This is a genomic window from Algoriphagus sp. A40, from assembly GCF_002002735.1.
Classification (GTDB): domain Bacteria; phylum Bacteroidota; class Bacteroidia; order Cytophagales; family Cyclobacteriaceae; genus Algoriphagus.
In genome coordinates this window covers 1-115,343 of the sequence record NZ_MUNY01000036.1, presented here as the reverse complement: position 1 = coordinate 115,343, position 115,343 = coordinate 1, and the positions used below count along the sequence as shown (strand labels likewise).

The 115,343-nt window shown below is 44.8% G+C and carries 102 protein-coding genes and 1 pseudogene (1 of these 103 running past the window's edge); 31 read left to right on the top strand and 72 right to left on the bottom strand.

Translation table 11 applies throughout. The annotated features are described in order from the left end of the window. A protein-coding gene (locus B0E43_RS25385) for a phosphocholine-specific phospholipase C (protein ID WP_077346797.1) crosses the window boundary here: on the bottom strand, positions 1-1,415 show its 5' portion. It extends 748 nt beyond the left edge of the window; only the first 1,415 of its 2,163 coding nucleotides appear in the window; the start codon lies at positions 1,413-1,415; its stop codon lies beyond the left edge, outside the window. Positions 1,416-1,603: 188 nt separating this feature from the next. Then, positions 1,604-2,062, bottom strand: coding sequence for a GNAT family N-acetyltransferase (locus tag B0E43_RS25380; protein ID WP_077346795.1), 459 nt, complete (start codon positions 2,060-2,062; stop codon positions 1,604-1,606). A gap of 342 nt (positions 2,063-2,404) precedes the next feature. Here B0E43_RS25380 and B0E43_RS25375 point away from each other — a divergent pair, with 342 nt between their 5' ends. The 3 genes from B0E43_RS25375 (at position 2,405) to B0E43_RS25365 (ending at position 5,312) form a co-directional block, all read left to right on the top strand. Further along, on the top strand, positions 2,405-4,264 hold the full coding sequence (locus B0E43_RS25375) for an ATP-binding protein (protein ID WP_168171884.1): 1,860 nt from the start codon (positions 2,405-2,407) through the stop codon (positions 4,262-4,264). A gap of 6 nt (positions 4,265-4,270) precedes the next feature. Then, entirely contained in the window at positions 4,271-4,903 is a 633-nt protein-coding gene (locus tag B0E43_RS25370) for a response regulator transcription factor (RefSeq protein ID WP_077346791.1), read from the top strand. Between the two features lie 112 nt (positions 4,904-5,015). Beyond that, positions 5,016-5,312, top strand: coding sequence for a hypothetical protein (locus B0E43_RS25365; protein ID WP_077346789.1), 297 nt, complete (start codon positions 5,016-5,018; stop codon positions 5,310-5,312). Positions 5,313-5,760: 448 nt separating this feature from the next. Here B0E43_RS25365 and B0E43_RS25360 read toward each other — a convergent pair whose 3' ends face one another. The 6 genes from B0E43_RS25360 to B0E43_RS25335 all read right to left on the bottom strand — a co-directional run bounded on the left by B0E43_RS25360 (position 5,761) and on the right by B0E43_RS25335 (position 10,606). Beyond that, the gene (locus B0E43_RS25360; RefSeq protein WP_217349133.1) at positions 5,761-6,624 is read right to left on the bottom strand and encodes a hypothetical protein; all 864 of its coding nucleotides are present in this window, start codon (positions 6,622-6,624) and stop codon (positions 5,761-5,763) included. Between the two features lie 127 nt (positions 6,625-6,751). Further along, positions 6,752-7,624, bottom strand: a complete 873-nt coding sequence (locus B0E43_RS25355; protein WP_077346785.1) for a hypothetical protein — start codon at positions 7,622-7,624, stop codon at positions 6,752-6,754. Positions 7,625-8,007: 383 nt separating this feature from the next. After that, positions 8,008-9,249 carry a DUF4153 domain-containing protein gene (locus B0E43_RS25350; protein WP_077346781.1) on the bottom strand — a complete coding sequence of 414 codons (1,242 nt, stop codon included), beginning with the start codon at positions 9,247-9,249 and terminating at the stop codon, positions 8,008-8,010. Positions 9,250-9,299: 50 nt separating this feature from the next. Continuing rightward, on the bottom strand, positions 9,300-9,626 hold the full coding sequence (locus B0E43_RS25345) for a hypothetical protein (protein ID WP_077346779.1): 327 nt from the start codon (positions 9,624-9,626) through the stop codon (positions 9,300-9,302). A gap of 70 nt (positions 9,627-9,696) precedes the next feature. Further along, positions 9,697-9,990 carry a transcriptional regulator gene (locus B0E43_RS25340; protein WP_077346778.1) on the bottom strand — a complete coding sequence of 98 codons (294 nt, stop codon included), beginning with the start codon at positions 9,988-9,990 and terminating at the stop codon, positions 9,697-9,699. Between the two features lies 1 nt (position 9,991). After that, complete coding sequence (locus B0E43_RS25335) at positions 9,992-10,606, bottom strand: LPXTG cell wall anchor domain-containing protein (RefSeq protein ID WP_077346777.1); 615 nt, start codon at positions 10,604-10,606, stop codon at positions 9,992-9,994. A 660-nt stretch (positions 10,607-11,266) separates the two neighbouring features. Here B0E43_RS25335 and B0E43_RS25330 point away from each other — a divergent pair. Continuing rightward, a complete protein-coding gene (locus B0E43_RS25330; protein WP_077346776.1) occupies positions 11,267-13,123 on the top strand; it encodes a right-handed parallel beta-helix repeat-containing protein in 1,857 nt (618 codons plus the stop codon). Between the two features lie 137 nt (positions 13,124-13,260). Next, entirely contained in the window at positions 13,261-14,952 is a 1,692-nt protein-coding gene (locus B0E43_RS25325; protein WP_077346775.1) for a GMC oxidoreductase, read from the top strand. Positions 14,953-14,958: 6 nt separating this feature from the next. On the opposite strand, the gene B0E43_RS25320 is transcribed toward B0E43_RS25325, so the two are convergent. Next, positions 14,959-15,321, bottom strand: a complete 363-nt coding sequence (locus tag B0E43_RS25320) for a DUF4260 domain-containing protein (protein ID WP_077346774.1) — start codon at positions 15,319-15,321, stop codon at positions 14,959-14,961. A gap of 630 nt (positions 15,322-15,951) precedes the next feature. On the opposite strand from B0E43_RS25320, the gene B0E43_RS25315 reads away from it, so the two are divergent. Further along, entirely contained in the window at positions 15,952-16,542 is a 591-nt protein-coding gene (locus tag B0E43_RS25315) for a DUF4142 domain-containing protein (RefSeq protein WP_077346773.1), read from the top strand. A gap of 206 nt (positions 16,543-16,748) precedes the next feature. Here the strand turns inward: B0E43_RS25315 and B0E43_RS25310 are convergent, their stop codons facing one another. From B0E43_RS25310 to B0E43_RS25270, 9 genes are all read right to left on the bottom strand, one after another. Then, the gene (locus B0E43_RS25310) at positions 16,749-17,906 is read right to left on the bottom strand and encodes an esterase (RefSeq protein WP_077346772.1); all 1,158 of its coding nucleotides are present in this window, start codon (positions 17,904-17,906) and stop codon (positions 16,749-16,751) included. Between the two features lie 8 nt (positions 17,907-17,914). Continuing rightward, the gene (locus B0E43_RS25305) at positions 17,915-19,111 is read right to left on the bottom strand and encodes an esterase (protein WP_077346771.1); all 1,197 of its coding nucleotides are present in this window, start codon (positions 19,109-19,111) and stop codon (positions 17,915-17,917) included. Between the two features lie 353 nt (positions 19,112-19,464). Next, positions 19,465-19,671 carry a type II toxin-antitoxin system RelE/ParE family toxin gene (locus tag B0E43_RS25300; protein WP_077346770.1) on the bottom strand — a complete coding sequence of 69 codons (207 nt, stop codon included), beginning with the start codon at positions 19,669-19,671 and terminating at the stop codon, positions 19,465-19,467. Then, positions 19,668-19,898: a hypothetical protein gene (locus B0E43_RS25295; protein WP_077346769.1), complete on the bottom strand. Its 231-nt coding sequence runs from the start codon at positions 19,896-19,898 to the stop codon at positions 19,668-19,670. The genes B0E43_RS25300 and B0E43_RS25295 overlap by 4 nt, the downstream gene beginning before the upstream one ends. 122 nt (positions 19,899-20,020) lie before the next feature. Continuing rightward, positions 20,021-22,375 carry an ABC transporter permease gene (locus tag B0E43_RS25290; RefSeq protein WP_077346768.1) on the bottom strand — a complete coding sequence of 785 codons (2,355 nt, stop codon included), beginning with the start codon at positions 22,373-22,375 and terminating at the stop codon, positions 20,021-20,023. A 460-nt stretch (positions 22,376-22,835) separates the two neighbouring features. Continuing rightward, positions 22,836-23,894 (bottom strand): hypothetical protein, encoded by a 1,059-nt coding sequence (locus tag B0E43_RS25285; RefSeq protein WP_077346765.1) that lies wholly within the window; start codon positions 23,892-23,894, stop codon positions 22,836-22,838. Then, positions 23,887-24,525, bottom strand: coding sequence for an ABC transporter ATP-binding protein (locus B0E43_RS25280; RefSeq protein WP_077346764.1), 639 nt, complete (start codon positions 24,523-24,525; stop codon positions 23,887-23,889). Before B0E43_RS25280 ends, B0E43_RS25285 begins: the two co-directional genes overlap by 8 nt. A 209-nt stretch (positions 24,526-24,734) precedes the next feature. Next, positions 24,735-25,154 carry a hypothetical protein gene (locus B0E43_RS25275; protein WP_077346763.1) on the bottom strand — a complete coding sequence of 140 codons (420 nt, stop codon included), beginning with the start codon at positions 25,152-25,154 and terminating at the stop codon, positions 24,735-24,737. Between the two features lie 282 nt (positions 25,155-25,436). Beyond that, entirely contained in the window at positions 25,437-27,842 is a 2,406-nt protein-coding gene (locus B0E43_RS25270) for an ABC transporter permease (protein WP_077346762.1), read from the bottom strand. An 80-nt stretch (positions 27,843-27,922) separates the two neighbouring features. On the opposite strand from B0E43_RS25270, the gene B0E43_RS25265 reads away from it, so the two are divergent. Next, positions 27,923-28,090, top strand: coding sequence for a hypothetical protein (locus tag B0E43_RS25265; RefSeq protein WP_168171883.1), 168 nt, complete (start codon positions 27,923-27,925; stop codon positions 28,088-28,090). Here B0E43_RS25265 and B0E43_RS25260 read toward each other — a convergent pair. From B0E43_RS25260 to B0E43_RS25250, 3 genes are all read right to left on the bottom strand, one after another. Continuing rightward, complete coding sequence (locus tag B0E43_RS25260) at positions 28,080-30,452, bottom strand: arylsulfatase (RefSeq protein WP_077346760.1); 2,373 nt, start codon at positions 30,450-30,452, stop codon at positions 28,080-28,082. The genes B0E43_RS25265 and B0E43_RS25260 overlap by 11 nt on opposite strands. Positions 30,453-30,784: 332 nt before the next feature. Further along, positions 30,785-32,605, bottom strand: coding sequence for an alpha/beta hydrolase-fold protein (locus B0E43_RS25255; RefSeq protein WP_077346759.1), 1,821 nt, complete (start codon positions 32,603-32,605; stop codon positions 30,785-30,787). Positions 32,606-32,831: 226 nt separating this feature from the next. After that, entirely contained in the window at positions 32,832-33,746 is a 915-nt protein-coding gene (locus tag B0E43_RS25250) for a glutaminase (protein WP_077346758.1), read from the bottom strand. Positions 33,747-33,966: 220 nt separating this feature from the next. On the opposite strand from B0E43_RS25250, the gene B0E43_RS25245 reads away from it, so the two are divergent. The 5 genes and pseudogenes from B0E43_RS25245 to B0E43_RS25230 all read left to right on the top strand — a co-directional run bounded on the left by B0E43_RS25245 (position 33,967) and on the right by B0E43_RS25230 (position 38,448). Then, positions 33,967-34,206 (top strand): type II toxin-antitoxin system ParD family antitoxin, encoded by a 240-nt coding sequence (locus B0E43_RS25245; protein ID WP_254423351.1) that lies wholly within the window; start codon positions 33,967-33,969, stop codon positions 34,204-34,206. Positions 34,207-34,255: 49 nt separating this feature from the next. Beyond that, positions 34,256-34,453 (top strand): annotated as a pseudogene (locus B0E43_RS31365) (type II toxin-antitoxin system RelE/ParE family toxin); the annotation flags it as partial. 826 nt (positions 34,454-35,279) lie between these two features. Then, complete coding sequence (locus B0E43_RS25240; protein WP_077346754.1) at positions 35,280-36,155, top strand: carbon-nitrogen hydrolase; 876 nt, start codon at positions 35,280-35,282, stop codon at positions 36,153-36,155. A 4-nt stretch (positions 36,156-36,159) separates the two neighbouring features. Next, positions 36,160-37,236 carry an agmatine/peptidylarginine deiminase gene (locus B0E43_RS25235; RefSeq protein WP_077346753.1) on the top strand — a complete coding sequence of 359 codons (1,077 nt, stop codon included), beginning with the start codon at positions 36,160-36,162 and terminating at the stop codon, positions 37,234-37,236. A 366-nt stretch (positions 37,237-37,602) separates the two neighbouring features. After that, on the top strand, positions 37,603-38,448 hold the full coding sequence (locus tag B0E43_RS25230) for an alpha/beta hydrolase (RefSeq protein WP_077346752.1): 846 nt from the start codon (positions 37,603-37,605) through the stop codon (positions 38,446-38,448). A gap of 73 nt (positions 38,449-38,521) precedes the next feature. Here B0E43_RS25230 and B0E43_RS25225 read toward each other — a convergent pair whose 3' ends face one another. The 6 genes from B0E43_RS25225 to B0E43_RS25200 all read right to left on the bottom strand — a co-directional run bounded on the left by B0E43_RS25225 (position 38,522) and on the right by B0E43_RS25200 (position 43,393). Next, positions 38,522-39,211 (bottom strand): ABC transporter ATP-binding protein, encoded by a 690-nt coding sequence (locus B0E43_RS25225; RefSeq protein WP_077346751.1) that lies wholly within the window; start codon positions 39,209-39,211, stop codon positions 38,522-38,524. Further along, complete coding sequence (locus tag B0E43_RS25220; protein ID WP_077346750.1) at positions 39,208-40,464, bottom strand: FtsX-like permease family protein; 1,257 nt, start codon at positions 40,462-40,464, stop codon at positions 39,208-39,210. The genes B0E43_RS25225 and B0E43_RS25220 overlap by 4 nt, the downstream gene beginning before the upstream one ends. Continuing rightward, the gene (locus tag B0E43_RS25215; protein ID WP_077346749.1) at positions 40,461-41,576 is read right to left on the bottom strand and encodes an efflux RND transporter periplasmic adaptor subunit; all 1,116 of its coding nucleotides are present in this window, start codon (positions 41,574-41,576) and stop codon (positions 40,461-40,463) included. The genes B0E43_RS25220 and B0E43_RS25215 overlap by 4 nt, the downstream gene beginning before the upstream one ends. 100 nt (positions 41,577-41,676) lie before the next feature. Then, a complete protein-coding gene (locus tag B0E43_RS25210; RefSeq protein ID WP_077346748.1) occupies positions 41,677-42,879 on the bottom strand; it encodes a serine hydrolase in 1,203 nt (400 codons plus the stop codon). A 63-nt stretch (positions 42,880-42,942) separates the two neighbouring features. Then, positions 42,943-43,179 carry a DUF2442 domain-containing protein gene (locus B0E43_RS25205; protein WP_077346747.1) on the bottom strand — a complete coding sequence of 79 codons (237 nt, stop codon included), beginning with the start codon at positions 43,177-43,179 and terminating at the stop codon, positions 42,943-42,945. Next, the gene (locus B0E43_RS25200) at positions 43,163-43,393 is read right to left on the bottom strand and encodes a DUF4160 domain-containing protein (RefSeq protein ID WP_077346746.1); all 231 of its coding nucleotides are present in this window, start codon (positions 43,391-43,393) and stop codon (positions 43,163-43,165) included. The genes B0E43_RS25205 and B0E43_RS25200 overlap by 17 nt, the downstream gene beginning before the upstream one ends. Between B0E43_RS25200 and B0E43_RS25195 the strand changes: the two genes are divergently transcribed. Next, entirely contained in the window at positions 43,337-44,263 is a 927-nt protein-coding gene (locus B0E43_RS25195; protein WP_254423350.1) for an alpha/beta hydrolase, read from the top strand. The two genes, B0E43_RS25200 and B0E43_RS25195, sit on opposite strands and share 57 nt — an antisense overlap. A 260-nt stretch (positions 44,264-44,523) precedes the next feature. On the opposite strand, the gene B0E43_RS25190 is transcribed toward B0E43_RS25195, so the two are convergent. From B0E43_RS25190 to B0E43_RS25175, 4 genes are all read right to left on the bottom strand, one after another. After that, positions 44,524-45,297 carry a hypothetical protein gene (locus B0E43_RS25190; RefSeq protein WP_077346744.1) on the bottom strand — a complete coding sequence of 258 codons (774 nt, stop codon included), beginning with the start codon at positions 45,295-45,297 and terminating at the stop codon, positions 44,524-44,526. 60 nt (positions 45,298-45,357) lie between these two features. After that, entirely contained in the window at positions 45,358-45,849 is a 492-nt protein-coding gene (locus B0E43_RS25185) for a VOC family protein (RefSeq protein WP_077346743.1), read from the bottom strand. A gap of 90 nt (positions 45,850-45,939) precedes the next feature. Beyond that, the gene (locus B0E43_RS25180; RefSeq protein ID WP_077346742.1) at positions 45,940-48,054 is read right to left on the bottom strand and encodes a beta-L-arabinofuranosidase domain-containing protein; all 2,115 of its coding nucleotides are present in this window, start codon (positions 48,052-48,054) and stop codon (positions 45,940-45,942) included. 122 nt (positions 48,055-48,176) lie between these two features. Next, on the bottom strand, positions 48,177-50,336 hold the full coding sequence (locus B0E43_RS25175) for an alpha-glucuronidase family glycosyl hydrolase (protein ID WP_077346741.1): 2,160 nt from the start codon (positions 50,334-50,336) through the stop codon (positions 48,177-48,179). 175 nt (positions 50,337-50,511) lie between these two features. Between B0E43_RS25175 and B0E43_RS25170 the strand changes: the two genes are divergently transcribed. Together B0E43_RS25170 and B0E43_RS25165 are read left to right on the top strand one after the other, a co-directional pair. Next, complete coding sequence (locus B0E43_RS25170; protein ID WP_077346857.1) at positions 50,512-53,757, top strand: exodeoxyribonuclease V subunit beta; 3,246 nt, start codon at positions 50,512-50,514, stop codon at positions 53,755-53,757. Then, a complete protein-coding gene (locus B0E43_RS25165; protein WP_077346740.1) occupies positions 53,754-56,594 on the top strand; it encodes a PD-(D/E)XK nuclease family protein in 2,841 nt (946 codons plus the stop codon). The genes B0E43_RS25170 and B0E43_RS25165 overlap by 4 nt, the downstream gene beginning before the upstream one ends. Before the next feature lie 148 nt (positions 56,595-56,742). On the opposite strand, the gene B0E43_RS25160 is transcribed toward B0E43_RS25165, so the two are convergent. Further along, positions 56,743-57,195 carry a YciI family protein gene (locus tag B0E43_RS25160; protein WP_077346739.1) on the bottom strand — a complete coding sequence of 151 codons (453 nt, stop codon included), beginning with the start codon at positions 57,193-57,195 and terminating at the stop codon, positions 56,743-56,745. A gap of 28 nt (positions 57,196-57,223) precedes the next feature. Further along, positions 57,224-58,594, bottom strand: a complete 1,371-nt coding sequence (locus B0E43_RS25155; protein WP_077346738.1) for a TIGR00341 family protein — start codon at positions 58,592-58,594, stop codon at positions 57,224-57,226. A gap of 395 nt (positions 58,595-58,989) precedes the next feature. Here B0E43_RS25155 and B0E43_RS25150 point away from each other — a divergent pair, with 395 nt between their 5' ends. The 4 genes from B0E43_RS25150 to B0E43_RS25135 are packed head-to-tail and all read left to right on the top strand — an operon-like array spanning position 58,990 to position 61,947. After that, the gene (locus B0E43_RS25150; protein ID WP_077346737.1) at positions 58,990-59,346 is read left to right on the top strand and encodes a response regulator; all 357 of its coding nucleotides are present in this window, start codon (positions 58,990-58,992) and stop codon (positions 59,344-59,346) included. 58 nt (positions 59,347-59,404) lie between these two features. After that, on the top strand, positions 59,405-60,202 hold the full coding sequence (locus B0E43_RS25145; protein WP_077346736.1) for an ABC transporter permease: 798 nt from the start codon (positions 59,405-59,407) through the stop codon (positions 60,200-60,202). A 3-nt stretch (positions 60,203-60,205) separates the two neighbouring features. Next, a complete protein-coding gene (locus tag B0E43_RS25140) occupies positions 60,206-60,964 on the top strand; it encodes an ABC transporter ATP-binding protein (RefSeq protein WP_077346735.1) in 759 nt (252 codons plus the stop codon). Then, complete coding sequence (locus B0E43_RS25135) at positions 60,961-61,947, top strand: MlaD family protein (RefSeq protein WP_077346734.1); 987 nt, start codon at positions 60,961-60,963, stop codon at positions 61,945-61,947. Before B0E43_RS25140 ends, B0E43_RS25135 begins: the two co-directional genes overlap by 4 nt. A 13-nt stretch (positions 61,948-61,960) precedes the next feature. On the opposite strand, the gene B0E43_RS25130 is transcribed toward B0E43_RS25135, so the two are convergent. From B0E43_RS25130 to B0E43_RS25115, 4 genes are all read right to left on the bottom strand, one after another. Next, on the bottom strand, positions 61,961-63,019 hold the full coding sequence (locus B0E43_RS25130; RefSeq protein WP_077346733.1) for an endonuclease/exonuclease/phosphatase family protein: 1,059 nt from the start codon (positions 63,017-63,019) through the stop codon (positions 61,961-61,963). A gap of 221 nt (positions 63,020-63,240) precedes the next feature. After that, positions 63,241-64,020, bottom strand: coding sequence for a hypothetical protein (locus tag B0E43_RS25125; RefSeq protein ID WP_077346732.1), 780 nt, complete (start codon positions 64,018-64,020; stop codon positions 63,241-63,243). A gap of 58 nt (positions 64,021-64,078) precedes the next feature. Further along, positions 64,079-64,891, bottom strand: coding sequence for a hypothetical protein (locus B0E43_RS25120; protein ID WP_139352650.1), 813 nt, complete (start codon positions 64,889-64,891; stop codon positions 64,079-64,081). A 25-nt stretch (positions 64,892-64,916) separates the two neighbouring features. Continuing rightward, the gene (locus B0E43_RS25115) at positions 64,917-65,519 is read right to left on the bottom strand and encodes an energy transducer TonB (RefSeq protein ID WP_217349132.1); all 603 of its coding nucleotides are present in this window, start codon (positions 65,517-65,519) and stop codon (positions 64,917-64,919) included. A gap of 366 nt (positions 65,520-65,885) precedes the next feature. On the opposite strand from B0E43_RS25115, the gene B0E43_RS25110 reads away from it, so the two are divergent. From B0E43_RS25110 to pgi, 3 genes are all read left to right on the top strand, one after another. Next, positions 65,886-66,122, top strand: a complete 237-nt coding sequence (locus B0E43_RS25110; protein WP_077346729.1) for a hypothetical protein — start codon at positions 65,886-65,888, stop codon at positions 66,120-66,122. After that, complete coding sequence (locus B0E43_RS25105; protein WP_077346728.1) at positions 66,104-66,400, top strand: type II toxin-antitoxin system RelE/ParE family toxin; 297 nt, start codon at positions 66,104-66,106, stop codon at positions 66,398-66,400. The genes B0E43_RS25110 and B0E43_RS25105 overlap by 19 nt, the downstream gene beginning before the upstream one ends. A gap of 220 nt (positions 66,401-66,620) precedes the next feature. Beyond that, positions 66,621-68,270 carry a glucose-6-phosphate isomerase gene (pgi, locus tag B0E43_RS25100; RefSeq protein ID WP_077346727.1) on the top strand — a complete coding sequence of 550 codons (1,650 nt, stop codon included), beginning with the start codon at positions 66,621-66,623 and terminating at the stop codon, positions 68,268-68,270. Here the strand turns inward: pgi and B0E43_RS25095 are convergent. Both B0E43_RS25095 and B0E43_RS25090 read right to left on the bottom strand, forming a co-directional pair. Next, the gene (locus tag B0E43_RS25095; RefSeq protein ID WP_077346726.1) at positions 68,267-69,811 is read right to left on the bottom strand and encodes a hypothetical protein; all 1,545 of its coding nucleotides are present in this window, start codon (positions 69,809-69,811) and stop codon (positions 68,267-68,269) included. The two genes, pgi and B0E43_RS25095, sit on opposite strands and share 4 nt — an antisense overlap. 89 nt (positions 69,812-69,900) lie before the next feature. Continuing rightward, a complete protein-coding gene (locus B0E43_RS25090; RefSeq protein ID WP_077346725.1) occupies positions 69,901-71,109 on the bottom strand; it encodes an S-adenosylmethionine:tRNA ribosyltransferase-isomerase in 1,209 nt (402 codons plus the stop codon). A gap of 70 nt (positions 71,110-71,179) precedes the next feature. On the opposite strand from B0E43_RS25090, the gene B0E43_RS25085 reads away from it, so the two are divergent. After that, on the top strand, positions 71,180-72,262 hold the full coding sequence (locus B0E43_RS25085; protein WP_077346724.1) for an o-succinylbenzoate synthase: 1,083 nt from the start codon (positions 71,180-71,182) through the stop codon (positions 72,260-72,262). Here the strand turns inward: B0E43_RS25085 and B0E43_RS25080 are convergent. Further along, positions 72,259-73,407: a lactonase family protein gene (locus B0E43_RS25080; protein ID WP_077346723.1), complete on the bottom strand. Its 1,149-nt coding sequence runs from the start codon at positions 73,405-73,407 to the stop codon at positions 72,259-72,261. The genes B0E43_RS25085 and B0E43_RS25080 overlap by 4 nt on opposite strands. Positions 73,408-73,579: 172 nt before the next feature. Here B0E43_RS25080 and B0E43_RS25075 point away from each other — a divergent pair, with 172 nt between their 5' ends. Beyond that, a complete protein-coding gene (locus B0E43_RS25075; RefSeq protein ID WP_077346722.1) occupies positions 73,580-76,114 on the top strand; it encodes a phosphoenolpyruvate carboxylase in 2,535 nt (844 codons plus the stop codon). A 54-nt stretch (positions 76,115-76,168) separates the two neighbouring features. Here the strand turns inward: B0E43_RS25075 and B0E43_RS25070 are convergent, their stop codons facing one another. The 13 genes from B0E43_RS25070 to B0E43_RS25010 all read right to left on the bottom strand — a co-directional run bounded on the left by B0E43_RS25070 (position 76,169) and on the right by B0E43_RS25010 (position 88,289). Continuing rightward, the gene (locus B0E43_RS25070; protein WP_077346721.1) at positions 76,169-76,819 is read right to left on the bottom strand and encodes a hypothetical protein; all 651 of its coding nucleotides are present in this window, start codon (positions 76,817-76,819) and stop codon (positions 76,169-76,171) included. Between the two features lie 10 nt (positions 76,820-76,829). Beyond that, positions 76,830-77,381, bottom strand: a complete 552-nt coding sequence (locus tag B0E43_RS25065; RefSeq protein ID WP_077346720.1) for a DUF4136 domain-containing protein — start codon at positions 77,379-77,381, stop codon at positions 76,830-76,832. Between the two features lie 81 nt (positions 77,382-77,462). Then, positions 77,463-78,056, bottom strand: coding sequence for an outer membrane beta-barrel protein (locus B0E43_RS25060; RefSeq protein ID WP_077346719.1), 594 nt, complete (start codon positions 78,054-78,056; stop codon positions 77,463-77,465). A 2-nt stretch (positions 78,057-78,058) separates the two neighbouring features. Beyond that, on the bottom strand, positions 78,059-78,703 hold the full coding sequence (locus B0E43_RS25055) for a DUF4136 domain-containing protein (protein ID WP_077346718.1): 645 nt from the start codon (positions 78,701-78,703) through the stop codon (positions 78,059-78,061). 20 nt (positions 78,704-78,723) lie between these two features. After that, entirely contained in the window at positions 78,724-79,194 is a 471-nt protein-coding gene (locus B0E43_RS25050; RefSeq protein WP_077346717.1) for a hypothetical protein, read from the bottom strand. Between the two features lie 126 nt (positions 79,195-79,320). Then, positions 79,321-80,520, bottom strand: a complete 1,200-nt coding sequence (locus tag B0E43_RS25045; RefSeq protein ID WP_077346716.1) for a BamA/TamA family outer membrane protein — start codon at positions 80,518-80,520, stop codon at positions 79,321-79,323. Positions 80,521-80,675: 155 nt separating this feature from the next. Continuing rightward, positions 80,676-81,332, bottom strand: coding sequence for a hypothetical protein (locus B0E43_RS25040; protein WP_077346715.1), 657 nt, complete (start codon positions 81,330-81,332; stop codon positions 80,676-80,678). Positions 81,333-81,556: 224 nt separating this feature from the next. Next, the gene (locus B0E43_RS25035) at positions 81,557-82,567 is read right to left on the bottom strand and encodes an HAD family phosphatase (RefSeq protein ID WP_077346714.1); all 1,011 of its coding nucleotides are present in this window, start codon (positions 82,565-82,567) and stop codon (positions 81,557-81,559) included. A gap of 71 nt (positions 82,568-82,638) precedes the next feature. Further along, entirely contained in the window at positions 82,639-84,168 is a 1,530-nt protein-coding gene (locus B0E43_RS25030) for an arylsulfatase (RefSeq protein ID WP_077346713.1), read from the bottom strand. A gap of 505 nt (positions 84,169-84,673) precedes the next feature. Next, positions 84,674-85,690 carry a S41 family peptidase gene (locus tag B0E43_RS25025; RefSeq protein WP_077346712.1) on the bottom strand — a complete coding sequence of 339 codons (1,017 nt, stop codon included), beginning with the start codon at positions 85,688-85,690 and terminating at the stop codon, positions 84,674-84,676. Then, positions 85,687-86,502: a hypothetical protein gene (locus B0E43_RS25020; protein ID WP_139352649.1), complete on the bottom strand. Its 816-nt coding sequence runs from the start codon at positions 86,500-86,502 to the stop codon at positions 85,687-85,689. The genes B0E43_RS25025 and B0E43_RS25020 overlap by 4 nt, the downstream gene beginning before the upstream one ends. 768 nt (positions 86,503-87,270) lie before the next feature. Beyond that, positions 87,271-87,531, bottom strand: coding sequence for a hypothetical protein (locus tag B0E43_RS25015; RefSeq protein WP_077346710.1), 261 nt, complete (start codon positions 87,529-87,531; stop codon positions 87,271-87,273). Positions 87,532-87,722: 191 nt separating this feature from the next. Continuing rightward, the gene (locus B0E43_RS25010; protein ID WP_139352648.1) at positions 87,723-88,289 is read right to left on the bottom strand and encodes a hypothetical protein; all 567 of its coding nucleotides are present in this window, start codon (positions 88,287-88,289) and stop codon (positions 87,723-87,725) included. Between the two features lie 292 nt (positions 88,290-88,581). On the opposite strand from B0E43_RS25010, the gene B0E43_RS25005 reads away from it, so the two are divergent. Together B0E43_RS25005 and B0E43_RS25000 are read left to right on the top strand one after the other, a co-directional pair. After that, positions 88,582-89,982, top strand: coding sequence for a sugar porter family MFS transporter (locus tag B0E43_RS25005; RefSeq protein ID WP_077346708.1), 1,401 nt, complete (start codon positions 88,582-88,584; stop codon positions 89,980-89,982). A gap of 686 nt (positions 89,983-90,668) precedes the next feature. Continuing rightward, positions 90,669-91,217 (top strand): fasciclin domain-containing protein, encoded by a 549-nt coding sequence (locus B0E43_RS25000; RefSeq protein WP_077346707.1) that lies wholly within the window; start codon positions 90,669-90,671, stop codon positions 91,215-91,217. A gap of 123 nt (positions 91,218-91,340) precedes the next feature. Here B0E43_RS25000 and B0E43_RS24995 read toward each other — a convergent pair whose 3' ends face one another. After that, positions 91,341-92,114, bottom strand: coding sequence for a sulfite exporter TauE/SafE family protein (locus B0E43_RS24995; RefSeq protein WP_077346706.1), 774 nt, complete (start codon positions 92,112-92,114; stop codon positions 91,341-91,343). Between the two features lie 219 nt (positions 92,115-92,333). Between B0E43_RS24995 and B0E43_RS24990 the strand changes: the two genes are divergently transcribed. Then, positions 92,334-93,680: a transglutaminase-like domain-containing protein gene (locus B0E43_RS24990; RefSeq protein ID WP_077346705.1), complete on the top strand. Its 1,347-nt coding sequence runs from the start codon at positions 92,334-92,336 to the stop codon at positions 93,678-93,680. A gap of 68 nt (positions 93,681-93,748) precedes the next feature. Here the strand turns inward: B0E43_RS24990 and B0E43_RS24985 are convergent, their stop codons facing one another. The 6 genes from B0E43_RS24985 to B0E43_RS24960 are packed head-to-tail and all read right to left on the bottom strand — an operon-like array spanning position 93,749 to position 99,800. Beyond that, entirely contained in the window at positions 93,749-93,961 is a 213-nt protein-coding gene (locus B0E43_RS24985) for a hypothetical protein (RefSeq protein ID WP_077346704.1), read from the bottom strand. Between the two features lie 44 nt (positions 93,962-94,005). Then, a complete protein-coding gene (locus B0E43_RS24980; protein ID WP_254423349.1) occupies positions 94,006-95,241 on the bottom strand; it encodes an MFS transporter in 1,236 nt (411 codons plus the stop codon). A gap of 52 nt (positions 95,242-95,293) precedes the next feature. Beyond that, positions 95,294-95,878, bottom strand: a complete 585-nt coding sequence (locus B0E43_RS24975) for a Crp/Fnr family transcriptional regulator (RefSeq protein ID WP_077346703.1) — start codon at positions 95,876-95,878, stop codon at positions 95,294-95,296. 13 nt (positions 95,879-95,891) lie between these two features. After that, complete coding sequence (locus tag B0E43_RS24970) at positions 95,892-96,467, bottom strand: phosphatase PAP2 family protein (RefSeq protein ID WP_077346702.1); 576 nt, start codon at positions 96,465-96,467, stop codon at positions 95,892-95,894. Next, the gene (hemF, locus tag B0E43_RS24965; RefSeq protein WP_077346701.1) at positions 96,464-97,375 is read right to left on the bottom strand and encodes an oxygen-dependent coproporphyrinogen oxidase; all 912 of its coding nucleotides are present in this window, start codon (positions 97,373-97,375) and stop codon (positions 96,464-96,466) included. The genes B0E43_RS24970 and hemF overlap by 4 nt, the downstream gene beginning before the upstream one ends. Positions 97,376-97,382: 7 nt before the next feature. Continuing rightward, entirely contained in the window at positions 97,383-99,800 is a 2,418-nt protein-coding gene (locus B0E43_RS24960; protein WP_077346853.1) for a BamA/TamA family outer membrane protein, read from the bottom strand. A gap of 19 nt (positions 99,801-99,819) precedes the next feature. Between B0E43_RS24960 and B0E43_RS24955 the strand changes: the two genes are divergently transcribed. From B0E43_RS24955 to B0E43_RS24945, 3 genes are all read left to right on the top strand, one after another. After that, positions 99,820-100,569 (top strand): RNA methyltransferase, encoded by a 750-nt coding sequence (locus B0E43_RS24955; protein WP_077346700.1) that lies wholly within the window; start codon positions 99,820-99,822, stop codon positions 100,567-100,569. After that, positions 100,566-101,558 carry a bile acid:sodium symporter family protein gene (locus tag B0E43_RS24950; RefSeq protein WP_077346699.1) on the top strand — a complete coding sequence of 331 codons (993 nt, stop codon included), beginning with the start codon at positions 100,566-100,568 and terminating at the stop codon, positions 101,556-101,558. The genes B0E43_RS24955 and B0E43_RS24950 overlap by 4 nt, the downstream gene beginning before the upstream one ends. 88 nt (positions 101,559-101,646) lie before the next feature. Then, the gene (locus tag B0E43_RS24945; protein ID WP_077346698.1) at positions 101,647-102,276 is read left to right on the top strand and encodes a hypothetical protein; all 630 of its coding nucleotides are present in this window, start codon (positions 101,647-101,649) and stop codon (positions 102,274-102,276) included. Here the strand turns inward: B0E43_RS24945 and B0E43_RS24940 are convergent. Next, a complete protein-coding gene (locus B0E43_RS24940; protein ID WP_139352647.1) occupies positions 102,255-104,846 on the bottom strand; it encodes a mechanosensitive ion channel family protein in 2,592 nt (863 codons plus the stop codon). The genes B0E43_RS24945 and B0E43_RS24940 overlap by 22 nt on opposite strands. 249 nt (positions 104,847-105,095) lie before the next feature. On the opposite strand from B0E43_RS24940, the gene B0E43_RS24935 reads away from it, so the two are divergent. After that, entirely contained in the window at positions 105,096-105,926 is an 831-nt protein-coding gene (locus tag B0E43_RS24935) for a hypothetical protein (RefSeq protein WP_139352646.1), read from the top strand. A gap of 86 nt (positions 105,927-106,012) precedes the next feature. On the opposite strand, the gene B0E43_RS24930 is transcribed toward B0E43_RS24935, so the two are convergent. The 11 genes from B0E43_RS24930 to B0E43_RS24880 all read right to left on the bottom strand — a co-directional run bounded on the left by B0E43_RS24930 (position 106,013) and on the right by B0E43_RS24880 (position 115,085). Further along, positions 106,013-106,273, bottom strand: a complete 261-nt coding sequence (locus tag B0E43_RS24930; RefSeq protein WP_077346851.1) for an acyl-CoA-binding protein — start codon at positions 106,271-106,273, stop codon at positions 106,013-106,015. Positions 106,274-106,394: 121 nt separating this feature from the next. After that, the gene (locus B0E43_RS24925) at positions 106,395-107,681 is read right to left on the bottom strand and encodes a citrate synthase (RefSeq protein ID WP_077346695.1); all 1,287 of its coding nucleotides are present in this window, start codon (positions 107,679-107,681) and stop codon (positions 106,395-106,397) included. Between the two features lie 257 nt (positions 107,682-107,938). Next, positions 107,939-108,361 (bottom strand): BrxA/BrxB family bacilliredoxin, encoded by a 423-nt coding sequence (locus B0E43_RS24920; RefSeq protein WP_077346694.1) that lies wholly within the window; start codon positions 108,359-108,361, stop codon positions 107,939-107,941. 26 nt (positions 108,362-108,387) lie between these two features. Then, positions 108,388-108,726: an iron-sulfur cluster assembly protein gene (locus B0E43_RS24915; RefSeq protein ID WP_077346693.1), complete on the bottom strand. Its 339-nt coding sequence runs from the start codon at positions 108,724-108,726 to the stop codon at positions 108,388-108,390. 2 nt (positions 108,727-108,728) lie between these two features. Then, on the bottom strand, positions 108,729-109,160 hold the full coding sequence (locus tag B0E43_RS24910) for a SufE family protein (protein WP_077346692.1): 432 nt from the start codon (positions 109,158-109,160) through the stop codon (positions 108,729-108,731). After that, positions 109,157-110,380 (bottom strand): cysteine desulfurase, encoded by a 1,224-nt coding sequence (locus tag B0E43_RS24905; protein ID WP_077346691.1) that lies wholly within the window; start codon positions 110,378-110,380, stop codon positions 109,157-109,159. Before B0E43_RS24905 ends, B0E43_RS24910 begins: the two co-directional genes overlap by 4 nt. A gap of 7 nt (positions 110,381-110,387) precedes the next feature. Then, on the bottom strand, positions 110,388-111,656 hold the full coding sequence (gene sufD, locus B0E43_RS24900; RefSeq protein WP_077346690.1) for a Fe-S cluster assembly protein SufD: 1,269 nt from the start codon (positions 111,654-111,656) through the stop codon (positions 110,388-110,390). A gap of 17 nt (positions 111,657-111,673) precedes the next feature. After that, positions 111,674-112,438, bottom strand: a complete 765-nt coding sequence (sufC, locus tag B0E43_RS24895) for a Fe-S cluster assembly ATPase SufC (RefSeq protein ID WP_077346689.1) — start codon at positions 112,436-112,438, stop codon at positions 111,674-111,676. 42 nt (positions 112,439-112,480) lie between these two features. Continuing rightward, complete coding sequence (locus B0E43_RS24890; protein WP_077346688.1) at positions 112,481-112,876, bottom strand: four helix bundle protein; 396 nt, start codon at positions 112,874-112,876, stop codon at positions 112,481-112,483. 49 nt (positions 112,877-112,925) lie between these two features. Next, entirely contained in the window at positions 112,926-114,371 is a 1,446-nt protein-coding gene (gene sufB / locus B0E43_RS24885) for a Fe-S cluster assembly protein SufB (RefSeq protein ID WP_077346687.1), read from the bottom strand. A gap of 240 nt (positions 114,372-114,611) precedes the next feature. Further along, positions 114,612-115,085 (bottom strand): Lrp/AsnC ligand binding domain-containing protein, encoded by a 474-nt coding sequence (locus tag B0E43_RS24880; protein WP_077346686.1) that lies wholly within the window; start codon positions 115,083-115,085, stop codon positions 114,612-114,614. Between the last annotated feature and the right edge of the window lie 258 nt (positions 115,086-115,343).

The window sequence follows — 115,343 nt, the reverse complement described above, 5'->3', positions numbered from 1 at the left end:
CTAACGGCTCGATGCCAAGGCGAGATCGCGGGAACAGTCACACCGAACCTCTTCTCGATAAAACTTGCCACAGAGGTGTGGTCGGCGACTTCGGAATGTATCCATCCGCCCTTGCTCCAGGGCGAAATAATGTAAAGCGGCACCCGCGGGCCCATCCCCCAAGGACGAATTGGGCCTGAAATGGTGTCGCGTTTGTCTTGGTAGATCCGCTTGCTTTTTCCGTCATGCAGCAGAAATTGTTCTGTTCCCTTATCGTTGTTGAAATACATGCCTTTAACAGGAATTGTTGATTTTCCGGCAAGGGTGTTGTCTAAATTATAGGATGGAACTGCGGGGGCTGGCAAATGGTCATAGAGTCCGTCGTTTTCGTCAAAAGTCAGGAAAAAAACAGTTTTGCTCCAAACTTCTGGGTTGCTCGTCAGGGCTTCCAATACTTGCTGGGTAAAATAGCCCGCCCGGTATGGGCTCGAAGGACCACTCGGATGTTCAGAATCATTTCTCGAAGGCAGGATCCAGCTTACTTCCGGCAGTTGGTTGTTTTCAACGTCCCTTTGCAGATCTTTTATGGAGAAATTTCTCATCCCTTTTTCATAGATCTCGGAACCCTGTTTTGCATTCCTGAAGGAGTCGAAGGCCAAACATCCATGCATGGCGCCGGTCCAGTTGTTGTTGGGATCCTGATAGATTTTCCAGCTGATTCCCGCTTCCTGCAAGACATCCGGGATGGTTGGCCACTTGAAGCCGTTAAGTTGATAGGTATATCCGGGGTCGGGTTCCTTGCCGGTCACCCAGCACCTGACGTTGCAGGGCTCTGAGTCAACATCCGTGCAATTGATTCCCGCGGCGCGTTTTTCGGGATCAAAGTTGGAGCCCGACCAGAACATAATCCTATTGGGATCCGTCCCTGTGGCCACCGAGCAGTGATGGGCATCGGAAATCGTAAATGCTTCCGCCAAGGCATATTGAAAAGGGATTTCTTCCCTGGTGTAATAGGCCATGGAGTAGGGCGTCTTAAACAGGGGCCAATACCCGTATTTGCCCTGGTTCCAGGCCGCCTGCATATCTGCAAAATCGTGTGGTGTACCTTTGACCATGGGGGCATTTGGTGTCTTTCCAAACGCGCGATAGGGAGGGACGATCTTCTCTCCATCCGATTGGTGAAAGACTCTTTGACCGCTCGCCAAAGGTATCGGGAACCGATCGCCAAAACCCCTGGCACCTTTTTTCGCTCCGAAATAGTGGTCGAAGGATCTGTTTTCCTGCATCAGGATCACGACGTGTTTTACGTCCTGGATGGACCGCGTAGCGTCAAATGCCTCAACGGCCAAAGCACGTTGGATTAATGGGGCCCAAAGTGTGCCCGCCAGACCTGCAGCGGAAAGTTTGAGAAACTTCCTTCTTCCGTAATCACTCATTGTTGAAAATTTAGGCGAAAAAGAGTCAAAACCTCTTGCTCTTATTCGTAGGGTGGGTGAAGTGCAGGAACGATTTCAACAGCCAAAAAAGGCGCGAATCGAACTGCATTCCGAAGATAAGGAAATATCGTTTTCGGTAGATTGGATCGCAGGGGCAATTGGCCTATTTGTCGAAATTCTTTTGAAAACTATCCAGAACGATCGGCCAATTTCATCCGCAAGAGGGGATAATTTCTGCCTTGGTCGTCCGTGTCGGTCCTCTCAAATGTCTGAAATCCGGATCTTCGGTAAAACTCGACAGCCTTGGAATTCTGTTCGTTCACATCAACCTTGCCCGCTCCTAGCTGAGTCAGCGCAAACATCAAAAGCTTTTTCCCGAGGCCTTGTCCGAAAAAGTCTGGATCCAGAAAAAGCATTTCTACTTTCCTGTCCAGGACACCGACAAAACCCAATACCCGGTCTTCACCGGTCAGACAAAAGACGTCCAGCTGATTGAAATCTATCGACTTGACCAATTCTTTGATTTCTTCGAAGTCGGTCGGAGACAAAAAGTGGTGGGTGGCCAGAACGGATCTTTCCCAAACGCCTATGAGCTGGTCTCTGAAACCCTCCCGATATGCCTCTATCTTGAAATCATAATCGTCCATTTTTAGTGTGTTTTGCCTACACCTAGTCTCAACTAAAATCCTGCCACACTCAGTGGGGGGTCATATTCATTCCTGCAATTAGTTTTCTCATTCAATTGTGGTTTGTCTTGTTTCCAGTATTCGTGTGCGAATGTTGAAGTTTTGCAACTGCGCCACCGAATTGGCCTGTGTTCGGATAGGTTTAGGAAGCATTTCATTGTCCGATATCTCAACCTGCCGGGATCAAAGTGCAAGTGTCAATATCTGTTTTTTGGCGAAAAGGAATCACGTAGGATTGTTATTATTAAAATTCTATCTTTTCAAATGCCTATAAATTGAACATTTGTATCTCATCGAAACCTAGTGAAAAGCCTTAAAATTTCGTCTAAATTATTTCTTACGCATACTGCTATCGGTCTGGTGGTCCTTGTAGTTTTATGCACAGGCTTTTATATCGTCATGCGCGATGCTTTAATACAACGAACCATCGACCAGCTTTTATCCATCAATATCTTAAAAAACGACCTCATCAAAGAACACTTCAGGAGATCACGCAATGATCTTCAGGCGTTAGAATTGGAGCACAAATTTCTGGGTCTTTACCAGTCTTTGGCTCAGGATGCACCAAATAAAAGCAAATCCGCCAAAAATGAATTTGGGGAAATTTCGGAATTGCTGAAAGTTTATGAGTTCAAAAATTTATACCTGCTGGATACCAATTTCCAGGTCCTTTTCAGTACAAAAGAAGAGAACGTCTATCCACTTTTGAAGAAATCCGCGGATTCGCTTTTGCGGTCAGAGAGAAATCTGTTTCAAATCATAGACGCATCTGCCTATTCTGCATCCAAGAAAACTTTACTCTATTATTATATTCCAATCGTTGATAAAAATCAGGTAGTCGGCAGCATATGGGTAGAGGAAGACTTCCAAAAAGTACAGGATATTCTGTTGGAGAATACTGGAATGGGCAACACGGGTGAATCGTATATAGCCGCTGGGGATTATCGCCTGCGGTCCACATCCAGGTTCTTCCCAGATGTCCCGCCACTCACGATCAAAGTGGATACGGAGGCAATCCGCAATGCTTTCCGGGGTTTGTCGGAGGATCATATCATTGACGACTATCGCGGTAAAAAAGTGCTGAGTGTTCAAAGGCCGATTGAAAATGCCACGCTGGAATGGATGCTTATTTCAGAAATGGATTTTGATGAGGCCATGGCTCCCATTATTGAACTACGAAATTATCTTATTGGAACGACATTGATTATTTTGCTCTTGATCGTTTTGATTACCTTTTTCCTGTCGAATGCTATAGCAAGACCAATTCTTGAATTGAAAAACACAGTTTTTTCCTTGTCGAAAGGCATAATTCCAAATCAAACTCCCCTGACATCCTCTACAGATGAGATCATTCAGATCACCAGAGCAATTAACGAACTGACTGATGGCCTGAAGCGCACCACTGATTTTGCACAGGAAATCGGCTCGGGTAATTTTAAAACATCTTTCAAAACGCTTAGCGACTCTGATATGTTGGGCCAGGCTTTATTACACATGCGTGATGAACTGCTGATTTTGAGAGAAAAGGAAATTAAGCTTGACAGAGAGAAGGCAATAGCGTTGTTGCAAGGGCAGGAAAATGAGCGACGACGTATCATTCAGGAGCTACACGACGGCGTGGGCCAGATGCTTACCGTGATCCGAATGCAAGTAGATCGTTTTGAAGGTGACAGTGAATTGAAAGCGGAGATCAAAAATCAAATTAATAACACTGTTGATGAGGTGAAGCGTATATCCTACAATGTAATGCCTCATGCCCTGATTGATTATGGATTGGAAGCTGCCCTGAGGGGTTTATGCGATCATGTGAAAAAATATTCTTCAATCACTGTAGATTTCACGTATGTCAAAGACATCGATCGCTTACTTACTTTTGAAATGAGCATAGCGCTGTTTCGGATTGTCCAGGAAGCGCTTACTAATATTGTAAAACATGCTCATGCAACCAAAGTCAGTCTGCATGTGCTGGACAAGGAAGACGAAATTTATGTGGTAGTGGAAGATAATGGAAAAGGATTCGTCGAAAGTGAAGTTTTGAAAAAAGATGGATTAGGTTTGAGAAACATCCGCGAACGAGCCAAATTGTTGGATGGATATGCTGAGATTCATTCATCGAATGAAGGAACAAGTATTGAAGTACATATCCCGATCCCCACAACCTGAGGCATTATGGATAAAATAAAACTGCTTTTAGCCGATGACCATCCCCTCATTCGCGAGGGGTTTAAATCTCTCTTGGGTAAAAATGAAAATTTTGAAATTGTTGCAGAAGCCGGTAATGGAAGAGAACTTCTGGAGGCATTTGAAAGAACCAGGCCGGACATAATTCTGACGGATATTTCTATGCCGGTTCTCAATGGCTTTGAAGCCATGGAGCAACTTATCAAGCAAGGAGCTTCTGTTAGATTCATTGTACTTACCATGCACGAAGAGCAGGTTTACATCTTGAACGCCTTAAAGATTGGCGCACATGGCTATGTGCTTAAGAATATAGAAGGGCCGGAGCTGGAAAAAGCAATTACTACAGTTTATCAAGGCGGCAAATATTTCAGTCCTCTCATTACCAATATCATAGCAGAATCGTTTCAACGTCCCGAAGATGGAGACATTGAAGAAATCACGTCGCGTGAAAAGGAAGTTTTACAATTGGTTGCTCAGGGTTACAGCACAAAACAAATAGCGGATAAGCTCTCCATCAGTATCCGGACGGTGGAATCTCACCGGATAAACATGCTTAGGAAGATGAGAGTAAATAACTCTGCCGAACTGATCAAAAAATCCATTCAACTGAATTTGATTTAGCCTTCCCATACCCCCATATCCGTATAAACCCTGAGTCATTTATGGTGTATTTCCTGATCTCCATAGCTGCTTAAGCGCCGTTTATTTGTATAGCGAACCAAACGTTATACTTATGAAAAAAGCCATAATTGGGTTAGTTGCTCTGTTCAGCATGAACTTGGCGATAGGTCAAACAGTCCCAAAGAATGATCCGACATATTCTGCCAGCAATTACAAGCATCCAAACAAGGCCGCCTATGCCAAAAAGCACATGGTCAGCCAGAGCACTACGTTTGACATTACTTCTGTAATCGTGAGCGAGAATTATAAACACCCAGACATGCGAACTGCCAGAAAGAAGGCAATCCTACCGTCAGACAATGTTGCAACCCGTTCCAATAGGTCATACAAACATCCTTATGGGCGGTAAATGAGGGGTAGCTAAGTATAGAAACGGGCAAGTCAAGACTGATTTGCCCGTTTCTGTTTTTAGTCTGGGTGGGCCTGGGTGTAGTTTGTAACTACACCCTAATATCCTGACCAATTTTTAATTGGCCATTGGCCTAAACTCACCAAAAATCCACATCGATTAGTCCTTTTAAACCCGAGTAATTTCTGGGACTGGAGAAAGCTTCAACGATTAAATTAAATTGTCAAATAGAAAGCGAATTGCAAATTCGTTAGGATAGGAAGGTGTAGTTACAAACTACACCTAGTCCAAAGCATTTTTCTACTACACCTAGTGGGGGCTTTACCAATTAAAATAAATTGTCAATTAGAAAGCGAATTGCAAATTCGTTAGGATAGGAAGGTGTTTTGTAGACTCACCTAGTCCCAATAGTATTCCTACTACACCCAGTGGGGGGATTGCAGAAGTTTTACCAAATAATCTCGTCTGTCGTCGTATTGAAGCTTTTTGCATGAATTATGTTGAGTTCTGAAAAATCCATTTTGTTGTCATCCGAGAGTGTCGCAAGCATTTCATTTCTGCTAACTGAAATAAGCTTAAAAATATCATATGTTGAAACAGCTTTATTAAATGCAAAATTAAGTCCCATTTCTTTTGCAGGTACACTTGGATAGATTATTGCGTCTGCCTTTTCATTTGATAAGTATAATGCCAGATTGCAATACGCTGTGGTTATGATATAAGTCTTTTGGTCTTTTTTTGCATGTCTCCTAAATTTCTCAAACAAAAATCTATATAAAACTATTGCCCCCGCTTTTGTTTCTGGGTCATATTGTTGAATCGTCTCGTCGAAACCTTTTCCATAATGTTTATCGAAGTCTGACACTCGTAAGTGTTTATCTGGTGAAGTAATAATAACTATTTTTAAAGGGTTTTGTATTTCCCACTTGCTAATAGTTACATAAACCGTATCGCCAGGATTAATATTTTTTGTCCAATCATCTGCGATTTCCAAATAAGATATTTCTCTGGTCTCTGAAGAATAAAGTTTAGATTGAAATGGACGATTACATCTTGCAAAAGATTTTACAACTTCTTGTGGGGCAATAAATATTTCTGATACTTTATTGAATTGAATTTCGTCTTTCGTGTGAGTCCTTGACCGCACAACCGTAGTTGACGGTCCTAAAATATCGATAATTACTGGAATGCCCTTAATTGTAAGAAAAGCTATCATTGCGTTCTCGTAAGCAAATTCATCATCTGGGTCTAATTTTTCTAATTTGCTGATTGCAATATTTACAGTATCAAGTGTCATAAGATGGGTACTCAAAATAAATGGTTTTAACGTTTTCCAGCTTGGAGAAGTAGCAAAGTTAGAAGGACTTACTTTCAATTAAGCACCAATGTTTATTAGAATTCAGAATGTTCAATTAGCCACTCGTCTGTTAGAGGTAATTTTATTTAAACATTGATTGAAACAGCTCTTTGTTTTCAATATTTGAAAGTGTCTCTATAAATACAGAATCAATATTTAGTGTAACAAGCTCAGTATTATTATATGCATGTGATCCGACTACAACTTCATTTTTTCTCTTTTCTTGCTGGTGTCCGTTATTTATTAAATTGATAATTTCAAGCCCCAATGGCTTTAATATTTTTATCACTTCCAATACGAATTTAGGGTCAACATTCATGCCAACAGAAATTAAGGCTCTGTCTAATAGCTTTCCACCCCCACCAGTAAATTCTTCTAAATTCTCAAATCCGTTTTTAACAATAGCAAGTCTGTATTCAGAGAATTTTGGAAGTAACCTATTTAATTTGATTTGAAACTGTGATTTTTTAATGTTCTCTTCTACTTTAGTGAAATTTTCATTTGAGGTCTTAATGTAGGCTTCAATCTCTGAAATCTTTTTTGTGTCTTGTGATTTTGTATCCTTGATTAAACTCTCTATGTTTTTTAAGTAAGTCTTATTTGATTCGGTCAATTGAATAACCTGATTTTGTAATTCTATTACAGTTGAATTTATTGTTGACTCCTCAGTTAAAATAACCGTTTTATTGGTAGATGTATCTAGATACCTAGAATAAAAAGTGTCTTCTTGCATTTGAGGACGATATTTAGTCTGAAGTAGGAACACGAAATAAAGAAATATTGGAATTATCAATATTGCTGAAATTGCTAAAACTGGGACTAACCAAATGGGTTCATTAATCGTCTTCGCACCTGTTAAAAGAAGTCCAACCAATAGAACTAGTCCAGCAAACCAAACTGCTAATAGCTGTATTGGTTTTGTAATTTTGTCTGGCTGTATTTTCGGATTTTCCATAAATTTATTTGTCGTTTAAAATTATTGCCAACGTTTTATATCCGAAACTCCCCCTTTTTATTGCGTAAAGCATCTCATCTTGGCGTGCCTCTCGCAACTGCTGCAGGTATTTTTTCCTTGCGATTAGTTTCGCCCTGTTCTATGACCAAATTAACTATTTCGTCTAAACTATCTATAGTGCTGTGAAAATTTTTGTTTAAAATGGCTAGAAAAAAGTGTGGCGGCCGAAATCAGCCGCCAATCTTGAATATTCAACCAAATTAACCTTAAGATTTTTCCCTGCACTAGCCTAGGAATCCAAAGCCCCAAGCCCAAACGGAACAGCTGTTGACGGTCGTCCGTCGACCGTTGACCATTTCCTTGTGCTGAGCGTAGCCGAAGCATCACTCAAACCCAAACATCACCGGAAACAAAAACACCACCACAGCGGTCCAGAGCATGTAAATCGGCAGGTACACCACAATGGTTTTTCCCACTTCTTCCAGCGCAGCTTTCTTCGTGGCAGTTTGGTAAAGCTTCCACGTGATCTTTAGGAGGTGGATCAAAATCAGAATATTTCCACCCAACACCGCCATTCGGTTTGGAGTAATTCCCCACTCGGAAATCCGGAATACAATCGCAGAAAGGGCGACTCCATTGACCACCACAGTCACAATGGAAAGCAGCAGTAGAATCCAGACACCGGAGTAATCGGTTTTTTTGCCTGAACTCTCGGCAACGGAAAAGAAAATCAAAGCAATCACTCCGATCAAGACCACGTTGAAAAGCATCAGGAATTCCCGGTCGTTGTAGGGATCTTTTCCGGTCACGGCAATGGCTACCAGGTAAACTACCAACATCACCAACACCAGCGGACTGAAGATTTTGGCAATCACCGGAGATACTTTGTTGACCAACTGAGGATTGGTGTGGGTAAGGTAAACTCCAAGAATCGGAACCGCCGGAAGTCCAAATGGCACCACGTATCGAGCCCAAAAGTCTCCGATTTGGACATCTATCAATAGAAACAAGTTGATCGTGATTGCACTGAGCAGCCCGCCTCCAATTCCGATCAAGACAGACATGACCGCAGCTTCTCCATTAAATCTCAGGTAACTCAAGCGGTTTTTCCAATTCAGAAGATCCCGTCCGGAGTACGCAGCACCCAACAATCCCCAAAGAATAAGCGGCAAATGGATACAGGCCAAAACCAGCATGTCGGTTTCTCCTCCGGGAAGTGAATTGATATAAACCAGCGAAAGTCCGGTGATGCCGACAAGCACGGCTTTGGCGTTGAGGGAGAGTTGGTTTTTCCAGGCAAAAAAGGCCGTGATCAGGGGCAGGACGATAAAGCTGATATTTCTCGGATAGAAAAATTCCTCATCGACGGAGAAGATCTCAGGAATTTTGGCCAGAAAACCGGCTATCAGAATGGCGAGAATTACATAGCCATGTTCTTTTTTGGAACCCCAGGAAATAGCGTCAGGCTCGTCTTTGAGGCGTTCGTGCCAGAATTCAGTCAGTTCTTTGCCCTTGATTTCAGGATAAACCGAAAGAAAGGCCTGTTTGAATTCGGACTTGTTGGACCGGTAAAGTTTCTCCAGTTCTCCGGGGTTTTGGAGGTGGGAGAGGATTTGATTTAGCATGGCAGGTTAGGATTGAAATGTGGAAGAATGACAAATGGGTAAGTCAGGGCTTAATCAAAGCGTCCGGTGAAGTTGAAAGCAAGCACGGCGGCCATCCAAAGCGCGACGAAATAGAATATCGTGCTGAGGATGATGGCGATCAGTTTTTGCTTTCCGAAGGGAAACCAGACAAAGCCCATCAGGTAGAAGATCACTCCACCTACAGCTCCGCCCAGAGGAATCAAGGTCAACGGAGCCAGCATCCAGGATTCGAAAACATCCTCTTTGGTAAGGATGATGAAAAGCAGGAGGGCAAAAGGCGCGCTTGCCCCAAGCACAGCCGGAAGGACCAGGCTTCTGAGGGTTTGCCCTTGGAGGAAATCGTTTGGCTTGTTCATGATAGTCAATGGATTAGGATATAATTTACTGGAAAGTACTTTGTGTTTCAAAGTATGTGATTAAATTTTTTTAGGTTTTGTTCTCTTTAATCAAATTTTCAAGGAATTCGAGATGGGACTGAAAGGCCTTTTTGCCTTCCTCGGTCGCCGAATAATTAGTCAGCGGCTTTCGGCCTGCAAAGGATTTTTCCACCCGGATATAGGCCGAATTTTCCAAATTCCTCAAGTGAGAGGCCAGATTGCCGTCCGTGACCTCCAGGATTTCCTTGAAGGAATTGAAGTCAAACTGCTCATTGACCATCAGAATGGACATGATCCGCAGCCGGATGACATTTTCAAAGGCCTTGTCGTACGTTCCTTTCACGTTATCGGTCGTATTTGTAATACATCATGGAGCCGTAGATCACATGCAGGATGCCAAATCCCAATGTCCAACAAAGGAGGCCATATTCGTGGTGAAAAGCAGCTATCAGGCCTAGAATCAACTGGCCATATCCAAGATTTTTGATTTCACTCAGAGTAAAATGGGAGGCGTTGATCAATCCAAGTCCATAGAATACTAAAGTAGTTGCCGCGATGAGATGAAAGTAACCTTCGTGGATCAGGGCAAATGAAAAAAGCCCGCCCGTAACCACCGGGATAAATAGGGCAAGGAGAAATCGTTTGCTCGCCGATGACCAGAACTTATGGGAGTTTTTTTGACTTTTCTTTCGGCTAAGGAGAAAAGCTGACCCCAGGGCCAACAGCAAAACTACCCCTGCAAGAAGCAGCATATTGTTCATGAGCTCAGTTCCGTGCATCTCCGTAGCCCCTTGACTATAGGAGGTCTCAGGGAAATAAACCCAGTACCAGACGATCCCTGCACCAACAAGGGCATAGATCCCCGCCAGTACTCCTGCCAGTCCGTTGAGCGAAAGGAAGCGGGTGCTCCGCTCCATCATGGACTTGATGTCTGCTAATTCTTGTTCCGGTTTTCTCATATCGAAAAGTACTTTGTGATGCAAAGTAAATGAAGTTTTGAGAAGTTGATGCTTCGGGGAGAAAATATTTTTTAGAAACCGGCATTTCAAGCCCTGGATGAATTTACTCCTGGTAAAGGGGATTTTAACAGCGAAGGGATTTTACCACAAAGAACTCGGAGAAAAAAGAAAATTAGGAATTGAACCTGTATTGAACTTCAATCCCTTTCCTTCTCTCGGACGTTTTTCAAGATCGCAGAGAAAAAGCTAAAGCTTTTTGGTGTTGCAGATCTGCGAAAACCTGCCTGCGGCGGGCAGGTCTGTGACTTTTTCTGTGAAAATCTGTGGGAAAAAATTAGCCGCAAAGGACGCCAAGGAACGCAAAGGGTTTTAACCACTGAGGGCACTGAGATTTTGGTTTTGTATCAACAGGCAGCGAAAGAACCCCATTCGCTTCAGGCAATCAGAAGGTTTTTCAAGGGCGCAGAGGCAAAAGCTGAAGCTTTTTCGGGTCCGATTTGAGAGAAATTCTTGGAGCCCTCTAATAAAATCTCTGCGAACTCTGTAGTAAAAAAAATAACCGCAAAGATCTAAGCGGACAAAGAGAGGTCGAACTTCGGGAAAGTTTTAACCGCGATTTCCACGCCAGTTTGATATTTTGCAGTATTCAATCCAAAGCCCATGAGCCTAAAGCAAGCAGTATCATTTTCCATTCTGGTTTTCCTGACTTTTTCACTCCAGGCCCAGGAAATTTTTGTTTCACCCTCCGGGAATGACTCCAATGACGGAACCAAAAAACTTCCTCTGAAAACCATCTCTTCTGCACAAGCAATGGCCCTCAATCTTTTGGAAAGCGGAAAGGAATCTGAGGTTACTGTTTGGTTGACTGGTGGTATTTACCCGATTTCGGAGCCTCTGGTTTTTGAATCCTCCAATACAGGCATCGGTAATGGGAACCTTGTTTTTAAAGCCCAAAAGGGAGAATCTCCGGTTATTTCAGGGGGTGTGGAAATTGCCGGTTGGAGCAAAAATGCAGAGGGATTTTGGGAGGCCAATTTGCCGGAAGCTTTGGAAGAGATGGACGATTACCGTGAGCTGTTTATCGGAGGGGAAAGGGCCATCCGGGCGCGTTTTCCCAATGTAGGTTTTCTCCATGTGAAAAAGGCAGGAGCAGACCGGCGCACCAATTTCTTTTTTGAAAAGGATGATTTTCCGATTCCTGGAAATCTGGAAGGTTTGGAGTTGGTATTCCTGCACGATTGGTCCATTTCCAGAATCGGGGTAAAAGAAATTGATTCGACAAATAGTCAGCTTTTCACAGTGGATTCTATTGGAGCGAAATCTCCCGATTTTTTCACAATTGACAATTGGGAACCCAACCCGCGCTATTTCCTCGAGAATGCACCTGAGTTTTTGGATGCGGATTACGAATGGATTTTTCGGAATGACTCAAAGAAATTTCTACTGAAACTTCCAGAAGGCATAAATCCCAATGCCCTACAAGTGGCAATTCCACTATCGGAAGGCTTGATTTCAATCATCGGGGAGGAAAACCAACCCGTCAAAAACATCCATTTCGAAGGGATTACCTTCCAGTTCAGCAAATGGGAAATCCCCGAAAAAGGGTATTGTGGGATTCAGGCATGTCATTTTGATCCGAGGCCTTCGACTGGAGACTGGGCTGTGGTGCCGGCAGCAATATCTGCTGTCTGGGCAGAAAATGTTTCATTTACCGGCTGTAGCTTCAAAAATTTGGGAGGCTCAGGCATTTGGTTTGGGACCGGTTCCAAAAACTGCAAAGTGGTGGATTCCGACCTTTCAGATATTTCCGGCAACGGGATTATGATCGGAGAGGGGCAGGACCGAAAAGTCGGCGACGAACCTTGGTGGACCTCGGCCCCGGATCAAGTGGCTTTGGGAAATACCATAGAAAATACGACCGTGACTCAAGTTGGGGCTCAGTTTTACGGGGCAGTGGGAATCTGGGCTGGTTTAACTGCCGAAACCACAATTAAGAACAACCATATTTTCGACTTGCCTTACACCGGGATTTCCGTGGGTTGGATGTGGAGTCCTGTGCCTACCCCTTCCCGGCAAAACATCATTTCCGGAAACCATATTCATGATATTATGAACATCCTGAGCGATGGAGGTGGGATTTATATGCTGGGTCTCCAACCTGGCAGCCAGATTCTCAACAATCGGATTTATGATGTGGAAGTCAATGCAGGTCGTGCCGAAAGCAACGGCATGTTTCTCGACGAAGGCATCACCGATGTGTTGGTGGAGGGTAACTTGGTCTACAACATTGCCAAATCTCCGCTACGGTTTCATCGAGCCACAGTCAATCTAGTAAAGGACAATTACTTTTTCAGCAAAGACAGGAATCCACCGATCCGCTACAATACCACCAAAGAAGAGGATATCCAGAAAGTGGACAACAAGGTGTTTAGCCAGGGAGAACCAACCTATCAAAAGGAATTGGACAATGCCATTGGAAAGTGGGAGAAAAAAGATAAAAAGGCTAAAAGTCGATGATTGGTAAAGCTTTTCTTTCAGGTCAAATGAGGCAGATTAGAATGAAAATTATAGAAAAGACTGACTCTGATCTTTTTAAGAAATTTTCAAATCCCGAATCAGGATCTTGAATTTCAAATTCCGAATATGCACTAGCTATGGAAAATACCTTCGATGCCATCGTGGTCGGCTCCGGAATCTCCGGAGGCTGGGCAGCCAAAGAACTTTGTGAAAAAGGCCTCAAAACGTTAGTCTTGGAGAGAGGCCGATCTGTAGTCCACAATAAGGATTATCCTACTGCCACACTCAAACCTTGGGAAGTTTCTCACCGAGGTCGGCTAACTCATGACTTTCTCAAAGAGAATCCCCTGATCAGTAAAGCGGCTGGGTTTGGAGAGGAAACCAAGCATTTTTTCATCGAGGACAAGGATCACCCTTACATTCAGGAAAAACCCTTTGATTGGATCCGGGGCTATCAGGTTGGTGGCAAGTCCCTGACTTGGGGCCGGGCTACCCAGCGGTGGAGCAGGCATGAATTTAAAGCACCCGAACTTCAGGGTTACGGAATGAACTGGCCGATCGGCTATGAGGATGTCGCTCCCTGGTATTCTCATGTAGAGGAATTTATCGGTGTTTGTGGCTCCAGAGACGGGATCGAAGCCATGCCGGATGGGGAGTTTATGAAGCCTTTTCCTTTCAATTGTGCCGAAGAGTGGATGAGTCAGAAGATCCGTCAAAATTATTCTGACCGGCATCTGGTCCATGCCCGTTGGGCCCACCTGACTGAACCCAAGCAAGTCCATTTTGATCAGGGTCGGGGGCAATGTCAGGCCCGGAATATGTGCATGCGGGGATGCCCGTTTGGGGGATATTTCAGCTCGGTGTCTTCCACTTTACCCTGGGCTGAGCGGACGGGGAATTTGACTATCCGACCTCATTCGGTCGTACATTCTATCCTTTATGACGAATCCACGGGCAAAGCAAGCGGAGTTAAAGTGATCGATGCAGAGACCAATGAAGTGATGGAATTCAAGGCTAAAATCATCTTTTTGAATGCCTCAGCGCTAAACTCTGTCCTGGTTCTGCTCAATTCCAAATCAGACCGCTTCCCAAAAGGGCTGGGCAATGACCACGATTTACTTGGCCGTTATGTCGCATTCCATAACTACCGGGGATGGGTTTCGGGAGAACTGGATCAATTTCAGGACAAGTACTACTACGGGCGCAATCCCACAGAACCCATTTTGGCTAATTTCAGAAACCTTGGAAAAAAGGATCCCGATCTGGATTTTGTGGGCGGATACACTATTTTTTCAGGAGCCTGGAGAGGAAGAGGAAAGGAAATGTCCAATCCTACTTTTGGCGCGGAATTCAAAAATGCCCAAACCGAACCCGGCAACTGGCATGTCTACATGTACATGCAGGGCGAAACCATCCCCAAAGCAGGGAATCATGTCCGCCTAAGCGAAACGGAAATGGATCCTTTTGGAATTCCCCAACTGGTCACTTCAATCGGATATGATCAAAATGACGAAAACATGCTTCGGGATTTTTTCACTCAAGCCAAAGAAATGCTGGAAAAAGCCGGGGTGAAAAACCTCGAATCCCGGGACTCCGGACAGGCTCCAGGCCTGGATATTCACGAAATGGGCGGGGCACGGATGGGAACCTCTCCCGAAAATTCCATGCTGAATTCCTGGAATCAGCTCCATGCCTGCAAAAACGTCTTTGTCACGGATGGTGCTTGCATGACCAGTACCGGCAACCAAAGCCCATCGATTCTCTACATGGCGCTGACTGCAAGGGCAGCCAATTTTGCTGCCGAAGAGCTCAAAAAGGGAAATCTATAGATCGAATCAGGAATCTGAATTTTTCCCGATTTCTCCCAAGTGGGTAAATTTAAAGCCTTTTTCAAACTTCAGTCCGTAGCCCATTATTCGGTCAAAGGAAGCATGGGAAAAGAGGATGATTCCTGCGATTTCCAGGATTTCCTGATTGAGAAAAATTCCCAAACCGAAAACCAATAAAGCGATTCCTTTGTGGTGAAACATATTGTACACCGCAGCACCGGTTTTTTCTCCCAAAACATAGCCCAGCATCCCTATATCCGGCAGGAAAAACAATCCCACAAACCACCACCAGGAAATTCCGGTCAGTTGAAATGCCCAAAGGCTGATTAGAAACATGGCTAATTCTTCGAGTTTTAAAATTGCTTTCATACAGAATCAGAAATTTTGAATTTAGAATAAAATGAATGTCCGTTTTGACACCAGCATTTAAAATTTACGAATTGGTCTCGACAAGCTCGACCACTGAAATTTTATTTTGAATTAGGGAGGGAGGAGGAAATGCGGCGAAGCCGCATTTCCTCCTCCCTCCCTATAGACCAAGAGCGCCGGACACCGAGCTTGTCGAGGTGTAATCAAAATATAATGACCATGGGCGATAGCCAACATCAGGCGAAATCGATCTTCAAACCCTCCTTCATTTGGTTGTAGCAATAAAGCTGATAATCAGAATTTGGTGAAAGTTTGAAGATGATTCAATGTGACCTAGGGTAATAATACACCCAACTTTAATAAACTTTTCTCAAGCCAAAACTTAGGCTTTCGACAATCCCAGCAATTCCAAAAGCCCTAAATCTGGAAATTTGACCCCAATTCCTGAAAAGCCTTGAAACGATTTTCGGTTTTTATGAGGTTACAATTGCCAGTATTGGGAGTGTTTTGCAGCAGTTTGTTGGGTTGATCCACATGTAAAAGTGCCAAAATCCTGCTTTAAATGCTTTGGAGGCACAAGGAACAGTCCTTGCATAAACTTCGGTATTCACTAAACCAATTATTTGTCTTATGAGAACTACAAATTCAAATTCAACCTCATCTACCTTCCGAACTTCTGCAATAAAAAGATCAGGAGCGATATTGCTTTCAGCATTTTGCCTGGTAGGAATGGCTTCATGCGATAATGAAGATGATGAACCGATTGTGGACACTGTCAGTCAGCAGGACAGAAACTTTGCCATTTCTTCTTCGCAATTCATCAACGCCCAGCTATCGTTTGGTCAATTGGCGCTTGACAAAGGCCAGGATGATTCTGTATTGGAATATGCCGGGATGATTCTGGAAGATAACACAGAGATTAAATCTGAGTTGACCGGAATTTTGGATTCTAAGGAAGTGGAGATGTCTGAAGATATTTCTGCCGAAATGCAGACGAAATATGACGAACTTGCGCTTTTGACAGGTGAGGCGTTTGACGAGGCTTTTATCGATTTTCAAATCAGTGAATTGGACAATTCCATTTCCATGTTTGAAAATCAGATAGACAACGGCCAGAACTTTACCATCAAGGGATTTGCTTCAAAGACATTGGATTCGATTAAGTCCAATAGAACCGAGGCTGTCAAAGTAAGAACCGAAATTGACATCGAGAACATCTAATCAACCATTTTCCCAAATTGAAAAGCCGATTTCCATAATGGAGATCGGCTTTTTTTGATCTTTGGTTTTTGCTGTGCTGCTTCTCTCTTTGCTGTGCTGCTTCGGGAGAAGCAGTATAACCAGCATAACTAAAAAAAAATGCAGACCAAATTGGCCTGCGCTTTCTTCAGAATAAATAGATAGATCGGGTAAATGATTTTTAATACCTAAAACAGCATTGGAGCAAACATTGATAGGTAAGTCCTCCAGTTTGCCCAAGTATGGCCGCCTTCATTTTCGAAGTATTCGTGTTCAAAGCCCGTTTTGTCTAACACACTCAAAAGCCTTTTGTTTGATTCCATCACAAAATCCTCTTTGCCGCAGGCCACCCAATAGGTAGAAACACCACTTTCCTTGAGGGCTAGGAATTTCTTTTCCATCTCAGCCATATCCGCATTGGCATCGAAGATCCCGCTGCTGAAAACTCCGATGTAACCAAAAGTGCCCGGGTAGTTGATTGAAGCGGTAATGGTGTGGCCACCACCCATAGAAAGTCCGGCCAATGCGCGATGGTCTTTGTCTGCTTTCACCCGGAAGTTTTTCTCGATATAGGGTACTACGTCTTCTACGAGGCTCTTTTCAAACTTGCCCTGATACTGTGCAAAAGTTTCACGGGTAGGGGTAGGAAGGCCAGGTATCTGTCGAAGCGTGGAAGATTGCCAGGCATTTCCATTTGTCATGACGACGATCATGGGCTTTGATTTTCCTGAAGCAATCAGATTGTCCAAAATGAGGTTCGCACGTCCCAAAGAGGTCCAAGCATCCTCGTCTCCTCCGGCACCATGAAGAAGGTAAAGGACCGGATAGGAATCCTTTCCGCTGTCATATCCCGGAGGAGTGTACACGTACATTCTTCGGTCTGTTCCCAAAGAAGGGGAATTGTACCAAACCTGGGAAATGTTGCCATGCGGAGTGTCATTGAGTTGGAAAACGGTCGATTCCTCACCCGGAACCATCAGCAAACTGGCATAGCGGGTACCATCTCTCAAGGCATGAGGATTGGTGACATCAATCGCAGCCACCCCGTCAATGAAGAAATTGTAATGGTACATAGATGCAGGTAATGGCTTGGTGGTAACAGACCATACGCCTTGTTCGCCTTTGGTCAAAGGGAGGGTTTCCCGGAATCCCATCCAGCTTCCGTTGAGTGTGACCTCGGTGGCCTTTTCTGAAAGAATCCGAAAGGTCACCGACTTGTCAGCATTGACTTCGGGAGAAACTACCCGGGGAGCCTGCATGGCACTGATCTCCTGAGCCTGAACATTTATTGCTGTTCCTGTGACCAGGTAAACTGCAAGAATTAGAATTCGAAAGTTGAGTTTCATAGGTAAGATTAGTTAAACAATTGAGGTGCAAATTGGGAAAGGTAAACCCTCCAGTTTCTCCAGATGTGGCCTCCTTCGCTTTCGACATAAGTATAAGTCATCTTCATCGCATCGAGTTTCGCGAGGTATTCCTTATTGGCATTGTAGAGGAAATCCGTCTTGCCGATGGCGATCCAATACAGCTTGTAACCGTTGTCCATCTGGGCTTTCAGGGTTTCGTCAAAGTTGCTGTACACCTTTCCGGTGGCATCTTCTCTCGGCATAATCGCCGCTGAGAAAAGTCCCATGTAATCGAAAGTATTCGGATAGTATCGGGAAATATGCAAGGTGTGATAGCCGCCCATTGACAAACCTGCGATGGCACGGTTGGCTTTGTCTGCTTTTACTCGATAGTTGCTTTCTACAAATTTGATGATGTCACTGAAAGCCCCTTCATAGGTTCCGTCCATGGTTTTTGGGATCATAAACTGCGGTTTGTAGAAGTTTTTGCTGCCTTCTCCGGGTGCTCCGTCTTGGATTACATTGCCGTTTGGCATCACCACGATCATCGGTTTGGCCTTGCCCTCTGCGATCAAATTGTCCATGATCTGAGCAGTCCGTCCCAAAGCAATCCAGGCCTCTTCGTCTCCGCCAGCTCCATGCAAAAGGTACAAAACAGGGAGTTTTTCAGTGGAATTCTCATATCCAGGAGGAGTGTAGATGGTGATCCGACGATCCATCCCTAAACCCGGAGAATCATACCAGCGACGGGTAACTGATCCATGCGGAATGTCATTGGTTTTGAAAAGGTCCGCATGTCCGCCTCCGATGATAAAGATATTGGTTACCGAAGCCACATCACGGATAAGGAAAGGATTGTTTGGGTCGATGGTGCTGAGTCCGTCCACGACAAAGGAGTAGCCATACATTTCAGATTTCAATGTTTGGGATTTGAATTCCCAAACACCATTTTCGCCTTTGGTCAAACTGGCTTTTCCGGGACCGTCCATTTGGCCCATCGGCGTTTCCATTTTCTCAGATGGGAGGAAATCCCCGGTCACCTGTACTGCCGTGGCATTGGGTGCATGGATACGGAAAGTGACCGAATTGTCCGGATGGATTTCCGGGGAAATGATGTTTTGTGCTCGAAAAAGAGCCTCCTGCGCGTTGGAAGTAATTCCTAGCAGTACAACAAATAAAAGGGTAAAGAGCAAGTGTTTTTTCATAATTAATGGGCTATTGTCTCAATGTGTGAAAATAGAAAATGATTAGATTAAATCCTAGAAAATTGCCACGAAGGGAGAAATGCTCCAAAGTTTTGGAGCTGTAGCAAGAAATAGAACTTTCTGCTAGTTGCCGGAAGTATAATGTTTTTGTGATGCTCTGATAAAATTGAACAGCCACCGATTTCTGGAAAAGCTCGAAAAATTCACTTCGAAAAAGCCTTGATGCTTAGGGGATAAGTAAGCGATCTGAAGGACTTTTATAACAAAAGTCAGAGATTTTTCTTTTCAGGATTTTGTCGGACGTCATAGAAGGCCAAAATCAAAATAAACTTCGACTTGATCGTATAAAAGACTCAGGTTTGCTTTGTGAGTTGAAACCCTCGAATTTTTTTCTCTGTAATCTCCAACGAACCGATTTCCGGAAAGCTTTCCAAAATATCTAAAAAATCATTGGTGAGGGATTTGAATTTTTCAACCGAACCTGCTCCCCATTTGTATTCCAGGTATTTTAAGATCATTTGAAAATCCTTGTCGGCTCGTTTGCTGACAAATATTTTCATTTTTTCGGTTTCAAAAATTCCTCTCGGGTCATCAAAGAAGATTCATCCTCGGATTCTTGCAAGGCCAATAAAATCCCCTGTTTTTTATCCTCAGGCAGGTCTTCCCAAAGTTTACCGGGCTGAGACTTTTTCCGAAGGGACAGAAAATCCCTGAGCGTCTCCAGAAGCTGCTCGTTTTCAATTTCTTCCACGAGTTGATGAACGGATGCTTTTAGAGTTGTAGACATAAAGACATGCTTTTGTTGATTTCAAGTTAGGAAACATTGATTCGAAAGAAAAGACTTCGGAAATGGTTTCTCATTCGTGTTCATTTCGAAAAAGCATGGGTTAAGGTAAGTCCCAGTTTCAATCACCCCTCATTCTGTAGCGAATTTACCGGATTGCTCCAGGCAGCCTTTAGCGTGTGGTAGCCGACCGAGACAAAAGTCAGTCCCAGCATTAGGGCCGCCGTAAGGAGGTAGAGCGTCCAAGGAATCTCTGCACGGAAAGTGTAGCCTGAGAGAAACTGCTCCACGAAGTACCAAGCCAGAGGAAAACCGACTAACAAACTTGTCACGATCAAGATGGCAAAATCCCCGCACAGAAGCAGTGAAAGGCTTCCTGCGGAAGCCCCCAGTACCTTTCGGATTCCCATCTCCTTGGTTCTCCGTTCTGCGGTAAATGAGGCCAAACCAAACAAACCGAGTGCTGAGATTAGGCTGGCGATGCAGGTGAAGGCGAGGGAAAGTTTACCGATTACCTGCTCGTTTTCGTATTCCCGGTCAAATACTTCATCCAGAAAACTGTATTCGAAGGGGTAATCAGGATTGTGTTTTTTGAAGACTGTGCCGATCTGCTTCACTACGGATGGAAGGGAAGCCTGCCCGGATACTTTGAGAAAGTAGTGGGAACCGACGTTTTCGGAATACATAAAAATCATCGGCTCAATGTTCAACTTCAGGTTGTCGTTGTGAAAGTCCACGGTGACCCCGACGATCTGTCCTTTGCCGTTCCACATTTCCAGCTCAGTTCCCACAGCCGTCTTAGGATCCAGCCCCATGGCTTCGGCAGCTTTTTTGTTAATAATGTAGTTGGAGGCATCCTGAATTCCGGAGAAGTTTCTGCCTTCCAGGATCGGGATATTCAGCGTTGGGATAAATCCCTCATCACAGCGGTAAATCTTGAAATTGATCGTCGATTGTTCCGGTTTTCCGGGCCAGACAGGATCAGAAGTAGTGATCGGCACTGTGAAAATACTGTTTCCCCCAAAGGCAATGGAACTAACGCCTGGAAGTTGGAGGAGGTCATTTTTGATGCCTGTGTAGTTTTTGACAATCCCCTCGTTTTGGTCAATCACCAGCACGTTTTCTCTGTCAAAGCCCAGATTTCGCTCGCTGATAAAGGTGATTTGCTGATGGACGGCAATGCTCCCAACCACCAGGATCGCTGAGGCGGCAAATTGGGCGACGACCAGCACCCGGCGCAGTCCGCTGCCGCTGAGTAGGGATCGGCTGTCGCCTTTGAGGACTTTGATGGGGTTAAATCCAGACAGAACCAGGGCAGGATAGCTTCCGGAAAGCAATCCCGTGAGCAGCGTAATCGCGACGAGCGAAAGGAGAAAAACCGGATTGCCCAGCTCAAGGCTAACAGCTTTGCCAGTCAATTCGTTGAAAAATGGCAGAAGCAACTGCACAAGCAATACGGCGAAGATCAAGGCAATCCAGGAAAGCAGGACCGATTCCAGGACAAATTGGAGGATCAGTTCGCCCCGGTTTGCACCGATGGACTTGCGGATACCGACTTCACGTCCTCGGGTTCCGGCTCGTGCTGTGGCCAGATTGATAAAATTGATGCAGGCCATCAGGAGGATCAGGAGTGCTACCGCACCAAAAAGATAGACCTGCTGGATTCTGCCTCCGACGCTGAGACCATTTTCAAATTCACCGTGAAGCCGGACTTTTTCATAAGGAAAAAGAAAGGGAATGCCCGTGCATTCTGCACAGTTGGACTTGATCAGGCCAGCGATCTTAGAGTCGGGGTTTGGGTTGTTTTCCCCGAGTAAAACCGCCGTCCGTGAACCTCCGGCTTGCCAGTTTTGCATCCAGGGGTTTTCCTTCAGGTACAATTCAAAAGGAACAACAAAATCAAACTGGAGCGAGGAATTTTCAGGGACGTTTTCGAAGACTCCACCAACAGTCAGTTCCAGATTTTGATTGAGGCTGAGGGTCTTTCCCATTGGGTTTTCACCGGGAAAAAGTTTCTCCGCCAATGCCTCCGAGATGACAATTGAATTCAGTTCTCTGGCGTGATTTTCTGATGAACCTATTGAAAACGGAAAGCTGAAAACCTCGAAAAACGCTGAATCGGCAAAGATGCCGGTTTCGTTGAATCCCTCGGTTTGGTTTTTAACCAGCATCGCCGTTTCAAAACTGTATCGGGTTGCGGTTTCGATTTCGGGAATTTCGTCCAACAGGACGTCCTTGAGCCGGGCTGGAGGAACAGGGTGAGTAGAAATACTTCTGTCGGGCAGGGTACTGTTGACCATAACGCTGTAAATGCGATCACTTTTGCTCAAAAACCGATCATAGGATACCTCATCCAAGATCCACAACAGGATAAAAATACTAACGGCAATTCCGGAAGTTAACCCGAGCACATTGATCAGTGTATAACCCCGCTGACGGAGGAGGTTTCTAAAAGATGTCTTCAGGTAATTTTTCCACATGGGATGATCGGGTTTGGATTGTAGTCCTGATTTGCGTCAGAGTTTTAGCCAAAGCCATGCCTGATCCAAAAGGCCAAAAAGCAGGAAACAGGCTGATTTGAAAACGTTGGCTTAATTTTCTACGGACAAAAATGTTCGATTTTGGGAAAATCAGAGAAAGTTTCATTTGACAAATTACGAGGGAGACTCTTTCAAAATAAACTATGCTTCGCGTTCCTTTTCAGGCTTTCTGTTTTTTTTCTCCACAGAGTTCGCAGAGATTTTAATAGAGGGCGCCAAGATTTTTTCTGATCGTACCGCAAAAGCTTTAGCTTTTTCTCTACGCTCTTGCAAAAGGTACGAGAGAAGAAGGAGGACTGAAGTTCGAGGGAGGCTCAAGTGCATAGGAAATTTTTCCTCTTGAATCTCTGTGGTGAAATTTTTTGCGGTTAAAAGCAGATTTTTCAAAGTGAGGGTGCAATCAGAGTTGAAATGGCGATCGGATCTGAAATCCAAAGAAAATCACAAATGCCAAAACCGGAAAGATCCAAGGCACTCCGAAGAGAAGCACCAAAAAGCAGCCGAAGAAAGACCCAAAGGCAACCCGATAAAAGTACCGATCCGGGTATCTGTAGATCAGTGCCAGCAAGGCTATCACCCCTGAAATCAGCAAAAGCGGCAGGGAAATCAGTCTGTCCGGGGCGAACAGCGGCAAGACTTTCCAAAAAAGGAAAAGCAGTTCGGGGAACAGGATCAAGACTAGAGTTCCCAAATGGGTCAACAGCTTTGGAAGGAAGGGTGAAGGCAGATTTCTAAACCAGGCCATTCGGCTGTTTTCGAACTCGTTTTTTTCCAACAGGATGGGGATATGAAAAAAAGACACGCACAGGATTCCGAATTCCAGCCAGCGATGATCGTAGTTTCCTGACCGGAAGGACAGGAAAAATCCGTTGAGCAATAGCAGACTCAGACCTTTGGTCAGAAGTAAGAGAATAGGGCGGTTTTGCCGGAGTTCCAGAGGAAACCAAGTGATCCTGGGAAGTTTGCCTTCCCACCTGGGCCGGATCAAAACAGCTTCCTTGAGCGGTTTGCCTAGGTATCTATAAATAAGGAGAATGGGCAAAGCCAATGAAAACCCTACCACTGCCCAAAGCAATAAGAGTGGAGTCCAGGCCTGTTTTTCGATTCCGAAATAGCTTAAAAAGACCAGATAGGCAATCAGAATAAAGTGATTGGCGAGAATGATGACCGCCCATTTTTTGGCAAAATCCCGGAAAGGAATCAGGGCGGTTTGATGAAAGACTTGGTATTCCTTTCTCCGAAGAATTGCCATCTGGAACCTCAAATGAAATCCCGAATACGCCAAAAATCCGAGAGGCAGAAGGGAAAAGGGTAGGGTGTGCTCAAACAGGAATTTGCCTAGGAGAATATGCTGTTTTAGCTCCATAAATACCCCTCCGAAGACCAAAACCAAGATCCAAAACCCGAGTAGGCTTCTGTAAAAAGGGATGACGAAGGCCTTGAAGTCAGCGTCATTCATGGCAAAGGAGCTTGCCCGTCTCAAACACGAGTTTGGAGGTAAAGAAGAGATGATCCAAGGGGTTTGACTGGTGGGAGGTGAGCAGGAAACTCACTCCAGCTTTGCTCTTCTCCAGGATCAAGTCCGTCAGAATCTCCTGACTCGCGACGTCAATGGTAGTGAATGGCTCATCGAGGATGATCAGGCTGGGACTTCCCAAGAATGCCAGAAGAAGAGCGGTCTTTTTGAGCATACCCGAAGAATAGGTTCCGACCGGATAGCTTGAGAAATTCCCAACCCCGAGTTTTTCCTTCAGGATCTCAATTTGCTGCTTTTTAGCATTCTTGGAGGCTGCGACCACCTGAATGATATCATCGGCATTGAGGAACTCGGGGAAAACGGGTTCGGCTTCAGCATATCCTATTTTCATCCGGTAGGCGAGGGGATCTTTGCGAAGGGAGATTCCGGCCATCGCGATTTCTCCCTCAGAATCATGGATGCCGGCCAAAGCCTTCAGGAATGTCGATTTCCCCGAGCCATTCTCTCCCTGAATCAGGTGTATTCCCTGTTGCAATTCCAACTGATCCAAGTTGAATTGAAAGCCAGAAGGATACTTTTTTCTAAATCCGGAAATTGACAAAAGTGGAGACATCTGCACAACTGATTTGCCAGAAAGATACTCCAATGTCTTGGAATTGAGGTTTGGATATTCTTGGGGAAAGGGTGATTAGTGAGAGATTTAAGAATTTTTAAAAGAGCGATGGTTTTTTTTATCGCAGAGGATACGAGTTCTTCGCGAAAGAAATTTATGGAATGGATAAGATTTGTGCTTGTCCAAAGTTCGAACTTTGGACAAGGTTTTCAGCTAGGGTTTCTTTTGGAGTCTGTGGAGGGTGGGCGTCGGAATTTGCCAGGTTGGGGCCTGTTTTTTTCCTTCCTTGACCATCCTGATAGCATCAAGGAGATCCCTGCCAGCACCGGACCGTATGCGATTAGAAAGGAGTTGCCCATTGGAATAAGTCCTAGAAAAGTGCCTATTGTAATCGCCAATCCAATCAGGGTAAGCACAGCTCCTATTTTTACTAAATCCATCGATTTTGAATAATTGGCAGATGCGAAAAGTTTCCTTTGAATTTCGTTGTCCACCAATTTCACAATGATTTTGATTTCGTTCTCGTCATAGTTTTCCTTTTCCAAGTCTCTTCTGACTTGAGAGATGTCGAAATTTTTCTCGTCCAGTTTTTTTAAGAAAAAGGCTATAACTCGATCTTTTTCATTCATTTAGCATGTGATTGCTTATCGTCAAATGGGTGATTTGAATTGACAGGGTCGAAAATCCAAAAAAATGCGATAGGAAAAAATACCCTTTATACGGTATTTTTTGACGGATTTGAGAGAAGGAGGGTTGGGGAATTGGGGTTACGTTCCATATTAAAAACCCAAAGAGAAATCTAAAAGAGGACCTTTTTGACTAAGAGAATATCATCCCAGAGCAAAAAAAATCCCGAATGACAAGAATGTCTGTGGTTTTTGTCAAATCTGCGTCTTTGCGTCACCTCATTTTTATTCCGCATGCAGCGTGTCCACTGGATTGGCCAAGGCCGCCTGGATTGATCGGTAGCTTACCGTAAGAAGCGCGATGCCCATACTTACGCCCAAAGCGGCGATAAACAGGGCTGGTCCCATAGAGATCCGATAGGCAAACTCCTTCAAGACTTCACCCATGACAAACCAGGCGATCGGCATCGAGAGGGCAAAGGCGACCAGGATCAGACGGATGAATTCCTTGGAAAACAGCCACACGATGGATGGCGCAGAGGCTCCCAGTACCTTTCTGACACCGACTTCTTTTTGGCGGTTGTTGGCCATGAAAGTCGCCAATCCGAACAAGCCCAAGCAACCGATGAAAATCGCAATACCGGCAAAAAAGGCCAATAAGCTGGTGGTCTTTCGCTCGCCTCGAAATAGATTGCTGACGTCGTCCCGGACGAAGCTGTATTCGAAGAGATGTTGCGGATAGGCTTTTCCCCAGATTTCCTCGATCTGGCCGAGTTGCTGCTGGACCTGAGCTCCGGTCAGTTTGAGAGAAATTGTCTGGTAGCTGTCCAAGCCGTTCATCAGTAAAAGGGGACTGACATTATCGCCCGGTGAGGTGGAATTGAAGTCCTTGACTACCCCGTTCACATGGAGAAGATTGCCCCAAAGGTTTATTTCCTGACCCACGAATTCGGAATAATCCTCGAATCCGGCTGATTTGGCAAGGCTTTCATTGACCACAACACCGGATACAGTATCAAGATCCGCCAATCCGGCGCCTGCCAGGATTTCCAATCCAAACAAGTCGATGTAGTCGCCATCTGCTTCTTTGATCTGAGTATTGATGAGTTCATCGGAGCCGGAGAGATTAATACTGGTACTGATGACACTGTTGGCGGCAGGAGCCGTTCGGCTCAGGCTGGCGGCCTCCACTCCGGGAATTCGCATCAGTTCAGCTTTGAGCGTTCGCTTGCTGGTCTGTCCCATCATGGAGTCGGACTCATCGATGGCGGGGATAGGAATGTTTACAATTGCCTCTTGCACAAAACCCAAATCGCGTTGCTGCATATGACGGAATTGCGCATAAATGACCAAGGTAGAAATGATAAAAAATTGAGAAATAAAGAACTGGGATACAATCAGCGTGCGACGAATAGTATAGCCGGAGCCTCGGGAAACTGAACTTCCGTGGATCACATGCCCGGGACGCAAACCCGAAATAACCCATGCCGGATAGAGCCCTGAGAGGAGTGTGACACCTCCCCAAATAACAGCAAAGTAGAGCCAAATACCCCAGTCCGAGGTCAGAGACAAACTGAGAGAAAGATCCATGTAGCTATTGACCACGGGTAGAAGCAATTGCGTAGCCAGCAAAGAAAGAAGGCATGCGCCGAGGGTCACCATCGACGACTCGGTCAGGATTTGAATAATGAGTTGTCCCCTTGTACTTCCCAGCACCTTTTTAATCCCAATCTCTTTGGTTCGGTTGACCGCTGAAGCAGTCGAAATATTGATGAAGTTGATGCAGCAGGTGAGCAACAGAAACAGGCCGATTGCTGTGAATGCAATCTTGGCGGCGGCTGGCATCTTCGAATTATAGTTCCCAACCCGCATGTCGGAATGAAGCTCATCAAGGGGCTGGATCAGAAAGTGCTTTCCCTGAGGGTTTTCCTTCCCCTTTCCATAGTGCTTCTCGACTAAGGCATTCAGTCCGGCTTCCACAGAGCCCAGACCGGCATCTTGGCTCAGCAAAAAATAGCAGTTATCCTCATCCGAAAGCCCATCCCACGCCGTGGGTTCCTTTTGTGCCCGGATGGACTCAAATGAAAGCATTAATTCAAACGGAAGGTCTGTCGTAGTGGGGAAATCGGCCAACAATCCTTCGATTTGGTAGGGTTGATTGTTGTACAGGATCTCTTTGCCAATGACTTCCCGGCCGCCAAAATATTTCTCGGCCCATCGCAGAGAGATCAGCGCTTTGTAGGGCTCGGTGAGGATTTTTGAAGGATCTCCAACAAGGATTTCCCGGTCGAAAATCCGGAAGAATGCATTTTCGGTAAAAACGACCCCATTTTTTTCTTTGAAGCGGTCGACCGTACCGTCAGACTTCACCACCCCCAGCAGACTGTTTTGCTTGTATACTGTAGTGACCGCCTCCTGTATCTCCGGCACTTCGGTCTTCAACTCCACAGCCAGACTTGCCGGAACAGATTGGACAAAGGAGAGCCCGTTGGAGCCGCTTTCGCTGAATATCACCCGATAAATCCTGTCCTTTTGCGCATGGTGCTGGTCGAATTGCAAACCTTGCCTGACGATCAGAAAAAGCAGCAGACTTCCCGTAATCCCCAAAGTCAGCCCTGCGATATTGGTTATGGAATTTCCGCGTTCGCGAAAAAGTGTTCTCAGGGCAGTGATAAGATGATTTCTGAACATGGCAGGTGCAACTTTATTTTAAGATTGACTTGCCAAGCAAAGGCCAGAAAAAATGGCCTTTCAAACCGAACAGGCCAAGGTTGAAAAAGAAAGGACTGTTCGGCAATGATTTATTTTGTTCCTCAGCGGACAAAGTGGAGTCCGGAGAGATCTATTGGGAAAACTGGACAAAAATCAAAAAAGAAAAGGCCCTGCACGAGCAGGACCTTTTCAAACCAAACGGTTTTATAATTCAGGTTATTTATTAGCCGGAAGAGTTTCGATTGTCACACTTTTGATTTTTCCGGTAAACTTCTCCTTGTTCGAATAGGCCAGATTTACCGGTGTATTTTCATCTGTACCTACATCTGCGGATTCATCAATGCCAAAGGTATTGCTATTGGTTTTGGCAATCTTGCCTTCTGCCACCTTTGCGCCGTCTACATTGATGGTGGCAATGCCTCCAGCGCCACGCCCACCTTCGTAGTCAAAATCTAGCGTAATGGTATGTTTCCCCGGAGTGACTTTTTGAGTAGAAGTGACCGTATAGATTTCCAGACCTACCCAATTATAGGTGTAGGAGGGCTTTCCGTCTTGCATGTAAAATGTCCAGCCCCCAAAATCACCCCCTTGGCATACCAAGACTCCATTGGCATTGGCAGCCACTTCGACTTCTGCTGTGATGGTCAGAGAGGTGTTTTTGACATTGATGAATGCATTTTCAGGAATTCCCTTTGCCCCTTCGTAGAGTACGAGTTTGGTTTTTCCATTCATGAGGTCAGGACGACCTGCAATGGTTGGGTCCAGTCTTTCAATGGACCGATCATCAATCGGCAATACATTGAACTTTGCCGCTTCTTCCATGAATTTCTTTTTCAACTCCTCCAACTTCTCCGGATTTTGCTCCGCCAAGTTGTTAGACTGACTGAAATCCTCATTGATGTTATAGAGTTCCCAAACATCTTCGGTCAGCGGTCGTCTCGGCTGGCCTTCCCAAGGGGCTTTATGAATCGTTCCTGCAAACCAGCCCTCGTGATAGATAGCCCTGTTTCCGATCATCTCGAAATATTGCGTTTTTCTAGTGTCTGCAGCAGTTGCATCGTTAAAAGAATAGTTCATACTCACACCTTCCATCGGTCGTTGTTCAATGCCGTTTACGGTTTTTGGTGCGGGTAATCCAGCCGCCTCATAGATCGTTGGCGCAATGTCGATTACGTGGTGAAACTGTGAGCGAACTTCATTTTTGGATTGGATTCCTGCCGGCCAGTGCATCACCATGCCATTGCGGGTGCCACCAAAATTAGAGGCGACCTGCTTGGCCCAGGTAAATGGCGTATTACCAGCTATCGCCCATCCGGCAGCAAAGTGGTTGTAGGTATGTTCGGTGCCAAGTTTGTCGATCCGTTCCAATTGCATGTCGAGGGTTTCCTGCACTCCGTTGAAATAAGTGTTTTCATTATACATTCCGATCATGCCGCCTTCTGCACTTGATCCGTTGTCGCCCACTAGGTAGAGGAAAACCGTATTTTCCAATTCACCTCTTTCTTCGAGCGCAGCAACTAGCCTACCTACTTCCGCATCTGTGTGCTCTGCAAAACCCGCAAAAACCTCCATTTGACGCTCAAAAAGACGTTTTTCGTCAGCAGTTAGCGCGTCCCAATCTTTGATGTCTGCAGGCTTCGGAGCGAGCACTGTGTTTTCCGGCACAATCTTCAGTGCTTTTTGCCTGGCCAGTGTTTCTTCCCGGATTTTGTCCCAGCCCTGAGCAAATTTCCCTTTGTATTTATCAGAATACGCTTCAGGGGCATGGTGTGGGGCATGTGTTGCTCCCGTTGCAAAGTAGATGTAAAAAGGCTTCTCAGGTGTTAGCGATTGTTGCGTGTTCTTCCAGCCGATAGCCTGATCGGTCATGTCAGAGGTGAAATGGTAGTTTGGATCCTCCACATTTGGATAGACTCGGGTTGTTCCATCGTACACCATCGGGTGCCACTGGTTGGTTTCACCACCGATGAAACCGTAAAACTTATCAAAACCTGAACCCGTCGGCCAGCGATCATACGGACCGGAAACCGAACCCTCCCAGGGTGGAGTTTCGTGGTACTTTCCAAAAGCTGCGGTACTGTAGCCATTCATCCGGAGTACATCCGCAATCGGAGTAATACTTTGCGGGCGGATACCGGTGTTTCCCGGAAAAGCAGTCGCTACTTCCATAATGGCGCCGGCGTTGTTGGAGTGGTGGTTGTAGCCGGTGAGGATGGCTGTCCGGGTAGGGGAGCAAAGTGCGGTGGTGTGGAAGCGGTTATACTTCAGGCCATTTGCAGCAAGCTTTTCCAGGGTAGGCATATGGATTGGACCGCCAAAGGCACTGGAGTGACCAAAACCTATATCATCAATCAACACAATGACCACATTTGGCGCATTATCCGGAGCAGTAACCTGAAAACGCTTCGGCGCAGTTGCGTTTCGTGCGTCCAATTCAGTGATGGCCGGATACGTTGGTTCCTTGATCGGGAGAACGGAGCGATCCAAAGTGCCGTCCGCAGTGGGCACATCGGGTTGGTTCGCTGGCTGGGGGGAGCATGCAAAGAGCAAGCCCGCCAGTACCAGACCTGAGAGGAGTTTTGATTTCATTTTTTGTGGGCTGAGGTATTGAAAGTATAAATGATAAAAGTTGGAATATAATTATTTTATCATTGAAGTCCATCGCAAAATAATATATAGTAAAAAGTGCCTAATCCCCTTTTAATCCCATTGGATTTGCTTTTCTGATGAATTATTACTTGTCTCCCCAACCATCATGAAAATCCCTTTCGTGTGGCTTGTTCGATGTCAGCTGAACAGTTTCGCCGTGGCCGATAAAAGCCCGAGATTTTCAAATGCTGGGCAAATGCCGGACGAAATACGAACCAAGCCTGAACAGCTTTGGACCATAAGTTCTATTATCTGGAATTAATCCAAGGTCCTCAGTCCAAATTTTTCTTTTCTATCACCCACCCCGGAGACTGCGCTAATCCCGGTGTTGTACCGGTAAAGAGCTTTCCAGCTTCCTGATCTCCCTTCAATTGCCATTTGTACCAAGCTGTAGCTACTCTGGCAAATTCACCGCCGTAAGGCTTGCCATAGGTGCCGCCATGTCCCACATCCAGGTTGCCAACGAATACCGGAACATGGTTGATCTTTTCAAAATCATCCATTCCATTTCCATAAGCGATGTCCGATTCCCCGCCCAACAGATAGAGTGTGGGAGTATGGATTTTTTGAAGCTGATCCTTGGTGACTTGGGGCATGCCTGGCATTCCTCCGCCATTTCCCAATACTCCGCTGTTGAATACGCCTATCGTTTTGATCCTTGGGTCACCTGCAACTTCCAGTGTTTGCAAACCACCACAGGACATGCCGCTCACTGCGATGTTTTCGATGTCGATCTTTTGGTAATAAGGACTTTTTGGATCAGCATTTTGAGCGATAGCCCAGTCGATCGCATCTACTAATTTGTGTGATTTAGAGCGCACATCGGTTTGCTTTGGCATGGTGCCAATTGCAATGACCAGGAAGCCGTGAGAAGCCACTTCATTGAGGAAGTTGACATGCTCCCAAGGGGAATCAAAACAGGCCCCGTTGCCCCAGACGATAATGGGAAGCATTTGGGCACTTCCAAATTTTGTCAAATCCTGAGGCTGGAATAGGGTATGGGTAGGCAAAGAAGCCGCACTAGTCATGACAGCCGGATAGCTTCCTGTACCGCCATTTTCAATGATTTGGGATTGGAAAACGAGGTTTTCGGAGAAAAACGGAAGTGCTTTGGTTTGAATTCGCTCAGCGATGCGGTTAAGGTGGTCGCCTTCATAACTTTCATACTGATGGGGGATTTGGTAGGCATCGAATAATTCATGCAGCTTTTTGGTGGATTCGCTAATGCCCCGATCCTGCAAACCGGCGTCCATGCCGATTGCCTTCAGTTTTTTCAGGTTGGGAATGTATTGATCGACGATCGATAGGGTCCGGTTGGCGATGATCTTATTGGCAACTTCCTGACGAGGCTCTCCATTTTTTGCCGGAAGATCGAGGTAAAAAGGAGGGTTTTTTGGATTCGGAGCAAAAGCTGCCGAAGTCGCCAGCGTCGCTATTTCAAAAAAGGAAGCACCCTGCAATTGATCAACTGTGAAGCCTTCCAGTTTGGTAATCAATTCGGCATTGGTAGTCGCACCACCGTCCATGCAGCAGGGACTTAGCGCATAGATGGAAGAAAAAACATCAGGGTATTTCATTCCCAGGCGCATTGTCCCGTATCCTCCCATGGAGTGTCCGGCCAGGCCTCGACTTTCTTGTTTCGCTAAAGTCCGGTAATTGGTATCGATGTAGCCGACAAGCTCTTTGGTCACAAACGTTTCCCAGTCGCCAATCGTGGCCGAACTCGCATACATACTTCCCTTGAATCGGTTATAGGCATTGGGCATGACGACGATCATCTCTTTGGACAACTTCTCAGCGAGGGATTGCTCAATCACAGTTTGCAGATTGATCCAGTGATCTTCCCAGCCAAACCACTGGGAATCCGTGTCAGTGAATCCGTGAAGCATGTAGAGCACCGGATAGCGGCTTTCGGGATTGGAAGCGTAGGAGGGAGGCAGATAAACCGTCACATCCCGATCAACCGGATCCCCGATCAGATTGCCTTCGAGGGCATTGCTGTGGATTTTGATGCGTTCTTTGGTTCCCTTTTGAGCGAAAGAAAAAGTGAAGCTCAAAAGTGTAAGTACGGTAAACAGAAAAAGCTTTTTCATTGGTTAATGGGTTTAGGTCAGGACTAAAAATAGGTTTTATCCTGAGATTGGCCAACTGGGGGTTGGGTAATTCTAATTGGTAACATAAGTGGATTTTGGTGAATCAGGTCCACGTTTCGGACTACCGTAGATTTTTGGAAAAGCAGGGGGAACTTAGCTCGGAAAAAGCATTGGAACTAAGGGGAAAACTTGGGGCGGTAATGGATTTTTAATTTTTCATTCTTCCTTAAAACAAAGAAAACTTCAACTTATTCGTCAACAGTTCTAAGGCCATAATCGATTTCACTGAATTTCCTTTTTCATTGAGTTCTGGACTCCAGACTGCAATGCTGAACTTGTGGGGCATCACTGAAGCCACCCCACCTCCAACTCCACTTTTCCCGGGAAGGCCAACCCGGAACGCGAATTCTCCGGCCTCATCATAAAATCCGCAAGTCAGCATTAGTGAGTTGATTCGCCTGGCAAAGCTTTCCGAAACTATTTCCCGCTTGCCGTAGATGGAATAGCCATCATTTGCCAAAAAAGAAAAGGACCTTGCCAAGTCCACACAGCTCATTTCTATGGAACAATGGGCGACATAGGTTTTTATCACGTCCTCTACCTTGTTTTCGAAATTATCATAAGCCTTTAAAAAATATCCAAGCGCAGTATTCCGTTCCGAATGCTTGAGTTCAGAGTCCATTACTTCCTGATTGATTTTAATGCATGCTTCTCCGTTTAATTCATCGATAAATTTGCTGATTTCTGCGATAGGATCGTCGAACTTGGATGTCAGTGCGTCAGTGATCACCAAAGCGCCCGCATTGATAAAGGGATTTCTTGGAATGCCTTTTTCAAACTCCAATTGGGCAATTGAATTGAACGGGTCTCCACTCGGCTCCACATTCACCCGTGACCAGAGTTTGTCTTTAAAAATGCTCGCCACCATGGTGAGCGTAAATACTTTGGAAATACTCTGGATGGAAAATGGCACTTCAAAGTCTCCCGCTCCAAAGGTGTTTCCCTCCAAATCAACCAATGCGATTCCAAATTTATCCGGATCGACCCGAGCCAGCTCCGGAATATAATCAGCCACCTTTCCCCGGGGATTGGCAGATTTCACTTCATTGTAAACTTCTTCGATTAACTGCTGATAGTCCATTTGGTCAAAGTCATGAATTTGGGTTCTATTGTCAAATTTTAAGTTGAATAAGTTTTACTGAAAAATTATTCGATGAGCTATTCTGTTTTAAAGGCTTAGGGACAGATTTGGATCGAGATACCGAAATTCCAAATTATGAACAATAATGTAATTCGTTACTAGAAAACCTTTCTCTTGAAATCGATTCGTTATTGGTGCATATTTACATCAAATACTAATAATGATGGGGAGACAAAGTATTTCTCTGACCGAGCCAAATGATCGATGGCTTCAGGAACAAGTAGCCAGTCAAGAGTATGCCAGCAAAAGTGAGTTGGTTAATGAACTGATCCGCCAAGAGCGAAAACGTCAGGAAGAAATCGATTGGCTCCGATCAGAATTGATCAAAGGTGAAAAAAGTGGGTTTTCCACGAAATCCAAGCAGGACATTTTAGCTTTGGCTAAAGAAGGACTTAGATGAATTATCGACTATCCGGATCTATTGATTTGGATTTTATCGTTTTGGAGAGGCTCAGGCAGATCGGTATTTCGAGGCTCTTTATTTGTGTTTTGACCAAATTGCAAAAAATCCAGCGCAATTTCCAACCGCGGATCGAATTCGTCGCGACTATCGATTTTGCGTTCTAGGTCCAAACACCATTTACTTCAAAGTTGAAAACCAGGGAAATGTTAAGATTATTCGAATTATCGGTAAACAGAATTTTTGAATCCGTTTTGTGAGGAATGTGGGGATAGGAGAGACAAATTTCTCCTTTAAGCATTTTCATATTCAATCTAACGTCCATTCAGGCCGACGGCTTGTTCGAAGTGTTTTTACTTTGGGATTGTCTGATAGAGAGCCGTCGGAGAACCAAAATTTCTTTTCTCAAAGTTTTAGTAGCCTTTATTTTTGCCTTGGAGAGGTTTAATTCTATAGTCAATGTGCTATTAATCAAGTCGTTTTTTTGAATTGGGGGTGGCGGAGGGGAGCTACTTCCTGAACTCATAGTGAAAGGATCGTCAAAGCTCCTTGATAGGCCACATTGGGAAATGTATAACAAATCTTGATCCTCTTGATTGCTATAAATAAGCCAGATATCTCCAACCTGTTTGGGGAAAATGGAGCATGAGCTTAGTTGGCTTTTGAAATTTTGATTCATGACTGTTCCTTTGAAAACCTCCAAAGGCTCAATTTCAAACTCCCACTTGAGAGTGTCTATCGAGGCTATTTTGCCAATAAAAACAATGTTGCTTTCCTCGAAATTGTCTTTTTGGGCTTTTTTAAGATTTTCTCGAAAAATACAAGTGCATGCTAAAGCCAGGTTAGTTAAGAAGACAAAGGATAGTGTACAAAGGATTTTGGACATTAACAGTCGTTTTATTTTAATGTGATTTCTGTAAAAAACCAAATTAGAAATAAGCTCCAATCTTTTCAAGTTATCGTAAGGATAAATTACTAATTTTTTAATCGTCAAATCTTTCAATCTCCCAAACTTCATTTGCCATTCCCCCCCACCCAAAGTATCTTTGCCTTAGAATCAAAAATTCAAAATCGTGGCAAACAAAACCGTTAAAGTAGGTCTGGTCCAGCTCAGTTGCTCTGGGAATGTGGCCGAAAACATGGAGAAAACCATCGCAGGTGTCCGAGCTGCCGCTCGAAAAGGCGCACAGGTAGTGGTCCTGCAGGAGCTTTTTAGATCGCTTTACTTCTGCGATGTGGAGGATTACGATAACTTTCTACTCGCCGAAGCCATCCCCGGTCCATCCACCGAAACCCTCGGTGCCCTGGCCAAAGAACTCGGTGTGGTCATCGTTGCCTCTCTTTTTGAAAAGCGAGCCGAAGGGCTTTACCATAACACCACGGCTGTGTTGGATGCAGACGGGACCTACCTCGGAAAATACCGAAAGATGCATATTCCCGATGATCCGGGCTATTTTGAAAAATTTTACTTCACTCCCGGCGACTTGGGTTACAAGGTGTTTCCGACCAAATTCGGCAAGATCGGCGTCTTGATCTGCTGGGATCAATGGTATCCGGAAGCGGCCAGAATCACGGCTTTGAAAGGTGCGGACTTCTTGGTGTATCCGACGGCTATCGGCTGGGCGCTACATCAGGATGAGCAGACCAATGACGACCAATACAGCGCCTGGCAGACTATCCAGCGCTCGCATTCAGTGGCTAATGGAATTCCCGTCGTATCGGTTAACCGAACTGGCATCGAAGGTCCGATGCAGTTTTGGGGAGGATCTTTTGTGTCCAATGCTTTCGGCCGGGTGACCTATAAGGCTCCTCATTTGGAAGAAGAAATCCATGTGGAGGACCTGGACCTGACAGGTTCGGATCGGTACCGGACGCACTGGCCTTTCCTGAGAGACCGCCGAATTGATTCCTACGAACCGATCACGAAACGCTACCTCGACGAAGAATAGTCCCATGAGAGATATTTTTGAACTAGCCAGAACCGGTGCTGCGACTCCGGCGGAATTGAGGTATTATTTCCCTGCCGAATTTGCTCCGCAAGAGTCGATGTGGCTGAGTTGGCCTCACAAGGAAGAATCTTGGCCGGGAAAAATCGCGACGATTTATGCGCCATATTCCCAGTTTATTAAAGAGGTAGCCAAAGGTCAAAAGGTCAATATCAACGTGGCAGATGAAGCCATGAAGACCTTTGCTTTGGCACATCTGGAAACAGCCGGAGTAGATATGAGCAAGGTCGCTTTCCACTTTTTCCCCACCAATGACGCTTGGTGCCGAGATCATGGTCCGGCTTTCTTGATCAATCCTGAGGCAGAATACAAGAAGGCCTTGGTCAAGTGGGAGTATAACGCTTGGGGTGAGAAATACCCTCCCCACGACTTGGATAACCTTATTCCGCTTCATATCGCCGCCGAGTTGGCGATTCCCTGCTTCAGACCTGGAATCGTCATGGAAGGCGGTTCGGTGGAGTTTAACGGAAAGGGAACCTTGCTAACATCGACCGCCTGCCTCCTGAATAAAAACCGCAATCCGAGTCTGAATCAAACCCAGATCGAGAAATACCTCTCAGACTATTATGGAGCAAAGCATATCCTTTGGGTAGGCGACGGCATTATCGGTGACGACACGGATGGCCATATCGATGACATCACCCGATTTGTCAATGAGGACACGGTGGTGACGGTGGTGGAGGAAAACAAAGCCGACGAAAACCATGAGATCCTGGACGAAAACCTGAAGTTGCTGAAGCGGATGAGATTGGAAGACGGCAAGCAATTGAACATCGTGGAGCTACCGATGCCAAGCCCTGTGATTTGGGAAGAGCAGCGGCTTCCGGCTTCTTACGCCAATTTTTACATTGCGAATGAAGTGGTGGTTGTACCAACTTTCCGCGATAAAAACGACCAGAAAGCCTTGGACATTCTTACGGGATGTTTTCCGGAAAGAAGAGTCGTAGGAATAGATTCTACGGATCTCATCTGGGGCCTGGGTTCTTTCCATTGTCTGAGTCAGCAGGAACCATTTGTTCAGTAGGCAGTCTCAGTTTTCAGTTAGCAGAAAATCTGTGTCAGCCTGAGCACCTGACCAACGAGAGTTGGGAAGTCGAAGGCAGTGATCAGTCGCAGTTTCCAGTTGCGTTGATTTGAATTTCAAAAGGCAATCCAGTGAGGTTGCCTTTTTCTTTTTGCAACTTGACCTCCACTGGTTCAAGTTTTCAAACTTGGATCATCATCAGGCAGTCTTCAGACTGCAATTGGCTAGGTTAAAGACCGAAGTCAGGGATGATTTGGTATCGTGTGCAGAACAATATTAGATTCACCAATCTCTCACATGAAAATTAAATCTAATTGGCTGTTTTGAAACTAATGGGTTTTTATATTTTCGTTTAAAATCCACCCTATGAAAATCCAAAATTTCCTACTGGGAATTCTCTTGATTTCTATTTCCTATTCCTGTGCATTTAAACGGATAAGCCGAAGCAAAGAAATAACCTACCTCCAGGCAGGTGATTCCTTGCCACAGAAGCAACTGAATGTGTTTTCTCCAAAGAAGAAAGGGGATTATCCGGTCTTGCTGTTTGTTCATGGAGGAAGTTGGAACAGTGGCAACAAGGAGATTTATGACTTTTTTGGAAGCCGAATGGCCCGCCGGAAAGTGGTGACCGTAGTGATTGATTATCCACTTGCACCTGAATACAAGATTTATTCCATGGAAAAGGCAGTGGGGGAGGCAGTCCGTTGGATTCAGGACAGCATTGCCAATTATCGGGGCGACCCAGAGCAAATCTACATTTCCGGTCATTCCGCAGGGGCACATTTGGCAGGTTTGGTAGCGATGAAAGCCAGTCTTTTTCCCGAAGGAACTCCTCTGAAAGGGGCAATCCTCAACGATCCCGGAGGACTTGACATGGATCGCTACCTTGCAGATTCAGGCCAGACCACAGGAAAAAAATTCATCAAATCCTTTACCGAAGATCCCAAAGTTTGGAAGGCGCATTCACCCATCAATTTTCTGGGCCAGACCGATGTTCCCCTGATGATCTTGGAAGGTGGCAAAACCTATCCTTCCATTACGCAGACGGTTGGAATCTTTCGAAAGGCGGCGGAGGAAAAAGGAGTGCCGCTGGAGTATTCTTATTATCGGAGAAAACACCATATCCCGATGATGACCCAGTTCTTTTTCACCTGGACGAGGGGGTATAAGGATGTTTTGGGGTTTATCGAAGAACAGTCTCAGGCCCAGTAGGCAGTGATCAGTTTTCAGTAGGCAGTCTGCACACCGTAACACTGCCTCCTGCTCACTGCCTTCTGACCACTGCTCACTGTCTAATCACCCGGCCGTCCTCCATCTCAATGGTCCGGTCGGTGCCTGCGGCAAACTCCGGGTCGTGAGTCACGATCAGCATGGTTTGTCCAAAGTCCCTGGCGAGTTCCTTGAACTTGTGGTACACAATGTCCGAGTTTTTCTTGTCCAGATTTCCCGTAGGCTCGTCACCCATGATCAGAAGGGGATCGTTGATTAGGGCTCGGGCGATGGCCACGCGTTGCTTTTGACCACCGGAGAGTTGATTGGCTTTTTTCCGTGCGTGGTCTTGCATATCAAAAATCCGGAGCTTTTCCATGGCTCGCTGTTCGAGTTCGCTTCTGGAATATTTTCCCAGTTTCAGGCCTGGGATCATCACATTTTCCAAGACTGAAAACTCGTTGAGCAGGTAGTGAAACTGAAAGACAAATCCAATTTTCTCATTCCTGAGTTTGGAAAGGTAATCGGAGGATTTACCTGAAATCAATTCACCGTCCAAGGAAATTTGTCCTTTGTAGTCGGTGTCCATGGTGGAAAGGATGTAAAGCAGGGTGGATTTTCCGCAACCTGATTTTCCTACCACGGATATAAATTCCCCGCGGGCCACCTGGAAAGAAACTTGCTTCAGTACTTGGGTTTCGGTAGGGTTGTAGAAAAACTTATCGATGTTTTTCGCCTCAAGGACAATGGAAGACTGGTTTTTCATTTTCCCCTGATTATTTCTACCGGATCCACTGCGCTGGCTTTTCTGGCAGGGAAAAATCCTGCAAAGTAGGTGGTGATCAAACTGAATGTGCCACCGATAATATAGTATTTGGGATTATAGTCAACCGGAAATGTCTTAATCGTAGGGAGAGCCTCGGTCTCAAACGGAATCTGATCAATCCCCAGTCCTGCAAGAAATCCAAACAATAATCCAAAGGCCCCTCCCACAAAACCGATGGTCAGTGCGATGGTGATGAAAATCCGCTTGACATCCCCACTTCCAAACCCAATCGCCTTCAGGATCGCAATCGTATCCAGCTTTTCATAGATCATCATGTTGAGAATATTATAAATCCCAAATCCTGAGACAACAAGAAGAGTGATTCCAACGGCATAGCTGATCATGGTACGGATATTTGTTCCGGTTTCAAACTGGGCATTAACCGTTTGGATATCGTCCGCATCGATCTGGAAAATCCCCTCTAGTTCTTTGGCCATTGTGGGAGCGAGGTTGAGGTCGTGGAGTTTTACCTGAATATCTGTAATGTAGGATGCAGGTTCGCCGAGCATTTTTTGGACAGTCGTGATGGAAGCGTAGCTGTTTACATTGTCAAAATCCCCCAATCCGCTCTGAAAATATCCCACTACTTTAAGTTGTACCTGGTTTCCCTGGGCAGTGGTCACCTGGATCACATCTCCGATATCTGCGAGCATCCGATCCGCGGCGCCTTTTCCCAAAATAATCGTATTGGTTTGGTTGAGATCTGCATAGTCCCCGGTCGTGACGTAATCTGTGAAAGCAAAAAGTTCAGCTTCCTTTTCGACCTCTATTCCGTTGACAATTCCCGTAAGGTCTATGGTCCCGACATTGAAAAATACCTGGGCGGAAATTTTTGGACTCACTCCCAAAACCCGCTTATCCTGCTCCAAAGTCCGGATGATGGATTCGCTGTTGTAGATGGAAAGCCTGCTGGTACTGGGTTTGATCGATCGGATGATATTCAGTGAATTGCCAAATTCCTCACTTTGGTCTATGGGTTGATTGGGGTTGGGCTGGATTTCATTGTAAAAACGGATATGGGGTGTACGGTTGAGTACAAGTCCGTCGAGCATTGAATTCAGTCCGTTCATAAAGCCGAGCAAAGCCACAAACATGGTGATGCTGAACATGACTCCGATCGCAGCGATCATCGTTTGCTTCCTTCTTGCCAACATCAGAGCTTTGGCGATTTCGATGATCAGAGACCACTTCATTTTCCTGGCTGGACTAGTTCAGTTTGTTCGGTTACGCCTTCCAGGATTTCGGCAAATTGGAAGTTTTTCAAGCCAACTTTGACCGGAATCGTGTCTCCGTCTACATTGATCACGCTGTTTTCGTTCCACAGGTAGTTTCTTGGAATGACCAATGCCTCAGATTTTTCACTGGTAACGATATTTGCCTCCAAGGTGAGATTTGGAAATAGCTTGGGAGGACTTTTGGTAAATACTGCCTCAACCGTAAAACTTTTGGATCGGGAATCCATGATCGGATAAATCCGGACCACCTTTGCCTCAAAAACCTGCTCTTTGAAACTGTCCATCGAAACCATCACCAATTGGCCCACTTCCACTTTGGAGATATCGTATTCGTCAACCTGAAGTTCCAAGAGAAATTCATTGGCACTTCCGATGATGGCAAGTGGTGTTTGGGGACTCACCATTTCACCTTTTTCCTTGAGTATGGAAAATACCACCCCGTCGATATTGCTTTTTAGGATGAATTCACCTTCCATCACCTTGCTTATTGCCAGGTTTTTCGAAGAACTTTTGGAATTGAATTCGATTTCCCGCTTCAGATCACGGTATCGGAGAAGGGAGGATTGATAGGATGTTTTGGAGTTTTGAAAAGCCAAATCCCGCTGTTCCAGCTCCACGGCACTGCCAATTCCTTTATCCCAAAGGTTTTTTTGTCGGACAAAAAGCAGGGAATCATTTAGCATTTTACTTTTCGCCAAATCAATTGCCAGTTCCAGATCCCGGAGTCGACTTTGGTTTGCTTGTTGGTCAGCATAGGCTTGAGAAAGCTGGGCATTTTCCCTGCTGAGACTTTCTCTTTCACTAAAAACCTTCAGAATGGCTGTGCCTGATTTTACTGTATCGCCTTCCTCTACGAAAATTTCCTGAATGGGTCCGCTTGCCATTGTAAAGGCCTCATATTGGTCCTTTGCCTTCACTAATCCGGAGGCATAGACAGATTCGGTCAAGGACTGTTTTTGTGGAAAAATCGATTCTGAATCAGTTTTTCCACAGGAAAAAGTCAGGAATGAAGCAAGAAAAAGAGCCTGAATTGGACGAATTCCGCAAAAATGCTGGCTTTTTTCAATCATGAGTTTCGGGGCTTTGTAGAATCCAAAGTAATCAAATCCTTTTCCTGAAAATACTAAGAAAAACCTTCGGGAAGGGAATCTTTGAAGGTTTTTGATGCTGTCACTCGATCGCCTGATAGATCATTTGCCGGAATTTGTTTTCGTAATACGAACTGAAAGGATTGAATTGTGTCATGAAAACGGCAACCAGTTCTTCTTTTGGATCTATGAAAAAGTAGGTGCAATAGGCTCCACTCCAATAGAATGTGCCTTCCGATGGCAAAGACTTGGTGTCAGCAAGGTCATCCACGACAGCAAAACCCAACCCGAAGCCCTTTCCGGGATCTTGAAAAAGGTCACCGCTTTGGTTGATACTCATGATCTCCACTGTCTTCGAGCTCAGGTAGCGCTTTCCGTTCCACTCTCCTCCATTGAGCATCATTTGGGCAAAAAGCGAATAGTCCTGTGCCGTTGAAAACAGTCCATGAGTTCCTCCAAAAACGGTATTGCCGGAAGTTGGTGTCTGACGTTCACTCGTCATCAAAACTCCGGAATCATTGAAATTGTGGAGTTGAACCATCCTGGATTTTTGGGCTTCTGTAAGATTGTATCCGGTGTCTTTCATCCCAAGTGGCTCAAAAAGGCGGGTTTTCAGAAACTCGGCAGGACTCATTCCGGTGAACACCTCGATCAGCCTGGCAAGGATATCCGGAGAAGCAGAGTAATTCCATTTTTCACCCGGATGACTGGCCAAAGGTTGGGCAGCCAATGCCTTCACACGTTCCTCGATGGTTTTAGGGCCTGACATATAGATGGCCTCCCGAACTTCCTCATCCAATTTAGTCGGACCGATTCCATGCAGAAAACCGGCCGTGTGACTCAAAACCTGAGCGATTGTGATTTGGGATTTTGCAGGTTCCAAACCTGAGGGGCTACCGATATTGGGGTCTTTCACCACCTTCATTTCTTTGAATTCCGGCAGGTATTTGGAAATCGGATCAGTCAAAAAGAAATAACCTTCCTCATAAAGCATCATAAAAGCCGTGCTCATAATCGGCTTGGTCATCGATTGGATGAAAAAAATCTGATCTGTGCGGATGGGTGTTTTCTCAGTGAAATCGCTGAATCCCAAAGCCGATTCGTGGACTTTTTCGCCGTTTTTGTAGACCAGGGTCACGATTCCGGGAAGTCTGCCTTCGTTGATTTCTTTTTGGAAATAGGCATCGTATCGAGCAAGGCGGTCGGTGGAAAGGCCTGATTGTGCTATTGCCGAGCTTAGCAGCACAAATGATAAGAGAAAGGTGAATGTGATTTTTCGAAGCATATTCATAGTATACAATAAAAAAGACCCGAGATTTAAAACTGAGCCTTGGTTTTGCAAAATCAATTAAGAAACTAACTCGCTGACCAATAGGTCTTCATCCAAATCCTCCCAATGAATTCCTTCTCCATTACCTATGAATCTCCAGTTTTCCAATTCTTCCTGGGAGGCATCCCTCAGTCGCGGAAACCACTCCAATGGAATTCCGATTTCTCTGCCATCTTCCATGAAGATGACCATCTTTTCCTTTGAAAAAGAGAGATTTACAGCTTGGTTCGATTTTAGATTAGTTAAAGTACTCATCCCAGCGTTGTTCTATTAATTTTAAATGTTCTTGGATCAAAATACGAATATCCCGCAATTCCGCAGCTGAAAATTTTTTCGACACCACCAGTTCAATAGGATTCAAAATAAACTTGGCAGTTTTGCCGGATTTTTCAACATGAACATGCCTAGGCAAATGGTCATTGCTATAGAAGAAGAATCTGAATCCATTTTGGTTGAATATGGTCGGCATAATTCTAAATTTAATCAAAAAGTATCTCCATCCTTGCCCCACTTCGAAACCTCCTACACGACCCACGACGGCCTGAAACTTTACCTCCAAGCCTGGCTGCCCGAAACTCCAAAGGCGAGTTTGTTGCTTGTCCATGGACTGGGCGAGCACAGTGGGAGGTACGAGGGGATGGTTTCAAAGTTGAATAAGTTGGGCGTAGCGGTTTTTACTTTTGATGGAAGAGGACATGGAAAGTCGGCTGAGGGAAAACCTACAGCCTATTTTGACTCCTATGAAGATTACCTCCGGGATATCGATGTGCTTTTTGGGAAAGGCAAAAACTACCTGCCAGGACTTCCGACGTTTCTCTATGGGCACAGCATGGGCGGCGGATTGGTGGCAGCTTATGTTTTGAAATATAAGCCTGAAGCTGCGGGAGTGATCCTGAGTTCTCCGGCGATCAAGGAAGCCGAAGGGACTTCTCCGATTTTGATTGCGGTGTCTGGTTTAGTCAATTGGTTTCTTCCGAAGTTGAAAGTCCTGAAACTTGACATTGCCGGAGTGTCCAGGATTCCGGAAGAGGTGGAGAAATACAAAAACGATCCTCTGGTTTATCAGGAAAACATTCCGGCCCGGACGGGATACGAACTCTATCAAATGATGCAGTTTATCCAGAGTCAGGCGGGGAACTTTGAACTCCCATTTCTTCTGATTCACGGAGATGCTGACCGACTGACGAATCCAAAAGGCTCGGAATTGTTTTTTGGAAAGGCGAAATCAGCCGACAAAACGTTTAGACTTTTTCCCGGAGGCTATCACGAATTGATCAATGACTCAGACCGAGGGGAAGTGATGAAAGAGATCGTTGATTGGGTGGGGAAGCGGATTTAAATACTTTAATTTTACCACAGAGTTAGCGGAGGTAAAGGGGAGATGAGTTAAAAAAAGCTTTAGCTTTTTTCTATGCGACCTTGAAAATGGCTGAATGTGCCGAACAAAATTGTAGTTCCTTTCCACATACCTGAATCCTCAAATTCCTTTCTCAGTGTTCTCCTATGTTAAATCCCTTAGTGTTCCTTCGCGGTCTTTGCGGTTAACCCTTTATTACCACAGTTGACCGCTTAGGAAAAAGAGAATGCCTAAACCGTTGTTTAACGTTTTGGGCTACCACTTAAGAAAAGCAAATATCCCGGACCGGATTTGACCCTACCGGTTTTCCATTCAAATTTTTCCTGGTCTTTGACTTTTGAAATCAACTCTTCCATTTCGGGAACTGAGTAAGTTCGGAGACATGAAACCATTCCGTCCCACCAGGTAAAAAGGGGTACCAATGGAATCGGGTAGGTGAAAATGATTCTTTCCAGAGAAAATGGTCTGATGAATGGTGTGGTAAACAGAACCGTCAAAGGAGAAAAAAACATAGCCAAAAAACTGGGCACCGAGCGTTCCTGCCCTTCCACGATCAAAATGGGCTGGTTGGAGTTTACCGCATTTTGGAGAATCTGAATGGCATCGTCCGGCTTGAAATGGTGAAATGCCAGAAACATGGTTCGCACTCCTCTTAGATCTTCGGGGACATCTCTTGCATCCACCGGAACGGCGACAGCTTCGAAATTACGGGCTTTGCTTTGGGTAAATTGAAAAGCCTTGTAGTTAGGATAGAGGTCGGTCAGCACGAATTTTATATCTGGGTTTTTCTTAATCAGTTCTTCATTCAAAGAAAGTAACCCGCCTCCACCTCCAGAACCCAAGTCGATTAGGTTGGAGGTTCCGGTTTTTTCCAATAGAGAAGTGATTTCAGGAATGATGGGGACAAACATCTTGGTTTTGTTTGTCAAAAACTGGAGAAAATCAGTCATGTAGTTTCTCAGAAAACCCGGAAACCAAGACTGATCCTCCCATTCGAAAGCGTGAATTCTTGCCATGTTGAACAGAATTTAAGTTTTCTCCAATCTCCCTCCCTGCAACAGATTCAAGTTAAAAAATTATCCTTTCAGTTCTGCAAGCAAGCCCTGCGCATCGAGTTGCCTGGTCCACATAGTCAATTCACCATTTTCATCCTTCGGCCAATCTTCCTTTGGACGATCCCAATACAATTCTACCCCGTTTTCATCCGGATCATCCAAATAGATCGCTTCCGAAACCCCATGGTCCGCTGCTCCGGTCAGGGGATATTTCTCGTCAATCAGTCTTTTGAAAATCACAGCCAAATCCCTTCTGGTTGGAAAAAGTATCGCAGTATGAAAGAGCCCGGCGGTGTTTTTTGGAGCTGGTTTACCGCCTTTGCTTTGCCAGGTATTCAGTCCGATATGGTGGTGGTAGCCACCTGCTGAAATGAAGGCAGCGTCTTTTCCGTACATCATCACCAACTCAAACCCCAAAAGGTCACAATAGAAATCGAGAGATTTTTGGAGGTCAGTGACCTTTAGATGGACATGGCCAATTCGGGTAGCCGCGGGTATGGTGTAGAGATCCATGGAGTCAAAAGAAGAAGGGTTAAAAGAAAAGCCAAAAATCGACTTTCCTTTTAACCCATTCTTTCAAGAGAAAAATTCCCTTACCTGAAATTATTCGAGGACTACCACCGGAAATTCTGTAATTCTTAAGGTCGTACAACCATAAGGAATCAGTGTAATCGGTTTTTGACGCTTGGTCAATTCTGTAGCAGAAAGTTTTGATGGAAGATTTTCAGGCAGTTGGGGAGCACTTTTCACCAGTTTCCATTCGGGAACCTGCACTCCTTGAAGCCGGAGCTCGATCGGTGCGTTTTCCAGATTCCAGGGGTAGGAGCCATCCCATTCGTTTTCTACCAATTCGATGGAATTGGCCAAGTCAGAAAGGGTATTTGATGCCAAAGCAAAGTTCCACTCCGAGGTCGGATACACTTCGGTAAAGGGTTTGAAGCGGTCGTTACGGTCTTTAACTTTTTCCTCCCCTTCGATCTTCAAACTGTAAACCAATGGTCCCCGCTCGATGCTAACCAGATTTTTGTACCAGGTGGAGGTTTTCAATTCCATCGGAAGGATCAGGGTGATTTGATCACCGCTTTTCCAGGTCCGGTTGATAATTGCTACCTGATTTTGGATGGTAGCCTGAGTCGTTTCTCCGTTGACTTTGATTTCTGCCTCTTTGGCCCAAGCCGGGATTCTCAGGTGGAAAGGGAAAGTGGATTCTTCAGAAAGCTCCAGATCAAACTGTACCGTCTCCCGGAAAGGGAACCCTGTACTCTCTTTGATCTTAAGAGTGGCTCCTTGGCCCACGGTCAATTCCACGCTGCTCGGGGCATAGAGCAAGGCAGCGACACCGCCATCTGGAGTCGCATAAAACAGGTTTTGGACGAATTTCGGCCAGCTTTGATGCATATTGGTTGTGCAGCAGGGATAGCCGGAAAGCGTCCCAAAGACGAAATCTGTCCCTCCGTGATTTTGGGTTTCGTAGGAAGTTTCGAGTTGGTCGGTCAGCTCCACTTGATTGGCCGCCTGAAAATATTGGCGGGAATTGTAATCGTCCGAAGCTTGAGTAGGGAGAGCGTTAAAGGTGATTTTTTCAAGTAAATCTGCAAACTCCATATCCCCGGAGATCTTGAGGATGGTCTCCAGAGAGTACATCTCCTCGGCAATAGAGCAGAGTTCAATTCCCTGAACTGGGCTGTTTCCGTGGAGCGGTTCATCGCCGCCATACATGCCCTGTGGCTGTCCGTGGTAGTTTTTAATGTCGTCAAGGGCTTTTTTCACCGAAGCGATGGCGTCGGTGTTGCCGCTTTTCTGGAAATAGACAATGGGCTGTTTCAATCCTTGGGCGACATTGACTGTGTGGAGGCCCGGTAGTTTTGAAAGAGTGATTTTTGAGATTTCTGCCGAGTCAAAAGGGTACGACTTGATCTCATTATAGAAATGGGTGTTTTCGAATTGATGCTCGTTTTCGGGATTGGTATAAACCGTCTGCCAAGGGAAAGTCTGTTGTTGAATCAATTCTCCCAGTTCCAGCAGTTTTTCATCCCCGGTGATATTGTAGAGCCAGTAAACAACCAGCAAATTATCCCCGGCTCGACGGTTGGCCCAAAAGGAAAGGTAATCCAAAGGCTTGCTGGGAAGTTCTTTCAACTGGTAGTGAAAATACTTGGTCAAGGCAGTAATCACCCGCTCGTCGCCGGTAGCCTGATAATATTGCTGGAGAACTTTTAGCATGACCATCTTTGGCCACCAGTCTTCCCGAGGACCCTTTTGGATTCCCCTTTCCGGCTCTGGATCAGTTTCAAAAGGAATAGGACCCAAATAACCGCTTACGGCCTGATTGTTCAGTGTCCATTCGATCCAGGGCTTTGCCTTGGCTTTTAATTCCTCATCATCGAGAATATAAGCCAAAGGAACCAGTCCGTCGATCCAATACGGGCCACGCTCCCAGCCGTCCCCGTCACCACCCAACCAGCCGTTTCGCTGACCCACTACCTCAGGATAAACTTCGTCCAGATGTCCGGTTAGACCAGATGCCATGCGCTGGAGTTGATCCTCCAGCCAACCTTGCGGCTTGATACTTCCCAATGGAAGTTCCAGGTAAGGAGTGGAGACCAATGGCGCACGGTTGGTCAGGTAGTGGGCGACTGGTTTAGTCTCCTCAATTTTTTTTGGAGAACATGAAAAAACAAGTCCTAAAGCACAGATTAGGAAAGTGGATTTTTTCATTAAATCTAGTTTATGGTAAATCATCTAGCTTCCAGGTTTTTGGGTGATTGTTTAAAGGGTAACATGTGCCTTATTCTGAGTAAAAAGCCTCGTAAATCGTAAATCAAAAATCGTAAATTAACTTACCATCTCGGCCTAATTCCCGGAGCCGTCGGGAAGCTCAAACTCTTGAAATACTCCAGATCGCCCTCGGGTTTTTCAATTTCCTTAGGAAAAGGTCGCTTTGCAAAAGTCTGGAAGTAGAGTAAGCAGGAATTTCTCCACCATTCGGCTTCTGAAACCTGAATAGCAAGGAGCTGTCTCACATGATCAAATCGCTGGGGGTCAATTTCTGACTCCAAACTTGACCAGGTTTCCTGCATTTTTCGGGCAGATTTTACTCCAGCATCATAATGCAGCCCGATTTCATCCCAAAGCGTTCTTCCGGATTTTAGCTCAAAATCCCAAGGGAGGTGGTGAAACCAAAGCAGGTATTGCTCGGGAATCAGCTTGGGATCTGACCATTCTTTGGCGAGTTCAGGGGCGTATTGGCCAAGTGCATTGCTTCCGCTTGCTGTCCGGTCAAAGCCGATTCCCAGACTATCGGCTTGATGATAATACAGCGCCGTCCAATCAGGTCTTCCACCCGTCACCCAAGGCCCGGGGCCGTAGTGGTGATCCCAACCCATGATGTGATGCAGCCCGAGCGGCATCATGTAGTTGACCGCAGCCTCATGGGATGAAAGTAGCATCTCATTGATTTTGGAGTTGACTCCTGGGTTTTGACCAAAGGTCATTTTCACCCATTCGGCTGCAATCTCCTCAGAAGTCAGGTCCGGGTTCCAAGCTTGTCGACCGAAAGCATACCAGTTGGATTGAGCCATGGGATGTCCGGTCCAATTGCGGTCCGTGCCAATATTGGATACGCCAGCCATTAGCGTCAGTTTTTGGCCGGAGTCGCTTCCATCAATGATTCCTGCCACCGTGGAGGATGGGTTGGGGCGGTAGGTTTTGCTGCGCAAAACTTCCTCCCACATTGGGGCGAGGAAAACGAGTTGCGTGGCTTGGCCAAGGTATTCCTGAGTGATCTGAAATTCAATCCCTAGATTGGTGTTTTTCATTGCTCCGAAAAGCGGATGGAAAGGCTCTCGGGGCATAAAGTCAATCGCTCCGTTTTTGACCTGAATGATCACATTGTCTCGGAATTTTCCGTCAAGCGGTTCGAACTCCAGGTTGGCGTGCTTGTGCCGGTCTTCGTCCAGTTCGTGGGAATAGACGAACGCCCTCCAGATCAAAATCCCACCATGCGGAGCCAATGCATCGGCAAGAAGATTGGCACCTTCGGCGTGATTTCTCTGGTATTCGTGCGGGCCAGGTTGACCTTCGGAATTTGCTTTGACCAAGAATCCACCAAAGTCAGGGATGAAGGAATACATCTCATCCGTCTTCTTTTTCCAGAAATCAATCACTCCCGGATCGAGCGGGTCAGCAGTCTTGAGTTTGCCGATTTCGATGGGAGCGGAGAAGCGGGCTGTGAGGAAAACCCTGATCCCATACGGGCGAAAAATGTCAGCCAGAACTTTCGCTTTTTTCATAAAATCCGTGGTCAAAATCCGGGCGTTTGCATTGACATTGGTCAGCGAAACGGCATTGATTCCGAGGCTTGCATTTGCCCGGGCATAGTCGATGTAGCGGGGGTCAATGTAGCCCGGAAGCTTATGCCAATCCCAAATCGAGAAACCTGCATAGCCTCTTTCTACAGTCCGGTCGAGATTATCCCAATGGTTGAGCATTCGGAGTTTAACTTTCGGACTGTCAGATTTTTCAAGCTTGGGATCGAAAGTTTCGGTTTGAATACTTTTCAGCCAGTCAAAGACTCCATAGAGGACTCCGACTGGGCGGTTACCGATAATGGCGTAGTAAGTTTTTCCCTGAAAATCGATGGGACCTCTCCAGTATCCATCCTCTCCGAGTGCGCGGATTTGCATCTGCTGATCAAGTCCTAAGACTTGCGAAAGTTCCTCCTGGGTGCCCATCCAAACCTGAGTTTGGGAGAGTCTTTCCGAAGAAAAACCCGGATCCTTTCCGAGGAATTTCTGACCGGAAATTTCCAGCTCTTTTCTGATTGCCTCATAAGTTGGGCTTTCGCCGAAAAAGTAAAAACCTGAGAAAAGACGATCCGCTTCTGACTTCAAACTGGCATTTTCTATGGGCCGGTAATCCAACCAAAGCTCATAGCCGTCCTTAGCAAATCCTGAAAAAGACAGGCAAAAACTGAACACGATAATCAACAGGTTCTTCATGGATTTACAGATTGGGATTTTCAAGTTGACCAAAAATCATCCGATTTCCAACCCTTGATCTAACCATTGAAATCTGAACTCAAGCTGTAGATTTTCCGACAATATTCGTCAACCTTACTTTTTCACTAACCAAAAAACAGACTGGTTTCCTATCTTGGAGCCTTGGCTTTTTTCTATGGAAAACAAACCCTTCATCATTTACAAATCCTCAGCGGGCTCCGGCAAAACCTACACGCTGACGCTGGAATACCTCAAGTTGGCGCTGCAAAGCCCCCGGTCTGCGTTCAAGCAGATCCTGGCGGTGACCTTCACCAACAAGGCAACACAGGAGATGAAGGAAAGAATCCTGACCGTGCTGGAGCGACTGACTAAAGAAATCAGACCGAAGGAGTTTTTGGACACCGAACTCATGAAGGCGCTTGACCTGAGTCCCGCGCAGCTTCAAAGCCGAGCACGGGAGACCTTGCTTCATATCCTACATGGGTATGGGTATTTTGCGGTGAGTACAATCGATTCCTTCTTTCAACGGGTGATCCGATCGTTTGCCCGGGAGATGGACTTGCAGGCAAAGTTCGACTTGGAGATGGATACCGACGCGGTCTTGGATCGCTTGGTGGACCGGGTGGTGGAGAAGGTGTCTATCGACCGAAACCTTCGAACTTGGCTGATCGGCTACGCCGAAGAGCAGATCGAAAATGAGAAATCCTGGGATATCCGCGGAGGAATCAAAGGCCTGGGTAGAGAGATTTTTCAGGAGCGGTTTAAGGCCTTTCGGGGGTTATTTCAGGAGAGCGTAGCCAAGGAAGGCTTCTTGGGTGAGTTTCGAAAATACGTGCGGGAAGAAAAGCGAAAGCTGATCGCCGAGGCGGAAGCGCTACGGGAAAAGTCGGAACAGATTCGGGCTGATTTCGGATTGGAGTGGACGGATTTCAAAGGCGGGAGCAAGAGTTTTGCGATGCGCTTTGCCCGGCAGGGCGATCCTCAAAGTCCCTTTCCGAATCTGACGGACGTCATGCTCAGAGACCTTCCCGAATTTTCGAACTGGTATAAAAAAGGAGACCGGAACGGTCCAGCCATTGAGTCAGCGGCGCAGGCAGGTCTGGCGACGATCCTCTTTTCCTGGCCGGAAAAAGTAACCCAATGGAACACGCTTGATGCGCTACAGAAGAACCTCAATGCCTTTGGGGTCTTTCGGGACTTGATCCTGGAGTTGCGATTGCTCAAGGATGAGGAGGGAATCCTGCTGATCTCCGACGTCAACGACTTCCTCAAGGAGATCACCAAGGACAATGACGCGCCCTTTGTCTATGAGAAAATCGGCAATCAATACCGCAATTTCCTGATCGACGAGTTTCAGGATACCTCCGATTTTCAATGGTCGAGCTTCAAGCCATTGCTCGAAAACTCCCTGGCTTCCGGCAATACCAACCTGCTCGTGGGCGATGTGAAGCAGTCCATCTATCGCTGGCGCGGCGGTCGGCTGGAGCTCTTGCTGGCGGAAGTGCAGCAGCAGATTCATCCCGACTTGATCGAGGAGAAGGCACTTGCAACCAACTTTCGCAGCCTGCCCGGCATCATTCAGTTTAACAATTCGATGTTTGAATCTCTGCCCGAACTTATGCAGACAGGGATGAATGCCTCGTATCAAATCGATGCGGAAAACCTGCTCGTGGAGGCCTTCCGGGGAGTGGAGCAATCGATTCCTTCGAGCAAGATGGGTTTGGAGTTTCAAGGGAAAATCCGTTTGGAATTCACCCAAAAGACCAACTCCCGATCCACCGAGGAATCTGATGAGGAGGAAGAGGATTCTCATACGAAGGTTTTGAAGGGCCTTCCGCAACTCGTGATGGATCTTCAGGATCGGGGCTATCAGCTGCGTGACATTGCTTTTTTGGTGCGAAAAAATGCCCACGGAGCCGAGATTGCAGATGCGTTGATGACCTATGGGAGAGATAATCCGGACTCGAATTACCGCTTCGATGTGCTGTCGGAGGAGTCGCTTTTCCTCGACAAATCCGCCGCGGTGAAGTGTCTGGTTGCGATGCTGACCTTTCTCAGCAACCCTTCCGACAAAGTTTCGCTCAAGACGGTTTGGTTTTACTACGCCCTGCTGCACGACATTCCATTGAGTCATGACCTCTTTCACAAGGATAAACTGCCCAATGAACTCCGGTCAAAAGAATTGGAACTACGCCAGCAACTCGACGTCCTGACACAGCTTCCGCTGATGGAGTTGCTGGAGGAATGCTTGAACTTTTTGGGAATGGTCAACAAGCAAAGTGACCTCGCCTACGTCTCGGGATTCAAGGAGGCGGTCTTTGATTTTGTGAAAAAGAACCGGGCCGACCTGATCGGATTTCTGGATTGGTGGGAGCTGAACAAGAGCAAGCGCACGGTCAAGATCCCCGAGGATCACGACGCGATGCGGATCTTGACCATTCACAAGGCCAAAGGACTGCAATACAAGATAGTCCTTATGCCGTTCTTGGACTGGCGGATCGTCGCTTCCGGCCTTCAGGCACCGGTGATCTGGTCGCCGTTTTCGACCGAAACCGACATTCATACCGTCATGCCGCTTACCCACGGCTCCGCGCTGCGGGATTCTGCTTTTGCGCCAGCCTATCAGGATGAGATCCGATTGGCTTACCTGGATTCGCTGAACATGCTGTATGTGGCTTTTACGCGTGCCGAAGAAGTGATTTGGGGTTTTTCGGATTTTTCACAAAACCAGAAAGGTGAAATCAATCTGAACACAACCGGCAATTTGCTTTACTCACTTTTTTCCACCGGTTTTCATGTGGCTGAGTTGGGAGAAAATCAAAGCTGGGACGGTGAAAATGTGATTTACGAGGCCGGAAACTGGGGGACCATTCCTCTACTGAAAGAACGAAGACCGAAGCATGAACCGCTTCTCCGCTGGGAATCACAAAACTGGAGATCCAAACTGAAGACCAAGAAAATTGCTTGGGATTTTTCGGAATCGGGACTTCAGGCTCGTTCGCAGCGCAAGCTTGGCGTGATCGTCCACGAGTTGTTGGCCGCTTCACAAAACAAGAGGGACGCCGAGCTTTTGCTCCAGCAATACACCTTTGAGGGACGGCTTGATGCCGAAACGGCAGCGGCAGTGGGAGAGCAGCTGAACGCACTGTTTGTGTTACCGGAGTTTGTCCGATGGTTTGATCCGAGCTTGCAGTCGCTTGCTGAGCAGGGCATCTTACTGCCGGGAGGAAGCCAGAAACGTCCCGACCGAATCCTGATCGGCGCTCATGAGGCTATTGTGGTGGATTTCAAGACGGGAGAAAAATACGCTTCGCACCTCGCCCAAGTGAAAGAATACATGGAATTAGTCGCCAGACTCAGCCAAAAGCCGGTCAAAGGCTATCTCTGCTATCTCGAACCCACCCAAATATTGGAAGTATGATCCCCTTTTTGAAAGATACAGCAAAGCAGCTTTTGGAGTCGGGACGCGATCTCAAAGACTTGGTCATCGTCCTGCCCAACCGACGGGCCGGGCTGTTTTTTACCCGCTACCTCGGCGAGCTGATCGCTGAGCCGGTCTGGATGCCGGAGGTAAGGACGATCGAGCAGGTCTTCTACGGCCTGGCCGGAAATACGCCTGCGGATGAACTGACGCTGATCTTTGAGCTGTATGAACTCTATCGGCAGGTGCAGGAAGAGCCGGAGGATTTTGACCGGTTTTATGTTTGGGGTGAGTTAATCCTGAAAGACTTCAATGACCTCGACCAGTTTCTAGCTCCCGCAAAAACGGTCTATCAGAACCTCGCGGAGATCAAGGAGTTTGAGTCCGATTTGAGTTTTTTGACCGAAGATCAAAAAGCGCTGATCTCTCAGTTTTGGCTGGCTTTTGCCCGGCAAAATGAGGTGGAAAAAGAGAAGTTTTTACGTTTCTGGCAGATCCTGGGCCGCTTGTACGGGGACTTTCAACACCGGCTAAAAACCGTCGGACTGGCCTATTCGGGACAGCTCTACCGGCAGGTGGCCGAGAACTTGAAGCAAATCCCAAGTCCCGAGAAGCACTACGTGTTCGTCGGGTTCAATGCCTTCACTTTGGCAGAAGAGAAGCTGATCAAGCACTTTGTGAAAGAGTTTGATGCGGAGGTATTTTGGGATGTAGATGCCTTTTATCTGGAGGATACCTTGCAGGAGGCTGGCTTGTTTTTCAGGGATTATCAGAAGGACGCCGTGCTGGGGAAGACTTTTCCGGAGGAAATCCCGGACGAGATCCGCCAGAAATCCGCCAGAATTCAGACGTATTCTATCCCGCTGAAGACCAACCAATCCAATCTGGTCGGGAAGCTCTTGGAGGAGCTCGGCCCGGACGAACGACTGGAGGAGACTGTGATCATCCTGCCCGATGAGCAGCTGCTCTTTCCCGTCCTACACACTCTTCCTCCGCAGATCGAGAAGCTCAACGTGACGATGGGTTATCCGATCCGAAACGCACCGATTTATGCGTTTCTGGATGCTGTGCTTGACTTGCAGCGATTTGTCAAGGTGAAAAATGACGTCACGAGCTTTTACCACAAGCCGGTGACGGATCTGCTTTCTTTCCCCTATCTGAAAGCTGCCGATCCAGCGCATGTGTCAGCTGTCTTGGAGAAAATTCGGGAAAACAACCTCCTCGAAGTTCCTCAAGCGATGTTGATCCGGCCTCAGACGATATTCGAATTGGTGTTCAGAAAAGTCAATCCGGAAGATATTTTCGATTATTTGGGCACCTTGATCCGGCATCTCGCGCAGGAATTTAAAGATGACGAAATCCAGCGCAGTTACCTCTTTCAAGCCTTCAAGCAACTCAACAGGATTCAGGAAGTCTTTAAGGCCAATAGGTCGGGGAGTCTCAGGATGGACTTTGTGCTAAAGCTTTTCAGACAGATTTTCAGGGAACTTAAGTTGCCTTTCGAGGGAGAACCCCTTCAGGGATTGCAACTCATGGGCGTGCTGGAGTCAAGGAATTTGGATTTTCGACGTGTGATCGTCTGCGATGTGAACGAGGGGAGTTTCCCTCCCGGCGGCGGAATTAACTCGATGATCCCGTTTAACCTGCGCAGGGCCTTCAGGCTACCTGTGCAGGAGCAAAATGACGCGATCTACGCCTACACATTTTACCGCCTGCTACATCGGGCGGAGGAGGTTCACCTGATCTATACCACTTCCTCTGATCAGGGGAAAGCGGGAGAGATGAGTCGTTTTATCCAACAAATGCAGGCAGAATTGGGCATTGCAGCTCCACAAGTGGCAATGGTGCCCGTGGATTTGACGCCAGCTGAGGAGATCACGATCCAGAAGACTCCCGAGGTGATGGATGCATTGCGGGCTTATGTGAAGACTTCTGATCCGACAGCTTTCTTGAAGTCGTTTTCCGCCTCTGCGATCAATATGTATCTGGACTGCAGGTTGCGGTTTTATTTCCGGTATCTGGCTGGATTGAAGGAAAAGGAAGAAGGCGTCACCGGGATTGATCCGTCGACCTTTGGTACCATCCTGCACAGTGCGGTGGAAAACTTGTATAAAGTGGCCGAGGGAAGAACAGCCCGGGCGATTGACAACCACGAGATTGAGCGCTTGAAGCCGCAGATTCCAGCGGCGGTGGATGCGGCGATTCGGGCTTTTTACAACCGAAACGAAGACGATGAAGCGCTGGAGCTGTCCGGACAACTGGAGATTGCGCGGGCCATCTTCATCAAATATCTCGGAGCGATCTTGGACTACGATCAGAAGAATGGTGATTTTGAAGTCATCGGTACGGAGGAAGACTATCCCTCGGGGATCTGGGTAGAGACTGCAGACGGCAGGGTAGAGGTTGCGCTTGGTGGGGTGATTGACCGATTGGACAGGAAAGATGGCGTGGTGCGGTTGATCGATTATAAGACAGGGAAGGACACCAAGAAGGTTAAATCCGTTGCTTCCTTATTTGATCGGGATGATACCGGACGAAACAAAGCGGCGATGCAAACGATGCTCTATGCATACTTCTACCAAACGAAGCATCCTGGAAACCGACTTCCCCTCAAGCCAGGGATCTTCAACATCAAAGAAATCTACAATCCCAAATTCAATCCTTTTCTTCAGTTGGATGGTGTGGAGATCAACGATTACAGGGAATTGGCTGAGGAATTTGAGGGAGGGTTGAGTGGCTTGCTGAGTGAAATCTTTGATCCTAAGCAGCCATTTGACCAGACGGAAAAGGTGGAAAAATGTACCTATTGCGCGTATAAGGAGATCTGTGGGAGGTGAACCAGTTGGTAGTCTCAGTTTGCAGTAGGCAGAATGGAAAGATATTTTAGTAATCAGTCTGACACACTGCGACTGCAAACTGACCACTGGCTTCGACTTCCCAACTCTCGTTGGTCAGGTGCTCAGCCTGACAAACTACGACTGATCTCTAAAAGCTAGTCTTAGTGATCTTAGGATGAATCTCTGGCAGCATCATCAGGGCAGCGGAACCGTACCATTCTTTCAGATCCATTTTGAGCACTCCGGCTTTGATCGCAGGATCCGTTTCGGTCAGGGTTTTGGCTTCTTCCAGGGTTTGGACATCAAAAATGTAAATCCCTCTCAAGTCGTCTTGTCCATAAAATGGACCCGCCACAATCAGTTTGCCCATTTCGGCCATTTTCCCGATGTTGGCCATGTGTCCGGCTTGGATTTCCTGACGCTGTTCAGGGGTGTATTTACTTACGCTGTCGCCACGAATCAGGAAAGCCATCACGTATTTTTTCATCCCATAGTCATCAGCCCCGAGTTTTTTGGCCAGAGTTTCGTCATAGGCAGTTTGAGCAAGGGAAAGGACAATTCCGGAAAAGAGTAAAGCAAGGGTTAGGGGCAGCTTTTTCATAGCAAAAGGGGAGAATGGGAGATTCAAGTTAATCCAAAATCAGTGCAACCGTATCGGCCTTAGTCCGAATTTTAAGCCATTCCCTTAATTTATTAACCTCAGCTATTCCTGCTTTTGGCCGAAAAGAGGCATAAGCGGCCAATAAAGTGTCCACCTCGTTCTTTTCCAAATCGGTAAAAATTGACCTGCCCATGCTGAACTTTTTCAAATTCGGATGGTTGATTCTTGCTTCATTGGCCACTTCAAAACTCAGGCTGCGAATGGCTGCATCCTGGGATATTTCTCTTTCCAAAAGTTCGATCTTCTGGTCTTTGTCCTCTATCAATGCCTCATTCCTTTCATACAAATCCTTTAGAATATCGTTTCGAAGGATATTCAGGTCAGTTTCGGAACCATTTTGGGTGATTTCAAGCGAAGTGTTCTCCAAACCAAAGGCGAGGAGTTTTCTTTGCAGTTGAGCTTTTTCCTCGTCCGAGATCGTTTCGCCTATTAGCCGGACTTCAATGGTTCTTTCGGGCAAATAGTTGAACTCTGTTCCCAAAACCTGAGTCCTGGAAAACTGAAATTCCACATTGATAAACCTACGAGCCTGCTCTTCCCAAAATGATTTTTTCACAATCCCGTAGGCCAACCAGATGCTGGGAATAATCGTCACCAGTGTGACAATGGTAATGTAAGTCTGAACCCGCTTTTCTCGCTTTTGGTCTAAAAAGTGCTTTTTGGGATACTTCATAAACCGTACAATCAGGTAAGTCGATAGGCTGATGAAAACCGAATTGATAAAGAATAGGTAGAAGGCCCCTATGAAATAGTAAAGGTTGCCAGTGGCAAGTCCATAGCCGGCCGTACAAAGCGGGGGCATCAAAGCCGTAGCGATCGCCACACCGGGAATTGCGTTGCTTTTTTCTTTACGGGAACCTGCAATGATCCCAGCTAATCCGCCGAACAAAGCAATCAACACGTCCCAAACTGTAGGTTCGGTTCTTGCTAAAAGTTCGGATTGGGCATCATGAATAGGAGTGATATAGAAGTAAACCGTGGAGGTAAGGATGGCAATAAATACGGCAACTCCGAGGTTTCGGAAAGACCTTTTGAGCAGTTCAAAATCGTTGATTCCTGCTGCGAGACCAATCCCCATAATGGGGCCCATTAATGGGGAAATTAACATGGCTCCGATGATCACCGCGGTGGAGTTGACATTCAGACCGATGGAGGCAACGAAAATTGCAAAGATCAAAATCCAAAGATTTGCGCCCTTGAATTCGACGTTTTTGCTGATGTAATCGATCGTCTCCAGCTCGTCTTCTTTCCCCTCTTCCAGATCAAACCTGTCCCTGAGATATAGCAGTGCCCGAACTATCCGGCTTCTTTTTTTGAGAGGTACCTGCTCATTTTCCATATTCTAAAGAAACAATAAAAAGAAGGAATTTTTGAAAATAGGGAATCAAACTTTGCCTGGAATGGCTATTGATCAACACTCGTCCTCAGTGAATGTATCGGGTTTTTTCTCCGAATTAAATTGATATTATAGATTGAGATAATAGATCGTAAAGTGCTGATTTTAAATTTCATAAATCCTATTTCGACTGGACTAAATATGGCGATTCTAAATAATTTAGCCTAGTCTAAAAATAGACTTGGTCATTATTCCTTCAAATTTTCATTCAAAAGTTAACTTGAATAAAAAGATGCTCTTTATCAAATCCTGTTATCACTTTTCCATCGTTTATTTGAATATTGCCGGACGGATAATTTTTTTTTCTGACGAAACTTCCACTAAATGATTGAATTTCCATGAGAAGTATTTTGGTTTTGGATGACGATAAGGTCCAACATTTGCTACTTCGAAAAAGAGTGAATTTGATAACAGGCAAATCAAACCTGGTATCTTTTGAGCGGCCTGGCGATGCTTTGAATTACTTGAGTGCAAACAAGGTGGATATGATATTGACAGACTTGAATCTTGGTGTTATAGATGGTTGGGAATTTGTAGATGAACTTGGCAAGGTTGACTTTCAGGGTAAGATTTATTTCCTGACGGGATCAATAGTCTCTGAGGACCGAAAGCGTGCAGAAGCTGATCCAAGGATTTCCGGTTATTTTGAGAAACCGATTTCAGAATTTGACCTGATTCAAATCCTGGGAGCTTAGCCCCCATTGAAGGTGCCTTTAGATTATTTTACTTATTTTCGGACTTCGGATAAAATTTATGGCTGTAGAAGCAGATGACCGAAAGCCCCTGCTTTCGAAAAAAATAGACAAGTTTTTTACCGGACTGGCGGATGCCTGGAATTTTGTCAGACGCTTCTTTCAGGAGGTATTTATGCCGCCTTATGAATTCAAAGAGGTCATTCACCAGTGCTACCGGATCGGTGTTGAATCCCTGCCCTTGATTTCATTGACGGGCTTCATCGTTGGGATCGTATTTACCAATCAGTCCCGTCCTTCACTCAGTGAATTTGGGGCGGCGTCTTGGCTGCCATCCTTGATTTCCATCGCCGTGGTTAGGGCAATGGGACCATTGGTGACTGCGCTTATTGCAGCTGGGAAAGTTGGATCCAGCATCGGGGCAGAGATTGGCTCCATGAAGGTGACCGAGCAGATTGATGCAATGGAAGTCTCCGCGACCAATCCCTTTAAGTTTCTGGTTGTGTCACGCGTTTTGGCTACGACTTTGATGATTCCCCTGCTGGTAATGTACACTGACTTTGTTGCTTTGATGGGTTCATTTCTGAGTGTCAACAAAAATGAAATGGTGAGTATGTCCACCTTTTTCGTCCAGGTTTTTGAAGCGATCACTTTTCTGGACGTGACCTCGTCGCTCTTCAAATCGATTTTGTTTGGGTTTACAATTGGCATTGTAGGATGTTACAAAGGATATAATTCTTCGAAAGGTACCGAAGGGGTGGGCCGGGCTGCCAACGCTGCAGTGGTGATGGCCATGTTTCTCATATTTATCGAGGAATTGCTTGTGCTGCAACTTGTCAATGCAATCAGGGGGATGTAAGCTATGAACCAACGGGAAAAAGTAGTTGAAATTCGGAACCTGGTAAAATCCTTTGGGGATCTGGATGTATTAAAAGGTGTTGATCTGGACTTGTTTCGGGAAGAGAACCTCGTGGTATTGGGTAAATCCGGTTCCGGAAAATCCGTCCTGATCAAAATCATGGTAGGGCTCCTTCGCCAAGACTCTGGCAAGCTTCAGGTTTTTGGGCAGGAAGTCATAAACCTCAGAAAAAAGGAACTCAACGCACTGCGTTTGAAGATCGGTTTTTCATTTCAAAACTCAGCCTTATATGACAGTATGACTGTACGGGAAAATATGGAATTTCCCTTGGTAAGGAATGAAAAGAACCTGACAAGAAAAGAAATCAACAGACGGATCGAGGAGCTTTTGGACAGTGTGGGTTTGCCCCAGACGATTAATCAGATGCCTTCCGAATTGTCCGGAGGTCAAAAGAAACGGATCGGAGTAGCCAGAACTTTGATACTCAATCCTGAAATCATGCTTTATGATGAACCCACAGCCGGATTGGATCCGATTACCTGCGGGGATATCAACAACCTGATTTTGGAAGTCAGAGAGCGTTACAAGACTTCTTCCATTGTGATTACCCATGATCTGGCCTGCGCCAAGCAGACCGGTGACCGGATGGCCGTTTTGCTCGACGGGCAATTCAATGCAATCGGGACCTTTGACGAGGTTTTTCCAAATGCAACAGATGAGCGCATCAAATCATTTTACGATTATAATTTTATAAACTCATGAGAGGTGAAAATAAAAGATCCGTCATAGTAGGCATTTTTGTCTTTGTCGGAATCGCGATCCTGGTTGCTGGTGTTTTGACACTGGGCGGCCAACAGAAGAAATTTGTCAAGGCTATCCAACTCAAGGCGGTGTTTGATGACATCGGAGGTCTTCAGACGGGAAATAACATCTGGTTTTCGGGTGTCAAGATCGGAACAGTGAAAAAGATCAATTTCTACGGAGACTCACAGGTTGAAGTGGAAATGAATGTAGAGGAAGCGGTGGTCAGCTACATCCGAAAGGATTCCAAGGCAACCATCAGCTCGGATGGTCTGATCGGAAATAAAATCATCGTCATCTATGGAGGAAGCACCGAAGTTCCGGCAGTTGAAGACGGAGACAGACTGGAAGCGGTTATGCCTTTGGATACCGACGAAATGATGGAGACCCTTCAGGTGAACAATGAAAACCTGGTCGAAATCACCGCGAATCTCAAGGAACTAACCGGAAAGATTGCAGCCGGAAAAGGTATTGTGGGTGCTGTGATGACTGATTCTACTTTGGCTGAAAATTTTAAATCAATTTTGGTAAACCTCGACCGTGCTTCCGTGAACTCCAACCGGACGATCAATGACCTGAATACCTTTACTGCAAAACTGAATCAAAAAGGGTATCTGTTCAATGACTTGGTGACAGACACTACTATTTTGAAAGACCTCAAATCAAGCATGGAAAGCCTAAATTCCACAGCTGCAAATGCCGAACAGTTGACCAACGAACTCAAGGCTCTCACTGACAAGCTTAATTCGACAGAAAATTCAATGGGAATGCTGCTCAATGATTCAGCATTTGCAGAATCTCTGAGAAGTACTTTGGAAAATACAGACTCAGCTACTTACAATCTGAACAAAGGAATGGAAGCGTTGGAATATACCTGGCCGTTCAAAAAAGGTTTTAAGCGAAAAGCAAAAGCCGATGCCAAAGCAGCAGGAGAAGGTAATTAAATTTGAAAGCCGGTCAGTTCTGATCGGCTTTTTGGTTAGAATGGCCTTTGATGATTTTTGCCCTCGCCTCAATTTCCTCTTCGTTTGACGCTGTTTCCGTATCGGTTGTATCCTCTCTGGTAAGTATGGCCATCAATTCAATTGGGAAATGGTCTGATCCGAAACCAGGCAACACTCTGATTCGGGAAAGCCCAAAATCCTTACTTAAAAACACATGATCCAAAGGCCATCTGAAAAAGGGTATGTTTGCATGAAAGGTGCTGAAAAATCCTCTCCCCCGGCGTGGATCAGCCATTTCGGAGATTTTTAGAAAAAGTGATGTCGTATGGCTCCAGGCTACATCATTGAGGTCGCCGATCACAAGAGAAGGCAAGGGATTGGCTTTTGATTTTTGTGCTACAATCAAAATTTCAGCATCACGGTCAGTGCTACTCATGTTCTCTCCAGGAACAGGCGGAGTGGGGTGAATAGCATAAACAGTGATGATTCGCCCATTTCTTAATTTTAGATCGATTTCCAGTGAGGGAATTTCTTTGTCGATAAGGTATTGAATTTCCTGTCTCAGAATTGGGAATTTTGAGTAGAGAACCAATCCGTAGGTATTTTCAAGGGGAACCAAAATCCGGTGTGGATAGGATTTGTTTAGAGGTTCCAGCCCATTTGCCCATGCTTGATCGGTTTCCACCAAAAAGACCAGGTCAGGATCTTTTTTTCGGATGAGGCGGAGCGCTTTTTCAAACTTCCGGTTAAACTGATAAACATTTCCAACAATTAGATGAATCCCTTTATTTGGATCATAGCGAACTCGGTCAATCATCTTTTTCCCAAAAATTGAATAGGGTTTAATTAAATATCCGAGGTAAATCAAACTCACCAAAATGCTTCCTAACCAGGCGACAAACCAAGTATCATCTCTTCCTAAAATGAGCCAAAAAACAAGCAGAACCGACAAAACCACGAGTTTTTGAAACCGGGGATAGTCAAATATTCTGATCCACCAGTGGTCAAGTTTGATCAGCGGCAGGAAGGTAGCGAGGATAAAAAATAGCGTGAGTAGTTTGAGTGGGAGCATTCAGAGGGATCACAATGGCAGCTCTAAAATATCGGGATATTATCGGAATGCAAGGAATTGGGTATTGCATCTGGAATCCTATTGAAGCTGAAATAGTTTGGGATTGAAATATCAAGGCGAAATGATTTAGACAAAGGCTCAATCTCTTTTGGGCAAGGCTTTTACCGAACCATTTCAAAATTGAGGCAAAGAACCTCAAATCAGTTTTTCAGCTTATTGGCCTAATTAAAAATGATTTTGTCCACTCTCCTAGGTCCACCAATGTGAAAATGCAGGTATAGCCATTGTCCAACAGGATTGCCAAAGGCATCCTTTGCAGGATCAAATTTATCTGCCCATTGTTCCAATGTTTTTAGATAGGGGATAGCGAATTTTGCTTCAGAACTCATCGGATTTACCCATTCGACGGTTTCAGCTTCGCCTTTTTCATTGACATAAATTCCGTAATAAATCAAAGTTTGTTTTTCTGGCCATTCGTTTCCTTCTAGTGAAAAACCCAAACCGGAAAAAAGTCCTTCACCTTTTTTGACCCGGACATTTTTAGGAAAAAAATCATCGTACCAAAGTTCCCTGGGTTCAGCATCACCCGACCGCTGAATACTGTATTGCCGGTTGCCATTGTGCAAGACTTGGGCTACCTGCTGCCCATCAAAAAAGTAAGTTCTCAAGAACTTTGTATTTGCCTGATTGATGGTTTCCTTCCACAAGAGATTCCCGTAGGAGTCGTATTGTTCGATGATCATTTCGTGAAAGTCTTCTTTCTTGGGAGAGGTTCTGATGATTCTCGAGACCTTGTTGTTAAGGGCGAAAATGCGCTCCAACTTCGTCGAATCTTGGGAATAAGACACCAGCTTGTTATAGACATGGTCGGCTGAGTCTTCGGCACCGATCTCGAAATAGTGCTTGTTGAGCGGAATTGGAGTAGTCTTTGCCGGATTTTTCTGAGAAAAAGAATCAATGAAGGAAAAGGCAAAAATCAGTGAAACAAGGATTCGATGCATGAGGAGTGTTCTTACAATTTTCCTTAAAATTCAGTGCGTAGATTCGAGGATGTAAACACTAAAAGGAATCGATATCGAGGACTTTTAGTGATCTGCTGATTCCTCCCCGCATCCTAAAAGGAATAAGCAGCCACTTGGTCACTGGATGGCCAAAGGGATCCAAAGCCGGAGAAAAGTTATTACCCCAGAGCTCGAGCACCCGAATTAACTGACTGGCTATCTTTTGGTTGCCGCCCAAATGATTGGCCCACTCGACTTGGTTCACTATGCCATACTCATTGACCAATACTGCTATCCAATATTCTGCAGGCTCTTTCGAATACAGTTTTGCGCTCAGTTTGATGTTGGCTGCAAAGAACTCGCTCCAGTCTTCTTTGCTCCCCCCGATCATGGGTTCAAAGTCGTTGACGCTTTGTTGGATGGGCTTGGTTTCCCCATTTCTTGCAACAAAAAACAGCGTGTCCGACTCCGATAGTATCTCTCCGACCTTCTTGTTGTCAAAATAGTACAGGGTCAGAAATTTTGAGTTGAGGAGATTTTCGGTCCTCCTCCATTCCAGCTCATTGTAGGCGTTGTACTGGTCGGTGACTTGCTCATGGTATTCTTTTGTTGGCGGCTTGGTCATCACGACCCGTTGGATTTTCCCATCCCGTGTAAAAATCCGCTCGAGCTTTGTTGAATCTTTGCTGTAAGATACCAGCTTGTTAAACACATGGTTTACTGAATCTTCGGGATAAATCTCAAAATAGTGTTTGTTGAGTGGAATTGAGGTGTCGGTTTGGGCCATTAAGCAAAAAGTCCAAAATAATGCAGCCAAAGCCAAAACAAATCGGGTGGGTTTCATCGGGAAAGTGATACAGAAGACTATCAAACAAAAATAGATTTCAAATTAGGTTTTAACTCAGCTTAAACCGAATCGGTATAGTAATCCACTTAGCTTCGGGTTGGCCTTCTAGGTTGATAGCCGGAGCGAATTTTCCATTGAACATTCTAAGTACTCTCAGGGCTTCTTTGGCTAGGTAAGGATTGACAAAAGCCTCATTTGCTACTTCAGATTCTTCTATTTCACCATTTTCGTTCACTAGGATGGCAAGGATTACAGTCCCTTCAGCACGGGAGTTTCTGGCTTCACTGGGATATTTCAGGTTCCTTGCCAGGTAATTATGCCACTCCTTTTTGTCCAATCCCGGCCCAAAATCATCGTGGTCACTGGTATAGAGGCTATCCGGATTGTTGCGCCAAATCTCAAACAGGTCATTTCCAAGGGAAATCACTTGTGCCCTTTTGACACCGTCTCGGTAGTGAAATTCCACATACTTTCGATTATCCAGGTTGGTAATTCGCTGGCTGAGGAGTTGGTTGGTTGAATCAAAGGTTTCCGTGATTTCCTGGTTGTAGTTTTCTGCCGGATTCAATCCCTTTTTGGACTGCTTGACCATTCTGTTTTGGAGGTCAAAAATCCAGGTGACTGTTTCTCCGGTCTTAGACAAAGTTTCCATTTTAGTATAGAAGTGGTGAACCGAATCTGTGTCTACTATTTCCTGGAAATGCTGGTTAAGTTTTACAGTCGTTCTTTCTTGTCCATTTACTTTGGGAAAAATTGCCATCCAGCACAGTAGAGTAATCAGGAAATACTTTTGAACCATACAAAGGGGTAATTAAAATCCGAACTTCTTAAATCAGGTTCTTAAAATATTAATTCTGAAGATTTTCGCCTACTAGTTTTTTGAATTTTTAATCAGGTCTATAGGAATTTACTCCTTCATTCGACTTTTTATCAAATGGAATTTGCAATTCGCCCCGGGGATATCGAATGAACCTTGTTTTCCCGGAATTCCGTATCTTAATCAACAAAATACAAGATCATGGGAACAGCAGAATTGAAGAAAAAACTGGTGGCTGAAATTAATCTTTCCAGCAATCGAGAATTGCTGGAGGAGATGTACAATTTTCTGAATCAGGATAATGATGCGGAAGTTTTCAAGCTGAACCCGGTGCAAAAGGCTGCAATAGCGGAAGCTCGTGGACAGGTAAGAAACGGAGAGTTTTTTACGGACGATCAAGTAAATAAGGAAATTGAAGAATGGCTAAACAAAAAGTAGTTTGGTCGCTTCGAGCCAAAAATGATCGTTTAGAAATATTGGAATTCTGGATCGAACACAACCAATCTTCAAGCTACAGTAGGAAGCTAAATAGCCTTTTTAGAGAAGCAACAGTGTTTATTTCAGAATATCCGACAGTTGGGAGATTGACGGATGATGAAAAAGTCCGGGTAAAAATTGTTCGCGATTACCTGATTTTTTATGAAATTCAGAAGTCTTCAATCGTCATTCTGACAATATTTAATAGCCGTAGAGATCCAGAGAAATTGAAATTATAGTTGGGATTTTCCTAGGCGAATGCAATTGCTTGCTGCCTTTGCAGGTTAATTGGACAAGTAGTTTTCACAATTCTTGGAAAGGCTAGCGGACGATATCCGGTAACAATAGTCTATGTTATCCATACCGTCCTCCATTTTTGACTCCACAACCATTTTTTTCCTTCATTCCCTTCAGAATCCTCTTATTTTTGTCCTTCACGCCATTTACCTATTCCCAAACATGAACGCAATCAACCCTACAGAAACCCCAGCCTGGACCAGGCTTTTGGAGTTGGTCAAAAAACATAAAGACCACACCATTGCCTCTCATTTTCAATATCCCGGACGCTTTGAAGAATTCAGTATCCATTTCGAGGATCTTTTGATTGATTTTTCCAAAAACAGGATTTCTGACGGGATTCTTTCTGCCTTGATGGATTTGGCAAGAGAGACCAATATCCGGCAGGCCATTGAAGATATGTTCAACGGTGTGGCGATCAACCAGACCGAAAACAGAGCTGTGCTTCATACGGCTTTGAGAAACCGAAAGGGTCATCCCGTCTATGTAGATGGCAAAGACGTAATGCAGGATGTGAATGCGGTTTTGGCCCAAATGAAAAGCTTCGCCGACCAAATCTACGGCGGCAAATGGCTCGGTTATACTGGTAAACCCATCAAATCTTTGGTCAACATTGGCATCGGTGGTTCTGACCTCGGTCCTGTGATGGTTACTGAGGCGCTGAAGCCATTTCAGAATCCAAAGCTTGACATCTATTTTGTTTCCAATGTGGATGGTACCCATATTGCTGAAACTCTGAAAAAAGTCGATCCCGAAACCACCCTGTTTTTCATCGCCTCCAAAACTTTTACCACTCAGGAAACCATGACCAATGCCCATACAGCGAGGGATTGGTTTTTGGGCAAAGCAAAAAATGAAGCAGCCGTAGCCAAACATTTCGTGGCGCTCTCCACCAATGCAAAATCGGTCGAAGCATTCGGAATCGATACCGCCAATATGTTTGCCTTTTGGGACTGGGTGGGAGGAAGGTATTCCCTCTGGTCTGCAATCGGCTTGCCTATTGCCTGTGTGATCGGTTTCGAAAATTTCGAAAAACTGCTTTCAGGTGCCCATTCGATGGATGAGCATTTCCGCCATTCTGCTTTTGAGCGGAATATCCCGATGGTCTTGGCCATGATCGGAATCTGGAACACCAATTTCCAAGGTGCAACCTCAGAAGCGATTTTGCCCTATGACCAATACATGCACCGTTTTGCGGCCTATTTCCAGCAGGGAAATATGGAGAGCAACGGAAAATATGTAACCCGTGACGGCAAAAAAGTCACCTATACCACCGGCCCGATCATCTGGGGAGAACCCGGTACCAACGGGCAGCATGCCTTCTACCAATTGATCCATCAGGGAACGCATTTGATCCCTTGCGACTTTATCGCTCCGGCGATTTCCCATAACCCAATTGGCGATCATCATCCGAAACTGCTTTCGAATTTCTTTGCACAGACCGAAGCGCTGATGAAAGGAAAATCCCTTGAGGAGGTAAAAGCTGAAATGAAGAAAGCCGGTAAATCAGATGAAGAAATCGAGAAAATCGCTCCACATCGTGTATTTGAAGGCAACCGACCGACTAATTCTATTCTCGTAAAGGAAATCAATCCTTATACCCTGGGCCAGTTGATCGCCATGTACGAGCACAAAATCTTTGTGCAGGGTGTGGTTTGGAACATCTTCAGTTTTGATCAGTGGGGTGTGGAGCTGGGCAAAGTGCTCGCCAATGGAATTCTACCAGAGCTTATCGGTGAGGAAGAAGTGACTTCTCACGACAGTTCGACCAATGGCTTGATCAATGCCTACAAGGTCATGCGAAGGGGTTAATTTTCCAAAATCCCTTTTAGATCTAATTCTGATAAAAGCTGGGGAACAGTGAAACCACCTTGTTTGATCTGTTCTCCGGCAATTTTTACCCTGAAATCCCGGTTGATCGTGATCCCTTCAGTCTGACTGGTTAATGCCACACTTCCTAGACGGATCGTTTTCAGGGAATTACCGGGCAGTGCGGGCAGTTGGGGATTTTCGATCAATCCAAGAAAGGCCTGGGAGGCAATTCCTTTGTTTTCATAGCCAATGAAGACCAGATTTTTTCCGTCAGGGGTCATATCAGCTCCTGTGATCCAGCCTGCTGTCTCCATTGTTCCGGCAAATCTGGCAGTTTGGGTGCCTGGTGAGGGATCGAGAGTGTAGATATCGCTTCCCAGTCCATTGGTCGGCTTGGTAAAAAGGAGTAGTTGTCCATCGTGATACACCATCGCCTCGCAGTCAAAGCGGTGATCCCCTCCGGGGCTGGGCGTACCAGTTTGACGGTCGTAGCTAAAGTTGATTAATTCAGCTTGGACTTCATTTTTGGTCAGGATATCCTGAACCGGCACTCTCAAAACCCGGAGATTGGTTCTGTTTCCCAGGTTGTTACCAAAGTCTCCGATATACAGGTAATTGCCACTTACTGCCATATCTTCCCAGTCGATATTTTCGGCATTGGTGATCTTGATAATCCGTATTTCCTGGCCGTGGTAGGAGTCGATTTCATACATAGTAGCCCCGTTTCCTCCGTCATTGATCGCGAAAAGTCGATTGGAGATCCACTGCATCCCGGAGGCTTCAGGAAGTTCTAAGGATAAAGGAACCTGGCCAAAGAGCGGCATCTGATCAGGGATAAAATCCGAGTCAATCTGGACAATGGATCGGGCGAGAACCAATTGTGGATCGCTCAAAGCTGGAACTGGCTTTTGACTGGGTGGTGCCTGAAAGAAATAGGAGCTATGAAAAAAGGCCTTCGCATCCAGAGCCCAATTGATCTTTTCGCCATTTTGAAAAATCAGTTCAGCCTTTAACACTCGGTCAGGCATGACATAGGAATAGTAATAGTCCTCATTGCTGAAAAATGGGCTTTCCAGAGGTTGGGTGATCCGGCTTTCTTCTTTGAGATTTTCTTTTGAAAAGCTGACCAGTTGGTACTCCGTTTTTCCGGTGAGTAGGACACTGGAAGCTTCGGTAACCTGCAAGTTTCCTTCAATTTCGATTGGAAGGAATTCGGAAATCTGGAGCATATCCGTGTTTCCATAGTAGTGGTAGTTGCCGGGAGGAAGCAGTATTTGTGGCAATTCTCCACTGAAATCAGGATTAATAGTAATTGGAAGGTTCACTTGATCTTCTGAAACAAACACCAAGTTGATCTTTTCCCCAAAGGGGTGGATCCAATCCCCGTCCACAGTCAGCCTTCCCCCAGGAACCGCGGAAGAAGTCAGTGAAAACCCAGTGATGGTAATTGGAATTCTCCCATCAGGTTTTGGGTCTTCTTTGCAGGAAAAAAGGAGTAGGGAAAGCGCAATAGGAAAAACAAATATCCTGAGCAGATTCATAGTTGGTTTTTTTCAAAAATAGGAGAGTGATCGGATAATTCACTAAATCCAGACTTACTTTTTTAAGAAATTAGTCGCTGTGATTAATTTTACACCCAAAGCAAACTGCTGTCACCATAACTCAAAAAGCGATAGTCTTTTTCCAAGGCCTCTCTATAGACTTTTCTCCAATCTTCCCCAAGAATTGTAGCAATCAGCAAAATCAACGTTGATCCCGGTTGGTGAAAATTGGTGATCAGGCCTTCGATCATCCGATAGCTATATCCCGGGAAAATGAATATTTCGGTGTTTCCCAATACCGTTTCAGCCTGATTCTTTTCCATTTGAATAAGAATCGCCTGAAGAGCTTCAACTTTTGAAGGAACATTTTCTCTTTTTTCATAGGGGAAAAGTTTGTGGATGAAAAAGTCCTCACCTTTTCCTTCAATCAGTTTTACTCCATACCAAAAGAGGCTTTCCAAAGTCCGGACTGAGGTTGTTCCCACAGCCACGGTTTTTCCTTTTTGGGCCAAAAGTTTCTGTATTGTTTCTTTGGTCAACTGAATCTGCTCACTGTGCATGGGATGCTCCAGCACATTTTGAGCTTTGATCGGCTGGAAAGTTCCTGCACTGACGTGAAGAGTTACTTCAGCCTCCTGGGTTCCTTTGGCCCGAAGTTTCTCAAAAACTTCTGCAGTAAAATGCAGTCCTGCAGTAGGTGCAGCCACGGCTCCTTCTTTTTTGGAATAGACAGTTTGATAACGGGATTTGTCCTCCTCGTTGGGTTTGCGGTTGAGGTACGGAGGCAATGGTACTTCTCCGCTTGCCTCTACCAGATCGACAAATGCTATGTCCGGATTGTCCCAGGAAAATTCCACCTGCTTTTCTTCTCTGGAAATCAGTTTGGCTGACAGTACAACCTCCTGATCCTTGATCGCAACACGCCCTTTTAAGATTTCCCCGTCCTTCCATTTTTTGGCATTGCCGATCATTGTTTCCCAAGTGACGGGATGTTTTGCCAGCATGATTTCAGGAATGACCGTGGTCGGGGCGATTGGCTGAAGCAGGAAAATCTCAATTCTTGCCCCGGTTTCCCGCTGGAAAATCAACCTTGCCGGGATGACTTTGGTATCGTTGTAGACTAAAAGTGTGTCTGCGGGTAGCAGTTCTGGTATATCATAAAAATAAAAATGGCTGATTTCCCCTTCGCGATAATGCAAAAGCTTCGAGGCGTCCCGCTTTTCCAGAGGAAATTTAGCGATGCGTTCATCGGGCAGTGTATATTCGTACTCGCTCAGGTCAATCTTCGGAATCTCCATTGGGTGGTAGTTTTCGGGAGGCAAATATAGCCCCACACCTCGCAATCTTTCTTGTTTTGGTCATTAATCCATGATAAATACAGTTCAGCTCCAATTTTCCTTCATCAAAAGAACGCTTGTTTTTCGGTTTGACGCAGGGACTTCCAGGGGAGTGCTCAAGACCAGGGTTGTCTATTGGATCAAGGCCTTTGATCCCAATAATCCGGAAATTGTAGGTTGGGGCGAGGCTGCACCTTTGGTCAAGTTGAGTCCGGATTACCGGGATGATTTTGAAGAGATTTTGGCAAAGATTCTCCAAAAGCTAAATACCGAAACTTGGGAATTAGATCAGGAAGCGATCCTTTTCAAACTGAAGGAATTGATTCCGTTTGAATTCCCGTCCATTCGGTTTGGACTAGAGACGGCCATTTTGGATTGGCTGAATGGAGGAAAAAGGAGGCTTTTGGCAAATGACTTTTATGATTTTCAAAAGCCAATTCCTATCAACGGACTGATTTGGATGGGTGACCGGGAGTTTATGCTTCAGCAGATTGATCAAAAGCTGAATGAAGGCTTTGACTGCATCAAAATGAAAATCGGAGCAATAGATTTTGAGCAGGAAATCGAGCTTTTAACCTATATCCGTACCCGTTTTTCTCCCGATCAAATCACCCTGAGAGTGGATGCCAATGGGGCTTTTGCTCCTGAGGAAGCTTTGCAAAAGTTGGAAAGGTTGGCAAAACTTCATATTCACAGCATTGAGCAACCCATTCCGGCAGGAAATTGGAAAGGAATGAGAGACCTATGTAAGGCTACACCTTTGGCAATCGCGCTGGATGAGGAACTGATAGGTATAGTAGAAAAGGCAGAACTTTTGGACCAAATCCAACCTCAGCATATCATTCTAAAACCGACTTTGTTGGGAGGAATTTTGGAAACCAAAGATTGGATTCGATTGACTGCGGAGCGTGGGATTGGTTGGTGGATGACTTCGGCTTTGGAAAGCAATATCGGACTCAATGCCATTTCCCAACTGGCTTCCACTTTTAATCCGACTATTCCCCAAGGATTGGGCACAGGCAAATTGTACCACAACAACCTGGATTCCCCTTTGGAAATCCAAGGTGGGAAAATCCATTATAATCCAGCCAAGCCCTTGGAACTTCCTAATTAATCGTCTAATCTGAAAAGGTAAACGGGCTTGTTAAGTTCTGCTTTCCAGGGAGTTTGGAACAGCTTTCCGGTGATCGAATCCCGTTCAAATATCACAATGTCGTTGCTGGCCTGATGAGCCGAGAGCAGGTATTTTCCATCCTTTGTCAGGTTGAAATTCCTCGGCATCAAGCCACCGGAAGAAATGTTTTGGACGTGGACATAGTTGCCAGTGGCATTTTTTCCAAAAACCGAGATCGTATTGGCGTCGCCCCTGTTGGAGACATAAACCTGCTTGCCATCAGGGGAAAGACGGATTTCTGCCGCTCCCACACCACCTTCAAATCCTTCGGAAAGTAAGGAGAGACGCTGCTTCGGAGTCAGAACTCCATTTTCATAAGTAAAAACATCCATCGCGGCAGCCATTTCCTCTACTACCAACACTTCTTTTCCATCCGCTGAAAATGCCAAATGTCTAGGCCCATCACCTGGAGTAACGGGGAATTCTCCGGAAAGTGACAAAGGCCCAGCTTTTGCAGGATCAAAGTCATACACGTAGATTTTGTCAGTACCCAGATCAGCTACGAGGACTCGTTTTCCTTCCGGATCAAAAGTGGTGCTATGTACGTGGGGCTTTTCCTGACGGTCTGGATTGACGCTTTTTCCTTGGTGTTTGATCGTCTGGGCATGTTCCAATTTTCCTTCTGGGGAAACTTTGAAAACACTCAGACTTCCACCGGTATAATTGCCCAAAATCACAAAATCCTCATTTGGTGAAATGGAAATATGGCAGGGGTGATCTCCTCCAGATTCTTTTTGATCTATCAAAGTCAGAGAATTATCTTCCGGATTTCTGAGGAAACTCAGCACCTGACCTCCTGGTGTACCAGATTCTTCCTCAAGGGAAAAGACCCTTTTTCCATCCTTTGAAGCAATCACAAAAGATGGATTTGCGATGCCGGCTGCAACTGTCTCCACAGTTAGGATATTTTCCGAGGGAGAAAAATAGAGGTGATTGATTCCGTCTACCGGAGAATCGGTATAGGTTCCAACCAGGAAATTGTAACTTATTGGAGCAGGTGGGATAACTGTCACTTGGGTTTCTTGTTTTGGAGAAGAGCAGGCAGCGATTGCAAAAGCCGCAGTCAGGAGATAGAAGAATTTCATAACTTGAAATTAAAAATAATTTTGTCTTGCTCTCTTTTCTTTTTTGATCGAAAAGCGGAATAAAATCTGTCAAATTGTAAAAAAGTGAGACTAATACTTGTTGAATTTTTAATTTTTGTTCTATAAAATGGAAATTTTACTAATTTGCCAGACCTATTAAATCTGACCCTGAATGTTTCAAGTTTATGACACTCAAGTCGCCAAGCGATTTACCATTTACAACAGCCTTTTTTTAGATCTTCCATTTGACGATATCTACGTTACAGGGACTCTTTTGCCATTTTTGGGAAAGGCTTGTGAACGCGGGTATGCCTCCGGAAAATCTCCAAAGGAAATTATCGATGGATTTTTTGAGGAAATGATGCCGGGGGAAAATGAAAAGAGCCGCTTCGATTTCCTCTTTGAAATGATCCAATATGTCGAGCGTCAGGTGGTGCTTTTTGACTCGATCGAAGATGCAGCCTACGAAAAAATCAACGACATCTCAGGAAAAGGCTCCATCAAAGCCCTGATCAACCGGGTTGAAACTGACAGAAAAAAGGATGCTTTGATCGAAAAGCTGAAAACGTTCTCGGTAAGATTAACGCTTACCGCTCACCCAACTCAGTTTTACCCAGGAAATGTCCTTGGGATTATCACAGACCTGGAGCATGCCATTCGCACGGATGATCTTGAAAGTATCAACCTGCTTCTGCAACAACTCGGAAAAACGGGCTTTATCAACAGGGAAAAACCGACTCCGTTTGATGAAGCCATTAGTTTGATCTGGTATCTGGAAAATGTATTCTATCACAGTATTCCGGATATTATTATCCGACTGCTTACCGGGCTGGGCCAACCACTGCATACTTGGGAAAATCCTGCGATCCTTAAAGTAGGTTTTTGGCCAGGAGGTGATCGGGACGGAAATCCTTTTGTGACTCATGAGACTACGCTTCAGGTGGCAGATCGCCTGAAAAAATGGCTTATGCGGTGCTATTACCGCGATTTGCGAAAGCTCAGAAAGAGGCTGACTTTCAAGCATGTGGAGGAGCATATCGTGAAGGCGGAGCGGGGAATATACTACACACTATTTGAGAATAAAGAAATCTATGGATCCGTAGATGACCTTTTGGCGATTTTGCTGGAGGCTCGGGAAGCTTTGATTAAATATCACGACGGCTTGTTTCTTGATCTCTTGGACAGGTTTATCCTCAAGGTGCGGATTTTCGGGTTCCATTTTGCCCACATGGATCTGCGTCAGGACAGCCGCAAGCATGACGGATTGTGGGAAGAGGTCTTTAGCATTCAGGGTAAGGAATTTACCGGAACTGAGGATGAACTGATTGACAAAGTGATGAAAACGAAAGCGCTTCCATCAGTCGAACACTTCGAGGAGCCTTTTCACAAGGAAATGCTGCAGTCCATGGGGACTGTCAAGTCAGTGCAGAAAACGAATGGCGAAGCAGGACTTCACCGGTATATCATCTCCAACTGCCAGTCGGTCCTACATTTGTTGGAAGTGTATCAAATGGCGAAGTTGACAATGGGTGCAAAGCCCGGAAATCTTCCCTTGGACATCGTTCCGCTGTTTGAAACGATCGATGACCTGCAAAAGGCGCCGCAGATCATGACCCAACTCTATCAAATGCCGGAATACAAAACCCACCTCATCAACCGGGGTAAAAAGCAAAGCATTATGCTGGGATTTTCGGACGGAACTAAGGATGGAGGCTACCTGAAAGCAAACTGGTCTATTTTGGTTGCCAAAGAAGAACTTACCAGAGTCTCCAGAGAAAATGACATCGAAGTGGTGTTCTTTGACGGAAGAGGCGGACCTGTGGCAAGAGGAGGAGGGAACTTGCATAATTTCTATGCTTCACTTGGCCAAAAAGTGGAAAATTCAGAAATCCAGGTGACTATTCAGGGTCAGACGATTTCATCCAATTACGGCAAACAGGCTTCCTGTACCTACAATTTTGAACAGTTGCTGAGCGCTGGCGTGGAAAATCACCTTTACCCAGACGGGGAAAAGAATCTCAACGATGAGCAAAGAGCATTGATTCAGGAACTTGCCGACAGTGGTTATGAGGCCTACAAAGCCTTAAAAGGTCATCCCAAATTTGTCCCTTACCTGGAGCATGTAGCGCCATTGAAGTTTTTTGGAATGGCCAATATCGGTTCCAGACCCCTCAAAAGGGGAGGAGCTTCCGGACTTAAATTTGAAGATCTTCGTGCCATACCTTTTGTCGGCTCATGGGCCCAGATGAAGCAGAATATTCCGGGATTCTATGGAGTGGGTTCCGCTATTTCAGCTTTGGAAAAGGAAGGAAAAATCGAGGATTTGAAAATCCTTTACCAAAACAGCCTCTTTTTCCGAACTCTGTTGGGAAATTCGATGCAATCCCTGAATAAGTGTTTTTACCCAGCCACAGCTTATTTAAAAGACAATCCGGAGTACGGGGAGTTTTGGGAGTTGTTGTTCAAAGAATTTGAATGCTCGGTTGAAAAATTGAAGCAGGTATCTGGTATGGGTGAGCTTTTGGAAGACAATCCTGTGTCCAAATCCTCTATTGAGATCCGTGAGCGCATCGTGTTGCCTTTGATCACCATCCAACAATATGCTATTCAAATTGGACTAGAAAAAGGAGCCTCAGCTGAAATCCTGGACAAACTGATTCTTCGAACCATGTTCGGGATAATAAATGCCACCCGAAACGCAGCATAAAAAAAATCCCCCGAAATTGAAAAATTCGGGGGATTTTGCTTTTAAAAGGAATGCTTACTTTTTGGCTCCTTCGGAGATGATTCCGTCTTTGACTAATTGATCAACAACGACACCTGCAAAAGTATGGGAGAATGCCTCCAAGTTACTTGGATTGGTTGTTTCTGATTGGGATGACCAAACCAGACCTTCAGTTTTTGCATCATAAAGGTTGACTTCGATGTAGTAAAGCTTATCGGTCGTGTAATAACCCGGATCATAGGTCATCGCGCCATAATAGCCATAGTATCCGGAATATCTACCGTAATATCCACCATATCCCATTGGTGCGTAGGAAGTTGTACCCTGAACATAGCGGGTCTCTGAAGTCTGGTCCAAAAGGGCTACAGTCAAGATCCCGTCGTGGCCTGAACTTCTGACAGTTTCGAGCGCCTTGGCCATTCCCGCTTCAGTCGCTGCAGATCCCACAGGAATAAGGGTCAAACTGCTGGTTGCTGGGACTCCGTCTTCGATCAAAGTGGCTACCAACTCTTCTTCAAAAGCCTGTCTGTTGACAAGGTTACTGGTAAGACCGGTTACCATGATTTTTTGATAGGCAGCGGACGGCTTGTCCGGACTAGACCATGAGCCGATCATTTTGGTGCTGGGAGCACAAGAAGCCAGAGCAAATACGATTGCAAGACTGGCTAGAAAAGATAGTTTTTTCATAGTTGTAAAGTTATTTGTTATTAATGTCAAGGTATTTAAATATTTGGTCAACAGCATCTTGAATTGCCGCTGGTTTTTCCTCTTCTTTTTTGGGTACAACTTCAGAAATCAATCCCGCCCAAACCAGGACATTTCCTGGGTTGTTTACAAAGTGGATAGTTAAGCTTCCTTCACGGTAGGTGTTGACGGGTATTTCTTTGACTTCCCAATAGTAGGAACGCTGACCGGAGTACGTAAATGGATCAGAAGTTACATTGGTTTCCCGAGTTTGGACTTTGTCAGCCACCACAACTCCCAGATTGATTTTAAGGTCCGGAGCGGAAGGATCAAGTTTCAATCCCCTTGCTACCAAGGCTGAGGTGATGTTTTCTTTCAACTGGGTAACGATTTGCTGATAAGGCACCAAACTGTCATTTGGGGTATCGATTTGGGCAAAATCAAAGCTTGAGTATTGTCCCAATTTGAAATCTTCGTACTTGTTTTTCTCCACCACTACTCGGGTAGGGGCGCATGAGCTCCAGATTACTAGGGGCAAAATCAGAAGAATCAGGTTTCTTTTCATCGAAAATTGAGTTAGGATACTAATATTTCAATCAACTCGAAACTATTAACAAGCCGGATTTTTCTTCCGGGTTTTTTGCTTTCAATTGTTCAGAATTACCAATCCGATATTGAAGCTCAGATTGGACTGGCCTTCCAGCCCACCACCTTCCAAGGTTCCGTAATACTTTGCACCAACCCGAAAGGCAACATTATCGCTGGGCTGAATCAATGTGCCGAGTTCTGGTCTGAATCCAAATTGCCAATGCGTCTCATCCGATTCGTACATTCCCATTTCTATCGTTCTTTTGTTGGCCACTGTGCCGATACCCAAAGAGAAATAAGGTCTAAACAAATCGGTGAAAGAATGGTAATAGGCACCAGTTACCATGATCGGATAGGAATATTGATACCGATATTGGATGCCGGACAGGGATGCTGTCTCGCGGGTATAGACTTCGTTTTCAGTTCGCTCAAAGATCGTAGTGTGACCTACTTCCCCGCCGATGGCTACATGGCTTTTGATAAACTTCTGGTATTCAAATACAAATCCCCTTCCAGAAACCACGTCAATGAAATCAGCGGTATTTCCCGTTGGCATAGTCACAGCATAGTTGAAGCTGTACAGTGAGTTTTGGGCATAAGTATTTACTCCCACGCCTATCAAAACAAAGAATAAAATCAGGTGCTTCTTCATGGTTATTTCTGCAGGTAAGGAGATTGTGAAAAAGCCTGATCTAGGGTTCGGTCTATACGGCCGGCAGCAGTACCGGGTTCACCTTCGAGAAGTCCGTTTACGATAGCTATCCAGTTTACGGCGATTTCATTGTCAGCGTTGATGTCTTTGGGACTGGTCATTTGAATGAAAATACTACCTGATCTAACAGCCGAAACGGTAGGAGGGTAATAGCCGGGATAATACCAACCCCATCCGGGCGCATAGCCGGGATAGTACCAGTTCCAATACCACCAATCGTAGTAATAATAAATCTCTGTGGTCTGAAGGGCAGAAGGCAGAATTATCAAATCCGGGCCGGCAGCTTCTGCCACTTCTCGATATCCGAGGGCATCCATGTTGCTGCGAAGGGTAGCGAGGATGGGATTGGCTAACTGAGGAGGCAAAAATTCGGGTTCCTCAGAATCACCCGGCAATGCTCCATTCGAGATGCTGATTACATTGTCAGGAAGCGAATAGGTGGATTTTGAGGAAAAATCAAACGCGGGGTTGTGATTTGTATAGACTACATCGAGTTCCTCGACGAAAGTAGCTCCTTCTGGCGAGCATGCCATGATGCATGCCGCCAAAAGGAGTGCGGTGCTAGACCGCTTAAAGAAATTACCCATAAAATGGTAAGAAGTTGTAATTAAATATCTCCGATAAATGGCAATTCTTGCTGAATTACGTTTCGGATGGTATTGGAAATGTAAAATTCTACTTGAATAAATTTAGCTGCATCCATTGCGGAAGTTGCCTTTTTTAACTTTGAATAGTAGGTGCTGTAGAGTTTGTTCAGGGCCGCGTCGTTTTTCAGTGATCTTGTAGTCAAAGCATCTGCCTCTGCATCTCCGATATGAGTGAATTTTTCGATGTATTCATTGATGATCATGATTCGCTCCTTGCCAATCACTTTCCTTTCTGCTTCAAATTCCTCATAAATAGGCCAGAATGAAGCTGCTTTTTCCGGAGAAAGGTTCATGTAAGACTCAATTAGCGTTTTTTTGTCTTTGCCAAAAGCCTCCTGTACCAGTTTGATTTCTTCATCAACAGTTTGTGCGAATGCATTTCCAAAGCCTACAGCAAACAAGATGAAGGCTGAGAGTAATAATTTTTTCATAGTTTTTAAAATTGAGCTGGAATAAAGAATTGAGATTAAAATTTCAGGTGTAAAGCTGCGGTTTTGTCTAAAATAAATTCATGATAAAAATCAGCTTTGCAAGGGTATTTTGTTAAACTATACTGATTAAAAGCTTTCGTTCACATTCAGGTAAAAGCCTGAATTGCCCTTTTGTCCAAAGCCGTAATCGGCCGAAATTGTCGTCCTGTTTTGTTTGTTGATCATTACTCTTAAGCCCACTCCATAACCGGGATTGAATTTTTCGAAAAGCTTTTCGTTGTTGGTTTTGCTGCTAAAGCTTGCTGCATTGACAAAGATCGTTCCTCCAAAAGTCTCTTTGTTTTGCTGAAGTGGAAATCTCCATTCCGCCTCTGTGTAAACCATGCTTTCACCTCTGAATCTGCCCTGCGCATAAGCCCTTCCTGTTCGACCAAACATGTCCCATCCTATACCCGGAAGATTCATATAGGGCACGTCGCCTGATACCAAAAAGTTACCCATCCCCCAAAGTGCAATCAGGTGCCTTTTCCGGCTCTCGCTCAGATTGATGTAGTGCCTGTAATCCATCAGCAGCAAGGATGAACTTTGGTCTGAACCAAAAAAGGTCGGATTGATTTTGTATTGGATCCAACCAAAGTTCTTTTCGTATGGAGAAACTGAATTGTCACGGTTTTCCATGACCATGTTTAGACTGATCCCGGAAACTGTGTATTTATCAGTGTCAAATCCCAGATCAGAGTTGTATCGGTCATGGACAAACTCCAGTTCCCCGGTGATTTCTTCGTCCTGGAAACTTTCGATTTTGGAATGAATGTCAAGATGGTACCCTGCACCAAGGTAGAATTTCGAATCTCCGATTCGTTTGAGAATTGCTTCATAAAATCGGATCAGCCTAAAATCCATTTGCTGTTCTCCCCACCAAACTCCGGGTTGGTTTGGATTTTCGATTGGGTCATTTGGAGTGCTGGAACCCAGGCCATAGGTAGGTTGGGAAGTGATGAAATACCGCCAGTCTCCGATCAGTATCGTTTTGTTTTCATTCAGGAAAATATTGCTTCGGGAGCTGAAGATCCATTGCTTTTTGGTCGTATAGAGGAAATTGCCCACGAAGTTGGACATCTTGGTGGTGGCGGGATCGCCCATATACCAAGTGGCTGAGGGTGCCAAACCAAAAAGCCATCCGTTGGCTGGATTTGAACCTATGGCAGGAAGAGGAACCAGCTTGAACTGGTTAATTTTGTTGGGCCGAAAGGTAACCGAATCGGTTTGAGCGGAGAGTTTTAAAGTAAGGACTAAAAAAAGTCCGAGGAGCAAGCCTGGTTTCATCGAAAGGGTGGAGGTTTAGATGGACGCGGTAATTTTGAATCCAATCTAACCTTTAGGAGTGATTCCGAAATGGAATTTTCCCTAATCCTGAAAAAATTAATTGCATTTTTTAGAGAAAAGAAGGGGAGGAAGAGTGCTTCTACCTCCCCGAAATATTATTGAGGGAATCTGAAAACCAAGCCCCCGTCAAATCCAAACTGATAAATCGTGGAATAGGTAGAGACTCCTGCTCCAGCACCACCGGTTCCAAAATACATTCCTCCTCCTGCGCCCTGAACTGCAGACATCAGAGTAGCCTGGACTTTTAAGCCAACTTTCTCAGAGAACCAGAAGTTGGAACCGCCGCGAAGTGCCCAAGCAAACTTGGTTGCGCCGTCGCTGTTTCCGTTGTCAGGATTGGTGACGTCGGAAATCACCATTCCGATACCAAATCCGAAATATGGTTCTGCTACTTCACTTACTGGGAAATAATTTGTTCCATTCAACATGATCCAGTTTGCAGAAAGATCAAATTCCGTATTCTGAAGCTGGCCACCCAAAATTCCTGAGTCTACATAGGTAAGTGGAGCAGTAGTACTTTGGTGGAGGTATTGGAGTTCGAAAGCTTTGGTAGTATTAGGAAGCTTATATTCAAGTCCTGCTCCCCATCTAAATCCCCCTAATATTTTTCCCTCATAATAGGAATTGGCAGAATAGTAGCTGTCCACCTTATCATCAAACACATAACCTGCATACGTATTGAGACGGACTTCCTGAGAAAATGCTGTTCCGGCGATCAAGGCCAAAACAAAAACGAGTGTAATTTTTTTCATATTAGAATGCTTAATTAAACAATTTTCAAGTTTTCAATAAGATAATCACTAAAGGTTTGAAACCCCCGTGAACAAATATGACATAGACTTTTTCCAAAATTCATGACAAAAATCATTCAGCCTACTGAATTTGAGGAAAATTTAGCACTTGAAAAGACCGGTAAAACTAATAATGAATCACATTGAAGTTTAAGGGAATCAAAGCAAGAAAAATCGGATATGAATCAATCAGGATAGATATTATTCCAATCTGTTTTCATATCCACAATCAGCCAGTTGAACTTCTGAGCATCGTCCAGTCCTTTTTCCAATTTTCCAATGGGTGAGCCCCTGTCATAGGCATATTCCCGTACAGAGTCCGTATGGTGGACAATCAATCCAAAGCGTGGCCCTGCACCGGTCGTGGTATATTCCAGCATCTGGTAATCTCCGTCTGAATTGCCTGCCGCGAAAACCGGTCTTTTGCCAATATGCTGGAAGATGCCCACAGGTTTTCCTGCCCCATCATCGATAAAATTAAGTTCCGCCAATTTGGAGATGGTCGGATTTCCTTCTACTACTTCATATTTCGCCTTGATTGAGCTACCGATGACCTGATAGGGAGGGATTCCGTAGGCTTTTTCTGCCCAAACCCGCATAAAATCAATTCCACCACCTGACACAATGAAGGTTTTGTATCCCTTGCCTCTGAGCAAATCCAACAGCTCAACCATCGGCTGGAAAATCATTTGGTTGTAGGGTTTGCCTGTTTTGGGATGAACTGAAGTGGCTAGCCAATCTTCCACAGATTTGGTAAACGCCTCGCTGTCCATTCCTGCATGAGAAGCCATTACCAATTGGATCAGGGCTTTTTCCCCGCCTTTCATCACACCTGCCAAATCTCCGGCAAGAAGACTTTTGTAGGGTTCCTTACCAGCCCATTCGGGATGGTTTGGTGCTTCTTTTTTGATAAAATCGATGGCATAGGCAAGCTGAAAATACATGGGTTGCTCAGACCATAAAGTACCATCGTTGTCAAAAACTGCAATCCGATCGGCTTCAGGAATAAAATCCGGACTGCCATGCGTTGTGGTTTTGGTTACAAAATCCAGAATTGCTTGCTTGCTTTTTCCGTTATTCCAAGAAGGAAGTGAATCCTTGATTGCTGTGGTATCCAACGAATTTGTTTCTGTCGGTTTTTTGTTACAACCAAAAACAAAGAGGAGAATAAAAAGAATTGAGAAGGGCTTTTTCATAAAATAGGGTTTAAAAAAACCGGAGCAATCTTGAAGATTACCCCGGCTACTTTTAGGTATCGATGGTTAACTTATTTGTTTACTCCCGACCCTTGAGTCACTGATTCCATGACTCTGTCCAAGTTAAAACTTCCAGGCTTTTGTCTTGGAGGAAACTCTCTGAAACTTTGCAGCCATTGACCTACATACCCTGCGGCAGGTGCGATCATAAACATATGTTCTGCAAACCATCTTTCATAATCCATTCCGATTTCATGAGCCAATTCAAAAGGATCCATTCTTAGATTAGTCAGCATCGGAGCACGAAGAACGGTGAATGGCTCCTGCCAAACCGCCAATCCATGAGCATCCTGACGTAAGAAAGTAGCCTTCCAGTTGCCATATCTGAGAGCTGCTACACTTCCATCATCTGTCCAATAGATAAACTCCACGCGTGGCCATGCAGATTCCCCTTTCAAGGCAGGAATAAGATTGTATCCGTCTAAGTGTACTTTATATGTTGTTTCTCCTATCTTTTTTCCAGAAAGCAAATCTTGTTTTACATCTGTAACGCCCGCAGCAGCAGCAAATGTGGTCAGCATGTCCTCGTGTGCCCCAATTTCATTGATGATTGATCCCGGCTTAATTACACCCGGCCATTTGATCAGAGTTGGAACCCGATATCCGCCTTCCCATTGGGTGTTTTTCTCTCCTCTGAACATGGTAGTTCCACCATCGGGCCAGGAAAAGGATTCAGAACCGTTGTCTGAAGAATACATGATGATCGTATTTTCTTCCAAACCGAGTTCTTTCAGCTTGTCCAGAAGGAGTCCGACCTGTCTGTCATGTTCCACCATTCCGTCTGCATAGATTCCCAATCCGGTTTTGTTTTTTAGGCTGTCAAGCAGGTGCGTGAAGACGTGCATTTTGGTACTGTTCCACCAGATGAAAAATGGCTTGTCAGCTTCTGCGGCTCTCTCCATGAAATCCATTGCTCTGTTATTGACATCTTCGTCGATGGTTTCCATTCTCTTTTTAGTCAGAGGTCCTGTATCTTTTATTCTTCCATCAGCGTAGCTCTCAATCACACCCCTTGGGCCAAATTTCTTTTTAAATTCAGGGTTTTTAGGATAGTCCGGATGCTCTGGTTCCTCTTCGGCATTGAGGTGGTAGAGGTTACCATAGAATTCATCAAAACCGTGATTGGTAGGAAGCATATCATCCAAATCTCCCAAGTGATTCTTACCAAATTGACCAGTCATATAGCCTTGAGCTTTTAGTACAGTGGCAATAGTCGGATCCAATTTCGTCATCCCCTCGGGTGCCCCGGGTAGACCCACTTTGGTAAGGCCTGTTCGGATTGGTGATTGACCTGTGATGAAAGCCGCCCGACCCGCTGTACAGCTTTGCTGTCCATACCAATCAGTAAAAATTGCTCCTTCTTTGCCGATTCGGTCAATGTTTGGAGTCTTGTATCCCATCATCCCCATATTATAGGCACTGATGTTAAACTGTCCTATGTCATCTCCCCAGATAACCAAGATGTTGGGTTTCTTTTCCTGGGAAAAGCTTAGGGTCACAAAGGCCAAAGCAATCCCAAAGGTTAGCATGGTTTTTTTCATAAAATGAATTGATAGTTAGTAAATAGGGAAAAAACTTGTGAGAAAAAGGTCGCAATTCCTTTAGCGAAAGGTAGTATAATCAGTTTCAACCTTTTGGGTCTGAAATACTGATATTGATCATGAAAATGTCAAGAATGATCCAACATTGGCAAAAATCAGAAGCTTTTGAAGTTCAGGATTGATTCAAAGCCTTACCATATGTGTTTTTCCGCGATGTTTTACCTAGCCAAAGAAAAAATGTTTTGATGCTGGCCTTAGGCAAATTCCCCTCGCCGAGGCGGAGGGCTAGAGTCTGTCACGACGATAATCGGGAGAGATTTTGGCTGGAAAAGTCCCATTCGACAGTCTCAGGGAAATCGTTTTTAATTTTTTTGATTGAACCATTTAGATAATTCAGAAAATTAAGGACTAATGCCAGTCTCGTTGCCGGAAGAAAAAATCAAAGTTGAAAATAGCACTTCATGTCCTCAATTCCCTGAAGGATTCAATTTCGCCCAACCCGCCTTCAATTTCCGGTTTTGATGTATTGGATGGCTCTTTCCAAAATGGGGTCCTTTCCTTTTGAGATGTCATCTGGACTCATGTTCACTTCAATATCCACAGGTACGCCGTTTTCAAAGTTGATTCCATCCACGGTGTATCCGATTGTAGAACTGAAGTTGAAATACCAGCCGTTTGGAAGGTCATGTCCTGCAGGGACGCCGCTGCCACCGCCTGATTTATCACCCATCAGGATCGCATTTGGAATTCCCCGGATGTAGGCTGCAAAATAGCTGCCCGCACTGAAAACCCCCCGATTAGTCAGGACCACAATTCTCCCTTTAAACTTTGGCTTATCTGCCTCGGGTTCGAGCAGGATTTTCTTCAATTCGCCCAGATCATCTTTTCCCAGTCCATTCTTAGTTTGATAAGAATAGATGTGGGTCGGTTCCGAGATCATCCTTCGGGCCATTTTTAGGCCATTTTCAGGATTGCCCCCACCGTTGTTTCTTACGTCGATGATCACGCCGGGGAGATTTTCGAAGCGGTTGATAACCTCGTCCAGTTCCGAATCCAAAATCCTGTTCACAAAACTCCTGTAGTGGATATAACCCACTCCGTCAATTTCTTGATTGAGCAGGAAGCCGGTGATCCGGTAATTTCCCAGGTAGTTGCGCTCCAATACTTCAAAACTGTAATTGGGTGCCGCATCCAGGTAAGGCTGGTATCTGCTGATGTCAAATGGAGTCCGGAGATTGACATGCCCGTCCTTCAGAGTTTTGAGCATGGCTGCCATGTGGTCAAAAAACTCCTTTTCACTTTTGCTGCCTGCTACCAAGGGCTGATACACCGTATAAATGCTGTCCCAGTTGATCTTTTTGTATTCGAAAAAAGTGTAGCGCTGGTCCATGGTGTTCCACAGGACTTCGAAGTTTTCAGAAAAAGAATTTTCCGGATCTTCCTCGATGAAAAGCTGATTGCAGGAATTCAGGCCAAATACGACCAAAAATCCTGCGATTAGATATAGGAGGTTCTTTTTCATTTCGCTCTCAAGAAGAAGTTAAGGGAAAAGGTATGCACCGCAGCCTGGGTGGTCCAGGGTTCCTGAAAGGAATAAAACTGCCAATCGTAGCCAGCCTGCATTCGGTTGCCGGATGCTATCGGCAAATCCAGTCTAAATGAAGTCTGAATCCTTGGAAAATTCCCCATCCAGGTCACGTAATTGTTTTCAAACATATCCACCAGGAAATCCTTATTGATATCCAAAAAGTCCGGCACTCCGGAATAAGAAGGCCTCAGGATATATCCGACCAGAGGGACTTGAAGACCAACCTGCAAGAGTGCATCTTTTTTCATTACGCGGACAGGTCTTCGATAAGCGCCTTCTGCCTTGAGTCCTCCGCCGATTTCATAATTGAGCTGACTGTTGTCCCACCTTGGACCTATCCGTAGGTGGAGAAGGTGATAAGCTGCAGGCCCCAGAAACCAGGAGCCTTTTGGTCTTTCACTCAGAAGAAACAGGTGGCGGAATTCGATTTCATTCCAAAACGAACTCACCGATGGCGCCTGAAACTTACCCCCAGCCTGATCTCTGTCAAATTCATCTGTCTTTACAGAACCGATCGAACCCTCAAACTCAAAATACCGGAGGGTATTTCCTTTGATTTTTTGGTGCTGAAGCGACACGAAAAAGCTCGTACCCTGATAGGTGGACTGGGTGACGAGTTGGTCTTTGAACGTCCGGGACTGAAGTCCCAAACCGAGTCCGAAATAGCTTTCTTTTGGTTTTTCCTGCGCATTTAGTACAGGAACAAAGAACAAATACAGCAAGAGAACAAAAATGTATTTCCGCATAAGGTATCCGGTTTGGAAGGGGATCAGACCCAAAGATGCTGGAAACTGAGGAAAGGTTGCAAGGCAAAAGTCAAAATGTGTTTTTGGGCTGGCGTTTGGGGGTTAAATGTCCGACACCCTTCGGGGTCGTTGGATCGTGAGGTGGTATCCTTGTCCACGGGTTGGGATTCGACAAGCTCACCCACCAACCCGTGGCTATTGAGAAGTTTGACCCCTGTCGGGGTCGGGAATTGAAACCAAAAGGTGAAGGGAATTTGGGTTTTGGCGATTTTAAAATATGGAAATCACGACGGTGAAGCCGTCGAACTTCTCAATAGCCCTAGGTGCAACCTAGGGAAAAAGGAAATCAAGGACGAAGACGACAACCCCGAAGGGTGTTGAACTTGTGGAAACATTCGCCAAATTATCCAAAAACAATTGGGCTAAAGCCCCGGAAATTTTGTGATTCCATTTTGGAATGGGCTAAAGCCACATTCCAATTCATAGCCGATAAATACCAAACCATGAATTGCCCCCAGCTTCAGCTGGGGGATAGAAATTATGCAGGAGATATCCGGGCTTTAGCCCAATCCTTTAGATAGTTTTTGGGAAATGGAATTACAAATTCCGAAGGATATTAAGGTAGGACAATGCGTAAAAAAATGATTCGCCGCGGTGAATCATTTTAGCCTTGGGCCAGATTGCAGGGTGGCAAATTACACCTAGCGCCAACGGAACCTCAAAGCTTAAAGTTAGGAGAATACTCTGAGGCAAGGAAGTATGAATTAATTACTTGAACTTTATAAACTTGTTGCCCTTAAAAGCATTTTTAAGTGCTTTTTCGAGTTCCTTTGTTGCGTCATTTGCAAATTGTTTCTTTACATCATCAATTTTATCAGAATTCAGTCTAATAAGTTCTTCTCGGCCGCCAGAGAATTTCCTTCCACAAGAATTACATTCTCCGTAACCATTATTATGACTTAACGTCAGATCTTGACTTTTACAACTTGGACATTCCAATGTGATAGTTTTTTGAAAATTATTTTTCATGATATTTGTGGTTAATAAACATCATAAATTTACAATATTCAGATTAGAATAAAGGGTGAAAATAAATATTTATCTGACATAAACTGTCATATTTTAGTTATTAAGGCTCTATAAAGTTTTCAATGATAGACTACATTAAATGCAAATTGGATCTCAAGAAGAATGAAAAATTAAACTGAAGTGGCTTTTAATCAAGGGAATTTTTTACCTAATCTACTACTTTCAACTACCTCTTTTAAATCAATTTTAAACATATTTATAGCTTTTTCACATAAATAAAACAATTCTTCCAAAGAAACTGAGTATCTTCCCTTGCCTTCTGAAGTTGTAGAAAAGAATGCCGTTTTATGTTTAGTCGACGTAGGAAACATTTTTGCTTCCGCTCCTATCAATCCGTTATGAATAAGTTTACTTCTGAATCTATTGTATAAGTATTTTATTTCTTCATTTGTCAAATTTTGATTAAAGTATTTACTGTTTAAAATAAAAAATGAACTTTCATCCTTTTTTGAAATTACTCTAACATTTTTCCCATCCACAATCATTTCTAAATCCTTCTTGTCTTTAAAGCAATTTCCTATAATATCAATAATAGAAAAAAGAATAATTGCTGAGGGATAACCAAGATTTCCGGTAACAACTCTACCAAGTTTATTTCCAAATTTTTTATCATAAAATACTGAGAATTTTGCACAGGTTATCAATTCGTCCAAAGCCTCTTCGATCATTTGATAAGGAAATTTATTTCTTTCACTCATAAAATTAATTTAATTCCCCCCTCCACTATCCTAACTTCCTCCATCCATCCATACCCCAAGGCATCGACTTTACACCCGAGGCGGGTATTGCTGAAAAATATTCCCAGAGGATTTTCCATTTGTGATTCATTTCTCTAAAGATATTAGTTTCTCTGAAAACGAAAAACGATTTGCTGGTGCAGAGACGGGAAATGTCAGCCCTGAGAATCCACACAAACTCCCCAGCAGGATTGTATCTCTCAATTTTTCCGGTATTTTTTGGGACTGATTTATCCTTTCTCCCAAATTACCTATGGCCCAAACCTACCCTTACAACCAAACCTATATTTGGCTGATCAGCATGACCGCCGCTTTGGGCGGATTTTTATTCGGGTACGATTGGGTGGTGATAGGAGGGGCCAAGCCTTTTTACGAACCTTACTTCAATATCACCTCGGTAGAAGATCAGGGTTGGGGGACGAGTTCGGCCTTGGTGGGTTGTATGGTCGGGGCGATTTTGTGCATTTTCATGAGTGACCGGTTTGGGAGAAAGCGACTGCTCATCCTTGCCGGATTACTCTTCACCGTTTCGGCAATCGGGACGGCCTTAGCAGTGACGTTTTGGGGATTCAATTTTTACCGGATCGTCGGAGGAGTCGGTATGGGCATTGCGCTGAATCTATCCCCGCTTTACATCTCCGAACTCGCACCTCCGGAGAAGCGGGGCAGATTGGTAACGATCAACCAATTTCTGGTCATGCTCGGGGTTCTCTTGGCTCAGATCGCCAACTGGCAGATTTCGCTTTTGGATACGGATTTAGCCGAAAATGCGGATTTTGCGGCAATTGCAGCGAGCTGGAGCGGGCAGGAGGGGTGGCGATGGATGTTTGGTGCGGAGACCGTTCCGGCGGTATTGTTTTTTGTACTGATGTTTTTTGTGCCGGAAAGCACCCGGTGGCTGATCAAAAACAACCAGCAGGATAAGGCTTTTAAGGTCCTGACCAAGATAGGGGGAACGGAATATGCCAAAGATTCGGTGGCCGAAACGCTTTCTACCCTGAGCGAAGGCGATCTTGGGGAGGTCCACTTGGGAGAACTCCTGAAAAAGAATGTGCTCAAACTTCTGGCACTGGGGATTTTTCTAGCATTTCTCCAGCAGTGGAGCGGGATCAATGTGGTGATCTACTATGCGGCGGATATTTTCCAGGCGGCCGGCTTCACGCTCAAGCAGATGATGCTCAATATCGTGGTGATCGGCGGGGTGATGGTGGCATCCATCTTTGTGACCTTCGCCACAGTAGATAAATATGGAAGAAAGTCCATCCTGCTGGTATGCCTTGCGGCCATGACGCTGCTGTATGCCGCATTGGGCTATTCGTTTTATGCGGATTTGGGAGGAACTTCGGTGGTGATTTTGGTGCTGTTGAATGTCATGTTTTACTCGATTTCTCTAGCGCCCTTATTATGGGTGGTGCTTTCGGAGATTTTTCCGACTCGGGTGCGGGGTGCGGCGATTTCGATTGGAGCCTTGGCCCATTGGATTGGGAATTTTACCCTGACCTATTCCTTCCCTGCCATCAAGGAAAACCTCGGTTGGGCCAATAACTTCTGGCTCTATGGCGTAATCTGCGCCGTTGGATTTTTGGTGATCTGGTGGATTTTGCCGGAGACGAAGGGGAAAACATTGGAGCAGTTGGAGAAGGAGTTGCAGTGATCAGTGCTCAGTATGAAGTGATCAGTTTGCAGTGGGCAGATTCGCCACGGTTTATTTCTTCACAAACCGGAAACTTCTCTCGCCTCGGTTTGTGTCTCCACAAACCGAAACTGACCTGAATGAGTATCATCAGAAGTTGGGAATTAAAAGAAACAAGTGAGTGAGGACACTCACTTGGGCACGGGAGCAGTGGTCAGTTGGCAGTGATACAGTGTTCAGTTGGAAGTGATCAGTTTGCAGTGGGCAGTTCCGCCCCGGTTTGTGTCTTCACAAATCGGAACTGACCTGAATGAGTATCATCGGAAGTTGGGAATTAAAAGAAACAAGTGAGTGAGGACACTCACTTGGGAACGGGAGACATCCGCCCCGGTTTGTGTCTCCACAAACCGGAATTAACCTGAATGAATATCCTCAGAAGTTGGAAATGAAAGGAAACGAGTGAGTGAGGACATTCCCTTGGGCACGGAAAAACATTGGTGCAATTGGAGAAGGAGTTGGGTTAATTCACTGCATCCAGTGACAATACTACTTTTTGAAATTGGGTGAATTCAATTTGATCAAAGGATAAAACTTTTTTACGACCTCCATATTTTCTGTTTGCTGCAGTCCAGCCACCAGACATTCATGCTTTCAAAACAAATTTCACCTGAGCTTGTTAGGATGCAATAACTCCAATAAACTATCCAATGAAAAAAATTAAATTCTTGACCTTGGCAGTGGCTGCGTTTGCTACTGCTTTTGTAGTAAGCTGCAGTGCTCCCAAAGAAGAGGCTGTCGAAGAAACCATGGAAGTCGTAGAAGCCCCTGCTCCAGCGGTGGAAGCTCCAAAAACCGTGGTTGATATCGCTGTTGGATCTGCAGATCACACGACTTTAGTCACTGCGGTGACTGCAGCTGGATTGGTGGAAACACTCAGCGGAACCGGACCATTTACCATTTTTGCTCCGACGAATGCTGCTTTTGCTGCTCTTCCTGCCGGAACAGTCGAAACTTTGTTGAAGCCAGAAAGCAAAGACAAATTGACCTCCATCTTGACTTATCACGTGGTAGCAGGCAATGTGATGGCGGCTGACCTGACAGATGGTCAAAAAGTACCCACATTAAACGGCCAGGAACTTACGGTATCGATTAAAGACGGTGTGGTGATGATCAATGGAGCAAAAGTGACCGCAGCGGACTTAGCTGGAAGCAATGGTGTGATCCACGTTGTTGACGCGGTGATTTTGCCAAAATAAGGATTGGATTAGGTTTAATGATAGAAAGACCGGTTTGATAAGCCGGTTTTTTTATTTTAAAACTCTTGGTTTAAAGGCCGAAACCAGGATTTCATTTTCCCCCATTTCCAATGGAATTTCCAATTAAATCCACCCCGCACCCAAAGCGACGGAAATCAGAATAAGAAGTATCGCGATTACCTGTTGGAGGAATTTAAAGGTGACTTTTTTAAAAAGTTTATTCCCGATATATGCTCCAAAAATGGCTGAGATGGTGGCGATTAGGACCAACCGGATGTTTTCAAGCAATCCCGCCTCCAAAAATCCCGTGGCATAGACGGACAGTCGGGTAAAATCAATGAGGGTTCCGATCACGACGGATGTTCCGACAAATGCTTCTTTGCTTAATCCGGATTTGATCAAAAATGCGGATCGAAGGGCTCCCTGATGTCCCGAAAGCCCTCCAAAAAAACCACTCAGAAAGCCGCCGATTTGTAAATGCTTTGGCTTGATCCGCACTTTTTCCATAAAAGGAACCAAATCCATCAATGCAAAAACTATCAAAAGAATCGAAATGATCAACTTGACTGGAGAGACTTCAAATTCACGTCCGGCAAGCCCGTAGCTGAAAAGAGGCCGAAACTCTGAAAACTGAAGCAAAAGCCAGGAACCCAGGAATGCTGCTAAAATCGCAGGAAGCCCAAATTGGACCAAAACAGAGCGGTCAGCATCTTTTCCCACCAGAAAAAGCTTGAAAATATTGTTGAAAAAATGCACCACTCCCGTCAGGGCAATTGCCAGATCAATGGGGAAGAAAAGGGCAAAAACCGGAGTAAGTATTGTCCCAAGCCCAAATCCCGAAAAGAATGTCAGAATTGCTGTAAGGAATGCTGCCAGAGAAATGATCAGAATGTCCAAATCAGGTCTTAGGTTGATGGTAATTCAATTTAAGAATAAAGAAATTGGCAAGTTTAATTTTGAAAAACAGAAAGTAGCATTAAAAAAAAATAGACCATAGGTGGCAATTAAAGGGCTTTTGACTGTTTTTTGAAATAAATCAGTGCCGGGGATTTTGAAATTCTAAACCATTTTTTCAAAAATCCTTTTTATCATCCTAATCCTTTTTAATTTTCTCCCATGAAGAAAACCCAACTTCTTTTCCTCACGATGTTCGGAATTTTGGCGTTTTCCTGCCAACCCAAAACTGAATCCACAAATCAAGAGGCTCCGCTTAAAAAAGTGGCAATCGCCGAAATCGAAGCCGGAATCAGGGATTTTATCGCAGCAAAAACGACTGAAAACAATGGGATTTTTCCGGTCAAGGATGAAAATCATGACCTTCGGATGAAATTGGTGCGAGTGCATACCGAGTACCTTTCTAATTTGGGCCCAAAGCGCCATTTTGCCTGTGTGGATCTGGTGGATGAGAGTGGAGATGTGTATGATGTGGATTTTTTCATGGAAGGTGATCCCGGCAGTATGACTGTCACAGAGACGACGGTTCATAAACTGAACGGTAAGCCTTTTTACAGTTGGAAACAGAAAAAAGAAGATAAAACCTGGTATCGCGTGCCTTTAGAACAATCAAACAACAGCCTTCTTGGCGTAGTGGAAGGAGAAGATTCCTTCGAATTTTATTATTCAGTTCAGGTTCCGGAGCTCAGCGGGCCGGCCAAAATGTGGATTCCGATTGCAGAGTCGGATGACTTTCAGGAGGTGACAATTCTTTCCATTGATTTGCCGGGGAAACACAGAAACCTGGACGAAAAGGTGTACGACAATACCATCCTTTATCTGGATTTGGGACCTGAAGACAGTGGAAAGGCTATAGAAATCAGCTATTCCGTCAATCGAAAAGAGAAAGGCCCTTATGAAGCTTCTGCTCCCGATCCAGCCGTTTACCTGGCTTCCAATATTCTGATGCCAAAGGGTGGAAGATTTGAAGAAATCGCCAAGGAGGTATTGGGGCCAAAAATCAGGGAAAGTCATCTCATTCAAGCCCGTGCGCTCTATGATTATATCATTGATAACATGCGCTACTTGAAGTTTGGGGATTTTGGAAGGGGAGACTCCAATTACGCCTGTGACTCCAAGACCGGAAATTGTTCGGAATTCCATTCCTTCTTTATTTCATTGGCTAGATCTGTGGATATTCCTGCTCGATTTGCGATCGGAGCGTCCATTCCCTCTGACAGAAATGAGGGTGGAATTGACGGGTACCACTGTTGGGCGGAGTTTTATGCCGATGGCAAATGGTGGCCGGTAGACATCAGTGAAGCGAATAAATATTCGGCTTTGGCAACTTATTATTTTGGGCGCCATCCGGCAAACCGGGTCGAACTGAGCCGCGGAAGAGACTTAACTGTCAACCCAAGTCCAGCCTCAGGACCGATCAATTTCCTGGCATATCCATACCTAGAAATCGACGGAAAAGAAGTGAAGGCAAAATCTACTTTTAGCTTTCAGCGAAAGGCAGATTCCTAAAAAAATAAGGGCTGCTCGAGGCAGCCCAAATTAAGATGTGAAAATAGCAAACAGGCTTTAATCGTAGCTTATTTGCTAGGAGTAGCAGTGGTGTCTGCTTCAGTTGGATGCTCAGTCGTGTCACTGCCAGCAGGATGCTCTCCGCCTTCAGGATGTTCCCCTTCAGCCTGCTCGGTGGTTTCTTCTGTTCCTTCTTTCTTTCCTCCGCAAGAAGTGAATGTCACTGAAGCAAGGAATCCGAATACCAAAGCAAGGGTAAGAATTGACTTTAATTTTTTCATTTTGATTGGGTTTAGAGGTCTTTCATTGAATTTGAAGGAATAATTTAATTGGTTTGTAAGAACTTGATTTGGTCTGGCATTCTCAGTTTAATGACCAAAGATGAGGTTATGGTAATTATTCCTATTAAAATAATCGCAGAAATAATGCCAAACAGGTCAGCTGTAATACCTGAAACAATTGCTCCGACAGCATAACCCAAATCTCTCCACAACCGAAAAGTCCCAATGCTTTCTGCCCGTTGTTGGGGGTGTGTCGCCTCAGCTATTGCTGCGAGGAAGGTAGGATAGACGATGGCAGTACCAATGCCCAGACCAACTGAAATAATAACCAATAGGGGATATCCCTGGGCTAAGGGCAACAGAAGTATGGCAATTCCCTGAACCAACATTCCCCAAAAAAGAAGCATTTTCTTTGGGAAAAGGTCTGCCATTTTTCCCGTGAATAGTTGACTGATGCCCCAGACTGTAGGATAAATTGCCGCGATTAACCCCACCTGATCCAGGCTGAAATCCAGTGAAATCAATAATACCGGCAGAAGTCCCCAGATCATGCCATCATTCAGATTGTTCACCAGTCCGGCTTGCGTGACCGCGCTCAGGGTTTTGTTTTTGAAGGTGGTTTCCCAAAAAATACCCTTAAGATTTATCTCCGAATGGTTTTCCGATTCTTTCAAGACATGCTTTCTCGTATCTTTTACAAAAAGTAAAGTAAGGACCAAACCCAAAAACGCGACCAATTCTCCAAGGAGAAAAGGATAGGGACGAATACCGAATTCCTGGGCAAGGTAGGCACTGATAAACGCGAAAATTCCAACAGCAAAGTAGCCTGCGAATTCATTCAAGCCCATGGCAAATCCCCTGTCTTTTTCGCCAACCAGGTCAATTTTCATCACCACTGTGCTGCTCCAGGTTAATCCCTGGCTGATTCCCAGAAGGATGTTGGATACAATGACCCAGTTCCAATTTCCGGTAAATGCAAGAATAAGCGGGACTGGCAATGCGAGGATCCATCCAAAAATCAATAGGTTTTTTCTCCCTGCTTTATTGGCAAGTTTTCCTGAAAAGTAGTTGGCGGCCGCCTTGCTGAAACCAAAAGCAGTAATGAAGGAAAGTATGGCAAAGTTGGACTCAAGTCCGAAGACCTCGATTGCAAATTTGGGAAAAATGGAGCGCTCCAGCCCGATCATGGCTCCCACAAAGGCATTGATCAGAACCAGCAGGGAAAACTGACGCCAGTTTTCACGCAGACCCAAGACAACTTGAGAATCTTCTTTTTTCACGGGACAAAGGTCCCGCGCAAAGATTGCCTATCCTTTTACAAATGTTAAAAAATCAGCGGATTGCAGCCCTGATCCGGCTGAGACTTACCTGGGTTATCCCCAGATAGGAGGCGATGTGCTTCAGAGAAATTCTCCTGATCAGATCCGGCTTTTCATCCATAAGCTGTGCATAGCGCTCTTCAGCTGGATGAAACTGAATCGCTTCCATGCGGTTGACCGTAGCGACATAAGCCTGCTCGATTATTTTGCGGAACAATCGCTCGATTTCTGGGAATGTATCAAAAAGTGAAAAGAGGGACTCGGCTGGAATCCCGATGAAAACCGTGTTTTCAAGTGCTTGGATCGCTTTCATGCTAGGTTTGCCAGTAAAAAGGCTTTCAGCCCGGATGATCAGGTCATTTTCAAACGCAAAATATTCGGTGACTTCATTGTCGTCTTTTAGGTAAAAAATCCTCGCCAAACCTGCCTTTACAAAATAAATGGTCCGACATCGCTGTCCGATTTCCTGAAGGTTTTGGTTTTTTCTTATGGAAATAAGCCCACATAGGGAATAAATTGCCTCCAATGCCTCTGGAGAAAGCAGTTGGATTTTTTGCAGAAAATTCAAAAAGCTATCCAGTTCGGTCTTGTTTGCCATTTTTACAGCAGGCTTACTTGAGGGCTTGCTTTACCAGTTCCCGCTTGACGATGACTATGAAAAACCAGGCAAGCCAGGCCACCACCGTCCCGATCAATGCACCGAGCAGAATGTCGAAAGGGTAGTGGACTCCGAGGTAAATCCGGGAATAACTCACTACCACAGCATAGAGATATAGCCAGCGAAGGTTTTTGACTTTTCCTTTTAATTTTCGATTTAGGAAAACAGCCATACCGAAGGTGTTGGCTGCATGGGAGGAAACAAAACCATAAAGGCCCCCACATCGCTCGTAATTGTGCATGATACCTTCCCAGCGCGGATCATGGCAAGGCCTTAGGCGCTCCATGAGTGGCTTCAAAAATCCCGAAGTGAATTGGTCTGCGGCAAGGATAGTCAGGGCGACACCTCCTAAAACCCACCAGGCGTTTGCCCGATCCATCTTGAAAATCCGCCAGATCAAATAGGCATAAAGTGGTACCCAGGTGATGGTTTCAGAAATCTGGAGCATCACCGGATCCAACCAATCGAAATGGAAGGAATTCAGCCAGAGGAACAGATCCTCATCCCATTTTTTAAGCGTTTCGATCATTCTTCAAAAGTTAACCAATCGATGTCTTTTTTCAGGTGGTTCAGGGTGAATTCCTCGGCACTTCCCGGCTTGGGTTGATGCATATAGGTCCATTCAGCCTGTGGGGGCATACTCATCAGGATGCTTTCAGTGCGGCCGTTTGTGTCCAGTCCAAACTTAGTTCCCGAATCCCAGACCAGGTTGAATTCTACATAACGTCCACGACGGTGATTTTGCCAGGCTTTTTCTTCGGGGCCAAAAGGGATTTTGGAGTTTTTCTCCATGAAATAAGTATAGATTCTCGGGAAAAGCCTTCCGATTTCCAAACTGAAGTCAAGGATTTGCTGAAAGTGCTCATCTGATTTTGCTGTGAGTCTGTCGTAAAAAATCCCCCCGATTCCACGGGTTTCATCACGGTGTTTTACGAAAAAGTAATCATCAGCCCATGCTTTGAATTTGGGGTAATATTCGGGATCAAATTGATCGCAAACATTTTTTACTTCTTTGTGAAAATACTTTGCGTCTTGCGGATCCACGTAATGTGGTGTGAGATCAATCCCACCTCCAAACCAATGAATGCCATTTTCCATTTCGAAATACCGGATATTCATGTGGATGATTGGCACCATGGGACTGAAAGGGTGGAGCACAATTGAAATTCCGGTAGCGAAGAAATCCGACTTTTCCAGACCGAGTTTTTGGAGGATTTTTTCCGGTGTAGGTCCGTAAACTTCCGAAAATGCCACGCCGCCTTTTTCAATTATGGCGCCATTTTGAAAAGTCCGGGTTCGGCCACCGCCACCATCTTCCCGGTCCCATTGGTCTTCCATGAATTTGCCTTGCCCGTCTCCCTGTTCCAATCCGCCACAGATATGATCCTGCATTTGCCTGTAGATTTCGGCGATTTCGGCTTTTGTTTTTCTACCCATGATGTATTTAGAAAGGATATCCAATCCCAAAATTAAGCACTGTCTGGCCTTTGACACCGAAAGGCCTTTGGAAACTGATGTTGTCAAGCACCCATCGCTCCCCTTCAGGTTTGGCAGGATCAATGGCTTTGGTTGCCAAGTCAAGCCTGACGACTAGAAATTCAAAGTCCATTCTCAATCCAAGCCCTGTACCTACGGCAAGTTCTTTGTAAAAACGGTCGTATCTAAAATCTGCTCCCGGTCTTGCGGCATCATAGCCGATTACCCAGCTGTTTCCGATATCCACAAACGCCGCCATGTCAAAATAGCCAAAGAGTTTCCTTCGATATTCGAGCATACTTTCCAGGATCATTTCAGCTGGCTGCTCGTTGGTATAATCGTATTCACCACCCTCACCAGTCTCGGGGACATAGCTTCCCGGACCAAGTCGTCTGGCTTGCCATGCCCGGACGCTGGTACCACCACCGGCGAAAAAGTACTTTTCATAAGGCAAAATCCCGGCACTGACCCCATATGGCCTGGCCCAACCGAAATTGAGTCTATAGGCAAAAGTCTGGTCTTCGTCTACCGGGTAAAACCTCCTGAAATCGATTTGGGTCTTCACCCATTGGAAATTTGCATACTCGATGTCCGGCTCGCTGTTGCTCCTGACATCAAAAAAGTTGAGCGTGGTGCCACCGCTTTCTGCAAAGAGTCTGAGAAGAGAGGCTTTGTTTGCCTTGAAATCTCCATACCTGTTGAAATTGATTATAGTCTGGCCGGAAATGCTGCTGATGAATGAAGGTAGAAATGACCAAATCAGGTTGTTTCCCTCGTTTTGCAGATCCTCCAGAATTTGCAGGAATTCATCCTGAATTTTAGGCGTTCGGATATAGCTCAGGTCAGCGGCATTCAGGGTATAGAGGACTTTGTTGTTGGCTGTGGCCCAAGAGTAGGAGAGTAGTCCGTTGACGGAATTACGGGTGTATTCCGGTCGGTTGGTGTAGATATAACTCAACCTGACCCGGGTATTGGGATTGTAGCGCCCATATTTTTGAAGCGAATTTGGAGCAAAGGGAATAAGGAACCTTGGAAAAATCACCGTAAATCCGGTGCTGACCTCGGAACTTTGGTACACTCCCTGTCCTGTAGCTGAAGCTACACCCTCGAGGCCTGCCCGGAAGTTAAATTCCAGGATTTCTCCGGCACGGAAGAAATTTCTGTTTCTCAAGGCGGTACTGAAGAATGGACCGGGCAGCTGCTCAGTTATGGTCATCCCGAGCTGATTGGTCAGTTGATATTTTTGATTGGGCTGTGTAAAAATATGGGCAGTCAGTGAAGTGCCCACAGTATCAAAGGAAATGTTGACAAAACGAAACAGATCTAGGTTGCTTAATTGCCGCTGGGTTTCGATAGCGGAGGTCCTGTTGTAAGGCTGTCCCTTCTGAAGAAATATCCTGGAAGCCAGCACTTTTGCGGAATATCGATCGCGGTAAAATGAAAAGTCGATATCCCGATACTCCTGTTGGATCCTTCGGTCTGCAAATTCATTGCTGGGTGGATTGATCCGGAATGTGATGGAGTCGATGGTGTAGACTTCGTGTTTGTCTGTGAAAGTAGGCTTTTGGATAACCTGCTCCAGTTTGATGGTTTTGGTAGTGGTGTCCTGGTAGGCGAGGTAATTGATGTAGGACTTTGAAAACATGTAGAAGCCGTTGTTTTTCAACAGCTCTTCGATCCTGTTTCGCTCCCCGACGATGTTGTTCTGGATGTAATTTTCGCCCTCTTTCAGCAGGGACTTTTCGGAAGTTTGATTTAGCAGTTTGAGGATTTCAGGATTGTCAGAACGGGTGTAAACCGAGTCAAGAATGTAGGGACTTCCCTCAGTGATCAGGTAGCTGATAAAAGCTTTCTCCTTTTTGGTTTCCACCTCATACCCGACTTTGGAATCAAAAAAGCCATGATTCACCAGGTATCCTTTCAAATTGCTGACGGTTGTTTCTGTCTCCAAGGTGTCCAGAACCACCAGTGGATTTCCTGTACGCATTATTGCATTTCCAAACTCGAGTTTCTTTTCCAGTCCCTCGATTTTGGATATCAGCTTGTCTTCCCTTTTTCTGAGTTTTTTATTTTCAGGCACGGTGTCCCTAGCCAGTTTGATTTCCGAGAGTTCTTCACCGGCAAGTTCCAACTTATCGGCAACCTTGACGCTGTCAAAGAAATTTTCCCCGATTCTGTAAATCGTGACACCAAGAGAGGATCCCAAAAATCTGGTATTGGGTTCTTGCTCGATCAGGCTGTAGAGTTCCTCTTTGTCCGATTTTTCTACCCCTTTTATTTCATTTTCATAGACCGCGAATTTCCCTTCCGGCAGGTCTTTGGTGAGCGAACAGCCCAAGCAAATCCCAAGGAGAGCTATAAAAAGTATATATTTGGAGGATTTCAAATCGGAATAAGCTGAAGGGATGCTGAGCAAAAATACAGTTAAGTTTATTAAATCCTTACATCAAAAAAAATACCGAATCGAGTTCGGGCAGTTCTTTGTAGAAGGTGAAAAAAGTGTTTTGGAGGTTTTGCAATCAGATTTTTTGGTGGATTTAGTATTGGTTACCGAAGCTTTCGAGAATAAGAATTTTGGCGTCCTAAAGTCCTTTAAAGGGGAATTGATACGAGTGACGCAAAATCAACTTGAACAACTCGGGCAATTTCAGTCCAATGATTCCGCCCTTGCCGTGGTTCGGATGAAACCCAATACTCCTTTCCTACCTGAAAATGATGAGTTGATCATTGCCTTGGATGATGTTCGTGATCCAGGAAATCTGGGTACTATCATTCGCGTGGCGGATTGGTATGGGATCCAAAAGCTGGTGTTTTCTCCCCAAACTGCGGAATTTTACAATCCCAAAGTGATCCAGTCCACCATGGGTTCGTTTACCAGGGTGAAGTTTTTCTATGAAGAGCTGGAGAGTGTTTTGGGCCGTTGGAAACGGCCGGTTTATGGAGCTTTTTTGGACGGTACAATCATCCACAAACTTCAAAATCCAGCTCCGGGGATTCTTCTGATGGGGAATGAATCCAAGGGAATTTCTCCTGAGATGGAAAAGTTCGTCTCCAAAAAAGTGACAATTCCGGGCTTTGGAAAGGCAGAATCGCTGAATGTCGCTATTGCCACCGCTATTCTTTGTGACAACTTCAAAAGGCTGATGGGCTCATGATCAACAAATTGGTCCAGACACTTCAACGGGTTGGTATCAACGGGTTTTTGCTTGGTCTTTTTGCAGCTATTGGACTTGCAGCGATTTTCCCGGAGGTAGGTTCTGCGGATTCGGGACTTCCCTGGAAGCCGATGATCAATCTGGGGATTGCTTTTGTCTTCTTTTTTTACGGAGTCAAACTTGATCCCGAGCAGCTCAAATCAGGACTTTCCAACTGGAGACTTCACCTGTTGATTCAGCTTTCCACATTTCTGATTTTCCCGGTCATTGTCTTGGGATTGATGCAGATCACACCTTGGATTGATCCGGATTTTCGGTTGGGAATCAGTTATTTATCGGCATTGCCATCCACGGTCAGCGCATCGGTGGTGATGGTGTCTATAGCAGGCGGCAACTTGCCGGGAGCAATCTTCAATGCCAGTATTTCGAGTTTGTTGGGTGTCATCCTCACACCTGCCTGGATGGGTTTTTTGGATGGCGGAACAGCAGGTGAGATTGACTTTTGGTCGACGCTCGGGGAACTTACCCTCAAGGTAATTCTTCCGGTGACCCTTGGGATCCTAGCTCATGGGTGGCTTTTCCCAAAATTGAAAACCATCCTGCCCAAACTCAAATACGTGGATCAGACGGTGATCATGATGATCGTATTCACCTCTTTTGCAGAGTCTTTTGCTCAAAAAATCTTTTCCGCCTACAGTTTTTCCACCCTTCTCACGGTAAGTGTTACTGTGCTTGGGATTTTTGTTTTGATCTGGATTATTCTGGAAATGATCACCAGATTTTTGGGATTTTCGATTAATGACAGAATCACCACGCTTTTTTGCGGTTCCAAAAAATCCCTGGTTCATGCAGTAGTCATCGGAAAAGTGATTTTTCCCGATGCCGCCGTTCTCGGTCTGGTTCTGCTTCCGGTGATGCTTTACCACATTCAACAGCTTATTTTGGGAAGCATCTTGGCGGGATATTTTGGGAGGAGAAAAATGGAGTAAATCTGAGACCGGTTTTAAAAGAAAGCCCTCATTTTCTCTCAAATTCATTGGTTAAATTGAACTTCAAATTTTAAACCTTTTGAGTCAAATGAGAAAAATTTCGATGTTTTTACTGTTGCCAATTTTGTTTGCCTGGTCCTGTGGCAAAGAACCCGAAACAGCACAAGTTGATGAAACAATCGCTGAGGTAGCTTCGACGATGGATGTACCCGTTGATCCGGATACGACCGATCAAATTCCGGGTGGGCAGTATTTGATTGATGCTTCTTCTGAGAAAACAGCTTCGCTGGTTAGGGAGCGATTGAACCAGCTGTTTACAGAAGACTTGAAAATCGGAATTATTGATTCCCTCAGTCGGAAGTTTATATTTTTCGAATTTGATTTGAATGGCGACCAAAGCAAAGAAATTCTGGTTGGATTGACTGGACCCTATTTCTGTGGCAGTGGCGGATGCACCCAATTCATTTTAAATGACAAAGGGGAAGTCCTTTCCAAATTTACCGTTTCGGATTACCCTGTTGTAATTGCTCCGGACAAGACCAACGGCTGGAGCGATCTTTATATCCTAAGCGGAGGAGATTACCGGGTTGTGAAATTTAACGGCAAAACTTATCCTTCGAATCCCTCCGTTCTTCCAAAATTAGGAATGCTTCCCGGCGACGGATTACCCAGAGCCTTGGATTTTATGAATGACAATTATCCCTGGTTTTCATTCTGAGCATCGTTTTGGGAAGGGCCCGCATTCAACTCCTCAGGGACAGTTTTTAGGTAGAGATCCCGCTGAGGGAATGGTATTCTAATACCGTTGGCTTTAAAGGTTAGATCAACCTTGGAAATGATTTCGCCCTTTACAAAAGGGTAATCCATATAGTTTACCAGCCAAAAAGTAATCTCTAACACTATGCTGCTTTCTGAAAATTCAAGGGGAACGACTCGGGGTACTGGGGCGCTTCTGATCCTTAGGTCACCGGCAATAACCTCTTTCAGTAGACTAACGGCAAATTCCAGGTCTGTCCCATAAGCTACTCCGACTACCAAAGAGAGTTTTCTCCCCTTTCCGGTGGTCCAGTTGATCATTTGCTTACTGATCAGCTCGCCATTTGGGATCACGGCAGTCGAGCCCTCAAACATGTTGACCACACTGCTGCGGAATCCGATGGATTTCATGATTCCGGGCTTTCCTTCGACTTCGATCAGGTCGCCGACTTTTACTGTGTTTTCGAAAGCGATGATCAATCCGGAAACAAGGTTATTGACGAGTCCCTGAAGACCCAGTCCAATGCCCACTGACAAGGCTCCTAAGATGATAGTGATCTTATCCAGCGGGATTCCTGAGGCAGCAAATGCTAAAAATAAACCCAGAGAGATGACGAAGATCTGAACCAACAGTAGCCAGCTCCCGAAGCTGACGCGTTTCCTTTGCTCAGCGGAATTGATTGCTTCAGGTTCTGCAGAAAATAGTGACAACAATCTGGAAATCAGTACAGAAACAAACAGGATAATCAGAAACACAAAGAGTCCGTTGATGGTGAACTGATAGGAACCGATCGTCCGATCGGCTGTCAGGAACTCAGTGATAGACTCAGAGATTTGCGTAAAGCGATAGAAGTTTTTACCGACCAATATACCCCAACCTACAATCAGGAAGGTGTAAAAAATGCCCGGTGCTTTGTTTCCCAATTTTTCGAAATTGATAAAAAACAGTTCCCGCTCCTGGTTGTGGTAGATTTTGGTGGCAATTGAAAGTCCCTGGTTGACCAGTCGGACAGTCCAAAGCAGCAGAATCCCAATGACTATGCCTATATATCCTGCTAAGAGAAATGACTTTGCCAAATTGAATCTTCCCGTCACATTCAACATCAGCGAGATAAACTCGAACAGGCCCATGAGGTAGATAAAATAGAGGATCTTTTTCTCCTTGAGTTGATTGGTTTGATTTTTTAGAATAGTAAATATCAAAAATAAGATGCCAAAAAGGGATAAGCCCAAGATCAGGTATCTCTCAGTGGCGGTAGGCAGCAAAAGCATATTGGTGCCTCCTGAGATAAGGAAGACCAAAACGGTAAAAATCCAAAAAGTCATCCAGAAACGATTGAGATATCCTATGAAGATCATGGTGAGTGCTATGGAGGCAATCAACCATATCAGCCAGTAAAAAATAAAGGGGGGATTGATGAAAAAGAACTGGAAGAAACCCAGTACTATGACAATTGCGGAAAGAAAGGGGGATTTTAAGACCACTTTGCTGTCGTCGTGATCGTCTATTTCGTGCAGGTTCTCAGTCCTCTTTTTTAGATTTGCCAAGAAAATCCAAGCCACTAGCACCAATAAGAGCAAAACAAACATCCTGCCTTCCCGAAGCTTTAAGTAAAAGGTGAGGGCATATTTTTCCTTTAAAAAAGAAAAGCTAATTGCTTCCGATAGACTTCTGCTGAAAAATGGATGGTTCGGGTCAGTGGGGATTTCATGCTCAAAGTTGGTTCCATTGAGGTTTTTCCTGAGTTGTTCCAGACTTTCGAGATGGTTGTTCAGTTCAAAGACCAATGCATTGATTGAGGTTTGGAGGCTGTCCAGTTTGCTGCTGAATGTCTTGACCGAATCTTCGACTGGCTGAAGTTCCTTATTTAGTTCAACCAATAAGAAGGCATATTGCCTGGTCTGAAGAGAATCCGGAGGAAATAGGTAGAGGTCTTTTTCCGCATAGATCGAGTCAATCCGGTAGAGGGAATGCCTAAAGCTGCTTGCAAAAAGATCGACCCGTGTTTTTTCTTCCATCAGTTCATCCAGCATTTCCCTGAAGATTGCAGCCGATACAGCCACATTTCTGTCTGTTTGTAGTTCAATGGCATTAGTGGAGATTCCTTCGAGGACAACAGGCAAGAGTTGCTGAAATTCATTCAGTTTTTCGCGGATTTGCTGTTGTCCGACCCCCTTGTTTAGCATCCCTTTCAACTTGAAATTCTCACTTTTCAGGTTGGAGATCAGTTCGTGCTGTCTCAGGTAGATTTTTCGGCTTTCGAACTTATCCAAACCTCTGGCAAATTCACCGGCTCCGATGGCTTGAATTTGCCGGATAAAATCACTCTTAGAGGTGTCGACTTTTATCTGAGTTGATTCTTCTTTTGATAGTGAGTCAGGTTTGATAATTGGTCTTTGAATAGTTTCATTTTGCTGACTGATTCCTGTCGCACAAAAAGAAAAACTGAAAAGGAGGACTAGTCCAAAAAAGAAAATGTTGCTTTTAATTTTTCTAAAAATCAGATGGATTGGATCTTTTCTTTTTCCCATTTTACCTGCGAATGACAAATTTCTTTTCAATCTAATTTAAACACTTGCAATAACCAACTGCAAAAAACCCGGCCAAAATATCCTTGGAATTGAGGGCTAAATCGAGGGTTCGAATTCAGAAATAATTATTTTTCAAACTCCAGACATTGAATTTTTGGAAAAAATACAAGATATTTTACAAAAAAATATCCAAATAATTTAATTATGAAACAGGTAATAAGATTGTTTTTAGGGTTAATACTCTTTTTCTTGAGCACCCAGTTATTTTCTCAGGCGAAAAACGACATTGTAGTATTGGCCAATGGAGAAAGAAAGGAAGGTAAGGTCACAGGGATTACTGATTCCCAAGTGAAATTTCGATACGTAGGTGAGGAATTTGATTATGAGTTTTCAAAATCCGATGTTGCCAAGATCGAATTTGGAAGTGGTCGGGTTGAAACATTTGGAACATCTGCTGCAGGCGGGACATCTTCTATATCCCCCAAATCCGCAACTCCGGCAGGATCTCCCGATACTCACAACAAGGTGGCTGTTCTTCCCTTTGAATTTGTCTCTAATGATGGAGGAATGGATCCTGAGGCGATGAGTAAAATGGTGCAAAACAATACCGCAAATTTAGTCAGGGATGAGTACCGCACGCTAACTCTCCAGGACCCTCTTACAACCAATGCCATTCTTGGAAAAAACAATATCAATCACAGTAATATTTCATCCAATACTCCCGACGAATTAGCTAAAATACTAGGGGTGGAATTTGTGATTTTTGGAACACTCAGCATTACAAACAAAGGTGCATCAACCTATGGAGGGACGGGGACAACCTACAAAGAGAAAGAAACCGATACCTATAACAACAATAAAAACACTTCCAGCACAAAGGGCAGCGGCTACACTTCCACAAGTTCCACCACTACCATTAATTACGATACAATGGTTGATTTTCGCATGTTCAATGATAGGGGAGACAATCTATATTCCGAGTCAAGACATGTTTTCGGGACAACAATAGATTCCTACAAGGGCGGCATGGAATATATGATCCGAAGGACTCCGTTCGGTTCAAAATACGGAAAGAAGTAAACCTTGATTTCCCAATGTTCTAAGTAGTGCATTTGGTATTAAGTCTAAGTCACAAAAAAGCCTGAGACGACTCAGGCTTTTTTTGTTCAAAGGTATTTTTTGGAGAGTTCCTCGACAAGATCCATGTAGAGCTGAGTGGCTTCTTCTTTGGTTTTTCCTTTGTAGGCCAGCCAGCTGTTGTATTTCGCGGCAGCTTTAAAATCAAATCCGCCAGGCCTTTCGGTTTCGTTGTCTCCTTCGGTGGCTTGTTTGTATAGTCCGTAAAGTCTCAGCAATTCTTCATTGCTCGGTTTTGAGGTAAATTTTTGAGTCAGCGCGATAGCTTCCTCCAGGGTGGTAGGCTTCATATAAAACTGGTTAAGTCGGTTTGGTTTTTCAAAATTGGGACCAAAAAATAGATTCCCAAATGGCAAGGAATAAAAAAGCCATTCCGAGTAAGGAATGGCTTTAAAGGATGTTTGTTTTGAATTATCGCTTATTGATAAAAACGTAATCACGTTCTGGTGCACCTACATAAACTTGACGAGGTCTTCCGATTGGTTCTTTGTTTTCGCGCATCTCTTTCCACTGAGCAATCCAACCCGGAAGTCTTCCCAAGGCAAACATTACTGTAAACATGTCAGTCGGAATACCCAAAGCACGGTAGATGATGCCGGAATAGAAGTCAACGTTTGGATAGAGCTTTCTGTCAATGAAATATTGATCGTTCAGTGCAGCGTATTCCAGTTCTTTGGCGATTTCCAGGACAGGATCCGTCACTCCCAATCTACTTAAAACTTCATCAGCTGCTTGCTTTATGATCTTGGCTCTTGGATCAAAGTTTTTGTAAACTCTGTGGCCAAAGCCCATCAGACGGAACGGATCGTTTTTGTCTTTTGCTTTGTCCAGGTATTTTTTAGCATCACCACCGTCAGCTTTGATTGCTTCGAGCATTTCGATGACAGACTGATTTGCACCACCATGAAGCGGACCCCAAAGTGCGTTGATACCTGCTGAAATAGATGCATAAATAGAAGCCTGAGAAGACCCTACCATTCTCACGGTGGAGGTGGAGCAGTTTTGCTCGTGGTCGGCATGCAAAATCAGGAGCTTGTCCAGCGCGGTGGCCACGATTGGATCTGATTCATACTTTTCTGCCGGATTCGCGAACATCATCTTCAGCAAATTGCCGCAGTAATCAAGCGTATTGTCCGGATAGTTGACCGGGTGTCCGACCTTATTTTTCATAGCCCAGGCTGCAAAAGTCGGCATTTTTGCCAGCAGGCGTATAATGCTCAGGTTAACTTCCTCTTCAGTTTGGTTGGGATTCAGAGAATCTGGGTAAAAAGCAGAAAGCGAGCAAATCAAAGAGGAGAGGACCCCCATCGGGTGGGCATTGGAAGGGAATCCGGCCAAAATCTTCTTGATGTCTTCGTGTACAAGTGTATGTAGGGTAACTTCCTTGGTGAAGGCATCGTATTCTGCTTGGGACGGAAGCTCTCCGTAGATAAGCAAAAATGCTACTTCAAGAAAGGTTGATTTTTTTGAAAGATCCTCAATTCTGTAACCTCTATATCTTAAAACGCCCTGTTCTCCGTCAAGAAAGGTGATCGCACTTTTGGTGGCTCCGGTGTTTTTATATCCCGGATCGAGGGTGATCAACCCTGAGACATCACGCAGCTTTCCTACTTCAATTGCACTTTCATTTTCAGTACCTGTAATTACAGGGAATTCATATTCTTGTCCCTTATAGGACAACTTGGCGGAATCAGACATATATCGTTTTTTGGATTACTTTTTAGTGAAAAACATCAAAAGATGCCCTTAAGTTAATAAAATCGAATGTTTTTTAAGGATATTATTATTTGGGGGGACAGAATATTATTTCGGAAGCGATTCCGTAAGGCATATTTTGCCAGGTCTATTTTCTGAATTCTCTGCCTCCCTCTCCAAAAATCTGGGTGAAGATTGCAGAAAGTAAATTCTTGCCCGAATATGTTTAAAAAAAAGCCCCGAAGGGCTTTTTTATTAAATTAATCACAAAAATGTTCGAAAACCTCCACAAGGTGATCCCCGATCATTTTTGCATTTCTGCCTTCGATGTGGTGACGCTCAATGAAGTGAACCAATTCTCCGTCTTTAAACAAGGCCATTGCGGGAGAAGAAGGAGGATAAGGCAATACCAACTCTCTTAATTTGGCAACTGCTTCGCGGTCATTGCCTGCGAAAACAGTAGCAAGGGTAGTTGGCTTCTTTTCAGAATGCTCTACTGCATAGCGGATTCCCGGTCTTGCCGCACCTGCAGCACAACCGCATACGGAGTTGACTACCACCAATGTGGTGCCTTTATGATCTGGTCCAAGATGCTCTGCTACTTGCTCGGCAGTTCTGAATTCCTGGAATCCAACATTTGAAAGTTCGGCTCTCATAGGAGCGATCAGCTCTTCAGGGTACATATTTGTTGCGTTTTAATAGTTCGGTTTTAAAGAAATCCCAATTCAAGTTTGGCTGCTTCCGACATCATGTCCTGAGAGTAGGGTGGGTCAAAAGTGACTTCCACCTCCACATTGTTGATGCCCTGAATTTGCTGGATTTTGTCTTTTACTTCGGTAGGAATATATTCTGCGGAAGGACAATTGGGCGAAGTCAGTGTCATCAACACGTACACGTTGTTTACAGGGTAAACGGTGATCTCATAGATCAGGCCCAAATCATACACATCCACTGGAATCTCAGGGTCATAGACCTGTTTGATGGCCATCACCACTTTATCTCTCAGGCTAGTCACCTGACCGTTTTCTATATTGGTTTCAGCTTCCATTTTCAGGCGTTTTGCTTGGTTTGAAAAGCCAAGGCATAAAGTTTCATTTGCTTGATCATCGATGCCAGACCGTTTGATCGTTGGCTACCGATAATGCTGCCCATTCCGATCCGTTGGATAAAATCAAGGTCTGCTTTTAGAATTTCTTCCGGCCTACGGTCATTTAAAACTCGGATCAAAAGAGAGATCAGGCCTTTGGTAATATCTGTGTTGGAATCTGCCTGGTAGTGGACTTTTCCGTCAACTTCATCTGCAATCAACCAAACTTTGGACTGACAGCCTTTGATGATGTTTTCTTCTTTTCTTTCATTTTCAGGAAAGGCTTCAAGATTTCCGCCGAGCTCCATAATGTAGAAAATCGTCGATTCCTTGTCATCTCCGAGAATTTCAAATTCGGAAACTATCTCCTCCTGTATGTCTTTGATGCTGCTCATTTATTCTTGAATCTCGCGATTTGGGCAATTCCCTCAGCCATTTTTTCGATTTCAGATTTGGTATTGTAAACCGAGAAAGAGGCTCTTACAGTTCCTTCAATCCCAAATCTTTTCATCAAAGGCTGAGTGCAATGGTGGCCGGTTCTCACGGCAATCCCTTTGGCATCCAACATTTGTCCTACATCAAAGGGATGCATGTCGTTGATATTGAAAGATAAAACAGAAACCTTTTCGCTTGCAGTTCCGACAGGAATAAATCCTTTAATACCAGTCAACAGCTCTTTGGAATAAGCCAAAAGGCTGTCTTCGTGGGCTTTGATGGCAGGTTTGCCTAGGGATTTGATAAAATCCAGAGAGGCCTTAAAGGCAATCACATCGGCAATATTCGGAGTTCCAGCTTCAAATTTGAAAGGAATGTCATTGTAAGTGGTCTTTTCAAAAGTCACTTCCTTGATCATTTCTCCACCGCCCATAAAAGGTGGCATGGATTCCAAAACTTCCCTTTTTCCATAAAGTACTCCCAATCCAGTCGGACCGTAAAGCTTATGGGCAGAAAATGCCAGAAAATCGCAATTCAAATCTTGAATGTTGATTTCCAAATGAGAAGTCGATTGAGCTCCGTCCAAAAGGACTTTTGCTCCAACAGCATGCGCAGCGTCAATCACTTTTTTCACGGGATTGATCGTGCCCAATGCATTGGAAGCATGGACAATACTGACCAGTTTGGTTTTGGGAGAAAGCAGTTTTTCAAATTCTTCGAAAAGAATTTCGCCTGCATCGTTGATTGGAATGATTTTCAGGATTGCACCTTTTTCCTCACAGAGCATCTGCCAGGGCACGATGTTGGAGTGGTGCTCCATGGTGGAAATGATGATTTCGTCATCTTTTCCTATGAATTTTCGCCCAAAAGTCTGGGCTACAAGATTTATACTTTCAGTGGTTCCTTTGGTGAAAATAATCTCCGCTGATTCTTTTGCACCGATAAATTCCTTGACTGCTTCCCGGGTTTCCTCATAATATCTGGTGGCCCGGTCAGCCAAAGCATGCGCTCCACGGTGAATGTTGGAGTTGTCACGCTCGTAATAATTGGTCAGAGCATCAAGCACAGCCTGAGGCTTCTGCGTGGTGGCAGCGTTATCAAAATAAATCAAGGGCTTGCCGTGCACTTCTTGATGAAGTACAGGAAACAAGGCCCTGATCTGTTCGATGTTTAAACTCATGGTGGGTTTAGAATTTACTCCCCAATCGATCTTGGATCAGTGAATCGCAATACTCACGGAAGCTTTCCACTTCGATTTTCTCTAAAACCTCGCCTGCAAAAGCATAAAGCAACAATCCTTTTGCCTGCATTTTGTCGATTCCTCTCGCCTGTAGGTAAAAAAGTGCTTCCTCATCCAACTGACCTACGGTACAGCCGTGGGAGCATTTCACATCGTCTGCCCAAATTTCCAACTGGGGTTTGGTGTTGACGATGGCGTCTTCAGAAAGGAGAATATTGTTGTTTTGCTGAAAAGCATTGGTCTTTTGTGCATCCTGACGGACGAAAATCTTTCCGTTGAATACGCCTCGGCTTTGGTCAGCAAGGATTCCTTTGTACAATTCGTTGGACTCAGCATGAGGAATAGTATGATCCACATTGGTGTGGTTGTCCACGTGGGTTTTGCCATTTATGAGGTAAATCCCGTACATATTTCCTTCAGAATTGCTTCCAATTAGATTCAGGTTCAGGTTGTTTCTCACCATATCTCCTGAAAGGGAAATAGTCACGGAGCTAAAGCGGGCATCTTTTTGAATGTCAGTTTCGATGTTGCTGACCTCGATGGCGTTTTTGCCTTCGTTTTGCAATCTGTAATAATGAATTTGGGAATTGACTCCACCTTTCACTTCTACCACTTTGTTGACAAAGTAGCTGGTATCTCCCAAGCTGATACTTTGGTCGATAAAAGTGACTTCTGCAAAATCACCTACCTCAATCCAAAGGCGTGGCTGGATTACTTGGCCCTCATTTGCCTGATTGAAAGAAAGCAACAGCACAGGCTTTTCGATTTGGGCCTTCTTTGGCACAGAGATAAATATCCCGTCTTCAAAAGAAGCCTGGTTCAAGGCAGCAAAGGCATCTTTTTCAGGCTTTGCGATTGAACCAAGGGAAAGTTCTGGTTTATCGGAAATCAGGGAAACTTCAAGGTCTTCGATTTTGGAGGAAAGTTCCGGAAGAAATTTCCCATTTGCGAAAACCAACAGATCTCCTTCAAAGCCCTCAAAAACGGAAGATTTCACCAGCTCTGCTGTCACTTTAAAAGGTAGGGCAGGAGAGAAGTTGGAGATATTTTGTTCCAGCTTTTTACTGATGTTGGTAAATTTATATTCTTCAGCTTTTACAGCGGGAAGTCCCTGAGCTAAGAAGCTTTCATTGCCTAGGGTTCGGACTGATTCAAAGTTCTTGGGAGCTGCTGCTAAAAGGCTGCTAAATGTATCTTGTTTGGTCAAGGTACTCATGATTGTGGTTTTAGAAATCAGACTGTGGCTGCGGAATCAATCTCATCCTTGATCCAGTCGTAGCCTTTTTCCTCAAGTTCCATAGCCAGTTCTTTGGTGCCTGACTTTACGATACGGCCTTTGTAAAGGACGTGCACATAATCCGGAACGATATAATCGAGCAAACGCTGATAGTGGGTCACCACGATGGTCGCGTTTTTATCTGATTTCAATTGATTGACCCCATTGGAGACAATTCTCAACGCATCAATGTCAAGGCCTGAATCAGTTTCGTCCAAAATGGACAAAGTCGGCTCCAGCATCGCCATCTGGAATATCTCATTTCTTTTCTTTTCTCCTCCTGAAAAGCCTTCGTTCAAAGATCTGCTAAGCAACTTTTGGTCGATCTCAACGAGTTTCATCTTCTCTTTCATAAGTGTCAAAAATTTAACCGCGTCCAAAGGCTCCTGACCTCTATATTCCCGAACCTGATTGACTGCAGTTCTGAGGAAATTGGTGGAAGAGACTCCAGGTATTTCAACAGGGTATTGGAAAGCAAGGAAAACGCCTTCTCTGGCGCGGTCTTCCGGAGCAAGATCCAATAGATTTTTTCCTTTGAAAGTCACTTCACCTTCAGTTACTTCATATTCTTCACGGCCTGCAAGTACAGAAGCCAAAGTTGACTTTCCGGAACCGTTTGGTCCCATGATCGCGTGTACTTCACCGGCTTTTACTTCCAGATTGATTCCTCTCAGGATTTCAGTTCCTTCGATTGATGCATGAAGGTTTTTTATACTTAACATAATTCGAAATTTGACATTTGAAATTTGAGATCAGGACACCTTTTATTCAGTTTTGAACTTGTTGCCCCGGTACTCGCTCTCTTTTAAATATTTAATAAACCCTGAAATTGATTTAGAAATTTCAAGACTAAATAGAACCATTTCCTTTAGCTTTTCTTCAGGAAAATAACCTCTGTCAAAAGCTCTGTAGAGCTGTGATCTAGTTTCTCCTGCTGAGCCTTTGGCAATACTCAGGAAGTTGATAAATTCTTTATTCCCTTCTCTTTCAAAGCCTTCAGCAATATTATCGGCTACCGATCCAGATGATGCATTTATTTGATTTTTAAGGCTGAAGTCTCTTTCAAATCCATTTTTTAAAGTCAATTCGAAAACTTGTTTGGAAAATTCTCTTGCCTTTTTCCAGATTTCTAAATCTTCGAATCGGCTGATGGTTCCCATAATTTCAAATTTCAAACCTCAAATTTCAAACCTCAAATTTCAAATCCATTTATCCAACCGATCCCTCCAGCGTCAGCGCCAGCAGCTTCTGAGCTTCCACTGCGAATTCCATCGGAAGTTGGTTCAATACTTCTTTTGCATAGCCATTCACGATCAAGGCTACCGCGTCTTCGGTGGCGATTCCCCTCTGGTTGCAATAGAAGATCTGATCCTCGCCGATTTTGGAAGTGGTTGCTTCGTGCTCCACTTTGGCACTTGGGTTATTGATGTCGATATAGGGGAAAGTATGCGCACCACATCGATCACCCATTAGCAAAGAATCACATTGGGAGAAGTTTCTGGCATTGTCTGCACGCTTCATCACTTGGACTTGACCCCTGTAAGAGTTTTGGGATTTACCTGCTGAAATACCTTTGGATACAATTCTAGACTTGGTGTTTTTTCCAATGTGAATCATTTTGGTTCCTGTGTCTGCTTGCTGATAATTGTTGGTTACAGCAACGGAGTAAAACTCCCCGATAGAATGGTCGCCTTTCAAGATGCAGGAAGGATACTTCCAAGTAACTGCGGATCCGGTTTCTACCTGAGTCCAGGAGATTTTAGAATAGTCACCGGCACAGATTCCCCGCTTGGTCACGAAGTTGAAGATGCCTCCTTTTCCTTCCTTATCGCCGGGATACCAGTTTTGAACTGTTGAATATTTGACTTCAGCATGCGCACCAGCGTAGATTTCTACCACAGCAGCATGAAGTTGATTTTCATCACGTGAAGGTGCAGTACAGCCTTCCAAGTAGCTGACATAAGACTCCTCATCTGCCACGATCAAGGTTCTTTCGAACTGACCGGTGTTGGCAGCATTGATTCGGAAGTAGGTAGAAAGCTCCATCGGACAACGAACGCCCTTTGGAATGTAGCAGAACGAACCGTCCGAAAACACAGCGGCATTAAGTGCTGCATAATAATTGTCAGTCATCGGTACGACCGACCCTAAGTATTTTTTGATCAGTTCAGGATGTTCTTTTACAGCTTCGCTGAAAGAACAGAAGACAATACCCAGTTTGGAAAGGGTTCCTCTAAAGGTCGTTGCAACTGAAACTGAATCCAAGACAGCATCTACAGCGATTCCTTGCAATCTCTTTTGCTCATTCAGGGAGATTCCCAATCGCTCATAAATGGCAATCAGTTCAGGGTCAACCTCATCCAGATTTTTTGTCTTTTTAATCTGCTTGGGAGCAGAATAATATCGGAGTGACTGAAGGTCGATTTTCGGATAATGAACATTGGCCCATTCCGGTTCGGTCATAGTCAACCAGGTACGGAAAGCCTTTAATCTCCACTCTAAAAGCCAACTTGGTTCCTCTTTTTTGGCAGAGATCCAACGAATGATGCCCTCATTTAGGCCAATCGGGGCCTCATCGGCCTCATAATTGACTGACCAGCCATGTTCATATTCTTTGGAGGTTAATTCTTCTAAAATTGAGTTGTCTTTGCTCATGAGCTGAGTTATTTAGACTAATTACATTTTAACTGCGAAGGTACAACATATAATTAAAATACAATGTTCGCGACCATTCGAAAAATCTATGAGGGATATCATTTGCCAGGAAAAAAAGCCTTAAATCTTTCTGATTTTCAACAATTGCCCCGAAAAAATAAAATCCGGCAAAGACCGGACTCCATCAAAAATTGATTCATTTGTACTTGAATTATTTATCCAGATTTAATCTAAATAGTGTTATTTCTCTTTGTCAAAAAATTGGATTGGCCTGTTGATGCTTTCTTCCAGAACGATCAAAGTCTCAGTTCTGTCTATTCCGTCCACTTTTTGAATTTTATCGAGAACCAATCGGAGGTGATTGGTATCCCGACAAATAATTTTTGCAAAAATTGAATAATTACCGGTCGTATAATAGGCACTTACTACTTCAGCAATAGCTTTGAGTTTTTCTATGACATTGTCATACAGCGAACTTTTCTCCAAATAGATCCCTAGAAATGCTGAGATGTCATAGCCTAATTTGGAAAAGTCTATGTTCAGAGTAGCGCTTTTCACAATTCCCATATCCTCCAATTTTTTCATCCTCACGTGGACAGTCCCTGAGGATACAAATACCTTTTTTGCAATTTCGGTGTATGGGGTTTTTGCGTCTTCGTTTAGCAAAGAGATAATTTTGAGGTCTATGTTGTCGATATCTAAAATTTTGTCCATTTTCCTATAGAGGATTTAGATGATTGTTAATGAAGGATGCGGTAAATTAGAGATTGTTCAAAATATTGCAAAATTTTTTTTTCAATTTGTAATTAATGTCAAAATCCATTTACTTTGGGCTTATCAAACAATAGCAATTGAAAATTTGGTGTTGAGTCAGATCGTTTATAGATAAATCTGACAACTAATAAAAAACCAAACAATTGGTAATCAGCGCGAAAACTTTTAATCTCTAAAGTTATATTTGGGTTTATATTC

Bases quoted from the DNA above. Each gene is read 5' to 3' on its own strand.
- B0E43_RS25380 (WP_077346795.1), bottom strand. From the start codon at position 2,062: ATGGACGATTATGATTTCAAGATAGAGGCATATCGGGAGGGTTTCAGA.
- B0E43_RS25370 (WP_077346791.1), top strand. From the start codon at position 4,271: ATGGATAAAATAAAACTGCTTTTAGCCGATGACCATCCCCTCATTCGC.
- B0E43_RS25365 (WP_077346789.1), top strand. From the start codon at position 5,016: ATGAAAAAAGCCATAATTGGGTTAGTTGCTCTGTTCAGCATGAACTTG.
- B0E43_RS25355 (WP_077346785.1), bottom strand. From the start codon at position 7,624: ATGGAAAATCCGAAAATACAGCCAGACAAAATTACAAAACCAATACAG.
- B0E43_RS25350 (WP_077346781.1), bottom strand. From the start codon at position 9,249: ATGCTAAATCAAATCCTCTCCCACCTCCAAAACCCCGGAGAACTGGAG.
- B0E43_RS25345 (WP_077346779.1), bottom strand. From the start codon at position 9,626: ATGAACAAGCCAAACGATTTCCTCCAAGGGCAAACCCTCAGAAGCCTG.
- B0E43_RS25335 (WP_077346777.1), bottom strand. From the start codon at position 10,606: ATGAGAAAACCGGAACAAGAATTAGCAGACATCAAGTCCATGATGGAG.
- B0E43_RS25330 (WP_077346776.1), top strand. From the start codon at position 11,267: ATGAGCCTAAAGCAAGCAGTATCATTTTCCATTCTGGTTTTCCTGACT.
- B0E43_RS25325 (WP_077346775.1), top strand. From the start codon at position 13,261: ATGGAAAATACCTTCGATGCCATCGTGGTCGGCTCCGGAATCTCCGGA.
- B0E43_RS25320 (WP_077346774.1), bottom strand. From the start codon at position 15,321: ATGAAAGCAATTTTAAAACTCGAAGAATTAGCCATGTTTCTAATCAGC.
- B0E43_RS25315 (WP_077346773.1), top strand. From the start codon at position 15,952: ATGAGAACTACAAATTCAAATTCAACCTCATCTACCTTCCGAACTTCT.
- B0E43_RS25310 (WP_077346772.1), bottom strand. From the start codon at position 17,906: ATGAAACTCAACTTTCGAATTCTAATTCTTGCAGTTTACCTGGTCACA.
- B0E43_RS25305 (WP_077346771.1), bottom strand. From the start codon at position 19,111: ATGAAAAAACACTTGCTCTTTACCCTTTTATTTGTTGTACTGCTAGGA.
- B0E43_RS25300 (WP_077346770.1), bottom strand. From the start codon at position 19,671: ATGAAAATATTTGTCAGCAAACGAGCCGACAAGGATTTTCAAATGATC.
- B0E43_RS25295 (WP_077346769.1), bottom strand. From the start codon at position 19,898: ATGTCTACAACTCTAAAAGCATCCGTTCATCAACTCGTGGAAGAAATT.
- B0E43_RS25290 (WP_077346768.1), bottom strand. From the start codon at position 22,375: ATGTGGAAAAATTACCTGAAGACATCTTTTAGAAACCTCCTCCGTCAG.
- B0E43_RS25285 (WP_077346765.1), bottom strand. From the start codon at position 23,894: ATGAATGACGCTGACTTCAAGGCCTTCGTCATCCCTTTTTACAGAAGC.
- B0E43_RS25280 (WP_077346764.1), bottom strand. From the start codon at position 24,525: ATGTCTCCACTTTTGTCAATTTCCGGATTTAGAAAAAAGTATCCTTCT.
- B0E43_RS25275 (WP_077346763.1), bottom strand. From the start codon at position 25,154: ATGAATGAAAAAGATCGAGTTATAGCCTTTTTCTTAAAAAAACTGGAC.
- B0E43_RS25270 (WP_077346762.1), bottom strand. From the start codon at position 27,842: ATGTTCAGAAATCATCTTATCACTGCCCTGAGAACACTTTTTCGCGAA.
- B0E43_RS25260 (WP_077346760.1), bottom strand. From the start codon at position 30,452: ATGAAATCAAAACTCCTCTCAGGTCTGGTACTGGCGGGCTTGCTCTTT.
- B0E43_RS25255 (WP_077346759.1), bottom strand. From the start codon at position 32,605: ATGAAAAAGCTTTTTCTGTTTACCGTACTTACACTTTTGAGCTTCACT.
- B0E43_RS25250 (WP_077346758.1), bottom strand. From the start codon at position 33,746: ATGGACTATCAGCAGTTAATCGAAGAAGTTTACAATGAAGTGAAATCT.
- B0E43_RS25245 (WP_254423351.1), top strand. From the start codon at position 33,967: ATGATGGGGAGACAAAGTATTTCTCTGACCGAGCCAAATGATCGATGG.
- B0E43_RS25235 (WP_077346753.1), top strand. From the start codon at position 36,160: ATGAGAGATATTTTTGAACTAGCCAGAACCGGTGCTGCGACTCCGGCG.
- B0E43_RS25230 (WP_077346752.1), top strand. From the start codon at position 37,603: ATGAAAATCCAAAATTTCCTACTGGGAATTCTCTTGATTTCTATTTCC.
- B0E43_RS25225 (WP_077346751.1), bottom strand. From the start codon at position 39,211: ATGAAAAACCAGTCTTCCATTGTCCTTGAGGCGAAAAACATCGATAAG.
- B0E43_RS25220 (WP_077346750.1), bottom strand. From the start codon at position 40,464: ATGAAGTGGTCTCTGATCATCGAAATCGCCAAAGCTCTGATGTTGGCA.
- B0E43_RS25215 (WP_077346749.1), bottom strand. From the start codon at position 41,576: ATGATTGAAAAAAGCCAGCATTTTTGCGGAATTCGTCCAATTCAGGCT.
- B0E43_RS25210 (WP_077346748.1), bottom strand. From the start codon at position 42,879: ATGCTTCGAAAAATCACATTCACCTTTCTCTTATCATTTGTGCTGCTA.
- B0E43_RS25205 (WP_077346747.1), bottom strand. From the start codon at position 43,179: ATGAGTACTTTAACTAATCTAAAATCGAACCAAGCTGTAAATCTCTCT.
- B0E43_RS25195 (WP_254423350.1), top strand. From the start codon at position 43,337: ATGGTCATTGCTATAGAAGAAGAATCTGAATCCATTTTGGTTGAATAT.
- B0E43_RS25200 (WP_077346746.1), bottom strand. From the start codon at position 43,393: ATGCCGACCATATTCAACCAAAATGGATTCAGATTCTTCTTCTATAGC.
- B0E43_RS25190 (WP_077346744.1), bottom strand. From the start codon at position 45,297: ATGGCAAGAATTCACGCTTTCGAATGGGAGGATCAGTCTTGGTTTCCG.
- B0E43_RS25185 (WP_077346743.1), bottom strand. From the start codon at position 45,849: ATGGATCTCTACACCATACCCGCGGCTACCCGAATTGGCCATGTCCAT.
- B0E43_RS25180 (WP_077346742.1), bottom strand. From the start codon at position 48,054: ATGAAAAAATCCACTTTCCTAATCTGTGCTTTAGGACTTGTTTTTTCA.
- B0E43_RS25175 (WP_077346741.1), bottom strand. From the start codon at position 50,336: ATGAAGAACCTGTTGATTATCGTGTTCAGTTTTTGCCTGTCTTTTTCA.
- B0E43_RS25170 (WP_077346857.1), top strand. From the start codon at position 50,512: ATGGAAAACAAACCCTTCATCATTTACAAATCCTCAGCGGGCTCCGGC.
- B0E43_RS25165 (WP_077346740.1), top strand. From the start codon at position 53,754: ATGATCCCCTTTTTGAAAGATACAGCAAAGCAGCTTTTGGAGTCGGGA.
- B0E43_RS25160 (WP_077346739.1), bottom strand. From the start codon at position 57,195: ATGAAAAAGCTGCCCCTAACCCTTGCTTTACTCTTTTCCGGAATTGTC.
- B0E43_RS25155 (WP_077346738.1), bottom strand. From the start codon at position 58,594: ATGGAAAATGAGCAGGTACCTCTCAAAAAAAGAAGCCGGATAGTTCGG.
- B0E43_RS25150 (WP_077346737.1), top strand. From the start codon at position 58,990: ATGAGAAGTATTTTGGTTTTGGATGACGATAAGGTCCAACATTTGCTA.
- B0E43_RS25145 (WP_077346736.1), top strand. From the start codon at position 59,405: ATGGCTGTAGAAGCAGATGACCGAAAGCCCCTGCTTTCGAAAAAAATA.
- B0E43_RS25140 (WP_077346735.1), top strand. From the start codon at position 60,206: ATGAACCAACGGGAAAAAGTAGTTGAAATTCGGAACCTGGTAAAATCC.
- B0E43_RS25135 (WP_077346734.1), top strand. From the start codon at position 60,961: ATGAGAGGTGAAAATAAAAGATCCGTCATAGTAGGCATTTTTGTCTTT.
- B0E43_RS25130 (WP_077346733.1), bottom strand. From the start codon at position 63,019: ATGCTCCCACTCAAACTACTCACGCTATTTTTTATCCTCGCTACCTTC.
- B0E43_RS25125 (WP_077346732.1), bottom strand. From the start codon at position 64,020: ATGCATCGAATCCTTGTTTCACTGATTTTTGCCTTTTCCTTCATTGAT.
- B0E43_RS25115 (WP_217349132.1), bottom strand. From the start codon at position 65,519: ATGGAAACTTTGTCTAAGACCGGAGAAACAGTCACCTGGATTTTTGAC.
- B0E43_RS25110 (WP_077346729.1), top strand. From the start codon at position 65,886: ATGGGAACAGCAGAATTGAAGAAAAAACTGGTGGCTGAAATTAATCTT.
- B0E43_RS25105 (WP_077346728.1), top strand. From the start codon at position 66,104: ATGGCTAAACAAAAAGTAGTTTGGTCGCTTCGAGCCAAAAATGATCGT.
- pgi (WP_077346727.1), top strand. From the start codon at position 66,621: ATGAACGCAATCAACCCTACAGAAACCCCAGCCTGGACCAGGCTTTTG.
- B0E43_RS25095 (WP_077346726.1), bottom strand. From the start codon at position 69,811: ATGAATCTGCTCAGGATATTTGTTTTTCCTATTGCGCTTTCCCTACTC.
- B0E43_RS25090 (WP_077346725.1), bottom strand. From the start codon at position 71,109: ATGGAGATTCCGAAGATTGACCTGAGCGAGTACGAATATACACTGCCC.
- B0E43_RS25085 (WP_077346724.1), top strand. From the start codon at position 71,180: ATGATAAATACAGTTCAGCTCCAATTTTCCTTCATCAAAAGAACGCTT.
- B0E43_RS25080 (WP_077346723.1), bottom strand. From the start codon at position 73,407: ATGAAATTCTTCTATCTCCTGACTGCGGCTTTTGCAATCGCTGCCTGC.
- B0E43_RS25075 (WP_077346722.1), top strand. From the start codon at position 73,580: ATGTTTCAAGTTTATGACACTCAAGTCGCCAAGCGATTTACCATTTAC.
- B0E43_RS25070 (WP_077346721.1), bottom strand. From the start codon at position 76,819: ATGAAAAAACTATCTTTTCTAGCCAGTCTTGCAATCGTATTTGCTCTG.
- B0E43_RS25065 (WP_077346720.1), bottom strand. From the start codon at position 77,381: ATGAAAAGAAACCTGATTCTTCTGATTTTGCCCCTAGTAATCTGGAGC.
- B0E43_RS25060 (WP_077346719.1), bottom strand. From the start codon at position 78,056: ATGAAGAAGCACCTGATTTTATTCTTTGTTTTGATAGGCGTGGGAGTA.
- B0E43_RS25055 (WP_077346718.1), bottom strand. From the start codon at position 78,703: ATGGGTAATTTCTTTAAGCGGTCTAGCACCGCACTCCTTTTGGCGGCA.
- B0E43_RS25050 (WP_077346717.1), bottom strand. From the start codon at position 79,194: ATGAAAAAATTATTACTCTCAGCCTTCATCTTGTTTGCTGTAGGCTTT.
- B0E43_RS25045 (WP_077346716.1), bottom strand. From the start codon at position 80,520: ATGAAACCAGGCTTGCTCCTCGGACTTTTTTTAGTCCTTACTTTAAAA.
- B0E43_RS25040 (WP_077346715.1), bottom strand. From the start codon at position 81,332: ATGAAAAAAATTACACTCGTTTTTGTTTTGGCCTTGATCGCCGGAACA.
- B0E43_RS25035 (WP_077346714.1), bottom strand. From the start codon at position 82,567: ATGAAAAAGCCCTTCTCAATTCTTTTTATTCTCCTCTTTGTTTTTGGT.
- B0E43_RS25030 (WP_077346713.1), bottom strand. From the start codon at position 84,168: ATGAAAAAAACCATGCTAACCTTTGGGATTGCTTTGGCCTTTGTGACC.
- B0E43_RS25025 (WP_077346712.1), bottom strand. From the start codon at position 85,690: ATGAAAAAGAACCTCCTATATCTAATCGCAGGATTTTTGGTCGTATTT.
- B0E43_RS25020 (WP_139352649.1), bottom strand. From the start codon at position 86,502: ATGCGGAAATACATTTTTGTTCTCTTGCTGTATTTGTTCTTTGTTCCT.
- B0E43_RS25015 (WP_077346710.1), bottom strand. From the start codon at position 87,531: ATGAAAAATAATTTTCAAAAAACTATCACATTGGAATGTCCAAGTTGT.
- B0E43_RS25010 (WP_139352648.1), bottom strand. From the start codon at position 88,289: ATGAGTGAAAGAAATAAATTTCCTTATCAAATGATCGAAGAGGCTTTG.
- B0E43_RS25005 (WP_077346708.1), top strand. From the start codon at position 88,582: ATGGCCCAAACCTACCCTTACAACCAAACCTATATTTGGCTGATCAGC.
- B0E43_RS25000 (WP_077346707.1), top strand. From the start codon at position 90,669: ATGAAAAAAATTAAATTCTTGACCTTGGCAGTGGCTGCGTTTGCTACT.
- B0E43_RS24990 (WP_077346705.1), top strand. From the start codon at position 92,334: ATGAAGAAAACCCAACTTCTTTTCCTCACGATGTTCGGAATTTTGGCG.
- B0E43_RS24985 (WP_077346704.1), bottom strand. From the start codon at position 93,961: ATGAAAAAATTAAAGTCAATTCTTACCCTTGCTTTGGTATTCGGATTC.
- B0E43_RS24975 (WP_077346703.1), bottom strand. From the start codon at position 95,878: ATGGCAAACAAGACCGAACTGGATAGCTTTTTGAATTTTCTGCAAAAA.
- B0E43_RS24970 (WP_077346702.1), bottom strand. From the start codon at position 96,467: ATGATCGAAACGCTTAAAAAATGGGATGAGGATCTGTTCCTCTGGCTG.
- hemF (WP_077346701.1), bottom strand. From the start codon at position 97,375: ATGGGTAGAAAAACAAAAGCCGAAATCGCCGAAATCTACAGGCAAATG.
- B0E43_RS24955 (WP_077346700.1), top strand. From the start codon at position 99,820: ATGCTGAGCAAAAATACAGTTAAGTTTATTAAATCCTTACATCAAAAA.
- B0E43_RS24950 (WP_077346699.1), top strand. From the start codon at position 100,566: ATGATCAACAAATTGGTCCAGACACTTCAACGGGTTGGTATCAACGGG.
- B0E43_RS24945 (WP_077346698.1), top strand. From the start codon at position 101,647: ATGAGAAAAATTTCGATGTTTTTACTGTTGCCAATTTTGTTTGCCTGG.
- B0E43_RS24940 (WP_139352647.1), bottom strand. From the start codon at position 104,846: ATGGGAAAAAGAAAAGATCCAATCCATCTGATTTTTAGAAAAATTAAA.
- B0E43_RS24930 (WP_077346851.1), bottom strand. From the start codon at position 106,273: ATGAAGCCTACCACCCTGGAGGAAGCTATCGCGCTGACTCAAAAATTT.
- B0E43_RS24925 (WP_077346695.1), bottom strand. From the start codon at position 107,681: ATGTCTGATTCCGCCAAGTTGTCCTATAAGGGACAAGAATATGAATTC.
- B0E43_RS24920 (WP_077346694.1), bottom strand. From the start codon at position 108,361: ATGTACCCTGAAGAGCTGATCGCTCCTATGAGAGCCGAACTTTCAAAT.
- B0E43_RS24915 (WP_077346693.1), bottom strand. From the start codon at position 108,726: ATGGAAGCTGAAACCAATATAGAAAACGGTCAGGTGACTAGCCTGAGA.
- B0E43_RS24910 (WP_077346692.1), bottom strand. From the start codon at position 109,160: ATGAGCAGCATCAAAGACATACAGGAGGAGATAGTTTCCGAATTTGAA.
- B0E43_RS24905 (WP_077346691.1), bottom strand. From the start codon at position 110,380: ATGAGTTTAAACATCGAACAGATCAGGGCCTTGTTTCCTGTACTTCAT.
- sufD (WP_077346690.1), bottom strand. From the start codon at position 111,656: ATGAGTACCTTGACCAAACAAGATACATTTAGCAGCCTTTTAGCAGCA.
- sufC (WP_077346689.1), bottom strand. From the start codon at position 112,438: ATGTTAAGTATAAAAAACCTTCATGCATCAATCGAAGGAACTGAAATC.
- B0E43_RS24890 (WP_077346688.1), bottom strand. From the start codon at position 112,876: ATGGGAACCATCAGCCGATTCGAAGATTTAGAAATCTGGAAAAAGGCA.
- sufB (WP_077346687.1), bottom strand. From the start codon at position 114,371: ATGAGCAAAGACAACTCAATTTTAGAAGAATTAACCTCCAAAGAATAT.
- B0E43_RS24880 (WP_077346686.1), bottom strand. From the start codon at position 115,085: ATGGACAAAATTTTAGATATCGACAACATAGACCTCAAAATTATCTCT.